This window comes from Arsukibacterium sp., assembly GCF_041616895.1.
Classification (GTDB): domain Bacteria; phylum Pseudomonadota; class Gammaproteobacteria; order Enterobacterales; family Alteromonadaceae; genus Alishewanella.
On the sequence record NZ_JBFJPY010000004.1, the window covers coordinates 1 to 83,291 of the forward strand.

An 83,291-nucleotide genomic window follows, 5' to 3' on the forward strand; every position below is an offset into this window, starting at 1 on the left:
CGCCAGCAGTTTCCGGTATTTCCAATAAAGTGGCTGTTAAAAGATACCTATCACTCTGCTGACTATGCGCCAGCGATCAACAGCCCCACCCTGCTGTTAGTGGCAGAGCAGGACGAAATAATAGACCGCACCCGCAGCGACACACTGTATCAGGCCTTTTCGCCCGGTGTAGCGACCCTGCACCGTTATGCAGGCAATCACAACAGTGAGTTATCCGCCAGGCAGCTTGCCAGCTGGCTGGCTACTGCACCACCATAAATATGGCTGAAGCAAATTCAGCCACTGCGGCTATTTAGTTTGTCCATTTAATCTGAAATTCAATTTCCTCACTATTACCGTCGCGCTCATGTTCAATGCTGAACACAGCACGCACAGGCACATAGATCCGCTCACCGGCTATCTGGATCTCGAACTTTTCGCTCTTTTCAATTGCATCAGCCAAACGCCGCAGTTTTTCGACAAATTCATTGTTGGAATAGATCTTTTCGACATCTCTAACAGATTTCATATTTAATCCTTATTTTGGTAACTAGTCAGGGCTGCCACGGTCAGGGTTTTCTAGCAAAACATATCTGGCTGGCGCCGGTTTTTTTTGCGTCATACATGGCATGATCTGCCGCCTGCAGTAAGGGTGCCGCTGAGGTTGCGTCTGTTGGATAAAAGGAGACCCCGATACTTACAGAAATCTGCACCGGTTGATTGGCAATATCAAAGGGGGCACTGAGGGCATCAACAATAGTTTGGGCCAGCCATTTTACATCTGACCGGTTCTTAGTGCCGCAAAGAATGATGGTAAATTCATCGCCGCCCAGCCGGGCCACGGTATCTTCGCTCCTTACACAGTCTGTAAGGCGCTGTGCTACCGCTATCAGTAACTTATCACCGGCTTCATGGCCAAGAGAATCATTAATTTCCTTAAACCCATCAAGATCCATAAAAAGCAAGGCCAGCGGCTGCTCGTTGCGCTTAGCGTGTTTAACTTCCTGTTCCAGCCGGTCCAGAAAAAGCCCCCGGTTTGGCAGCCCGGTAAGCAGGTCATAATGGGCGTTGTACCATATTTTCTCTGCGAGGATAGTCTGCTCGGTAATATCCCTGATGATGCAAACCATGGCTTCGGTTTTTTGCTGCTTATCCAGCACAGGTGCCAGCAGATATTCAAACCTTTCACCCTTGTCAGAAGCAAACTTCTGGACAAATTTACCACGGTAGCCGGTTTGATCAGTTCTTACCTTTTGCAGATTTTTCTGAAAACCGGCAGCGAATGAAAAGCCAAGGTCAGATACCGTATTGCCGATAATTTTTTTGGACTCCAGCGCAAAAAGCTCGGCTGTAGCCTTATTGATATAAATAAACCTGCCATCCAAATCCAGCACACTGATAGGATCTGGTGATGCCCGCAAAATGGCACCGAACAATCGGGTTTCCTTTTCTTTGACAGTCGCGTAATGTTGCAGCGACTCAGCGACCGCCTGGTCTATTGCCTCATGGAAACGGGTAAGGTCTTTCAGTTGCTGACCGGCAATCTTTGGGTAGGCGGAGGTCCACCGTAACACGACACTTGCCCGCAGCGCCCGGAACTCAGAAACAGTTTCGACAACACTAAAACCGCTGCTTTGTCTGTCACTACCATGCACTTCTGCCCAGGTTTGTTCCTGGCCTGCCGGCCCTCCCCCTTTTGATTTGGCGGTTTGCTCTGCATCCGTCTGAGATGATTCCAGCTCTTCACTAATCGCCAGCAGCATTTCTCTGGCATGGTCGCGTAATCCTGACTCGCTCATGTACTCAGTAGGGAGAATAGTGTCAGCGAACTCTGTCCAGGCCTGTAAAATAGCTTCCATTTCTGTTCGGATAAACTTAGCTAAGCGCATATTCCTCTGCATTATGATCTACGGGTGCATTCAACTGTAGCACGCGCTGAAAAAAGCCGGGCAAGATATCTGCCGTATGAACCGCCTGCAACACCCGATAGTTGCATTGTATTTCGCGAAAAATTCTGGCAGGGTTTTACCAAGCCGATGGTGTCAGGAGAGATTTTAACAGCCGATGAAGAAATTATTTAAAGCGACCCTGCTTCTGCTCTTTGCAATATTTATTGGATTATCTGGCTATCTGTGGCTGACCTTTGCCAGCCCCTTTGGTTATAAGCCAACCGTTGAACTGCCTGCCATTGATGACAATGCCCGTTATTCGGTATTCGTATACGGCACCCTGAAACAGCCCTGGGTCCGCTATCTGGTGATGGGCCGCGCCGGCACAGGTGAGCCGGCAACCCTTGTCGGTTATCAGAAAGAAGCACTGGATATTAAGCCGGCCCCCGGTACCACGACTGAGGGCCTGGTTATTACAGTAACCGGCACCGAACTGCGGGCCCTGGATAGATATGAGCGGCTGGGCGTGCGCTATGAGCGGGTAGAATTAACTTTGCAAAATGGTAAGTCTGCCTGGGTTTACCAACTTATGGATCCGCTGATGCAAGAGATCACAGACGAGCTTGCCGATTAGCGCTGCCAGCGCTCTGGCGCGCCACATTAAAGCGTCTGCAACACCCACCAGGTCAGGCTGGATACCAGCAGCCATAATAATGGAATAATGACACTTAACCACAACGGCCAGCCTCTGAGCATTATCAGTGCCAGCCCCAGGGTAGTTAACGCTGTTGGATCGGCATAAATACCAAATACCGCCGCCTGATAGCTGCTATTGCCCGTTAGCAGGCCAATAAAAGGCCAACCCAACAGCCCGATTAAGGTCAATATCAAACCAAAAATGACCGAGGGCCGTTTGGCTGGCGCGGTTTTAGCCAATCCTGTACCGCTAAACGATACAAACAGCAACAGCGCGCCCTGGGCAATAAATGCGAAGCCAATATAGTCGCCGGCCCAGTTGAGTTCCGCGTAATACTGAATAAAAAACCCATATCCTACAACTACCCACAGCAACCCGGTAAGCAGGCAAGTAGCGCGACCATGGTTTTTCAGGGCCAGCAACACAGCTGCTACACCCATTGCCAGCGTTACGATATGCCAGGGCCAGAAAGTTTCACCAATCCGCTCTAGCAGGCGCAAGTAAACCTCGCTGCTAAAAGGAATAAATTGCTGCAGCTGATAGCCGACTCCAACGCTCATAGTGCCTCGCTGCTTATAGTGTTTCGATAAAGCGCTGCATGCGCTGGCGGGAAGTGGCAGCTGGCATGGGGCCACTGCCCGCCCCCATATTTTCCCGCATATGTGCTACTTGCGTAGTGGCCGGAATAGTGCAGGTAATGGCCGGGTGACTAACAATAAACTTCAGTAAAAAATCGGCCCAGTTGTTACAACCACATTCCTCAATGGCCCACTGCGGCAGCGGCTCGACCCGGCGCTGGATACCTTTTATCAAACCACCGCCGTCATAAGGCCGGTTGGCAATAACCGCAATACCTTTTTCTTTTGCCAGGGGCAGCAACCGCTTTTCTGCTTCACGATGAGTAATATTGTAAGTAAGCTGAACAAAGTCGATATCCTGCGATGTCATAATCTGCTCCACTTCCTGATGACGCCGACCGTGCGAAGTAGTAATACCTACATAACCAATTTTGCCATCTGCTTTCATTTGCTGTAACGCCGCTAAATGTTCGCGCCAATCGGTAAGGTTATGCACCTGCACCAGATCAAAACGATCAATGAACCAACGTTTTTTTAGCTCAGCCACTTGCTCAGCTGCTGAGCCACCAGCAGGACTCCAGACTTTCTCTGCCGAAAACAGGCTGTCCGGTATCCCCAATTTTTGTAAGGCATAGCCCATCACATCCGGTGCCGAACCATACATTGACGACGAGTCTACCAAGCCACCACCCAGTTCAAAAAATGTGCGGATGACTTCAGTTCGGGCATCCAGCAACTTGGGGTCACTGCCAACATTAAAAGTGCGCCAGGTTCCCATGCCGATAACCGGCAGTGCATGGTCCTTAGCAGAGATGGGGTTTCGCAATAGCGTGTTGCTGCCCGCCAGTACAGGCAAAGAAGGCAGCAATAACGACACCGCAGTGGCAGCCATTAACTTAATACTCTTTCTGCGGCTAAATTGATGATCCATAATTCGCACTCCTCAGAACAAGCATATCAGCTGAAAAGCTACAGCGCCAAAACACAACCACCTGGCTTAAAAGATGAGAACCTAGGACTGGTACACCAGCGTTTGCGGCGTAGACAGACATTTCCCGGCCAAGTACACTGAGGTCCTGATTGTTAATAAAGGCGATACAAGTGAGCAAAGAAACATTATCTGAACAGCAAACCGCAGCCATAAAAATCGAATTCGATTTTTTTGACCGTGATGGCAACGGCCAGATTGATATCACTGAGTTTATTGAACTGTTAACGGTACTGGCACCGAAAACGAAAGCAAGCCATGTTGGCGATGGCTTTAAGCTGATCGACAAAAACAATGACGGTTTTATCGATTTTACCGAGTTTGCCGACTGGTGGCAGCAATGCTGGTGGGAATACTAAAACCCTCTTTGCTGTTGGTGACCAACGCCAAACCTGGCAAAGTGGAACCAACAGCAACACCCTGAGTCTTTATACTGTTGTTTAGAAAAACCTCGACCAGGATAAGAACGCTGAAACTGCCTTATCACGCTCAGTTAGCGGACTATTGCTGATACTGCTGTCGTACCAGTGATGCTCAATACCCAGCCGGGCCATGCCACCCAATAGCGGGTTACTCAATGATAATCCGGTATTATAGTTTAGCGCCGAGCTACCCCGATATGACATGCGGTTGGCCGTCGCTTCATTCAGGCGAACGCCGTAGTAGTAATCGACCAGGTTACTGTCGGCATAACTGACCCCAACTTTTGGCTCTATCAGTAACGGGCCCAAGCGTAAGTTATAAGCCAGTGACAGTTTTGATTCCTGGCCGTCTGAATTACCCAGCAAATCAATCAACGTCTCAGCTTCAACCAGCCACGCTTGCTGCCGAAATTGCACATTGACACCGCCATCCAGTGAGCTTTTCCGTTTTGCCATGCCGGCAAACACCGTACTGTCAGATTCATCAAAACCGGCAAAACGAGGAGCAAGCTTAGCGCTGACACTGACTTTGCCTTGCTGCAACAATTGATAACTGACAAAGGGGCCATATACGGTTAGTTTTTCGCCGCGATAACCAATCAATGGCAATGGAATAGTACGACGCTTGTAACCCTGATAAATTTCCTGGTTTATGCCAATACCCACGCCATACAAAAAGCCCTGGGGCGGCTGTTGGCTGTTCTGACTCTGGCCTTGCTGTGTATGGCCTGCAGTGCTGTAAAGCACTGCAAAACCTATAAACAACGTAATGAAATAACGACATATTTTTTCCATTTGCAAACCTTAGTTTGGGTATGTTCCTGAACTTGCAGCGTATAACACTGTCAGGCTTATTACTGTAGTCAGGTGTAACCCGATCAGCCAGCACGCTGCAACAACATTCGCAGTCAGCTGGCATATTGCCAAAAATGGCAGCATTTTATAGGGCTAATTTGCCGTTGCGCCCTGCAAAGTAGGGAGAAATATCGCAATTAAGCCAGCACATTCTGCTACATTTTGATTAGTATGCACGCTTGCTTGCGTGTCATTCCCTGGGCTAGCGTACTTAGGGTCAGCCTCCAATTTGTTAAGGGTGAATTATGTTATTTACTGGTAATTTAACTACCGAATGTCCCATCAGACAGAAAATCCGAGACTATTACCGGATTGATGAAAACCAGATTATCGACATGCTGCTACCGCTGGCAGAAGTGGGCGTAAAAGCTCGCAGCCGGGCCTGGGAGCGCGCGCGGCAAATTGTACTTAATATCCGTAAAGATCAGGATGGCCAGGGTGGCATTGATGCGCTGCTTAACGAGTTCTCCCTTTCCAGTGAAGAAGGTGTCGTACTAATGTGTCTGGCCGAAGCCCTGTTGCGGGTGCCTGACAAAAAAACTCAGGAAGTGCTGATCCGTGACAAGCTGGCCAATGGCGACTGGAGCTCTCACTTAGGCAGCAGTGAATCGTTATTTGTTAACGCCTCGTCCTGGGGCTTGTTAGTTACCGGTAAAATGGTTAATTACTCTGATACCAACAAAGCAGAGCAGTTCGGTATTCTGAAAAAAACCCTCGGCCGCTTAGGCGAGCCGGTTATTCGCCGCTCGGTTAACTATGCCATGAAAATTATGGGCAAGCAGTTCGTCATGGGCACCACCATTGACGATGCCATTGATCGCGCTGCGGATACCGAGAAAAAAGGCTACGTCTACTCTTATGACATGCTCGGCGAAGGTGCCCGTACCATGGCCGATGCTGATCGCTATTATCAAAGCTACCTAACGGCTATTCATGCCATTGGTAAAGCCGGCAAGGGCCGCGGCCCAATTAAAAGCCCGGGTATTTCGGTAAAATTATCGGCAATTCACCCACGTTATGAATTTAGCCATCGCGAGCGGGTGATGTCTGAGCTGGTGCCAAAATTAAAAGAATTAGTATTAGTTGCTAAAAGCTATGATATTGGCTTTACAGTCGATGCAGAAGAAGCGGACCGTTTAGATATTTCCCTGGATATTATTGAAGCCATTTTCAGCGATCCTGATTTAGGTGACTGGACCGGCTTTGGCTTAGCGGTACAGGCCTATCAGAAACGCGCGATTTTTGTTATTGAATGGCTAACTCAGTTAGCCCGTAAAGTGGGCCGTCAGATGATGGTGCGGCTGGTTAAAGGCGCATACTGGGATACTGAAATTAAAACCACCCAGCAAGATGGCCTGGATCACTTCCCGGTATTTACCCGCAAGGCGTCTACCGACGTGTCATACAAAGCATGCGCTATAAAAATGCTGGAAGCCCGGGATGCATTATATCCACAGTTCGCTACGCACAACGCATACACTGCCGCCACCATTTTAGAAGTAGCCAAAGGCGATAATACCGGTTTCGAATTTCAGCGTCTGCACGGCATGGGCGAATCCTTATTTGACCAGATTGTTACTGAAGAAAAAATTCAATGCCGGGTGTATGCACCAGTGGGTGAGCACGAAAACCTGTTGGCCTACCTGGTACGCCGCTTACTGGAAAATGGTGCCAACTCGTCGTTTGTTAATGCTATCGTCGATACCACCCAACCGGTTGAAGCCTTGCTGCCGGATCCGGTAGAAACGCTGCAGGGACTGCGTAACAAATACAATACCCAGATTAAAATGCCGCTTGATTTATACGGTGCTGAACGGGCCAACTCTAAAGGGCTTGATTTAACTGATATTAATACCCTGGTACCTTTTAAAGCCAACCTTGACCGCTGGCTGGAAGAAAATCAGCTTACTGAGGACAGCTTGCCTGAGGGTGCTATCCCGGTGAAAAACCCGGCTAATCATCAGGAGATCATTGGCCACGTTACCATGCACAACAGCGAGCAAATGCAGCAACTGCTGACCAATGCCGATGAAGCCTTTAAAAGCTGGTCCGCAACTCCGATTGCTCAGCGTGCAAACCTGCTGCGCCGCATCGCTGATATTTTAGAGCGGCACAACGACGAGCTGGTTGCTATATGTATCAAAGAAGCCGGTAAAGTGGCGCAGGATGGCATAGACGAAGTGCGGGAAGCCGTTGATTTTTGTCGCTACTATGCGGCGAGGGCCGAAGAGCTGGCAAAAGATGAGCGTTTTGAGCCACGCGGCGTGATCTTATGTATTAGCCCGTGGAACTTCCCACTGGCTATTTTCCTGGGCCAGGTAGCAGCAGCTATCGTTACCGGTAACACCGTTATCGCCAAGCCGGCGGAGCAAACCAGCCTGATTGCCTTGCGCGCTATTGAGCTGATGGGTATCGTTGGCTTGCCAGAGCATGTGGTGCAGGCAGTTATTGCCCGCGGCAGCGACGTTGGCAAAACCATCGTGCCGGACAAACGGATCCAGGCTGTAATGTTTACCGGTTCGACCGATACCGGCACCCTGATTTCGCAAACCCTGGCGAACCGCAACGACATTCAGGTACCGCTGATCGCCGAAACCGGTGGCCAGAATTGCATGATTGTTGACTCTACGGCCCTGCCAGAGCAGGTGGTAGACGATGTTATCAGTTCTGGTTTCCAGAGTGCCGGCCAGCGCTGTTCAGCGTTAAGAGTATTATTTATTCAGGAAGATGTGGCTGATGGCATTATTGCCATGCTTAAAGGCGCGTTAAAAGAACTGCATGTGGGCGATCCGGCGCTGCTTAGCACCGACATTGGCCCGGTGATTGATGCAAAAGCGCTGAAAAACCTGAACGAGCATGTCGAATACTTAAAAGACAAAGCCACACTGCATTATGAATGCAAGATCCCGGACAATAGCAAAAATGGCGCCTATTTCTTTGCCCCCCGCTTATATGAAATTAAAGATTTATCGGTGTTAAAGCGGGAAGTATTTGGACCATGCGTCCATATTATTCGCTTTAAAGCCAAAGATTTAGATAAGGTTATCGACCAGATCAATGGTACCGGTTATGGCTTAACTATGGGTATCCATTCCCGGATTGAAGAGCGCTGCGAGTATCTGGCCAGAATGTCGCGTGCAGGCAACGTATACATTAACCGCAATATGATCGGCGCTATCGTCGGTGCTCAGCCTTTTGGTGGCCGTGGCTTGTCAGGCACTGGGCCCAAAGCCGGTGGCCCCAACTATTTGCTGCGTCTGGTAAAAGAGCAAGCCTCGCCAGAAAACGTACAGATGACCAACCTGACGCCGGATGAGCTGGATTTACACCATACCGCCGATTCCGACGCTCAGGTACAGCAGCTGATGGAAAATTCCTTGCGGGATGAGAAAAAGTGGCGCGCTACCAAGCTGAACGACCGGGTGTCTGTGGTACGCCAGCTGCTGGCAAAAATTGCCACGGTTGACATTATTGATGAGCTGGCCGACGACCTTGGTTCAACCTTGTCCGATGCCCGTGCGCAGTTAAACCGGCTGGAAAAACATATGCGCAAAGCCATAGTGTTGCCAGGGCCAACGGGGGAGTCAAATACCCTGCATTATGAACCGCGCGGTTGTGTCGTGTGTTATGCCGACAAGAGCACCTCGTTTAACTTCTGGACCTTATCCATCATTACTGCCCTGGCAGCCGGTAACACCGTGATTACTGTAGCTTCAGAGCTGTTTTATGATGAAGCCCAGGCATTTCGCGATAAGTTTATTGCTACCGGTGTGGCCAAGGGTGTATTTCAGGTAGCACGGCCCGATCAGTTGCAGTCCCTCCTGGCTCACCCGCATTTAGCCGGTGCGGTAGTAGCAGCCCGCTCTTCGCGGCTGGGCTACTTCAGTCAGCAGCTGGCCAAGCGCGAGGGAGCTATCCTGCCGGTGATTAGTGCGGAGTATTACGATACGCTGATTAAACGCTTAATTACCGAGAAAACCATCAGCATCGACACTACAGCCTCAGGCGGTAATACTTCGCTGATGACCATGGTGGAAGACGACGAGTCATAAGTAAATCACTCTGACCCTTTTTTCTCGGACTTAAGCGCAGAGTGGCTGGTGTGCTAACGAAACAGCAGCATGGATGCTGCGCAGGCTGAAGGGGCACAAGGATGTGCTCCTTGAAGCCGGTGAAGTAAGTATCTCCAGCTACCCTGCTTTCACTTCAGCCCACCTGCCTCTACAGATCAGGTAACTTAGCTACTTTAACACCTGCAGCAAATTACTACGCTGATCGGTCCAACTTACCTCAGGGTTTAGCTGCGTTGGCCAGGGGCTTAGTGCCTGCTGTATTACCTGTTGCTTGATAAAACGCTGATTACGGGTCAGTAACACCCATTCAGCTGCCGGATTAATACCCTCAGCTTCAGTCGCCACAAAATAGGCTTGCACACCCAGCTTTGCCGCCTGATTGCGTAATAAGCTGGTTAAATCCAGGTAATTATTTGAGACATGCACCGCCAGCACGCCATCACTTTGCAAGTGCTGCCAGTAAAGGTCCATCGCTTCTATCGTTAATAAATGCTGGGGAATGCTATCGCTGCTAAAGGCATCGAGCACCAATACATCAAATTGCGCGCTACCCTGCTGTAACTGCTCTGCCAGAGTCAGCCGGGCATCACCTTGCACAATTTCAACCGCTGCCGCACTGTCACTCAAATAACTAAAATACTCAGTCGCGACTTTAATCACTGCCGGGTTCAGCTCATAAAACTGCATGTTGTCACCTGAGTTGCCATACACCGCCAGCGCCCCTGCCCCCAGGCCAACCAGGCCAAAATTACGCTGACGCAACTGCTTAATATTACGGGAAGGTGCAGCGGGCAAGAAGTGCTGCATGGCTAAGGCGGCGCCAGTGCCCGGCCGGTAATAACTTTGGGCTGTTGTTGATAAAGGCGGCTGCAGGTACTGGGCACCATGGCTGGTAGTGCCATCGATCAGCTGGCGTTGTAGCTGGGCATCCCCCACCTGACTGGTGATCTTTAAATCCCGCACCACCAGGCTGCCATAGAAATTACGTTCGCTATACACATTATGCTGGCCTAATTGCCATTCCAAACCAACAATGCTCAGGCCAAAAAGCAAGGCTCCACTTAACCATAAACTCTGCTGCCAGCGCGGCTTTGCAGCTCCATCTGGCCACAGCATTAACAGGTAAATCGCCAGCAATACCAGTAAAAACTCCCAGTACTGGCTGAATACCAGCGGCGCCAGCAGGTTAACCGCGGCGCTACCCAGCACGCCACCGGCTGCCAGTAACAAATAATAGCCGGTTAAATACTTTGGTTCAGGCTTTAACCGCGCCAGCTCGCCGTGACATAGCATACAACCGCTGAATAAAATGGTCAGGTATAGCAGCAGCTGGGAAATCAGATCAAACTGACGCCCCAGATAAAACAACAGTAAACCAAACACCATACTCAGGCAGAAAACGTACAGCCACAAGCCGCGCTGGTACCAGCCAGGTTTATTAAATACCACTATATAGCTGAGCAAATACAAACTAAGTGGTAGCACCCACAAAAACGGTACCGGCGGAACGTTTTGGGTAAGTTGCTGGGTTACCGCCAGCAGCAGCACCACGCCACAGGCCGACAGCGCCAGCCACCGCAGGGTAAACTTTTTGTCAAGGCGGGCACTAACAGCACGAATAGCCGCTGAAAGCTGTCCAAGCTCACGCCACATTAGCAACAGACAACACAGCGTAAACAGCACAAAACCGAGCACCCAGTACTGACGTTGTTCACTCAGACTAAACAAGGGCTCCATGACAAACGGGTACGCCAGCAAGCCGCCAAGCGATCCTAAATTTGACAATGCGTACAACCGATAAGGTGAGCGCAGCGGAAACCGGCTGGCAAACCAATGCTGCAATAACGGGCCAGTGGCAGACAACAACAGATAAGGCAGCCCTACCAACAAAGCCAGCTGCACCAGAATGGCAGCCAATGGCGAGCCTCCGGCATCCGGGGTAATGTCAGCTTGCCACAATAAGGGCAAACTTCCGACAGCCAGCATTAACAAGGCACTGTGCAGCCAACGCTGCGTTTTAGGTTTCAGATAGCGGCTCAATAAATGGGCGTAGCCGTAACCTGCCAGCAGCAGACTTTGAAAAAACAGCATACAGGCCGTCCATACCGCCGCGCCACCGCCAAAATACGGCAGTAATTGCTTTGCTAACATCGGCTGCACCAGGAACAGCAACGCGGCACTTATCAGAATTGTCAGAGGAAACAAGGCCAAAGCAGGCTCCACAAAATACAACAGGGTTAAAAGCCGCCAAGCCTATACAAACGCAAGGCCACAGGCAAGTGGCAGCAAAGGATTGCGCATCGCAGCTAAAATTTGTGAGCCGGCCACGCTTGCGGTAGACTCCGGGGCTTTATATCAGAATAACGCTGCGTAAACCGCACATTTAATAAGCAATATTTTAGTTATGGGAACCATAGACCATGGGAAATTTTAAAGTACCTCATACCCTCACCCTGCTGTTTTCTATGATGGTAATCGCGATGATTGCCACCTGGATAGTGCCGCAGGGCTCATTTGAAATGCAAACACTGGAGTCTGGCCGTCAGGCTGTGGTACCCGGCACCTTTACCCTGGCAGAAGATAAAAATTACATGACGCCCTGGCAGTTACTCACTGCAATACCCCGCGCTTTTGCCAGTGCTCAGGATGTTATTTTCTTTGTGATGATTTTAGGCGGCGTGTTGTCGATTGCCCGCGCTACCGGTACGGTCGATGCGTTGATTGGTCGTCTGCTGGAAAATTACGGCGAAAAACCACAAATTTTAATCTTTATGGTGGTGTTCTGCTTTGCCATGGCGTCCAGTTTTATTGGTACTGCCGGTGAATATATTCCTTTTGTGTTGATTCTGGTCGCACTGTGTAAAGCAATGCGGCTGGATGCCATGACCGCCGTTGGTATGACTGTCGCTGGCTACGGCATTGGTTATGGCGTATCGGCAGTCAATCCCTTTACCGTGCTGATTGCCCAGCAAATTGCCGGTATCCCGCCGCTGTCTGGAAATTGGTTACGGTTTGCTATATTTCTGCCCTTTGTGCTGATTGGTTTTCACCATGTCTGGAGCTACGCCAAAAAAGTACTGGCCAACCCTGCCAATTCAATGGTGGCCGATTTACCCTGCCCGCTCGGTGATAGCAAAGCGGTTGATTATCCGAAGCTGGCGCTGAAACATAAACTGATCCTAACCAGTTTTATCGCCACCATCGCGCTGGTGGCGTATGGGATCAAAGCACACGGCTGGTATCTGTACGAGCTAAGCGCCTGTTTTATTGCCTGGGGTCTGGCCACCGTAGTAATCAGCAGACTTAGCGCCGATATCGCGGCGCAAAAATTTATTAATGGCGCCATGGAGCTGACTACCACCGCAATCCTGATCGGGGTAGCACGCGGAATATCTCTGGTAATGGAAGATGGTCAGATCCTGCATTCTCTGGTGCATGGTATGTCACTACCTTTATCCTTCGTAGGTGCCGAAATTGCCGTGGTGGGGATGCTGATTATTCAAACGCTACTTAATTTCTTTATTCCCTCTGGCAGTGGTCAGGCGTTTGTCACCATGCCTTTAATGGTGCCGTTAGCTGACTTACTGGAGATACCGCGCCAGGTTGCCGTACTGGCTTACCAGTTTGGCGATGGTTTTTCTAATATGATTATTCCAACCAATGCCATTTTAATGGGAATTATCGGTATTGCCGGTATTCCATACGGCCACTGGGTACGCTTTTGTCTGCCGCTAATTCTTAAACTAATGCTGGCGGCATCATTGGTGCTGGTACTGGCCGTCGTGTTTGATTACGGTGGTGATGTACAGCCGCCGGCAACGCAAAGCAGTGCAGTGATCAGCAACCCTGTCGACAACAACAGCAATTAATTAAAAGATTCAGGCAGTCAGCCTTTGCTGCTGCCTGTACATTGACAATGAACTCCGCCAGGTTTAACGTATTGTTAACTATGCCCTTTGGAAGTTTATATTGCTGATTTTTATCATAATGCTGCTGTTTTCTGCATCGGTGCTGGCCGCCCCAGCGCCAACTGATACGTCGCCGCCACAACTACACCGCCCTGCTGGATCGCCCGGCAAAACTGAAAGTAGCCCTGATACTATTCCTACCAATGTCATTGCGGATTGTGGTCTTAACGAGGCAGCCCAACAACTTGCTTTGCTAATCATTCAGGATCCGCTGCAGCAACGAACCCAGCTGAGTTGTCATCCGTTACTCGCCAAAGCGGCTGCCGAAAAGGCAAAAGCGATGGCGCAAAAAGGCATTGTTAACCATTATGTTGGTGGCTTAGGTGCCAACCAGCGACTAAGAATGATAGGTTATCAGCTACCGCCTTTTTACAGTGGTGCTATTGGTAACCAGGTGGAAGCAGTGGCTGGCGGCTATAGCACTGCTGAAGAAGTGTGGGCTGCGTTTAAGGCCTCTAACGGACATCGCAGTCATCTGCTTGGTGAGTTGCCGTTTTATCGGCAACAGCTGCATATAGGGGTAGGTTTTCACTACAAATGGTCAAGCCCCCATGTGGAATACTGGGCAGTGTATATTACCAGAGAAGCAGTCCCGGAGGATGCAGATGTTACCTGCTATGATGTTGGCTGCATACCATTGTAAAAGAATATAAACCATGACTAAACCCCAGCAAATTGCTGAAGTGATCTTAAAAGGTTTCCGCAAACACTTCAGGGTGTTTCAGCAGGTTACCGTGCTTGCCCGGCAGCGGTTTGAGCAGGCAGACTGGCTGGCTTACCAGCAAGATAGCTCAGAGCGGATCCAGTTTTACGACAAACGGGTAAATGAAACCATTGGCGAGCTTCGCGAGCAACTCCCCCAGGCATGTTTAAATGAGCACCTATGGCAACAGGTGAAACAGCAATATCTGCAATACCTGCTGTTTCACCCGCAAGCAGAACTGGCAGAAACATTCTACAACTCGGTATTTTGCAGGCTATTTGCCCGCAAGTACTACCACAATCAGAACATTTTTGTTGAATCAACCCTGAACCAGCAACACCTGCCAGCACCGATTTCTTCGGTATATCAAAGCTACTTTCCAGCCGAGGATGGTTTAAAACAAAGTATCCGGCATATCGTCGCAGACTTTGCTTTTAGCACTCCTTTTATTAATCTTGAACGCGATATCCGCTATATTGTAAAAAGCTTTATTCATCAGTCAGAGCATGGCCGCCACCCCGTCCACCAAATCCGTTTTGATATGCTTAAATCGGTATTTTATCGCAATAAAGCAGCTTACATCGTTGGTCGGGTTGTCACTCCCGATGGCCAACAGCCGTTTATTATACCGCTGTTGCATCAGCAAGATGCTGGTCTGTACCTTGATACCCTGCTAACCGATCCACAGCATATGAGCATTATTTTCGGCTTTTCCCGGGCCTATTTTATGGTGCAGTGCCCGGTTCCTTCTGCTCTGGTTCATTTTTTACGGGAATTGCTGCCTCATAAAACGCTGGCAGAGCTGTATGCCAGTATTGGCTTGCATAAGCAGGGTAAAACCGAGTTTTATCGCGAGTTGCTCAATCATTTAACTAAAAGTAATGACCAGTTTGTGGCCGCCCCCGGTATTCGCGGCATGGTGATGATGGTTTTCACTCTGCCCTCGTTTCCCTATGTTTTTAAGGTTATCCGCGATAAGTTTGCGCCAAGTAAGGAGTTTGGTCGCGCTACCGTTAAAGCCCGTTACTTACTGGTCAAAAAACACGACCGGGTCGGTCGGATGGCTGATACTCTGGAATATTCCGATGTGGCGTTACCCAAAAACCGCTTTACCCCGGAGTTATTAAAGGAGTTGACCGACACCGTTGGCGGGTCGCTACAAGTCGATGACGAGCTGGTGGTCATTAAACATTTATATATCGAACGGCGGATGGTGCCGCTGAATATTTATCTGGAACAGGCCAGCGACGATGAAAAAGCCACCATTATGGCTGACTATGGTAATGCCATTAAAGAAATGATTGCGGCCAATATTTTCCCCGGCGATATGCTGCTGAAAAACTTTGGGGTAACCCGCCACAAGCGGGTGGTATTTTATGACTACGACGAAGTTCAGTACCTGCTGGATGTCAATTTTCGATCTTTACCTAAAACTGATAATTTTGAAGATGCGATTAATGCCGAGGCCAATTGCTGCGCCGCCCCTGGCGACGTGTTTCCAGAGCAAATGGCGACGTTTGTTACTCCGCAACCGCAAATTCGCCAGCTGCTCTTTAGCAAGCACCCCGAATTACTGGATGCGGCTTACTGGCGCGCAAAACAACAGGCGATCAGTAAGGGCGTAGTAGAAGATATTTTTCCCTATCCGGAGAAGCTCCGCTTTGGACTGCGCTATGCTAACCATGATGTTACCAATGAGACGAACAATGCCAACTGATACCTGCACAACGGAGTTATATCCGGTTGATACCCGCCAGTCACAAGCACTGTATACGGCGCAGAGTATTGCTAAGGCAGAACACCAGGCGATAACTGAGCTTGGCAATAACGGCGGCTACATTTTAATGCAGCGCGCCGCAGCGGCTTTACTTAAGTTGCTGCAGCAACAATGGCCAGCCCCGCGAAGTATTCTGGTGTATGCCGGCAGTGGTAACAACGGTGGCGATGGCTATTTGCTGGCGGCATTGGCCCGGGCCAGTGGCTACGATATCAGACTGTTGCAGCATGGCGATCATAGTGCCCTGGGTACCACAGCGAAACAGGCTGCAGCTGAAGCGGCCAAGGCGGGCGTGCCGCTGGTGGAGGAATTTGCTGAAGCACAGCTGTTAATAGATGCATTATTTGGGACCGGCCTGAGCCGGCCATTAGATGAGCCAACCACAGCGCTGATAAGCGAGATTAATAACAGTGGCAAACCGGTGCTGGCAGTGGATATCCCCAGTGGCCTGCATGCAAATAGCGGCGCGGTCATGCCCGTTGCGGTTAAAGCCAGCGCTACCCTGAGCTTTATCGGCCTGAAGCCTGGCCTCTTAATGCAAGATGGCCTGGACCATTGTGGTGAGCTTTGGTTAAGCCCGCTGCAATTAAGTCCCGTGCTAGCGAGCATTGGCCCAATTTGTCACAGTATTACCGCTAATACTTTGCAAGGCTTGCTACCCGAGCGTGCTGCCAACAGCCATAAGGGCCATTACGGTCATGTGCTGGTCATAGGCGGTGATCACGGCTATGGCGGTGCGGCAATAATGACCGCACAAGCCGCGGTAAACTGCGGCGCGGGCATGGTCAGTTTATACAGTCGCAGCGAACATATCAGTGCAATGCTAAGCCGCCAGCCAGAAGTGATGGCAAGCAGCACGGATTGTGCCCACCTGCTCCAGGTTGCCGATGTTATTGCTATTGGTCCTGGCCTTGGTCGGCAAAGTTGGGGCCAGGCATTAATGGTCCAGGCACTGGCTACCAATAAGCCCATGCTGCTGGATGCTGATGCGCTTAACTACATCGCTGGCCTGACAGAGACAGCACAGGCTGCGCTAAAACGACAAAACTGGGTCTTAACGCCTCACCCTGGCGAAGCCGCCCGTTTACTCAATTGCAGCAGCCAGCAGATCCAGCAAGACAGGCTGGCAGCTGTCAGCCAGTTACAACAGCGCTTTGGCGGCGCTGTCTTGCTTAAAGGGGCAGGCACCCTGATTTGCGATCAATCTGGCGAGGTAACCCTGCTGGCGGCCGCCAGCCCGGCTCTGGCCAGCGGTGGCATGGGTGATGTGTTAAGCGGCATTATTGCCGCCTTGTTAGCACAAGGCTTAAATGGCGCCGCTGCCTGTCAGCTTGGTGCTTGGTTGCACCTGAATGCCTCAATCTGTCTGGCCCGGCAACAACCGCACCCCTGGCTGGTAGCCACTGATTTGATCCCTCAATTAAAACTACAGTTAATTAATTGATTTTTAATAAAAACAGACGTAAATTTAACTCATGCCAATTTCTTCATGAGCAGTACCTTTTGCCGTATCGCTTTTTGACGCATAACATACTGATAGTATTAGCAGTTCTTTCAAGTCTGTTGCCACTAACTATGCCTGCGCATGCCAAACCTGCTCCTGACTATTTCCCTCCGGCAAGTGAGTTTTTTGTCAGCATTGGCGATCGCCAGCATATACCCGATAACATTGTCACTAAGCTGCAACAGGACAAGTATGGCCGTTTATGGATCGGCAGCGCCGGCGGCCTGGTGCGTTATGATGGCTATCGATTTCGCCGCTACCTGCTGCAAACCGACCAGAACCTCATTAACGGTATCGCCGGTAATTTTGTCAGAGATCTGTTGCAAGCCAGTGATGGCACCCTATGGCTAGCTACCTCACCAGGAGGTATTCAGCGTTATGAAAGCTTAACAGACCGGTTTTATCAGCCGCAAATATCCGCCCCTGGCATCACCGATAATTTTGGTGAGCAAGTGCGCACTATAACCGAAGATAAAAACGGTAATCTTTGGCTTGCTGGAAATCTCGGGATCGTATTACTGAACTCAGATGGCCAGGTGTTACAGTTTATTCCGCAACAGGATGAACTAAACGATGTGCGAGCCTTGTTAGCCGACCAGCAAAATAATTTATGGATTGGCAGCCGTAGCGGCTTGTTTTTGTTAACCCCCGGCAGCACCAGGCCTCAACCTATAACAAGCGAAGAAGGTGAATTAGGACAAGTGCTAACTCTGGCCCAGATTGCTGATGAAATATGGTTGGGCACAGACAATGCCGGGGTTTTTGTTATTTCAGATAACCGTCATGCCATACCGCTGGCAGAACCCAGTCTGAAGACAAAAGCACCAGGGCCGATATACGATATTATGCAAGTTGGTGCAGATGAAGTATGGCTAGCTGGTTTTGAGGGGATTGTCCGGCTTGCTATTTTTGACAAAAGCCTTATTGGTCATTTTCAACATGATATATCTAACCCGTTCAGCCTTGCCCATCAGGACGTCCGCACGTTGCTAACCGACAGTGCAGGTAAAATCTGGCTGGGTGGTTATGGCGGAGGGCTGCAACGTTTTGATGGTCAGGAGGGTATCAGTACTCTGCGACGCAGCTTAGCGAATAACACCAGCATTAGCAGTGGTGATATTAGTAGTATTATTGAGTTAAAAAATGGTCAGATTTGGCTGGGCAGTCGAGGTGAAGGCATCGACGTTATTGAGCCAGCGACCGGGATTATTGCCCGCCATCAACCACAAGAAAACACTCCAGGCAAACTCGAATACGGCTGGATAACAGCAATGGCGGAGGATGCTGAAAGTACAATATGGGTAGGGGTTAATCCGGGACAACTTTACCGGTATCAGCCTGAAACACAGCAATTTCAATTGTTAGGCGCGGAACATGGCCTGGTTCGAACAAATGTCAGAGTATTATATGTTGATAGTCAGCAACGACTTTGGCTTGGCAGCAGCACCGGGCTAAAGTTATGGCAACCTGAACAACAGCGTTTTGAGCGGATATTGCAGCATGATGGTGAGCCGTTGCAAGGTTATGTTAATGCCATCGTTGAAGACGCGGCACAAAATATCTGGCTGGGAAGTGGTGCCAGTGGTTTGTTCATGATTGAGTCAGCTACAGATGAAAAAACTCCCACTGCTAAGGCAATGCTTAATAACCACAGCGGTAGTATTCTGGGGTTACTTGTCGATAGTAAAAACCGCTTGTGGCTGGATACACCCTCAGGCTTATACCAATATAACATTCAAGAGCCTTATAACACAGCGGCGGACAAATCGCCGCTGTCAAAGGTTACCTTCAGTAATGGCGTGCTTAATGAAGAAGACTTTGGCGCAAATCTGCTGGAAGACGGCGCCGGCAATATCTGGTCAGCAAAATATCGTTTTAACCCACAGAACGGCGAGCTTTACCAGCTGGGTCCGGCCGATGGCGTCAATATCAACACCCCCTGGTACAGATCTTATGAAAAAACCCGTAGCGGATTACTGTTATATGGTGGCAGTAGTGGCCTGCTGGTGATTGACCCCTTAAAGTTCACGCCCTGGCAATTTCAACCCCCACTTATTTTATCCGAACTTAAAGTGCAGGGGCAGGTAAGGCCGATAGCACCTGACTTGCAGTCTCTGACCTTAAACGCTGACGAGCGCAGCTTTAGCGTAGAGTTTGGCGCTATGGATTTATCCGCACCAAATAAACTGGAGTACCGGCACCGCTTACTGGGCTTTGATGATACTTGGCAATATTCTGATTACAGTCAACGGGTTGCCAGTTACACAAACTTGTGGCCAGGGCATTATAAACTGCAAATCCAGGCAACTAATCGCGCCGGTCAATGGAGCGACCATCAGACTGAATTACAGCTTATTGTTAAACCCGCATTCTGGCAACAAGCCTGGTTTGCCTTGTTCTTAACCATCAGCCTGATCTTGGCAATATACCTGTTAGTTAAAGTCCGAACCCGGGTCGCGCACTTACATGCAAAACAGCTGGCTCATCAGGTAGAAGAGCGTAGTCAGCAATTAAAAGTGGCCCAGCAAAGCCTGCTGGAAAATGAAAAAATGGCGGCATTAGGCCAGACGGTGGCGGGTGTAGCCCATGAAATTAATACACCCGTTGGCGTTAGTATTACTGCCACCAGTGCTTTAGCTGGCAAGTTGATTGACTTAAAACAGCATTTCGACAATAAAACGCTCAGTGCTAAGGCCTTTAGTCAGTTTATTAACGACAGCGAACAACACCTGAACCTGATTAGCTTCAATCTGCAACGGGCTGCAGATCTGGTGACCCAGTTTAAACAGCTAGCCGTAAACGAAAGCGTCACAGAGAAGGTGGATATTAAGCTTAAACCCTGGCTGCAACATCTGGTTGCCAGACTTAACCCCCCGAACGCCGCCATTGGCATCATCCTACAGTGTCCTGATAATCTGACATTGCAGCTGCGAGCAAGTGCCCTTGCCACCGTGCTGACCCACCTGTTGGAAAACGCCTTGCTGCATGCTTTTGAGCCAGATGACCGTGGTGAAATACGGCTGGAAATTCAATACAGCAAACAGCAACTGCTTATTAAAGTTGCCGATAACGGCAAAAGTATCGATGCCAGTGTGCAGGATATTGTTTTTAATCCCTTTGTTACCACCCGCCGGGCCAGCCAGAGTAAAGGGCTGGGGTTGCATCTATGCTACAATCTGATTACTCAGGTACTGCATGGTAGCATTGAGATGCAGACCAAAGTAGACCGGGGAACAGAGTTTAACCTGGTCATTCCGCTGCCATCCAATCAAAAACAGTGATGGGCATGCCGGTCAAAATCTTATATGGTCGAAACGTTACAGGGCCGAAACATTAAGTGAGCAACGAAATGAAAATCTGGGTTGATGCCGATGCCTGTCCGGTGGTCATTAAAGACATTTTATTCAGGGCCGCTATTAAACGGCAAATCAGCACCATTCTGGTGGCCAATCAATTAATTCGGGTGCCACCCTCGCCTTTTCTCAGCAGTTTGCAAGTGGCACATGGTTTTGATGAAGCTGACAACGAGATAGTTCGTCGCTGCCAGCCCGGAGATTTGGTTATTACCGCTGATATTCCACTGGCAGCCGACGTACTGGCTAAAGGTGGTCATGCTCTTAATCCGCGTGGCGAGCGGTACAGCCCCGATACCATTAAACAAAAGCTGACGATGCGTGACTTCATGGATACACTGCGCGGCAGCGGGGTGCATACCGGCGGCCCGCCGCCACTGAACCAGAGCGATCGGCAAGCGTTTGCCAATCAGCTGGACACGTTATTACAACGATACCAAGCTGGCTAAGGCGTTTATACTTTAAACCGGCCAACCTGTTCACTAACAACCTGCACTAATTGCCGCACCCGATTACCGTCTTTGCCCGTTTGGCCAGCCAGGTCAGATAATTCTGCAGCGTTCTGGCTAATACCATTTACAGTCTGGTTAACATGCTCAGAAACCGTTGATTGCTGCTCTGTCGCTGCGGCGATTTGGATTGCCATGTCGTTGATATTGGCAATGCCAGACACAATACGCTCTAGATATTGGCTGGCTGACGCAGCATGTTGCTCAGTTTGCGATACTTGTGTTTTAGCGTTATTCATTGCATTTACCGAGTCGCTAACACCGGTTTGCAACCGCATAATCATATCGTGAATGTCTTTAGTCGATTGCTGTGTTCGTGATGCCAACGTTCTTACCTCATCAGCAACAACCGCAAAACCGCGACCAGCATCGCCTGCCCTGGCTGCTTCAATTGCTGCATTTAATGCCAGTAAATTGGTTTGGTCAGCAATCCCGCCGATCACTTCAAGTACTGAAACAATGTTACGGCTTTCTACTTCCAGCTTATTAATTGCCTGTACCACCAGCTCAATATCACGTGCCAGCACGCCAATTTCACCCATTGACTGGCGGATCACTTTACCCGAGCTATCGGCATCAGTATTAGCTTGCTCTGTCGCATCACTGGTTAATGCGGCATTACCTGCAATTTCCTGCACTGCGTGTTGCATCTGGTGAATAGCAGTCAGTACTTGTTCAATATTAGCCGTCTGCTGTTCTGCTTTGGCACTGGTTTGGCTGGTTTTATCAGCAATATTTGCAGATGCATCCTCCAAATCCGCTAAGTGTCGCTGTACCTGCTGCATCATCAGTTGCAGCGTAGCGATAAAATCATTGGTTCGTTTTGCTACATCACCAATTTCATTGTCACTACTCACCGGGATACGACGGGTTAAATCGCCACCGACACTGGCCAGTTCACTCACCATATTTTTTAACTGAGCCAGCGGTTTAACGATAAGTCTCGGACTAAATACAACGGTTATGGTGGCAATGCTAAGGGCAATCAGTACCAATAAGATGGTCAGATTCTTTTGCAAACTTACATATTCATTCAGCTCACGTTCCAATGTGACCAGACGCGCTTCAATTCGCTCACCCAGGCCATTGTACTCTTCACGCAAAGTCGTAAATGCCGCACCTTCAGCACCGGTGATCAAGGCTCTTGCCTCAGCAATATTATTCTGTTTTGCAAAACCGATAACTTGTTCTGCAGCGGTTTTCCATCGATTAAACACCTGCATAAACTCTGCAGAGGGCATCACACGCACGTCATGATCGCGAACTAAAGCCGCCGCATTTTCCATTCGATCAAAGGCTTGTTTCACATTATCAGTGAACTCCTGCTGCGCTGCGGCGACGGGTTTTCCCTCGCCTGTTAATACCACATATTCGCGCAGTGCCAGCTCAGCCTGATAAAGATCACGATCCGCATTTAAAATTGCAGTAGTAGCCGGACTTAAATGACTAATGGCAACATCCGTTCGGGTAATAACGCTATTAATCGAAAACAGGCTTTTCAAACCTACTGCAGCAATAAGCACGGAGAGGATTAAAATTGGCAATGAAATTTGCATTTTAACCGATAAGTTTTTTAGTCTGTTCATAATACTCTTTTATCCTGTGACTAAAACGCGCCAAGCATGGCAAGCCCATTACTTTTATTAGCGTAGTGCTCTCATTAGCTTACTACTTTCATTAGCATAGTAGAGTTTTATCAATAATCAGACAGTGAACAACAAAATTTATTACGATGAAGCATTCCAGCAAATGTTTGATTATTAAAGTGTTTGAAATGCAGTAAGTTTACAGTCAGAGCTGAATGTCATATCGTCTCCTGTTACAGGATCAATAAAGTGTAGAGCAGAGGCCAGCAACTGCAGTGGCCTGTCAAATTGCGGCAACGATTTAGGCTGCAGCACCGGGTAGTAGTTATCATGCATGATAGGCATGCCTAAACTGTTCATGTGCAGACGTAACTGATGGGTTTTGCCAGTACGTGGCATTAACTTAAACAGTCCCAGCTCGCCGGCTTTGGCCGCCAGCGTAATATCAGACACCGCATTAACCTCGCCCGGCACAATCGCATTAATAAAGCGGGGGGTGCTTTTTTCAATCCGATTCTCAATATGCCAGTGCTCTGGCAGCGCTTGCTGCGCGGCAGATACCGTTAACTTAGCCACCGCCTGATACTGTTTTTGGATAGCTCCCTGACTGAACAATTGATAATACCCTGGCCGGCTGGCCGGGTTTACCGAGAAAAGTACCAGCCCTGCGGTGTCCCGGTCCAGCCGGTGTACCGGCACCATATCGGTAATACCGGTGTCACGTTGTAAGCGGGCCAGCAGACATTCATTAACATAGTTACCGCCCGGTGTTACTGGTAAAAAGTGGGGTTTATCAGCAACAATAATATGGTCATTCTGAAAGACAATATGGTGAGCCAGCGGAATAACCGGCTCTGCCGCCACTTCACGGTAATAACATAATCTCTTACTTGGCGAGAAATGGGTTGCCGGCGTCACAGCATCGCCGTTAAACCAGTACACTTTGCCATCTGTCATTCGTTGTCGCCAGACCAGTTCGCTGATATACGGAAACTGGCTGCATAAAAACTGCAGCACGGTATCCCAGCCATTATTTATTGCTGGCAAGGTAATTTCTGATGGCTGGCGAGCTATCGACATAACATTTTCCAGTACAAATAAACGTTAGCTTAACATAGCTGCCCTAAGAACTGTGATATTTGCTCCGCCAGCCAACGTGGATCATCCAGCGCTATATCATGGCCAGCCCAGCTATGTTGGCGGTGAATGGCTTTAAGATAGTTTGCCAGGGCCACTGAACAATTCGGACTAACCAGCTTGTCATCCTGACTACTGATAATCAGCACCTGGCAGTCTGGCTTAGCGCTCAGTCTGAATCGGCTGGCGGCTATTAGCTGACGTAGCGCATTTGCTGCTGACACCGGCCTTTGCTGCTGCCATCGCTGCCATTGACATACCAGTTGTGGGTTCTGATGCGCCTGTGCCGTGGTTAGCTGTAAAATACGTTGTTCACGCGCACTGGCTGGCAGCCATAATAATCTGGCAAGCGCCGGGTAATTTTGCCAACGTAATCGTTGGTAAAACGGAGCCAGAGGCCTGGCACTGCTGTTAATCAACGTTACCGACGCCACTTCAGCAGGAAAAGCCAGCGCCCAGTCGGCTGCCAGCATGCCCCCGAGCGACAGTGCCACCAGATGCACCTTACCGTTAAACGCTGGATGGGCCAATAACTGGCTGCGAATGGACTGACGTAATGCGTTAATAGTGGATGGCGAGCGTTGCTGATACAGCTCACCGCTGCCAGCAAAATCTAAGAATAACAATGGGTTAGGCAGTTTTTCAGCCAGCATCGGACTAAACTGGCCCCAATGGCGCTGCTCGCGGGTTAAACCACGCAATAACAGTACCGGGGTTAGGCTACCGGTTACTGATACCATAGCTTGATTGCTGCACTTTCCAGTTGCCGGCGGTTGGTTAATGGCAACCAGTTTGGAAAAGACAAAGAAGCGTTGATTAAAAAATTAATCAGGATCAAGTGGCTGCGCAGCACCCGTTTTACCCGGTGTGGTTTCACCGGATGAAACATACCAAGGCTGGAAAGCAGCTGAAACGGATTCTTCCGCACCCAGTTCCACGAACCCATTTCAAGGGTCAATGGCAGCATGGTTGTCTGGTGCGCTAAGGCCTTATCGTATAAATAATCCCATAAATCGCCATGACACAGATAATGCTGTGATTGCGGTTCAAAAATATAGTTCTGATGCGGGTAAGTTTGCAAAAGCAGCTGTCGCAACCGGTACATGTCAGCCAGATGTGCAATAGGCTGTAGCGCGCTTTTCGCGTAAGGAAACCAGATCCGGTCGGTGCGGCCAAAGCCTGAGTGGCAATCCAGCACCAATGAAAAGGGTCGCTGAAAAAGCTCGCGGCTAATATAGCTAACCAAGGTCTGGCTTTCTGTTTCCATTTGATCCGCCCGGCCGCGATGCCAGGGTAACGCCCGGCTGACCCGCTGACCGCCCACCAGCCAGGCAGCACCCTCCGCACATTCCACCGGCGCATTACGCATTAAATCAACGCAGTTGCCATTGGCGCGCCAGCCATTTGCCATACCAGCGGGATTTAGCAGAGGGATAAAATAAATACAGCAGTGTTCCAGGGTGTGCTGTAAGCATTTGTCCCAGGGGATCCGCTGCAGCAGAGTTTGCAGATACGCCAGCACCACCTGGGTGCCAATCCGTTCCAACCCGTGCACCCCACCCACCAGAGCGACAGCCGGTAACGCCTTATCAGGGTTACCTAACGCTAAACCATATACCGGCAATTGCTCAGTCATATGAGGCACTGTTACCAGTATTTCTGAGCGTAGCGACTGCGGCGCTTGGGCAATTATTTGCTGTAACTGCTCAAGTTCAGGCAGCATATCCTGCAATGGCAATCAAACCTCGATTTTTCCTTAACAACATTGATTTAAAAGCATATCTGAAGTCTTGCGGTTAAAGATGGCAGTTTTATGAAGATTGTGCGGGCTTCCCAAGAAAATCAGCGCGCAGTTACTGCCAAAAGCCGCTACAATAGCGGCTTTTCTACGTCTGACTGTTAAAACATCATGTCACCTGCCATCGGCTCACAAAAAAATGCCATACTCGCTTTGCGCACCGAACAACTGGCGAAATCCCGCCGGGTGTTTAATGCCCGTGGCAGCAAAGTGGTGCGTTGCCCGCAGTGTCTGCTGCCGGCCAGTGAATGTATTTGTGCAGCTAAACCGGTAGCTGCCGGCAACTGTGCCTTTTGTTTTATTATGTATACCGGCGAGTGCTATAAGCCCAGTAACACCGGGCGGCTTATTTGCGATGTTGTCGCCGATAACCATGCGTTTGTCTGGGACCGCACCCAACCTGATCCGTCATTGCTGGCATTATTAACTGACAGCCGTTATGCCCCGGTGCTGGTCTTTCCGCAGCAATATGCGACGCCAGAGCGCTGCCTGCAGGATACCCATCAGTTAGCGTTAGCTACCCGCGGTAAAATTCCATTATTTGTGATGCTGGATGGCACCTGGCGCGAAGCGAAGAAAATGTTTAAAAGCGCCTACCTGGCAAAGTTACCGGTTTTGGGCATTCAACCCGAGCAAGCATCACGCTATGCCCTGCGCGAAGCCGCTCATTTGCATCAGCTTTGCACCGCTGAAGTCGCCATTGAGGTGCTGGCGATGGCAGGCGAAACAAATGCGGCTAAGTGCTTGGCTGAGTATTTCAGCCAGTTTCGCCGTGCCTATCTGGTTGGCAAGCCACACTTGAATCTAAGCGAATGAACCTAAGCGAACCCGCTACCATTACTGAATAAAAGGCCTATTTATGAGCAACAACACCCGTGACGTTATGTTAAGCAAGCAACCGGTAGAGTTATATAAAGTGTTAAAATTTGAAGGGTTATGCAGCAGTGGCGGTGAAGCTAAAGCGGCAGTCGATGCCGGCCTGGTAAAGGTAAATGGCGTGGTGGAAACCCAGAAACGCAAACAGGTAACTGCCGGTGACACCCTTACCTTTGGCAGCGAAACCCTAAACCTTAAATCAGCGCAGTAAGCTGGCGAAAGCCCGGCTAACCGCTACTGGGCTCACACCACTAATTACTGGTTACGCTATTAATGACCGGTATTAATGCAATCGCGGCCCTCGGCTTTTGCCCGGTATAGTGCGGTATCGGCGGCGCAAAGCAGTGCCATACTGGTGCGGTACTGGCCGCTGAATTCTGTTGCAACGCCCTGACTAACTGAAATACCGGTTGATGCCGGTAAGCCGGCATCGCGAAATTGCAACTGCCGTACCGCTTTTTGCACGTCCCGCGCCACTTTCATCGCATTGTCCTGATTGTGATTGGGCAGGATCAGGGCAAACTCTTCGCCGCCATAACGGGCGGCGAGTTTAGCCTCCAGTGGCATAGCCTGCATAATCGCCGCCGCCACTTTACGCAGGCAAGCATCGCCCTGAATATGGCCATAGCTATCGTTAAACTGCTTGAAAAAATCGATATCGATAATTACCACACTAAGGGGCCGACGCTCATCGGTGCACTGCTGCCACTGTTTATGAAGCTGCTCGTCAAACCCACGGCGATTCGCCAGACCGGTTAACGCATCAGTGGTAGCCTGCTGTCTAAGTTGCTCACACTCTGCCTTATAGCGGCTTAAATCGCGCATTACCAGTACCAGCCTTGCTTCAGGTTCCGGCAAAAAAGACACTGACAGCTCAATGTCTTTAATCACCCCATCCGCGCAGCGCAGTGCCATTTCAGTAGGGCCCGCCTGCAAGGATAAAATGCGTTTGGCCACCATCTTTACCAAGCCCTGGTACTGCTGCTGGCAACGGCTAACTAAAAACGTCGGCCACTGCTGGCCTATCAGCGGCTGAGCAATGCAATTTAATAATAAAGCGGCTTTGGCATTGGCGCACTCAATGGTGCCATCGGGGCTGACAATCAGCACCGCTTCGGCCAAATACTGAATAAAACTGCCAACGTCTAAGCCATTACCCAGGCCATTTTCATCACCCCACAGGCTGTCATCGTTCAAGGCAATAGGTTGTATTGTGGTTTTATTGTGGGCAGTTTTCATCGGCGTATCTCACTAAGTTGGCTTAACTGCTGCTAACTTTAGCTTTTTCTATACGTGTGAACCTTCTGACAACCTTCCGCTTTAATTCTTTGAATTTAATTGATTTATTTAAAACGTAATTTCTAAATATAACAAGCCCGTCAGCGGGCTTGTTATATTTATCTGCTAATTTCAGCTGTTATTGGGGTGGTACATTTTTAACTTCAGGGTCCGGGCTTAAGATCATCAGGCTGTTTGTAGTGTTTGTCAGAATAAACTGGAATTTACTGCTGCCAGCTGTTTGATCAGTATCAACCATTTGTAATTGCATGCCATCCGCTGAAACGTTAACACTGTCAATCACCCCATCAAAAGGTGTGGTAAAACCGGCACCTGCAAATTTCAGGCCTTTGCCGGAATTATCAACCAGCTGATAAGTTATGGTTTCAGCCTGGGTCACGGTCACATCGCCATCAATTGGCTGACCGCCCTTGTCTAAATAGCTGAATTGGGGTTCACCGTTTACCAAGCTAACCATAACCTGAATTAATTCTGAAGCCTGAGGATTGACCATATGCTTTTCCTTATTTGAGTGATTTAAAGTTAAGATTTAAAAGTTGAAATTTCGGGCGCCATGTTGTTTTAATAGCATTACAACGTCGGACTGACTATCCAATGTGCCCTGACAGTCAAGGGCTTTAACATAGGGAATGGTAAATTCAGGCTCTTTGTTTTTTTTGACGATATCTGCAAGATCGTTAAGCGCATTTTGACAATACGTTTGCGCTTGTTGCCAATCAGTTTTAGACAACGCTTTGGCTAACAGCAGATAGCTGTTTGATCTGGCGACCATAAAACGAAGATTACTACTGTTTTCTCTGATCAGCTCCTGGTATGCGGCAAGCGCTTGCTGGCCATAGCGGATACTTGTTTGAACATCTCCTCTGGCAAGTAACAGCTCTGCAGCAGTCAGCCATTGCCGGGCCAGAATCAGCCTGTCTGTCAATAAAGACAAATCTGAACCGTCCCGTTGTAACAACTCAGCCAATTGTGCCGGACTTTGCTTAATATATTGCACAGAATTATCCGACGAAAACTTCAGCGACTGATAAAAAGCGTAGTATTTATTGCTTCGCCAGCGACTGCTGTCGGGATCTTGCGCGAGTGCTCGGTTGATAATCACTGTAGACGCCTTAACATTGTTCAGGGCATCTGAATACTGTCCCAGAAAGCCCAGTAAATTTGCAGACAATTGGTAACTACTGACTAATATCTCCAATAAATAGAGTTCTGCATTATCACCTGCATCCAACAAGGTGCGCTGAATATCCTTGTGCACAGATATCGCCGCGGTAATATCGCCCTGTGCCAGTGCAGCGCTGGCCAGCCAGGAGCGGGTATTAGCAATATCTGCCAGTAGCCGCATGTTGTCTGGCTGTTGTGCTTGCACTAACAATCTTAACCGCAAAGACTCCTCAAAATTCTGCTGCGCAATATCAAATTGTTGACGCTTCATCGCCAATGAGCCTAAGGAGTTGGTGGCGTAGGACAACTCCATAATGGCATCTGTATCGTCAGGGGCTAACTGATACATGCGCTCGCTGTAATAATAGTAGCGCTGAAACTCAGGCTGGGTACCCTGCCAATCGTTGGCATCGTAGTGTATTTGCCCCAGCCAGAAGGCATTGGCGCCGAGGGTTTTTAGCAGCTCTAAATTGCTCGGCTGCTGCGCCAATACGGTTTCCAACTGCACTCTGGCGGCCTGCAGTGCCTCAGTCGCCTCTTCTGTTTTACCGCGCGAATAGGCCACCTCGCCCATCGCCTCCAGCGTTTGACCATGCTGTAACCTGGCAGCAATACTTAAACTGCTGTCATCAGCGGAGTAATCAGTAAAATATTCCAGCGCTTTATTGCTGATACCGTCGAGTAAGTCCATGCGGCCGATGCTGCGCAGTTTGTCGGCAAACTCGCCGACCATAAACCCCAGCAGGTTTTCTGCCGCCAGGCGCTTTTGCTGCGCCTGCTGCTCGGCATTAAAACTGCGCACGCCCATGGTCACCGCTGTCACGGTAAGCAGGCACAGCATGGCAATCGTCGCGCGCCGGCTCCAGCGTTTTAACCGGGCTTTGTTGCTGGATGCCTGAATAAATTCCCGCTCTTCGGGGTCTAGCTGAAACAAGCGGTTTTGCTTTAACAACAGCGCTTCTTGCAGCGGTTTACCCTCGACCAGTAAATAAGCGCTGTTGCGTTGCTCACTTTGCCAGCGCTGGCTTAAATGCAGCAAACGGCTTTTTACGCTTAAGCTGTCAAAGTGTTCAGATATCCAGGCGGTGGCGCGCGGCCAGCGCCTAAGCAGCGCTTCGTGCGCGATACTAAAACTGGGCTCGCCGTGTTGCAGGTTAGACACAAACAAACGCTGCTCAATCATGGTATTTACCAGTGCCCGCTCGGCATCGGTGTGCAGCTGCTGCAGCCTGGCACTGCGGCTGGTAATGCTTTGCTCATCTTCACGCAGCGTTACCAGCAATGACAACACCTGCGGCAGGGCATTTTGCTCGGCGTGGCTTAAGCCTTTAATCGCCTGCTCGGCGTTTTTGCCAATGGCGCCCTCGATACCGCCTAAGGTGTTATACACGGACAACAGTAATGTATTATCCTCGCTGCGCTGCAAATACAGCTGCTGCAAAGTGTATTGCAACATCGGTAAGGCATCGGGGTTGCTGGCGGCTTCCTGCACCAGAATTTCATCCAGCCCCATGGCATTAGCCGGATCGTTATCAAAGCTAAGGCCGGCGGCCAGCGCGGGTAAGCGGATCATTTGCAGTAAATCGGCACGGCCGGGGGCGGCCAAGTCAAAATGCGCCCCTTTAGCTTTGCCCGCCATTAAGCTGGGGTAACCAACCAGATCGGGATAAAACTCGTTGCGACACGCGCTTAGTACCAGCACTGTACCACTGCTGGCCAGTTGTTCTAGTAGCGCAACAAAGCCGCTACGCTGTGGCTCGCTAAATAACGGCGACGATAACAATACCTCTAATCGGTCGACAAACAGGGCAAAACGCCGGGTGTACTGCCGGCCATTGGCTAGCAGCTGACGGCACTGCTGCAGCAGCGTCTCGGGTTGCTGTTGTAGTTTATCCGCCAGGCTGGCGGCACTATCACCGGCAAACACCGGTTCGTCATTTAGCTCCCAATCCAGCAAAACACTGGCCAGGCTGCTAAACAGCTGGTCTTTACTGACATCGGCTAAATCCAGGCTGCTGTAAGAGAGCACTTCAACGCCATTAAAGCCGCCGGCCTGCATCAGGTTAGGCATTACCCCGGCATTAATTAACGATGACTTACCACTGCCGCTGGGACCGAGCAGCAAACAAAAATCGCGGCCGAATTTAATTTGTTGCGCGATACGGCTAAGTAGGGTATCAATTTGCGCGCCACGGCCAAAAAACACGCTGGCATAGCGCGCGTCATAGGCCTGCAAGCCCGGAAACGGCGAGCCTTGCTGCCAGCTGTGCTTGCTAACACTTTGCTGCTGCCCCAGTGGGAAGCGCACCTCAGCTAAGGTGCGGTAGCCGCGCTTGCGGATGGTTTCTATATAACTGGGGTTGGTGGCGTTATCACCTAAGGCTTTACGTAGCTGGGTCAGAACTTTATGCAGTGGATTATCGCCTGTAGCGGCCCCCGGCCAGCACTTGCTAACAATATCATCCGTGCTGAATACTTCACCCGGCTTACTGCAGAGCAACACCAGTACATCCATCGCTTTAGGTTCGAGCTGTTGCTGCTGCTTGCCCTGGCGCAATAAGTTGGCTGCTGGCTCTACCTGCCAGGCACCAAAGAAAAATGAATCACTCATATAAGACTTTTTAATAACAACTATCCCCTAAACATATCACGCCGGGCTAATTTAGTTTAGTGCTTAATACGGGCATAACGTGACGAAGCTAAGCGTGCTTGTTGTTATAAAAAAGGCAGCCTGACGGCTGCCTGAGGTCAACTGACCACGTAGCGAAACAATTTAACCAGCCAGCCGTTTAAAACTGATTCATGGTGTTATCTTTACCACCGGCTTTTAACGCTGCCTCGCCTGAGAAGTACTCTTTGTGATCATCACCAATATCAGAACCTGACATGTTCTGGTGTTTCACACAGGCAATACCCTGACGAATTTCTTTACGTTGCACGCCGGCAACATAGCCTAGCATACCGGCTTCACCAAAATACTCTTTCGCCAAGTTGTCGGTAGACAAGGCAGCAGTATGGTAGGTTGGCAAGGTAATCAAGTGATGGAAAATACCAGCATCGCGCGCTGCATCAGCCTGGAAGGTACGAATACGCTCATCCGCTTCCTGCGCCAGCTCAGTGCTGTCGTATTCGGCGCTCATCAGTGCCTTACGATCGTACTGGCCGACGTCTTTACCGGCTTTTTCCCAGGCATCAAATACCTGCTGGCGGAAGTTCAAGGTCCAGTTAAATGACGGGCTGTTGTTATATACCAGCTTGGCGTTTGGTACCACTTCCCGAATACGGTTAACCATTTCAGCTATCTGGCCAACGTGCGGTTTTTCGGTTTCAATCCACAGTAAATCGGCGCCGTTTTGCAATGAAGTAATACAATCGAGCACTACCCGGTCAATACCACTGCCTTTTTTAAACTGAAACAGGCCACTGGCTAAACGTTTTGGTTTTAACAGTTTGCCATTAGCTTTTACCACCACATCGCCATTGGCAATATCGTCAGCACCGCTAATAACATCGCCATCCAGGAAACTGTTATATAAGTCGCCTAAATCGCCCGGCTCGTTGGTCACGGCAATTTGCTTGGTTAAACCCGCGCCAAGTGAGTCGGTGCGGGCCACGATAATGCCGTTATCAATGCCCAGCTCTAAGAAGGCGTAACGTACGGCGTTAATTTTGGCCAGAAAATCGGCATGCGGTACAGTAACCTTGCCATCCTGGTGACCGCATTGTTTCTCATCCGACACCTGGTTTTCAATCTGGATTGCACAGGCCCCGGCTTCAATCATTTTCTTCGCCAGCAAGTAGGTCGCTTCGGCGTTACCAAAACCGGCGTCAATGTCGGCAATAATCGGCACCACGTGGGTGTCGAAATTATCTATTTTCGCCTGGATCTCGGCTTTCTTGGCTGCGTCGGTCGCGTCGTCCAACTGGCGGAACAAGCCACCCAGTTCACGGGCATCAGCCTGGCGTAAAAAGGTGTACAACTCTTCAATTAATGCCGGTACTGAGGTTTTCTCATGCATCGACTGATCAGGCAGTGGCCCAAACTCCGAACGTAATGCGGCAATCATCCAGCCCGATAAATACAGGTACTTTTTCTTGGTGGTACCGAAATGTTTCTTGATGGCGATCATTTTTTGCTGGCCAATAAAACCATGCCAGCAGCCTAGTGACTGGGTATACTGGCTGGTATCACCGTCATAAGCTGCCATGTCAGCGCGCATAATGTCGGCAGTATACTGGGCGATGTCCAGCCCGGTTTTAAAGCGGTTTTGTAGTTTCATCCGAGCGGCGTATTCCGGGCTAATCGCGTTCCAGGCAGAACCGGCCTCTTTGCATACGTTGTCGAAGTGTCTGATGTCATCTTGATAAGCTGTCATGGCCGTTTCCTTTTCTAAACTGTTGTGCGGGTTGTTGTCATTCACTATAGATAACAAAACAACAATTCATCCAGCTGATTTTTATGATGCTCATCATTTTCCTTGTGAATACCAAGTTGCGCTTGACGAGCACAGCCCAGCCAATGTTATGATTCAACTCAGTTATAGTTGCAGCCAAAGGCATTTTGCAGATGAATATTAATAAGATGGATCTAAACCTGCTGGTTTATCTGGATGTGTTGTTGCGCGAAAAAAACGTAACCCGGGCGGCAAACCAACTAAACATCACGCAGCCGGCCATGAGTAATGGCTTAAAACGGCTGCGCGATTTACTGAATGACCCTATTTTAGTGCGTACCTCCGATGGCATGGTACCGACCGAGCGTGCCCGCGAACTGGCCCCTGTGGTACGTGGTGTGCTACTGACGTTAGAAGAAACCCTGCAACCGAATAAAGATTTTGAACCGCTTAACAGCCAGCGGGTATTTCGGATTATGGCCAGTGATTACGCCGCATCAACGCTAATACCGGCATTATTAAAGAAGATGCGCGTACAGGCGCCGTTAACCAGCCTGGATATTATGACGCCCTCGGATGTAACCTTTCATGACGTGGAAAACGGTAAAGTGGATATGGCGATTAACCGCTTTGATCAACTGCCGCAGTCGTTTCACCAGAAAACGGTTTGGCGCGACAGCTTATCTTGCCTTATCAACGCCAGTGACCCAATCGTAAAACGCTTTAATTTAGACAGTTACTTAAAAGCCCAACATATCTGGGTCAGTAAAACCGGTTTCGGGGTGGGCGTGGGCATGGATCCGAAAGACGTGCAAAAACTGGGTTGGGTAGATGAAGCCTTAGCCAAGCTTGGCAAGCAGCGCAATATCTCGGTATTTACCCGCAACTACCATGTGGCGATGCACCTGGCGGTAGGTATAGACTTAATTGCCACCTTGCCCAGCCGAGCGGCTAAGTTATATGAGAAAGACCCGACCATGGCTATTATGGACCCGCCTTTTGCCATTCCGTCGATTGAACTGAAAATGATTTGGAGCCCGCTACTGCACCAGGATGCCAGCCATATCTGGTTCAGAAGGCTGATTGTTGAAACAGCAGATGAATTGAATTAACAAGCTTAAACAATAGAGGATAGAACCTCTTTTGAAGGAGCCGGGGAGTGTCTGAGCCCCTGCCGTTAGGCAACGGGCGAGTTGCCCCGGCGAGTGAGGAAGAGCGTTGTATCCGGCATGTTTAGAGAACAACTGCAACACCCGCCCTGGCTCGCCACAGCAACTCGCTCGCGCTTGCGCACTCACTCAGACACTCTGTGTCGACCAAAACGGGGTTCCAGCAGTTCTCTTTCGGAGATTGGCTTAACCAATAGAGGATAGAACCTCTTTCGAAGGAGCCGGGGAGTGTCTGAGCCCCTGCCGCAAGGCAACGGGCGAGTTGCTCCGGCGAGTGAGGAAGAGCGTTGTATCCGGCATGGCGAGCTGCACCACTGCGAAACAAAAAAGGCGCTGTCAGCAATGGCAGCGCCTTTGACTTGGTTTACTCAGGTTAATCAAGCAGCTGGTAAGCTGGCAGCGTTAAAAACTCTACTAACTCATCAGCTGTAGTAATGTCCAGCAGCAGCTGCTTGGCCCGGTCAAAGTTTTGACTTTGCCAGGTCTCGCTTCCCACTTCCTGCAACACTACTTTTGCCTCTTCCTCTAAAAAGTCGGCAAACAGGGCTTTGGTAATTAACTTACCATTACTTAAACTTTTTCCATGCTTAATCCACTGCCAGATAGACGTGCGGGAAATCTCCGCCGTGGCCGCATCTTCCATTAAACCGTATATCGGCACACAGCCTTTACCGCTAATCCAGGCGGCAATATACTGCAGCGCGACCCGAATGTTAGTACGCATACCGTCTTCCGTGCGTTCACCATCGCACGGAGCCAACAGCTCAGCTGCAGTTATTTCTTCATCCTGCTCACGGCTGACATCAAGCTGGTTTGGCTTACCATCTGTTAAATACTTCGCAAATACGCCATTGGCGGTAGCAGCTAATCCAGGGTGCGCTACCCAGGTACCATCGTGGCCATTACTGGCCTCCAGCTCCTTGTCGGCAGTAACTCTGGCCAGAATTTTTTCATTCTCACTGGCATCTTTAGCCGGAATAAAGGCCGCCATGCCGCCCATGGCAAGCGCACCACGCTTATGGCAGGTTTTAACCAATAACCTTGAATACGCATTTAAAAACGGCTTCGTCATCGTAACCACTTGCCGGTCGGGTAAAACCCGGTCCGCATGATTATTTAACGTTTTGATATAGCTAAAAATATAATCCCAGCGTCCACAATTTAGCGCCACGATATGATCTTTTAAGCTATACAGAATTTCATCCATTTCAAACACGGCAGGCAGGGTTTCAATAAGCACCGTTGCACGAATAGTGCCTCTCGCCACCTTGAATTTTTGCTCGGTAAAGCTGAATACCTCATCCCACCATTTGGCTTCGGTATGGCTTTGCAGTTTTGGCAGGTAATAGTAGACACCTGAGCCGTTTTTTAAGCGGGTTTGCCAGTTATGATAGAAATACAGCGCAAAATCGACCAGTGACCCCGGCACCTGCGCGCCATCCACCAGCAGGTGTTTCTCCCATAAATGCAGGCCGCGTACTCGGGCAATCAGCAGCGCCGGGTTATCTTTTAACGCATAGTGTTTACCACTTTGCGGATCGGTGTGGCTGATAGTGCCTAAGTTGGCATCGCGTAAGTTAATCTGCCCTTCAATAACCCCGGCCCAGCTAGGTGCCTGCGAGTCTTCAAAATCGGCCATAAAGACTTTTACATCCGCATTTAAGGCGTTGATGATCATCTTGCGATCTACCGGGCCGGTTATCTCGACCCGCCGGTCCTGTAAATCAGCAGGAATAGGCGCTACCTGCCAGTCTGAACCACGAATAGATGCCGTTTCAGCCAGAAAATCAGGCAGAGCGCCGTTATCGAACTGCTGCTGACGGCTGATGCGGTCAGCCAATAATTCGGTTAAACGTGGCCGGAACTCCCGCACCAGTTCAGTGACAAAGGCACAGGCCTGTGTGGTTAAAATTTGCTCATACTCGCTGCTAAGTTCGCCGGCGATGGTTAACCCAGCCCGGGTGATGGTATCAGACATATCAAAACCTTTCGTTGTTGCTGTTAGTACACTAACTATAAGCCCTTTCAAACTATAAATGCCATTAATGGCTAAAATGCTTAGCATCACCTAAAACAATAGTAATAAACGTCAGCAATTGAAATTGATGGCACGACTTGTGCTTTAAATTTCTATTATTACTGGGTATGTCAAATTATCGTCGGAGGTAGACATGGAAATTATTATGTTGTTGCTGGTAGCACTGGTGGTGCTGGTAGCTATGGTAGCCAGTCGCTTTATTGATAACAGCAACCCATTCCAGGTGCAAAAGCGCAGCAGTCTGTTTAGCCCGGTGGAGCGATCCTTTCAAAACTTACTGGAAAAAGCAGTTGAGGGCGAATATAAAATTTTAAACCGGATTAAACTTGCCGATCTAATTGAAGTAAAAGGCAACGCTAACGAAAAAGCCCGGCGCAGTACTTTGGTAAAACTGAATGCGAAATATCTGGATTTTGTGCTGTGTTCAACCGATGACCTGCGGGTGATTGCCGTGCTGGACTTAGTAAACAACAGCAACAAAGACGGCCATAAAGCCGCACCAGACTGGTTTGTCAGTGGCGCGTTAGAAGCTGCCGGCGTGCCTTATTTACGTGTTAAAATTAAGGCCGGTTATACCGCTGCTGATTTGCAACAGGCATTGGCCCAGCGCTTAGGTAAGCCTGCGGTAAAAGCCGAGCCTATGTATAAAGGGCTGGTTAAAAAAGGCCCTACCCGCCCTGTCCGCTCTTACAAAGCCGCGCAACCTGCCGCTACCGGACTGACCCCTGTGCTGTCACACTCTCAGATTAAAGCGCAGCAAACCGGACTCATTCAGGCGTCATAGCGCCGTCTTGAAATGCTTCAAACTAAGCTATGCCTTAATGCCGCCCATAGTATGGGCGGCATTTTTATACTCTGAACAAGAATCTTAAATACAGCTTGAAAGAAAAGCAGAAAAGACAATAAAGCAAAAAAACCCTAAAGTTTGGCAAAGTGCGGCCGATATCCTGCTGACGTATTGTTAATAGGAGGTACTATGAGTCAATCCGTTGCTGCTCTGGCAAACGCACAGAGCTTTGAAATACTGGGCGCTGTTATGGCGAAAAAACAGCAAAATCAGCAAGCACAGATGGCTAATATATTGCTGCAAAGTGCAATGCAAACGGTTGAACAAACCTCTGCTGCGTCACCGGTAGGTAATATCGGGCAAAATATTAATATCAGTGTCTAGCGGTTTTCAGGCCCTACTAATAAAAGGTCAGCTGTTGCTGGCCTTTCTTCTGTCTATATTTGATAGACCGATCTGCTATTTATCACCGCTATCAACTATTATCTTGCTTCTCAAGAAAATCTTTGAATTCAATCGTGTATAGCTTAATCAGCACATGAGTCAGGGCAAATATAATCGGCCCGTAAATCAGGCCAATTACGCCAAACAGTTGCAAACCACCAATCAGCGACAAAAATAACACCAAGGTGCTCATATTAGAGGCGCCCTGCATCAGCACAGGTCGTAAGAAGTTGTCGATTGAGCCAACCACTATTGCCCCCCACAAGGTTAAAAACAGGGCCCAGGGCCAGTCACCTGTCAGGACAAGATATAAACTGGCCGGTACCCAGATTAACGCTGCACCGACCACCGGAATAAGTGACGCAAACACCATCATGGTGCCCCAGAATAAACCCGGCATGCCAACGATAGCCATGCCAACACCACCTGCTATACCCTGGGCTAATGCCGTTAAAAAGGTGCCCAAAACGGCAGATCGCGCTACAGTGTTCGCTTCTTTAAGCAGTTTTTCTTCCTGTGAGCGGGCCAGTGGTAGTATCCAGAACAGGCTTTCAATAATTTTTTTATGATCACGCAGCAAAAAAAACAGCACAAATAACATCAGAAAAAAACTGACAACCATACCGGTAATATCACCGAGTACTTTGGTACTGAGATCCAGCAATTCCTTACTAAAACCAGAAGCAAATCCGGTTAATTTGTCAACAATATCATTGACACTAAAATCAGCAACCGGGACAAAGTTATTAAGTTGCTCAATAGCATTTTTAACAAAAGATTGCTGTAATAGTTGATCAGCGCCGCCACCCTCAACCCATTGATAACTCTGTTTGGCAAAGGTAATACTTTGCTGAACAATCGCCATCAACACCAAGGAAGCGGGTACCAGAATAACAACCACCAGCAAAGAACATGTCAGGGTGGATGCCAGGTTAGGCTTATTTGGGAACTTGCGGACAACGCGCTGATGTACCGGAAAGCACAACAAAGACAAGACAAACGCCAGCACCACTGGCCCAATAAACGGCGCAATTAGCAGGTAACTGGCATAAAGTGCAAGCAGTAAGAAAATAATGAGCACCCAATGCCCGGGCTCAATTTTAACCTGATTATTCAACGGAGAACTCCCTTTATAAACAAATACCCAGTACTAACTAGGGCGCAACCTGCTGCAGTATTAACCCACAAATATAAGCGCCATAGGTGCCTAAGCCATACCCAAGCACCGCCAACAATACGCCAACCGGTGCCAGCGACGGGTGAAAGGCGGCTGCGACTACTGGCGCAGATGCTGCACCGCCAACATTCGCCTGGCTTCCCACCGCCAGATAAAACATCGGGGCCTTAATAAGCTTGGCGACCACCAGTAAAAGGATCGCATGTACCAGCATCCAGATAATACCTACCAGAAACATCAACTTGTTACTGAGAATTGCCGTAACATCCATTTGCATACCGATGGTTGCCACTAAGATATATAAAAATGCCGTACCGACTTTAGAGGCGCCAGCGCCTTCTAATTTCCGGGCTGGGGTTAATGACAATAACAACCCCACCGTTGTGGCAATAACCACCAGCCAGAAAAAGCCGCTGGTTAAGCTATAATCAGCCAGATGCGGTGCCACCTCACCAATCCATGGCGCAATAATATCCGCCAGAGCATGCGCCAGGCCGGTCACACCAAATGCTACCGCCACGATCAGCATAATATCCTGAATTGTCGGAATGCGGGAGCTTTCAGCCTGATATTGCTCTATTTTCTGCTGTAAGTGGCCGATTGCCCGGGTATCCGCGCCGTTAGCGTGATCAATTTGCTTTGCCCGGCTGGCGATAAATAACAACACCGCTAACCAGACATTAGCGACCAGCACATCAACGGTTATCATTACCGAAAATAAACTGCCGTCTACCTCAAATACTTCTTTCATTGCTGCCTGATTCGCGCCACCGCCTATCCAGCTGCCGGCAACGGTGGTTAAGCCGCGCCAGACATCACCACCAAGCTGCTCTGGAAAAAAATAGCCGACGGTAAGTAAAGCTATTGGCCCGCCAATAATGATGCCAAGGGTTCCGGTAAAAAACATAATCAGCGCCTTGGGCCCAAGGCCCAGGATCGCTTTAAAATCGACGCTTAATGTCAGTAAAATAAGACTGGCAGGCAGCAAATAGCGTGAGGCCATTTTGTACAAAGCAGATGCTTCACCATCGATAAAATTGAAACTGTTTAATAAAGAGGGAATAAAATAGCAGAGTAATAAAGCAGGAATGTATTTGTAAAAACGCTGGCAAGCCCGGTTATTGCTGTGGCTGGTGTAAAATACCAGGCCCAGAATCACCGCCAGTAAGCCAAGCACCACAGCATCATTAGCAAACATGGGTGGTTGAGACATATTGCGTCCTGTGTCATTTTATTATTGTTATGGTAGCGGCTAGACCGCCAGCTTTTGCCGTCAACATAGCACAGCGCAGCAGTTGGAGAAAATAGTCTGCTAGCCTGTAAGCTAAAGTTATTTGAAATAGCACGATAAAAATGGATGGTAGAACAATGCTAAATCTCGTTTTAACCTCGCTTAACGCACTCTCGCTAAATGTACTAAGGCGAACCACAAAACCGTTGATGGGCTCCCTGTTAGTCGGGGCAACACTGTGCAGTAATGTACTGCAGGCCGAACCTATTACTCTGGAGCAAACGGTGGCGGTGCAACACGTCACGGAACTGACCATCAGTGCTGATGGCAAGTATACTGCCTTTATTCGTAATCGGCCGCGTAACCCTTACACCGAAGACGATGGCAGCAGCTATCGTGAATTATTTATGATACAAGACAAAGGCCAGGAAATACCCTTTGTTACCAGCGATGTCCGGGTGGGTAACCTTAAATTCAGCCCTGACAGCAGCCAGCTGTATTTTGTCAGTAAGCGTGGTAAAGATAAATTTGCCGGCTTATACCGGATTGCCGTCAATGGTGGTGAAGCCTCTCAGGTGCTAAGTCATGGCAACAATATTGCCAGCTATGACATCAGCCAGGACGGCCGTCATCTGGCCTTCATCGCTAAGCCGGCAGAGCCAAAAACCAAAGAACAGCTAACCAAAAAGGGTTTTAAAGCAGAGGTTTATGAGGAAGAGTCTGAATTAACCCAGCTGTGGCTGGCCGATTTAACTGCCAGCGAGCTTAAACCAGAAGTTATTGCCATTGAAGGGAATGTGTTGTCACTGAGCTTTGCCCCTGATAACAAACATCTGCTGATCCGCACCGCCCCCACCGCCCTGATAGACGATGACTATATGGCCAGCCAGTATCAGGTGGTTAATCTGGCAGGTGAAACCGTGCAGCAGTTTGCCACTGCCGGAAAACTGGATAAGGCAGTGTTCTCACCAGATGGCAGCAAAATTGCACTGATTGGCAGTGAAGATATCCATGATCCCTCTGCCGGACGTTTACTACTGGCTGACCTGAAAAGTGGCCAGGTAACCGACATTCTGCCTGATTATATGGGGCATGTGCAGGATCTTGCCTGGCGCAGTAACACTGAGCTGGAGTATGTTGGCCATGTCGGTACTGAAGCTGAAGTAGGCCGGATTAATCTGCGTAATATGAAACGTAGCGACGTGGTAAAAGCTGGTAATGGCATCGTAACCACTTTGGCCATTGCCAGTAACAGCCAACACGCCAGAGTGCTATTAAATAAAGCCGGGCACCCCGCTGAAGTTTATGCCATGACGAAACGCGGCGCGCTTAACCGGTTAACTAACTCCAACCCCTGGTTGGCCGACATCAGCATGCCAAAACAGGAAACAGTCAGACATAAGGCCCGTGACGGTCTGGAACTGCAAGGGATCCTGGTTTATCCGCTGAATTACGTTAAAGGCCAGCAATACCCGGTAGTCATGGTGGTGCATGGTGGGCCGGAAGCACATATTTCTAATGGCTGGCTGGATCGTTATGCCAGCCCGGTGAAACTAATGGCCTCTGAAGGTTATATCCAGTTTTTTCCTAATTATCGTGGCAGCACCGGCCGGGGCGTTGAATTCTCGAAACTGGGCCAGAACGACTATGCGGGTAAGGAGTTTGATGATTTAGTCGATGCCAAAAAACATCTGGTCGATATTGGTCTGGCAGACGCCAGTAAAGTAGGCATTACCGGCGGCTCATACGGAGGTTATGCTTCAGCCTGGGCGGCCACTAAACAAACTGAGCACTTTGCAGCCAGCGTAATGTTTGTTGGCATCAGTAATAATTTATCTAAGTTTGGTACCACTGACATTGCCAATGAAATGCATCTGGTCCATGCGCGCAGCTATCCATGGCAAAAATGGCAGTGGTATTTAGAACGCAGTCCTATTTACCATGCGGAGCAAGCGAAAACACCAATCCTGATTATGCATGGCAAAGAAGACACCCGGGTGCACCCGAGCCAGTCACTGGAGCTTTATCGTTACCTGAAGACTCATGGCAAGGTGCCTGTTCGCTTAGTGCTATATCCCGGTGAGGGCCATGGTAATCAGAAGGCCGCAGCACAACTGGACTACGGCATGCGGCTGATCCGTTGGATGGATCATTTTCTGAAACAAGGAAAAACGGAACTGCCTGCCCATCAGCTGATGCATAGCGACAAAATTAAACAGGCGAAAGGATCCGAAGAGGATAAAACTTCAGCAGAGCGCAAAGACGCTGCCTGAGGTATTTCCAAACAAAACGGCTGGCCAAAGCCAGCCGTATTTAACCATTGACGATATAACGTCAGCATTACGACACTGCAGTTATTGTTTTAAACGTAGTGGTTGCTGATCAAATGCAACGCCATCCCAGCCGCTTCGCATAAAGTTACGGATGTTCAAATGATCTGTGCCTTTAGGATCAGCGAGTACTTGCAGGTAAAAGTCGCCAAATAAAAATAAGGTTTGTGGTTCAGATAATTGATGCAGTGAACCAAAAGCCAGTATTTTACAGGCACCGACATTTTCACCGGCCAGATTGTGCAACTCACCGTTTTTAAAGTCACATGGCTCAAAATGGTACATCAGGTCAATGATGCCAATACTTTGCTCAAAACTAATGGTTTCAGGCTCGGTACTTAACTGAATAAAAAAGCGCTCTAACATTGCAACTCCTGCGTTGAACTGGCCTCGCTGGCCGCTGCTATTCTGCCTGGTCACACTATCACTGATATTAAGCCGCAGCAGTGCGAACTGCAATACTACTTGCCCTGCCGTGACGTAAAATTAACATTTAGTTACGGTCCCGGCCCGCTTTTAACAGCAGTGTTGGTATACTCTTGTCATTGGAAACCGGTATTGCTGATCTATGCTAAACAGAGAAAATCATCCGCTGAGGCAACTGGAGCTAAGCTTTCAGCCGCCTTTAGCGTGGGACTGTATGCTGGCATTTTGGCAGGCGCGCACGCTAAATGAAGTAGAATGGGTTGATTCTGGGCGTTATGGCAGAACGTTTTGTTACCTGCAGCAACCAGGTTGGTTTGAGGTTGCGGCCAAAACAGCTCATAGCCTGACGTTAACCTTGCACTGGCCCGCGACGCAGGGCCTGAGTTCTTTGTTGCCGAACCTGCGCCGGTTGCTGGATTTAGACGCTGACATTTTGCAAATTGAGCAGCACCTGCTTGGCCACCCATTATTTCGTGATGGCATTATTCATGGCCTGCGCATTCCGGGGTTATGGAATAACTGGGAGGCCGGTGTCAGAGCTATTCTTGGTCAGCAGGTTAGCGTTGCCGGCGCCCGCACCCAGCTTAACAGGCTGGTGCAGGCGCTGGGTGAAGCAATTACTCAAAATAAACGACTATTCCCGACACCAGAAGCGGTGTTAGCCAGTGACTTAAGCATGATCAAAGTGCCGGCATTACGCCGGCAGACCCTGCGGGATTTAGCGGCCTTGATGCTGGCTCAGCCCGAGGCTACGCCAGAGCAGTGGCTTAATATTAAAGGCATTGGCCCCTGGACCAGTAATTACGCAAGAATGCGTGGTCAGCGCGACAGTGATATCTGGTTAGCTGGTGATCTAGGTATTCAAAAGGCGCTAGCCAGAACCACCAATCAGACCGTCAATTCGGACACTCTGGCACCCTGGAGAAGCTACGCTACTTTTCAGCTCTGGTTACAAAAAGGAGGATAAAATGTTTCAGCAAACTATCGACAGCCCGTTGGGCGACGTGCAAATTTTTGCAAACGCATTTGGCTTAACCAGGGTAAGTCTGGGCAAAGTTGTTGCCAGTGCTGATGCACCATCAGCCATGACCAGGCTGGCAGCTACCCAGCTTCAGCAGTATTTCCAAGGCGATTTAACCACATTTAACCTGCCTCTGGCGGCGACCGGCACGCCGTTCCAGCAACAAGTCTGGCAGGCACTTTGTCAGCTACCTTACGGCACAACCTGCAGCTATGCCAGTGTTGCTCAGAGCATAGCTAAGCCCAAAGCAGTAAGGGCGGTGGGAGCAGCTAATAGCAGGAATCCGCTGGCAATCGTGGTGCCCTGTCATCGGGTAATTGGTGCTAATGGCACTCTCACTGGCTACGCTGGCGGCCTAGACAATAAAGCCTGGTTACTGGACCACGAGCAAAGGGTAAGCCTTAAAGGTTAATTTTCAGCCAGAAAAAAGCCGGGCAAGGCCCGGCTAACTTTAAGCAAAGTTGTGCTTAGAACTGGTAAGACACACCAAAGCGGAACTCGTTTTTGGTATCACCGCTATTTAACGCTAAATTGCCACGAACAGCCCATGCTGGCGTTAAAAAATAGGCAATACCGCCCGCTAAACTGCCATGCTCATCATAAACCGTGTGATAGGTCGCTTCGCTATACAACTCAACTTGTGGGGTTAAAGGATGACGAATACCTACACCTGCAAAGGCGCCGGTTTCATCGGCATCGCCTGACCAATTTTCAACACCACCTAACAAATAAGTTTGCGTATCAGCTGAAAAGCCCAACGAAGTACCCAAGATGTAATTCAACCCGGCCTTCAGCTGATTTGCATCGAACGGGCCATTTGATAAACGAGCATAGCTGGCATCCGCTACCCAATTACGATTTAACCGAAAAGATCCCTCAATGTATGGGCCATCACCAGCGGCATCGGTGTAACCCGCACCGACATAATCCCACACCGGGTTAGCCATGCTATTTGCGCTTACCGTCATTGCCACCAGAACTGATGCTACTAATACTTTTTTCATTTTGTTACTCCATTACTTTTTCAATTCAATCTGTCAGTGACGCACTGTCAGTGTCGAAATTGGTTGTAGCTTAGCCCTTCAGACTTAACAGCTGCTGAACTTAGTGGTGTAAGCAGTAATCTTTCAGCTTTTTCGAACGAATACTGGCCAAAAATGGCATTTTATATTCTGATTAGTTGCGCTTTAATAGGTAAAAGACACCTTATGTCAGGAGCACGCCATGACCAGCCGCAGTTTACAGCAGATAATTCCCGCCACATCGGTATCAGATGGTGCCGGTGTTAAAATTAAACGCAGCCTTGGGTTAAATGCCCAATTACGATTTGACCCGTTTTTAATGCTCGACTGTTTCGGTTCTGAACAGGCTGACGATTACATAAAAGGCTTTCCAGCGCACCCGCATCGTGGTTTTGAAACCGTCACTTACATGCTGGACGGCCATATGCTGCATGAAGATCATCTGGGCAACCAAGGACATTTAAAAAGCGGAGGCGTGCAGTGGATGACCGCAGGTCGCGGCATTATTCACTCCGAAATGCCGCAGCAGGAGCACGGCATGATGCGGGGGTTTCAGCTTTGGTTAAACTTACCTGCAACCGAAAAAATGAAGCCTGCAGCCTACGTGGATATCAGCCCGGAGCAAATACCGCATTATCAACCGGCAGAGGGGATCGATGTAAAAGTCATTGCCGGCAATTTTCGCTTTGGTAACGCGGACGTATCCGGCCCGATTAACGGCTTGAGCACAGAGCCTCAGTTCTATGACATCCGGCTGAAAGCCGGCACTGAGTTAACCGTTGCCCTGCCCGCTGCTCATCATGCCATGCTGTATCCCTTTGATGGCCAGCTTGCGGTAAAAAAAGATGACAACCTGCAGCAATTGAAAGCGCACCATGCTGGTTTATTAAGCGAAGGCGACAGCGTCACATTGATTGCTAGTAATGACGTCAGCCTCATTTTACTGGCAGGAAAACCCATTGGTGAACCGATTGCACAATATGGTCCCTTTGTTATGAATACGCCAGCCGAAATCGAGCAGGCTCTCCGTGATTATCAGCAAGGCCAACTCACTGCGGCTGGCCCGGCCGGCCAAATTAAGCTTAATTCGCCCGCATAAACAGAGGATTTTCTGGCACAGGGCCTTTATACTAGCGCTTTTAAGTGTAGAGGCCCTATTATGAAACGCTTTGGTATTATCGGTGCAATGGAGCCGGAAGTTGCTTTACTGAAACAGCAATTGAGTAAGGTAACAACCGAACAAATTGGCAACTACGTATTTTATCGCGGTAACTTGGCAGGCAACGAGACCGTAATTGTCCAATCCGGGATTGGTAAAGTGGCGGCGGCCGTGGCGACGACCTTACTTATTGATCACTTTCAGCCTGATTGCATTATCAATACCGGTTCGGCAGGTGGCTTTGATCCTGAGCTGAATGTTGGCGATATCGCCATTGGCACTGAAGTGCGCCATCATGATGTCGACGTGACGGCGTTTGGTTACGAGTATGGTCAGGTACCACAAATGCCAGCAGCTTATCTTGCCCACCCAAAACTGGTAAGTGCCGCAGAACAGACCATTAGCAGTTTAGGGTTTTGTAATACCAAGAGCGGCCTCATTACCACTGGCGACAGCTTTATGTGTGACCCAGAGCGGATAGCGCAAACTCGTGAGCGCTTCCCTACGATGCTTGCAGTGGAAATGGAAGGGGCTGCGATTGCCCAGGTGTGTCATATGCTAAATACCCCTTTTGTGGTGATTAGAAGTCTTAGCGATATTGCTGGCAAAGAGTCACCGATATCGTTTGATGCCTATCTCGAAGTTGCCTCGAAAAACAGTTCAGCGATGGTAGTCGCGTTGTTAACTCAGCTGAGCAACGTAAGCTTACAATGATACCCTGGCTTGAAGCCCTGCCAGCCTGGCCAAGCATAGCGTTAGTCGCGCTACTGCTAAGCCGGCTGATGGTATTGCCGGGCAGCAGGGCACCGTTTAACGCGTTTGCCATCATACTGCAACGTCTGGCTAAAAAAGTGCACCCGGATATCACCCGCAGTAGCTTTCAGCAGCAGTTATCCGGCACCCTGGCACTACTGCTGGTGGTGCTGCTGCCCCTGGCTATCACCTATGGATTCTATCTGCTATCAGAACTGCCATTAGTATTAGATGCCATTATTTTGTATTTCTGTCTGGGTAGCCGGCTTAGTCTGCAGCAAGGGACAGCTGTGGCGAATAGTTTGCAACGCCAGCAGCTTACCCTGGCCAGAGAGCAAGCTGCGCCCTTACTGCTGCGTGACCGGGGGAATTTATCGGCAATGGGCTTAAGTAAAGCCTGTATTGAAAGCCTGTTGCAGCAACAAGCTGCCAACCTGGTCGCCACGTTATTCTGGTTTTTAGCAGGAGGTGGTTTACTGGTTCTGGCCTATACTCTGCTACAAACTGCCGCACGTCAGTGGAACTACAAACTCCCTCATTATCGCTACTTTGGTCGCACCGCCGCGCGCTGTTATCAGCTGGCATTAGCGCCCGGACTGATTATTTCGACATCATTGCTAGCCATCCAAACCGGGATTCGCTCAGCCTGGCGTAATTATCGTCAGGCCGACACGCTTTTTTTCTACTGGCCCAGCCGCCTATTGCTGGCGGCAGGAGCCGCCGCGCTTGGTGTTAAACTGGGTGGTCCGGCGTATTATGCGGCGCTGAAAACACCCAGACAGCGCCTTGGGAATGGCGCAGAACCGACCGGCAAAGACATTTTACGGGTTATCATGCTGATAAACGCCCAACAAACCGCGTTAATTATTTTGTTTAGCAGTATGTTAGCTTTATATATCGCCAGCATATTATTAATGACATAAATAAGATAGGTTATATACTCTGCTCCTGACACTGCGCACTAGACAATGCGGGTAGTGTCGGTATAAGGTCTGTCACAGCAAAATGGCTGTAGCACTAATAATGATATAAAGCTGCCGGGTTGGAGAGATTACGTGATATTCAGAGTTGATCTGTTGTCTGAACATATCAGGTTCTTTGCCAGAACGCTGATGTTTGGCCTGTTGTTGATCTTTTCTAGCCCAAGCGTGGCAAAAGTTGCTCTTTTGCAGCCTCTTACCCCGGATCAGGGCTTATCGCAAAGCACCGTGTTTGACCTGATGATCGACAGCAATGGTTTTTTATGGGTTGCCACTCAGGGTGGCATTAACCGCTTTGATGCTAATAAAGTTAACCGGATCACAGCCGCCGAGCATAATCTGGATGATGTGAGCTTTACTAAGGTAATAGAAGATCAGCAAGGCAGAATTTGGGCCGCCGCTGAGACCATTGGCATCTATTTATACGATGATAATAATAGTCACTTTAATCTTTTTAAGGCTATCACCAACAATAAAGAAACCACCCAGAATTTCTACATTCACTACCTGCTTGATGAAGATGCACAGCACCTGCTGTTTGCAATGAATGATGAAGTCTATCGCCTGAATAAAGATACCGGTCAGAGCAGCCTGCTAATTAGTTTACAAGAATACCTTGGTAAAGATGATATTCCCCGAACCTTGCTACTTAATGGCCAGTACCTGTTAATTGGTACCAGTAATGGCCTTATTCAATACAATCTCAGTAGCGGCGAACATCGGGCCATCCCTTTCCTTGATAAGCAAACCGTCGGTAAAGATCAACTTAATGTCAAATATTTGCATTTACATGCTGATCGTCTATTTATTGGTACGGTTGAGGGGTTATACAGCATAGCCTTAACCAGCCTGACAGCAGCTGCAACAGGCGCTGATAACACTGCAACGCCTGCAAACACCAAGTTACACATTGCCGATTATAATATCTGGCAAATGTTATGGCAGGGCAACGAAGCTTTGGTTGCCACCGAGCAAGGGCTCTTTACTTATAATAATGACGATAACACCCTGCAGTTTCTACTGCGATTTAGCGACAGTAATCTTGGCATTTTTGACGATAATATCAGAGATATAGCTGCAGATGACTTTGGCGGGTTTTGGTTGGCTTCGCGTGACGACGGAGCTTACTACTGGCATCCGCGCTCTTTGGCGTTTGAGCATTTAAGCCGTCAGAGCAGTTTGGGCGAGCAACTTAGTAATGATAAAATCTATCAAATGGCAGCAGAAGCTGATAGTAATAACTTATGGCTGGGTACCAGCAATGGTCTGAATAAAATTAATGTGGTTACCGGTGCGACCAGCAGCTATTTTGTGTCTGCTGATCCCAAAGCAGTTTGGCATCCTGGTACAGTAGAGCAGCTTTTTTTAGACCCAAACAACCCCAACTGGTTATGGTTTGTCTCGTCCACCGGCTTAAATTTATTCGATACCCGAAGCAATGAATTACTACCGTTACCCGTCGCTGACGAAACTCTGCGTAAATTATTAGGGTATAACTTCTACAACGTTGAAAATCATCAGGGTCAGACTCGGTTATATTTCTATTTTGAAGATAAAATATATCGTTACACACCCGCGACAGGCATGATTTCCGAGCTGGAGATATTCCAGCAAATGCCATTGTATTATTATGCCGGCATTGTTGGTGCTTTACCCGGCAAACCTGATGAGTTGTTGGTAGCTGCCTCCGATCAACTGTGGATTTACAATAGCCGCCTGAATAAAATAAGTTTGTTCTACCAAACCAGCAACTACCGCCCCGAAGTATATCGATATGCTGATAGCATGGTAGTCGATGATTACGGCATCCTGTGGGTAGGAATAAATAGTGTTGGTTTACTCGGTTTTGACAGCGAATCACTAACGCTTAAACACCATTTTACCGTTAACGACAAATTAATGGCGCAACAAGTATATGCGCTGCAAAAAGATCAGGCGGGTAATATCTGGTTTTCCTCGCATAGCGGCCTGAGTAGACTGCAACCTGATACCTTGCAAATAGAGCACTTTACCAAAACAGATGGTTTACGAGTGCATGAATACAACGGCGACGCATCTGCCAGACTGGCTGATGGCAGAATAGCTTTTGGCAGCATGCGCGGTGTTACGCTGGTTGACCCCGCTAAACTGGCCATTAGTGAGCCGTTACCCAAGGTAAATATTACTGACATCAATGTGCTTAGTGGTGATTTTAAAAACCAGAGCGGCATACTGAACAAAAAAGTATTTCAACTTGATCACGACGACCTCGGTATTCAATTACAATTTAGCGCCATGCATTTTCGGGATAACCATAAAATGCGCTACCGCTTCTGGCTGGAAGGGTCTGACAAGCTGAACTACCCGGAGCAAAAAGCCAATAACGTGGTTTTCCCGAGGCTTCGCAGCGGCGATTATCGCTTTCATGTTGTCGCCATTGCTCCTTATACCGGCAAAGAAAGTGACATTGTCTCGGTTAATCTGAAAATTAAGCCAGCGCCCTGGCGCTCGCCATGGGCGCTGACATTTTATGCCATTATTGGCCTGGCATTATTTTATCATCTGTATCGACTGCGCCGTGAGCAGCAGCGAATTATCAGTGAAGCCCATCAGGAGGTGTCAACCAGCGAACAACGGTTAAAGCAGGCGCTGGCTTCTGTCAATAGCGGCGCTTTTGAATGGCATGAGGACAAAAACAGCTTATATGGCTCCAGAATGCAATTGATGCTGGGCTATAGCGAGCAGATGAATACGATTACCCTGCAACAGCATCAATCCCTTATTCATCCGGAAGATCGCGAAAACTATCAGCAACAATGGCAACGTTTTTTGCAACATCCCGATGCTAGTTTTGATCTCACTTACCGTTTAAAGCACAAAAATGGCCAGTGGCTGTGGTTTCGCGATCAGGGCCGGGCGACGGCGCTCGATAGCAATCAGCAGGTGATCAGGGTTAGTGGTACTTACAGCAACATTACCGAAACCCGGGCCAATATGGAAAAAGCGAAACTGTTCGGCGAAGCGTTTCAGCAAACCCGCGATTGGGTGGTTATCTTAGACTGTAAGCAACGGGTCATTGCCGCAAATCAGTCATTCTCTGTGGCGTTTGGCAGTGTCGAACAGTACCTTGATAACCCTCGCACTCACCATCTGGGGATTAGCTTGGTACGCCGGCGCTTTTATACGAAGTTGCTGCAAGAATTAACCGCCGGCGCGCATTGGCAGGGTGAAGAACAGGTTATAACCCCAGATGGTCGCGAACGCCCTACCCTGATTAATATCAGTGCCATTGGTGAGCAGCAACAGGTCGCGTTTTACGTGCTGGTGTTTACCGATATTACCGCCCAGAAAATGGCGGAAGAAGAACTGCGCTACCTGGCCAATTATGATGCGTTAACCGGCTTACCAAACCGGGCGCTGCTAATGGACCGGATATTACACGCAATGGAGCAATCCCGACGTGAGAAAAAGGCGCTGGCATTATGTTTTATCGACTTAGATAAATTTAAACAGGTTAATGACTCACTGGGCCACGATATTGGCGATTTACTGCTAAAAGAAGTCGCCAGGCGGCTTGGCTTGTCGTTACGGGAGCGGGATACCGTGGCGCGGCTTGGCGGCGACGAATTTGTGGTGTTGCTCGAAGGGTATCGTCGCGGTGAAAACGTCAGTATGGTGGCACGCAAAATGTTATCCGTGGTTAGCGAACCAATGCAGCTGGGGCCGCATACCGTTGGCGTTTCGCCCAGTATAGGCATTGCTTTATACCCGGATGATGCACTGACTGCGCAGGAACTGCTGAAACACGCTGACGTGGCCATGTATCACGCCAAAGAAGCAGGTCGGAATAACTTCCAGTTTTTTACCACCGAAATGAACGAAAAAGCGCATATGCAGCTGGCACGCGAAACCCGGCTACGTAAAGCGCACCAAAATAACGAGTTTTTCAATGTGTATCAGCCCATTGTCGACAGCAGCAAACAACAAATGGTTGGGGCTGAAGTGCTGATGCGCTGGCAAAGTGCTGACGGGGTGGTCTCCCCCGTCGATTTTATTCCGCTGGCAGAAGAGTTACGCTTGATTGTTAGCATGACACAGCAATTACTGGAACGGGCGCTGGCCGATTTAAGCCAATGGCGCCAGGATGGTATCGATATTTATTTGTCGGTTAATTTGTCACCACAGCATCTGGAACAAAGTAATCTGGCCAGTCACACTTCAGCATTGCTGCATAAATACGGGATCCCAGCCAGTTGTCTGCGCTTTGAAGTAACAGAAAGCGCTCTGATGAATGATCAGCAAAGCGCCATTGAAACCATGCTGGCATTAAGTGCCCTGGGCATTCAGTTAGCACTGGATGATTTTGGCACCGGCTACTCTTCGTTAAAATACTTAAAGCAACTGCCGATAGATGCGATAAAAATTGATCGAAGTTTTGTCAGTGACATTGGCATCGATAAAAGCGACGAGACCATTATCGATGCCATGCTGAGTATGGCGAGCAGCCTGGGCATGTATTGTATCGCCGAGGGGGTTGAGACCTCTGAGCAACTGGCCTTTTTCACCGAGCGCCAGTGCAGCTTAATTCAGGGCTACTTTTTCTCAAAACCCTTGCCAGCAGCAGAGATCCCGCCGTTTTGGCAGCAGCAATAACCCGAAGCGATAGTGCCTGATCAGATAAGCTGGCAGCTTGCTGCGACCAAAATGTGCTGGCGACTCGTTTGCCCCGGTACAGGCCTGCTATAATGCGCAGCCAAATCACCCCGCTGCCAGGATTGTTATGCAACCTCACCTGCTCAAAGGCGCCCTGCTGTTACTGCTGGCTGAAGCCTGCTTTGCCGGTATTGGTGCCGTGGTGAAATACAGTAGCGACATGGCCAGCGAAGTGCAAATTGTGTTTTTTCGTAACCTGTTTGCGCTGCTACTGATGCTGCCATTTTTATACCGGCATGGCTTTGCCATGCTGAAAACTCAGCGTTGGTACTTGCATGTAAGCCGGGCACTAACAGGCCTGGTTTCCATGTACTGCTTCTTTTATGTGCTATCACAATTACCACTGGCCCAGGCCATGATGGTGATTATGTTATCCCCTTTTATCGTGCCAATACTGGCACGTTTCTGGCTGAATGAGCGGCCAAGCCGTATTACCCGTTTTGGCATTGTCCTTGGCTTTGTCGGCGTTATTCTGGCCCTACCAAGCCCGGATCCCAGTTTAAATATGGTGTTATTACTGGCGCTATTTGCGGCATTTTTAGTCGCCATTACCAAAACCACCATCAGGGCCATGGCCAGCACTGAATCGGCGGTGCGCATCGTCTTTTATTTTTCCCTGCTGACTGCCGTGCTCTCTGCCATACCGGTACCTTTTTACTGGCAACCTCTTGGCAGCGAGGTGTGGCTGGCGTTTGCGGCAATGGGCATGCTCGCCGCAGTTGGTCAACTGGCCATGACCAGTGCCTTTGCCGTTGCTCCAGCCAGTGATATCGGCATGTGGACCTACAGCAGCGTGCTGTTTGCCGGTGCTTTTGGTTATTTATTCTGGCAAGAGCCGGTAACCCTAAGCTGGCTGGCTGGGGTAATTATCATTTTTTATGCTGGCTACGTTACCACCCGCCAGCGCCTGTTTTAGGTGCAGCGGTACAGCGCGGTACCAAGTAAAATGGCGTAGTACAAAGCTTTTGCCAAGGACGCTGGCACTGTGGCGCCGAACAGGCTAAAATACGCTCCCTTTTTCAGACGCGACAACACAGGTAACGACCACCAATGGGCAAAAAACTGCACATTAAAACCTGGGGCTGCCAAATGAATGAGTATGACTCTTCAAAAATGGCAGACCTGCTGGATGCAACACATGGCTACACCCTGACCGACGAAGCAGAAGATGCAGATGTTATTCTGCTTAATACCTGCTCCATCCGGGAGAAAGCACAGGAAAAAGTGTTTCATCAACTGGGTCGCTGGCGTCCATTAAAAGAAAAAAATCCGGATCTAATCATCGGGGTTGGCGGCTGTGTCGCCTCACAGGAAGGGAAAGCCATTCGCGAACGTGCTCCCTTTGTTGATATTGTATTTGGGCCGCAAACCCTGCACCGCCTGCCAGAAATGATTAACGCCGTTAAAGGCTCTCATTCGCCGGTAGTGGATGTATCATTTCCTGAAATAGAGAAATTTGACCGACTGCCTGAACCTAAAGCAGAAGGCCCGACGGCCTTTGTCTCGATTATGGAAGGCTGCTCGAAATACTGTACCTTTTGTGTTGTGCCCTACACCCGTGGTGAGGAAGTTAGCCGGCCGTTAGACGACGTACTCTTCGAAGTAGCCCAACTGGCAGCACAGGGCGTGCGGGAAGTTAACCTGCTGGGCCAGAACGTTAATGGCTATCGCGGTGACACTCATGATGGCAATATTTGCCACTTCTCAGAATTGCTGCGTTTAGTGGCCGCGATTGATGGTATTGACCGGATCCGGTACACCACTTCGCACCCGATTGAATTTAGCGACGATATTATTGAAGTGTATCGTGACGTGCCGGAACTTGTTGATCATTTACATTTACCGGTGCAGTCAGGCTCAGATCGTATTTTAAATTTAATGAAGCGTGGCCACACGGCACTGGAATACAAAGCACAAATTCGTAAGCTGAAAAAAATCCGGCCAAATTTAAGCATGTCATCGGATTTTATTATTGGTTTTCCCGGTGAAGACGATACTGACTTTCAGGCCACTATGGATCTGATCCAGGCAATTGGCTTTGATATGAGCTTCAGCTTTATTTACAGCGCACGTCCGGGTACACCAGCGGCAGATTTGCCAGATGATGTCAGCGACGACACCAAAAAACAGCGTTTATATATTCTCCAGGACAGAATTAATCAGCAGGCACTGAAAATTGCCCGTAACATGTTGGGTACGGAGCAGCGGATCCTGGTTGAAGGGCCATCAAAAAAGAATATTATGGAATTGACCGGCCGAACTGAAAACAACCGGGTCGTTAATTTTGAAGGTTCGCCAGAGATGATTGGCCAGTTTGTCGACGTAAAAATTACCGACGTTTTCAGTAATTCATTGCGCGGTGATTTACTGCGCACCGAAACTGAAATGGGCCTGCGCCGGGAAATTGCGCCAGCCCAGATCTTAGCCAGACAACCTAAAGCGGATCCTTTAGGTGTAACCACTTTTACGCCGTGAACCGGCCTTAACCGCGAGTGCACTATTGAACACTGACAACCTGAATGTAACTGAATTGGTACTGGAACCGGCCGACAATAACAGATTAAGCCTGTTGTGCGGCCCTTATGACGATAACTTAAAACATATTGAACGGCGTTTGCTGGTTGATATCAACTATCGGGATAACCTGTTCAAAGTTGCCGGACCGGATGTTAATGTTGCCGCAGCCGCAGATATTCTGCGCCAGCTATTCCAACTTACCCGCGGTAATAAGCAACAGGCGCAAGCCATTACCCCGGAGCAGGTGCATCTGACCATCAGTGAAAACTTTGATATTCAGTATCAGAACGATCATGGCAGTAGCGGCGATTTCAGCCTGAAAACTAAAAAAGGTTTAGTGAAAGCCCGCAACCCGAATCAGGCCAGCTATGTGGCCAATGTGCTTCGGCATGATGTATGTTTTGGTATCGGCCCGGCGGGAACCGGCAAAACTTATCTGGCGGTAGCCTGTGCCGTTGATGCGCTGGAAAGCGGTTTGGTAAAACGCATCGTGTTAACCCGCCCTGCCGTGGAAGCAGGTGAAAAACTCGGTTTCTTACCGGGTGATTTGGCCCAGAAAGTCGACCCTTACCTGCGCCCTTTATACGATGCGTTGTTTGAGATGCTTGGCTTTGAAAAAGTGGAAAAGTATCTGGAACGTGGAGTAATAGAGATTGCGCCGCTGGCTTACATGCGCGGCCGTACCCTGAACGATGCCTTTATTATTCTTGATGAAAGCCAGAATACCACGACAGAGCAGATGAAAATGTTTTTAACCCGGATTGGTTTCAGTGCCAAAGCGGTGATAACCGGTGACATTACGCAGGTTGACTTACCCCGCGGCCAGTATTCAGGTTTAAAACATGCGATTGATGTGCTAAGCGAGGTCGCTGAGATCAGCTTTAACTTTTTTAATGCCAAAGATGTGGTACGACATCCGATCGTCCAGCGTATTGTTCAGGCATATGAAAGCCATGAAGCTGAAAAGCTTAGGAACACCGCCGAATAATGAGCATCATCCTTGATCTGCAACTCGCCAGTGCTGCTGCCAATCTTCCTGAGCAAGCCGACTTTCAACGCTGGCTTAACGCTGCAGTGCAACCTTTTCAGGACGAGGCTGAGGTTACCGTCCGAATTGTCGATAGTCCAGAGAGCCAGCAGCTTAATCTGCAATATCGCAGCAAAGATAAACCAACCAATGTACTGAGCTTTCCTTTTCAGGCCCCACCTGGACTTGAGCTGCCGCTACTTGGCGATCTGGTGATCTGCGCCCCGGTAGTGCATGCTGAAGCGGTGGCACAACATAAAACCCTGAACGACCACTGGGCCCATCTGGTTGTGCACGGTTGCTTGCATTTATTGGGATTTGACCATATAAATGACGACGATGCCGCAGAGATGGAAGCAGAAGAAATTCAAATTTTGGCCGGTCTTGGCATCAATAATCCCTATTTATTGGATGATAACTAGGTTTCTTATTACTAATGGAGCATAAGTTCACGAATGAGTGACGACAACCCCCACTCTAGCCGCGGTTCTGCCGGCAAAACCTGGTTAGATCGTATCGCCAGTATTTTTAGTGCAGAGCCACAGGATATATCAGACCTGGAAGATATCATAAGCGAAGCGGCCAGAGGCGAGCTTATCGATAGTGACACCAAAAGCATGCTGCAGGGCGTGCTGGATGTATCAAAAATGCGGGCCCGTGACATTATGGTGCCACGCTCGCAAATGGCAACCATCGATATAGAACAACCGGTCAGCGCTTTCCTACCTATCTTACTTGAAAATAACCACAGCCGTTATCCGGTCGTCAACGAAGACAAAGATCACGTTGAAGGTATTTTACTGGTTAAGGATTTATTGCAATATGCTTTGGATCCTAATCAGACGGACTGGCATATCGGCGAGTTTTTGCGCCCGGCAGTCATTATTCCCGAGAGTAAGCGAGTAGATGCATTACTCAAAGAGTTTCGGCAAAAACGCTACCATATGGCGATAGTGGTTGATGAATATGGCGGCGTATCGGGCCTGGTCACCATTGAAGATATTCTGGAACAAATTGTCGGCGAAATTGAAGATGAACACGACGACGAAGAAGACAACGATATTAAAAAAATGGCATCCCGCGTATTTCAGGTAAGTGCTCTTACGCCGCTGGATGAATTCAACGAGAGCTTTGGCACTGGTTTTGACGAGGAAGATGCCGATACCATTGGTGGTATCGTGCTGCATGCGTTTGGTCATATGCCTGAACGGGGCGAAAGTATTCAGCTGGGTGATCTGACTTTTAAAGTCAGTAAAGCTAACAGTCGGCGCCTATTGCAGCTTCAGGTAATTAAAGCCAAACAGAGTGTTGCCACTGAGGATAACGGATCATAACTACCGTCACCCAAACTACCAGCAAGCTTAAATCGGTCGCGGCTGCACTGTTGCTAACCGGCGCCGGGGCGCTGAATACCCTGGCGTTTGCGCCCTTCACACTATGGTGGCTGCCTTTTTTCACCCTGGCAATCTTAGTATTGCTGCTAAGTCGGGCCAGTCAGTGGCGCCAGGCGCTGCTTGCCGGCTTTTTCTATGGTGTTGGCTGGTTTGGTGTCGGTATTAGCTGGGTGCATGTCAGTATTGATCAGTTTGGTGGCTTACCACTGATTGCCAGCCTGGGTTTAATGGCATTACTGGTTAGCTATCTGGCGTTATTCCCGGCACTTGCGACGCTGCTTACATACTGGTTTACGCTAAAACGGCACAATGAAAATAGTGTTGGTGTATTAATTTTTGCCGCGCTCTGGGTTAGCGTTGAATGGTTGCGCAGCACCCTGCTTACCGGTTTTCCATGGTTATCTCTGGGCTACAGCCAGACTAGCGCCGGCTTAGCGGACTTTGCGCCATTAATCGGCGAAACCGGTATCAGCTTTATCCTGGCAGCCAGCGCGGCAGCATTAGTCTGTCTGTATCAGAGCGGCCCGGTATTACAGCGAGTTGGTCCGGCCGTATTAGCAGGGCTCATCATGTTAAGCGCCCCTTTGCTGCAACAGTTCAAAGGCTGGAATTACCAGAGCGACAGCGTCAATATTGTGATGGTGCAAGGTAATATTAAGCAGGATTTACGTTGGCAACCTGAGCAGGAGTGGCCAACCATGCTCAAATATCTGGATCTGACCCGGCCGCATTTCGCCGCAGCCGATATCGTGATCTGGCCAGAAGCGGCCATCCCGCAACTGGAACCGATGGCCGATGCTTTTCTGGATAATTTAAATAAAGCCGCTTTTTACAACGATGCCGCACTGATCACCGGGATCCTGGACTATAACCTTGCAACCGGGCAAGCCTGGAACAATTTAATCGTGCTTGGCAAAGACACGGCGGCTGCGACAGAAGGCCAGTACTTTTATGGCCATGCTAACCGTTTTAGCAAACACCATTTATTGCCGATTGGCGAATTTGTTCCATTTGAGCAATGGCTGCGTCATCTGGCGCCCATTTTTGATTTACCCATGAGCTCCTTTACCCGCGGCAATTACGTGCAGCCTAATTTACTGGCGAATGATTATCAGCTGTTAAGTGCCATTTGCTTTGAAATTGCGTTTCCGCGCCAAATACGCGCCAACTTTACCACTGACACCGATATTATTCTGACGGTCAGCAACGATGCCTGGTTTGGCGACAGTATCGGCCCCCACCAGCATTTGCAAATAGCTCAGATGCGGGCCCGAGAGTTTGGCCGGCCGCTACTGCGTGCAACAAACAATGGCATCACCGCATCCATTAAACCCGACGGCACCATTGCCAGACAGCTGCCTCAATTTAAAGAGGCCGTACTATCTGATACCGTAACCCTAAGCACTGGCCGCACCTGGTACAGTCGTGTTGGTGACTGGCCGCTGGCTATCATTGTTGGCTTAGTGCTGCTTGGCACCTTAATGGGCCTTCGTTTTCGCCAAACCTCGGCCTGATCCCGCGTTCTACCAACCCGCGTTCTACCAAGCTGCCTTCATCAGTAAAGTACTAGCATTTTTACCTTTAAAAGAAACTAAAACCTATTCATTACATTCAGTTACATTTGTGAAACCAATTAATTTCACAGTAATCACACTTAACGGCTGTTTTCGGAAAGCTGACATTTACTGTTTGCTTTGCTTGTTGTTCTGTGGCAAAACAAAGTGGTGTTGAATTATAAAGCAATGCGTTAAAGCGCCGACAGAGCGCGACAGTTTACAAAAAATCAGCTGCAACGACTGATAAATCCAAAGGAAGTATTTGAATGAAACTAAATAAATTATCCACTATAGCTACCGCTACTTTGCTGGCAATGGGTGTTACCACCGCTGCTGCCGCATCTGACAGAGTTATTATTCAGGTTGATAACAGCAAGAAAGGCGTTGTTAAAGCGCTTGCTAAACAGCTTGGTGGCGAAATTAAAGTTGACGCTGATGGTTTTATCGCCGCGCAATTTAGCGGTAAATCATTAAGTGAAATTAAAGGCCTGCTAAATAACCCTCATATTAAACTGGTTGAGGCTGATGTTAAACGCCATGCTATGGCACTGTTCAACGATGATGCCGGTAATCCGGCAACCCAGCAATTAACCCCTTATGCCGTTTATCAGTCGCAGGCCAATCAGGTTGGCTTGAACTTAGGTAATGCCAAAAAGGTTTGTGTTATCGACTCAGGCATTGCCCGCGATACCGGAGAGACCGGTGGTGGCAATAACGATTTCGACTGGTCAAACATTACTGGCACCAGTGATTCCCGGTCAGGCGACTGGTTCCGTGACGGTGGCCCGCACGGTACCCACGTTGCAGGTACCATTGCTGCTGCCGATAATGGTATCGGTGTCATCGGCATGGCGCCAGGTAACCCGATGCATATTATTAAAGTATTTAATGCCGCTGGCTGGGCTTACTCGTCAGACTTAGCCCATGCTGCCAACTTGTGTGCTCAGAATGGTGCGAAGATTATTAGTATGAGTTTAGGCGGTGGCGGTGCCAACAGTACCGAAGAAAACGCTTTTAACACCTTTACCAACAATGGTGGCTTAGTGCTGGCAGCGGCAGGTAACGACGGTAATACCACCCGCTCTTACCCGGCAGGTTATGCTTCGGTAATGATGATCGGTGCTAACGATGCCAATAATAACATCGCTACTTTCTCGCAGTATCCATCTTGTACAGTAACGTCTGGTCGTGGCAAAACGGCCACCACCACTACTAATGACGGTTTCTGTGTAGAAGCCTCTGCGGGCGGTGTGGATACCTTATCAACCTACCCTGCAGGCGGCACTTCAATGGTGACAGCAGTTGCTGACGGTGTTGGTTTTGCTGCCGCACCTTCTGATAACACCGGCTCTCTGAACAACGCGACTTACCATATGGGTACCGCTCAAACGACTGATGCTGGTGCAAACGGTAAAATCTGTACGATTGATCGTGGTGTCATATCGTTTGCTGACAAAATTAATAACTGTGCAAACTCTGGTGGTATCGGCGCAATTGTCATTAACAACGTTGCTGGCGAAGGCCCGGTTTATATGGACGTTACCGGCGCAGCTAATATCCCGTCATACGGTGCAGCTTTAGAGTCACGTAGCAACCTGGTCGGTGCTGCTAACATTACTATTTCATCTTCAGCCAGCGATTATGGTTATATGAGCGGCACGTCGATGGCAACACCTGCTGTCTCCGGTGTAGCGGCGCTGGTCTGGTCTAACTTCCCAAGCTGCAGCGGCACTGAAATTCGTAACGCTTTAAAAGCGACGGCACAAGATGCAGGCGCAGCGGGCAAGGACGTTTACTTCGGCTACGGTATTGTTAAAGCAAAAGCGGCTTATGACTACCTGACAGCAAATGGCTGTACCGGCACAGTTGGTGGCGGTGGCGGTGGCGGTGGTACTGATCCAGAACCGACGCCATGTAAAGGCGGCCCAAGAAAATGTGGTTAATTTATTAACCTACTACATAGCCGGCGTAATGCCGGCTTTTTATTCGCGCCAACCTGGCAACATCTGTCCGTTACTCCGCCCTTTTCTTTTCAGACAACTGGCCAGACTAACTCCGGCTTTTACTTTGTTTTGCTCATCGCCAGCAGATCTATTAGACTGAATGCTAAAGCTGAGTTTCAGGTGAAATTAACCACTTATGACCGTTTTGTTCAGGTTAGTGCTGCTGGTATTATTGCTAAGCAACCCACTGCTATTCAGCCGCGCTGAGTCTGAATTCACCATAATCTATGCTGCTGAACTGGCAGAAGTGAATCACTCCCAGGCCAACTTCTCGCAACTGGCAACGTTGTTACAGCAAACTCGCAACAAAAATACGCCTACTTTTTTTTTGTTTGGCGGCGGTAGTATTGGCCCAAGCCCCCTCGGCTTTTTTGACCGCGGTGCCCATATTATCGATATTCTCAATAGTTTAGCGCCTGACGCTATGGCGGTTTCGCACCGCGATTTTGTCTATTTGTCGGAAGAGCTGTCACAACGGGCCTATGAAGCAGCTTTCCCGCTCGTACTAAGCAACCTGTATGATCCGATGACTGAGGGTAACCTTGATGGTCTGGTAGACAGTATTCTGGTGCAGCAAGCTGACATTAAGCTGGGAGTGATAGCGCTGGTTGCACCCTATGTTATTCAGCAATACGCGCTCGATAGATTACAGGTAACACCGGCCGAGCAAGCTATCGCCTTGCAGGCAGCGAAACTTAAAGCGCAGGGTGCTAACCTGGTGGTATTAATGCACACTATCGAGCTGGATTTCTTACCCCGCTTGCTGGAGAAAGGTACTATTGGCCTAGCATTTCGCAATAATTATGATGGTAAGCAACTGCTGCCCAACCAGCCAAATATTATTCTGCAACAGCAACTTAATCAGGCTATCATCGTTGAAGCAGACCTTCAAGCTGATCATCAGCTGGAGAACCTGACGTCCACTTACATTGAGCTGACAACGTTACCAGCAGAGCCGGATATCGCCAGAAAAATTGCCACCCACACTCAGCGTTTACAACTATTGTTACAGGAACCCTTGGGACGGACCGAGCTAAACTTTACCACCCGCCGGGATGACGTGCGCAACAGAGAGAATGCTTTTGCCAATTTTGTAGCCGATACCCTGAAAAACTACACCGATGCCCAACTGGCGTTTTTCAACAGCGGCACAATTCGTGGGGTGAAAGATTACCCGGCGGGTACCTTACTTACCCGCGGCGATATTCTGGCCGAGTTACCTTTTCGAAATACACCCGTGCTGCTGCAACTGAGTGGCCAGGATTTAGTCAGTATTTTTGAACATGGGCTCAGTGGCTTAGACAACCAACGCGGATACTTTTTGCAAGTCTCCGGTTTTACTCTGCTGTTCGATAGCACCGCCCCAGCGGGTAGCCGGGTTATAAAACTGTTGGTTAACGGCGACCCCGTTGTCAGCACTAAAATGTATAACGTTGCTACCTTGGAGTATCTGGCCGAGGGCGGCGATGGATTTGAAACTTTGGAAAAACGCAGCAAACTGAATTTCTTTAACCCCAGCGATCGAAACATTGCAGACATTGTTGCCGCCGCGATTAAAAATCAGCAGAGCATTAAACTGGAAACAGAAGGCCGGCTGCAAGATATCAGCCAGCAGGGTAAACCATGAGTTCAGCTACTAAACGTTATTATTCCAGCGCCAGGTTATTATTCGCCTCGTTATTGCTGATCCTGCTGCTGTTTGTTTTACTCAGTTTGTTGTTTTACCATCGCCTGCACCAGGCGCAGCAAATTGTCAGTAAAGTGGCGGAGCAAGCCGTTCCTGCTGTACTGGAAGCCAGCCAGGTGCACGATAAAGTAAAGGCGCTTCACCTGCAGTCGGAACTGTTACGCAATGCGGTCAGCCAGGCAGCCAGGGACAGAGCGTCACAGCAGATACGGCAGATTATTGTTCAGATCAGTAGTCTTGATCATCAACAGTATGTTCAACATCAGTATCAGCAACAACGGCTGCAACTGATTGCAGATGAGGCTCGATCGTTAGACATGCTGATTGCTGAGCGTCTGGTTTTGCAGCAGCAAAGCCGCAACTGGCTGGATAAGTTGAAACAGCTGCAACAACAAAGTCAGCAATTGACTGCCAATCAGCCCTGGCTGCTCCACTATTCAGGGTTATTGCGCGATATTACCGCCCTGTATAGCATTGACCGCTTATATAACCTGCGCCAAAGTCGGAAAGAACTGAATATGGCTTTGGCAAGCAACAAAATAATGCTTAATGAGTTGAGCGCCACCGCACAACCAGCCGCACAGGTGCTGCATGAGCAACTGCTGGATGCGTTGCTGAATGAGCAAGGGATCCTGGCGTTACGGGAGGCAGAGCTGAGCAATATCGCCAGAGCCACCGGCAAGGCAAACTTTTTACGCAGTCTGGTAACAGATTACGCCAGCGAGACCGAACTTAATGCTTATCAGTCCGCGGCATCGCTAATGCAGTTAAGCCAGCAATCTTCTAATTCACTGGCCCGGCAAAACCAGTTTAGTGCCGCCCTGGCATTGGCCGCGATACTGTTACTGCTGACTATTATGTTTTATACCCAGAAGCGGGTAATTAAGCGTTTAAAATTACTGAATGAGAAAGTTCAGGCTGGTAGTGGCTTTGCAGAGGACGATCGTTTGTTCCGCAGCAACGATGAAATTGCTGAGATCGCCCGCTCTTTTAACCAGTACAGTAATACGGTGACGGCTCAGCAAACGGCATTAGAGCGCCAGTCTTTAACGGATGGCCTTACCGGCATTGCTAATCGCCGCCACTTCGACACGCATTTACACAGTAGTGTGGCAATGGCCAAACGAATGAAGCAGCCTCTGGCAGTGATCCTGTTAGACGTTGACGACTTTAAAGCGTTTAACGACAGCTATGGTCATCTTGCTGGTGACGACACCTTAAAAGCGATAGCGAACACCCTCGCTACCACCTTACAGCGTCAGGTCGATCTGGTGGCCCGTTATGGTGGAGAAGAATTTGCCTGCGTGCTGCCTAATACCAGCCCGGAGCAAGCGTTTATTATGGCGGAACAACTACGCCTGGAAGTATTAGCCTTAATGCTGCCCCACCAGGCCAGTCCCACAGCGGGCTTTGTTACGATCAGCCTGGGTATCGCCTGCCTGAAAGTGGGCCAGGACATCAGTGACAAAGTCTTGCTTAATCAGGCTGACAAAGCCTTGTATCAGGCAAAAAATCAGGGCAGAAACTGCACCGTCATGTTATAGCCTTTGGGCTTAGCGGATCACCTTAACCCCGATTTCCAGTTCGACGCTTTGCTGCAATTTCTGCTCAATGCGCTGTTTTACCCGGTCCATAGTAGCATCGTCCACTGCACTGCCTGACACCAGAGTCAGACTGATCCTAAGCGGCGTACCGGGGCGCACACTTACATCCCGCAATTTTACTTCGTCCAGCTCTATACCATCCAGTTGCTGCACTACCTGATGCTCTGCCACCATACGACCAAAGCCAATAGCCAGTGGAATACACAAGATAGCAGCCAGGATTAAAGTAAGTGCTAACCCGCGCTTCGCCCGGTGAAACGGGCTGTAACCCAGAAACATAAAGGTAATAACGGCGGCTAAAATTATCCCAACCAGATTGGTCAGGAACAATAAAAAAGCCCCCCAGAACACCGTAAAATCCAGCCAACCCAGGCCAATCCCTGCCACCGCTAAGGGAGGTACCAGCGCAACCGCTATCGCCACGCCGGCCAAGCTTTTCGCTACCTCGGCCCGCGCATGAGCATAGGCGCCGGCAATACCGGATATTACCGCCACCCCTAAATCAAGTAAGGTTGGGCTTATTCTCGCCGCGATTTCGCTGTTAATGGTGGTTAGCGGGATAAACCAGGTCGCCACCATGGCACAGCCCATCGCCAAACCGGTACCAACCGCAATACTGCGACTGCTGATGAGCATTAAACTCACGTCCTGACGCAGTGTACCCAGCGCCATTGAGACAATAGGCCCCATTAATGGCGCTAAGATCATTGCGCCAATGATAACCGGGGTAGAGTTAGCAAATAAGCCAAATACTGCCAGCAAGGTCGCCAGTACCATCAGGGTTAAATACGATGACGAGGCTTTTGCACTCTCGCGCATTGCCATAAATAGCTCTTTAAACTCGTCGGTTGCTGCATGATGGATCCAAGGCAGCGGATAGGTCACCAATTCGCTCTTTGCTTTGCCAGCAGGCAATGCTTTGGTTCTGACAGCTTCTTTGCTTTCCGTTTCAGCCTCTTCCAGTGCCAGATATCGCCCCGGCGCCAGCAGCAATACTCGCGGCTCAACTTTTAAATGTAAGACACTGTTTTTTTCAATCAAGCCATCATGCGTGTAACTGATCAGCTTTGGGCTACTGATCCTAAGGCTACGGCTTTTAACATGGCCGACAAAAGACGGACTGTTATTATTCCAGTATTCGCGCAAAAACAAGGATGCAAACAGAAACCTGAGCATTTCAAACACGCTGCGTGGTGCCAGCACCAACGCATGCAACATACCGTCGTTTACGCTGGAATCCGCCACCAGTCGTCTTGACAATACGGAGCTGCGGCCATGCTCAACCACCACAATACCCAGTGCTGCGGTATCGACAATTTTTTCTTTGTGGGTGGTAATTTTAAAGGCGTTAAACGTAACCTTGCCAATACCTTTCACTAACCGGACAAACCGTTTTATCCGCTGCGCTAAAGGCTCGGCCAGTGCTTCTCCCGGGGTTAAGGTTAACGCATCACCAATGACCACTGAATTAAACACCGGCACGTCGTTACATAACAGTAAATCAGCTTCGGTAGCGTTATTGTTTAATGCATCGGTCAGCGCATCTTCCATTTTGCCGGCAATACCAAAGCCATAACGAGCATGTTTCATTTCGGGGTGAGGTAATAACGCCAGGGTTAATTGCTGGGATTGGATCTGCAATACCAGCTCGCGCAGCATCTCATCGCTCAGGTAACACAACAGACGACTGCCCGCGATAAACCCGGCGAGCTGTTCAGGGTTAAATACCTGAATTTTCAGCGCGGAAAAGCCCTCTCCTAACCGGGCCCGCAATAACGGCAATATCTGCTGCTGTACCCGTTGCTCATCTATATCGGCGTACAGCACAACAATAGGCTGGTCTGCGCGCGGGCTATTCATCCAGCGCACCATTGACCAGTTCGGCAATTTCAGCCAAACGTTGCATTGCCCGGCCATTGACCGATTTTTTCGGATATTGACCGCGTCGATTCAGCTCGCCGGCTTCTTCACCGGTTAACAATGCCAGTGCTTCATCTACAGTTTTCACCACATAAATATGAAACTTTTGCGCTGCCACGGCCGCAATCACCTCATCGCGCAGTACCAGATTAAGCTGATTACTGGCCGGAATAATAACCCCTTGCTCGCCGGTTAATCCGCGTGACTGACACAACCGGAAAAACCCTTCAATTTTTTCATTAACTCCACCAATTGCCTGGACCTGACCATGCTGGTTAATCGAACCGGTTACCGCCAGGCTCTGTTCAATGGGTATATCGGTAATAGCAGAAATAAGGGCACACACTTCGGCCAGGGAGGCGCTGTCGCCATCAATATGACCATACGACTGCTCCATCGCAATATTTGCACACAGGGTCAGCGGGAAATTACGGGCATACTTGGCACCGAGATACCCGGTCAGTAATAACACCCCTTTTGAGTGTATTGCTTTACCGAGTTCAACTTCCCGCTCGATATCAATAACCCCGCTGGAGCCGGCAAATACCGTTGCACTGACCCTGGCAGGCGTCCCAAAGGCAGTATCACCAATCTCCAGTACCGTCAGACCATTAATTTTGCCGACCGCCATGCCGTCGGTATCAATTAATATCTGGCCTTCCTGAATGTCTTCAAGAAACCCCTCGCTGATCCGGCCGGTGCGATGCTGCTTGCCCTGCAAGGCTTGCTGTACGTGAGTTTCATTCAGAGTGTCGCTGTCGGCCTGAGCCGCGTAGTAACAGGATTCGCGCACCAGCTCCAGCACATCCGCAAACCGGGCAGACAGTTTGCGCTGGTGCTCGGCCTGCCTAAAACTAAATTGTAATAACTGGCGCAGACCACACTGGGTAAGCTTAGTAATATTAAGCTGTTGCATTTGCAGCTGAATTTGCCGCGACATGTAGCTTAGCGTTTGTTCGTTATACGGCAGGTAGTGCTCGAAATCAGCCAGTACTCTGAACAGCTCGTTAAACTCTTCATCGACTTCCTGTACCAGATAGTACAAATCACGCGACCCTAATAGCACCACTTTGACATTCAGCGGAATGGCCCTTGGCGTAATAATGGTGGAGTTGGTTACCGCATGTTCGCTTAGCGTATCAATTACCACCTCACCGCTTTTCAAGGCCAGCTTAAGCGCGTCCCACACTGAGGCCTGAGAGAGCAAGCGGTCGGCATCCAGAATTAAATAACCGCCATTTGCTCTGTGTAATGCCCCCGGCCGGATCATCCGGTAATTGGTATAAAGGGCACCGCTGGACGAGTTATATTCAACCCGGCCAAACAAATTGCCATAACTGGGATTGGGTTCAAAAATAATGGGCGCACCAGACATCGCTTCATGATGCACCAGTACATTAGGAACAAATTCTTCAACAAAAATTTCCCGGCTATCTATCTCTTCCTGTTTTTCAGTGTCGGATTCATCAGGTAGCAGCTCCAACACTGCTTTTACTAAATGCGGCCGCATTTCTTTTAAATATTTCAGCACACCAAGCTCGGTACTGTAATCATGCTCCAGATGCTTGAGCATCGGCTTAATGGCTTGTTCGATGGTGTCTTTACGCAGCGTTCTGAGGTTTTCTGACAGCTCACGTTTCCAGCGCGGCAATTCCAGCAAGGCATCATTTAATACTGTTTCCAGCTCAGACACTACGCCGTAAAAATACTGCCGCTGCTCATCAGTCATTTTGCTGAATTCACTATCTTCCAATGCCTTGCCGTCGATAATGGGCGAGAAACTCACTGCACCATTGTCTTCAAACAGCACCACTTGTTTTTCCAGTGCGGTTTTTTCGACCCGCTCAATGGCCAGGTCGTAGCGATCGTCAAACTGACGGGCAATGGCTTTTTTCTTGCGCTGATAGCCCGGGTTATCAAAGGCGGCCGGAAAGGTATCCAGCAATTCATCAATTAACGCTTCCAGCTTTTTTACCAGTATACGGCCATCACCAGGCAGTAACCGCAAGGTATTGGGAACCCGCTCGTCATCAAAGTTATTCAGGTAGCACCATTCATTGGCGGTCGCTTTTTCGGCTGCGGCATGCTGCAAAATATCCTGCACCAGGGTAAAACGGCCCAGCGCCGGTTCACCCATCACATACAGGTTATAACCCGGCATATCCATACCAATGGCAAATGCCAGTGCTGACTTAGCCCTCTCCTGGCCAATAAAGCCCGGTATCAGCTCAGCAGTCGCCAGTGCTTGTTCAATCTGGTCATCGTGCAAAATCGGGCCTAGCTGGGCCGGGTCGAGCGCTAAAGGCAAACGGCTATGGGTCATGTCATCCCTTATTAACAACAAAAATGTTATGCAATCGCAATTGCCGACATACTACCAAAAACATGCTGTGCTGTGCTGGCTATTTTATTTTTTCAGTTACCGGGTTAAAGGATCTGGCCATCGCGCCGATACAAGCTTACCAACAGAAATTAACCTTAGCCGGGGGCATTATGAACGAGCAAAATTGTCTGCAGAAAATCCGCAATCTTGGTGTTCGTTTACAAGAACTGGAATTGGTGCAAGTAGCACCGGGCAAATCGTATACTGCCACGGCGCTGAATTTTTTGTTTGCCGACCATGGTGCAACACGCCCCGCCGGGATCCCACTGGACCATACGTTGCGCGCCTTGGGAGAGATTATCGTCGCCAACCGCAAAGTGCATTTCAGCCGGCTTGACCCCGATAGCATTATTGATTTTTTCTGCCGTTTTTACCGGGTGCATTGAAATAAGCAAATTTTTGAAATACTTTTAGTATTGGCCAGGTCTTATAACTGACTCTGACAATCAAAAGGTAAAATCTGATGAAATCACTAAATAAAACCCAACTTTCACTTGCTCTTGGCGCCATGGCTTTAGGCTCTGTTGCCGCCGGTGCGGCGCATGCCGACACCAACCCTTTTGCAGCCGCTGAACTTAGCATGGCATACCAGCTTGCTGCTACCGAGGGTAAATGTGGCGAAGGCAAATGTGGTGCGGATAAAGCCAAAGACAAAGCCAAAGATAAAGCTGCAGAAAAAAGCCAGGAAATGAAATGTGGTGAAGGTAAGTGCGGTGCTGATAAAGCTAAAACCAAAGCCGAAGATAAAGCCAAAGAAATGAAGTGCGGCGAAGGCAAATGTGGTGCCGATAAAGCTAAAGCAAAAGCCGAAGATAAAGCAGCAGAAAAAAGCAAAGAAATGAAGTGTGGCGAAGGCAAGTGCGGCGCGGCGTAAGCGGTGACTGTTAAAACCACATTAACCGGAGCAGGCCTTGGCCTGCGCCGGGAAATGCTAAGTGAGGTGCTGGCAGCCGACACCCCTGCGGCAGATTTTTTTGAAGTCGCCCCGGAAAACTGGTTGCCCTACGGTGGTAAACTGGCCAGCCAGTTTAAAGCGCTAACCGAGCGCCACGCCTTTGCTTGCCATGGCTTATCATTGTCGATTGGCAGCCCCGACCCGCTCGACATTGATTTTATTAAACAGCTAAAAGTGTTCTTTAGGGAGCACAATATAAAGCTGTACAGTGAACACTTAAGTTATTGCTCTGCAAAGGGGCATTTATACGACTTAATGCCCATTCCCTTTACCGAAGAAGCCGCCCGTTATGTCGCCGGTCGGGTACGCACGGTACAAGACATTCTGGAGCAGCCACTTATTCTGGAAAATGTATCCTATTATGCTGCGCCGGGTCAGCAGATGAGCGAGCTGGACTTTATTCATGAAGTACTCGAACAAGCCAATTGCCAGCTATTACTTGATGTAAATAATATTTATGTTAACTCGGTGAATCATGGCTATGACGCCGCTGCGTTTCTGCGGGCCTTACCCTCTGAGCGCGTCGCCTATTATCATGTAGCCGGTCATTACCAGGAAGCACCGGATCTGCTGGTCGACACCCACGGTGCCGATATTCCGGATCCGGTATGGCAGTTACTGCAACAGGCGTACCTGCAGCACGGTGTAAAACCCACCTTATACGAGCGCGATTTTAACATTCCGGCACTAAGCAGCCTGCAGCAGGAACTGGATACCATCAGAACCCTGCAACAACAAGCACTCAGTGCAAGCAGGCAAAACAGCAGTATGCAACAACCCCATGCCCAAAAAAACAGTTCGCCAAAGACTGCCGTATTATGAGTACTTCCCCCTTTAATTCTGACAACACCACCAGCGATAACGACTTTCAACAGTTGCAGCTGCAGTTCGCGGCTTATATTCGTGATCCTGGCAGCAGGCCGCCCCCGCAAGGGCTGGAAGCGCGTCGGTTAAAGGTATACCGCGACCTGTTTTTCAATAATGTTAAAGGCTTTCTGGACACGGCTTTTCCGGTGTTAAAAACCCTGTACAGCGACAGCAACTGGACAGCTCTGGCTCAGCAGTTTTTTAGTCAGTATGCCTGCCACAGCCCCTACTTTTTACATATTGCCGAGCAATTTGTGGCATTTTTGCAAGACTACCCGCCGACAGAGACTGATCCAGCGTTTTTAGCGGAGCTGGCGCATTACGAATGGGCAGAGCTGTATATCGCTACCCAGGTGCTGAGCCAGCCTCAGCCGGCACTTGCCTCTGAACAGCTAAGTGGCGAAGCGTTGCAAAGCACCCGGCTACAGCTGTCTGAGCTGGCTATGCTCTGTGCTTACCAGTGGCCGGTGCAGCAAATATGCACCGATTTTCAACCTACTGAACCGGGGCAGCCGGTGTTTTTTCTGCTGTATCGCAACACAGAGCACGAAGTGAAATTTGTCCAGCTTAATCAGGCAACGCTATTACTGCTAAATCATTTAGCCGAGCAGCCCGGTCTGACATTCCCCGCTTTAATACAGGCCATCAGCGCGCAATTACCCGGCTTAAATGAGCAGCAATTACAACAGGGCGCGCTGCCCTTACTGCAGGATTTAGCCAGCAAAGGCGCGATTCACGGCTTTGCACAACACACCTGAACAATTACCCATAAGAGCTGAAGGAGCCCAGTGGGTTATCATACCTTGTTGTTGAAACGTGCAAAACACAACCTCAATAACAAGGAAACATCTATAGAAAGGCGTTGTTGAGTGGTCACCAGACTGGGTAACCTCAATCTGATGTCTCATTTCACACTATGGGCATTACGTTTTGCCATGCCTTCAATGTACTTTTTCTGCAGGTAATATTGCCAGCGCTTGTTGTAACAACAAATCCAACATTGCCGGATCAGGCTGCAATCTGGCAACGCTTTTCAGGCCAATCAATTGCATCTGATAAAAACTGGCCAGCGCCGCTGCATCAGTATCTGCCGCCATTAGGCCTGCTTGTTTTGCCTGCGCCAACAGCCGGGTAAATTGAGCAGCCATTTGCTGCAATAACTCACGGGCAAGGCTGGCCAACGGATGCTGCTCTGCCCCAAGCTCGGTTACCGTTTTTACCAGCATACACACTTTATCGGGTTGGCCCGTTAAGCTGTTTGCCAGCGCCTGGCACATAAATTGCCGCAGTACCGCAAGCGGACAATCCAGCTGTTGCTCAAGCGCCCGCAATGAAGCCAGGCCAGCTGCGGCATAATGCAGTAGGGCTTCACGATACAAATTTTCTTTGTTACCAAAACTGGCGTACAGGCTACCCGGCCGTAAATTTACTACCTGTTGTACATCTCGCATGGAGCAACCCTTAAAGCCCCGGGCCCAGAATAAGGTCGTGGCATTGGCGACAACCTGTTCTCTGTCAAATTTTAAACAGTTGACCATAAATCACCTCCTGAACAATTGTTCAAATATATATTGAACAGTCGTTCAATATCAACTAGGCTAACTTATATCGCTTAATTATGTTTTACATTCATTAACGGAGGATCTGATGAGCCAATTTACACTGCTCGATCTTGACAGCGCACCCAAAGCCAGTCAGCCATTATTACAACAATCGCAAAAAGCGTTTGGTAGTATCCCTAACTTACATGCTGTGATGGCCCATTCGCCCCAAGTATTGGACGCTTATCAGCAACTGCACCAACTATTTGTTCAGTGCAGCTTATCTGACGAAGAAAAAACTGTGGTATGGCAAACCATTAATCTACAGAACCAATGTCACTATTGTGTGCCGGCCCACACAGCAATTGCCAAAATGATGAAGATCTCAGACAAGTTAATTGACGCGCTAAGGCACAACAAAGCCATGCCAACCATAAAACTTCAGGTTTTGCACGACACCACCGTGCTACTACTTAAAAATCATGGTCAGCTTAGTGAATCAGAGCAGCAAAAATTTTATGATGCTGGCTTTAATCAGGCGCAATTGCTGGAAGTGGTATTAGGAATTAGTCAGAAAACTCTGAGTAACTATGTTAATCACCTGGCAAAAACACCGCTGGATGATGCATTTAAACCCTACGCCTGATTAATCAACAGAGATAGTAGCTTTATTGCCAGGCGGCCATTGCAGCCGCCTGGACATTGCAGTCAATTATATTAGCGTCACCCAATCTGGCAGATACTCAATCGCCCAGATCTCCATCACTTTATCAAAGCCGCTGAAGATCATCAGGGCAATCAGTAGCAGTGCATATCCCAACAACAAGCGGCCAAACTTACCGGATGAACGTAACTTACTGAGTTTAGCTCCGGCAGCATAACCCAACCCGACTAACGGCAAAGCTGTACCCAAGCCAAAGGCTAACATCACCACAAAAGACATCAGCATACTTTCACCGGTGGAGGCCAGTGCGATAGCTGCGCCGAGAGTAGGCCCGACACAAGGCAACCAAACCAGCCCCAAAGAACCACCAATAACAAACTGAAACGCCGGACTGTCTGAAGAGTCAGACACCTGCCCTCCAGAAGGCAGCCGGCTGGTTGCGCGCGATAGCAATAAGGTAAACTGCTGGTTTAACCAAGGCACCACTAGCACTAAGCCCATCACCAGCATAAAGCCTGCGGCAAAGGTGCGCATAACATCCGGGGATAAACCAGCGCTTAGCAATAAGTAAGTGAGTAATGAGCCACCCAGGGCAAAGGTTAATGCCAAACCCGCAGCCAGAAACCAGACACCGGTTTTCGAGGCCCGCATAGCGGAGGCTGTAACGGCGGGGATCATCGGTAACACGCAAGGCGATAGCAGGCTTAATAAGCCTGCTAATAACGCCAATGGAATGGCAGTAAATTCCATAATTAATTAGCGCCGGTATCGTGCTTTTTAAGCTCAGCAAAAATAACATCTTGCTTGGTTTGTGCCACGCTAAACCACAATTGTTCATCGCCGCGATGCAACGCCAGAGTAGATTGACGCGGTGCTTTAAAATAGGTTACCCAATCTTTCTGGTTATCAAAGTCGACCTGCAGCACCTGAATGCTACTGTTCGGGTTAGCGGCAAAGTAGTCGTTCAATACTACATGCTGGCGGCGACACGTCGGGCACCAGGGCGCATACACATCAATTAACACTAAACGGTTTTCAGCTTTAGCTTGTTGATAAAGTGCCTCTGTAAAAGCGACCTTATGTTTATTCAGATGTTCAGTGCTGGCATTAGCTGGGGGGATGACCAGAAAGTACGTTGCGGCCATTGCCACTGCAGCAATTAGTGAGGTAATAATGATTTTCATAGGTATTCCTTTTAGGCTAAGTCGAATGACCACGCCAGTGTAATAAGGTGTGGAGGGTGCGGCATCAGCCAAAGCAACGGAGAGATCAACCAAAACACCGGTATCTGGGTATAGGAAACTATTGATATGCTTAATTGTTAATAATGCAAGGCTCTGAAGTCGCCTGGCGACAGGGATTCGTGTTGTTTAAAAAAGCGAATAAAGGCAGTAGCTGATTGATAACCTATTTGGTCCGCAATCAGCTCCAGGCTAAATTCGCTATGAATAAGCAGATAGCGACAGCGTTGCAGCCGTAGTTGATCCAGCAACGATTTTGCGGTCATTGCCATCACTTTATGACAGCGCTCGGCAAAGGCACTTTTTGATAAAAACGCCAGCGCCGCCATGCTATCTACCGTCCAGTCGGCTCCAGGTTTATCCATAATGGCCAGTATCACCCGGCGCAGTGCTGGATCTTTTAGTGCCGCTAACAGCCCCTGGTTCATACTGTCATCACTTAATACCTGACGTAATAAATGGAGTACTACGACATCACTCAGCCGGCTGATAGCAGCCTGATAACCGGGTTGGCGGGCTGCAGCCTCCTGGCGGATTAACTGGATCAACGGGCTGAGCCTGCCAGATTGCTGGCTGGCAGGTAAATGAATGTAATCTGGCATCACCTGAAACAGATTCGCCGTGAGCGGCGATTCTACTGCAATGTCATAACACACCAGCCCGCGCTCCAAATGATCAGGCACGCAAAAATTGGCAAAATCAACCTCGCTGGTCTGCTCGTCTACAGGTTTATCGCTCAGCCAATGCCGGAAGCTATGGCTAAAAAAAATGGCATCGCCGGCCTGTAATTGTACTTGCTCTTGCAAACGACCGGGTATCGCCATCCACAAGGTGCCTGCCGTCACCACATGCAAAGCGGCCTTGTTAGATTTACTGGTTAACAGATTCCAATGATCACAAAAACCAGATTCAAAATGCAGTTCGGAGCCAAAAGCCAGTTGTGACAACAACTGTTCCAATGCTTCGGGTGTTTCAGTGGATAGGGCCGGTGTTTTGGTCATTGTGGTAAGTAGCGAAACTTCTTAAGCTTAAAGAATAATTTAGTCTAAGCAGTCTGCTGGACATTGCAACAACAAATCCACCTTAGGAAAAAGTATGCCACATATATTATTAGCCAGACCACACCCTTTCATTGTCAGCGAGATGGCGCCTTTTCTGCAGCAACAAGGCTTTGGTTTTAACCGTTTGCTAAATCTGGATTCCCTTAATGATGAATTGGCTAAGGCCGATGCCACAGTCATTTCCCTTGCCATAACGTCCCCCCTGCCGCAATCTGCGGAGGAGTTATTGGCAGCAATTCGTCATTTAAAACCGACCATGCCAATCGTTTTTGCCAGTTTACTGCCACTTGAACGGGTACAAAATAGTATTCTGCGCTTAATGCAGGCGTACCATCAGCCGGTAGCCATTGCTTCAGCCGAACAAATGTTAGGTGCTGCGCAACCTGGCAAGCCCGCCACAGCATTGTATTTTTGCAAAGAAGATCTGGCTGATACAGTAAAACGAGATGCTTTTGCTAAGCTATTGAAGCTTCATGCAAAACATTAATTAAAATGGGGAGCTATGTTCAGGTGTCGCTAGCATTTTTAATAAAACCCTGCGTGCTGAAGTTTGTCCGGTCATGAAGACTTTACTGCAACAGCTTGTGCAGCCACAGGTAGTGATAAATGCCATAAAAGTGGCTGTAGTAGTTGGTACTCTGCTTAATGTAATCAACCAGTGGCAAGCATTGCTCGGTGAACAGCACTGGCGTTGGGGCATGGCGCTGCTCAATTACCTGGTACCTTTTTCGGTTGCCAGTTACAGTGCAGCCAGGCAAAGGTTAACTGATCTAACAGATAACAGGAAAATACCGCATGAAGGTGGTTGAGCATAATCTGCAGCAGCTGCAATTACTTAGCACCCTATTGCTGCAAGTGGAACCTGAGCATTACTGCCAGATCAAACCGTGGCCCGGCCAGCCTTCTGTTGGCAAACATATCAGACATGTGCTGGATCATTACCAGCAACTGCAGTTGGCATCGCACAGTAAGCAACTTGATTACCGGCTGCGCTCACGCGATAAAGACGTTGAAAATGAACCGGCAAAAGCCTTGTATTTAATTGCGCACCTTACATCCTGGCTCCGGAATCTTAAAACAACAGATTTAGATAGCACGCTTAGCTATCAGCCTGCCGAAGGCGTGACCTATACCAGCCTGCAACGTGAATTGGACTTTGTTGCCAGCCACAGTGTCCATCATTTAGCGTTAATTCATGCTTTGCTTGAACAATGGGACTATGCCTGGCCTGATAGCGCCGGTGTGCACAGTTCAACAGTGGAGTATCAAAAACGATGTGCACCCTAAGCTGGTGGTATCAGGATGACCGCATGCATATTGTTTTTAACCGAGATGAGCAAAAAGTCCGGGTTAAAGCCTTGTTACCTGAAATTTATCAGCAAACCGGCTTACAAGTTCTGATGCCACTGGACCCTGCAGGTGGCGGCAGCTGGATAGCGGCCAATCAGCAAGGCTGGATCTGTTGCTTGTTAAATGATTACAGTGCGGAGTATCAGCCATTACCCGAAGTTAAACGCAGTCGGGGCCTGCTAGTTACTGCTCTGGTACAAGGTGGCGATTGGCATAAGCTGGATCTTTTGTTGCAAACTGAGCAGCTAACTGGCTATGCCCCTTTCCGTTTACTGCTGTTTGTTGGCCGGCAAAATCCATTAAGCTGGAGCTGGAACGGCAGCGAGCTGCGGCAAAGCATTGCCGACCCCTCGCCTATATCAAGCTCCAGCACCTTTCCTCGCTTTATTCCCTGGTTAAGAAGCCTTTACTGGCGTATGACGATGGCTAAAAACCCGTCGGCAGACACACAGTTGCGGGTGCACCAACAAGCTAAACCCTGGCATGCCTTTAGCGGCATAGCTATGCAGCGCCAACGGGTACAAACCGTCAGTATCACGAGGCTAACAATAACCAATGACAGCATTCGCATGGATTACTGGGACGGTTATCCTTCAACGCATGATAGGTTACCGGATAAAAGCGTGCTACTGCCAGTAAGCAACCCGGCGCCACTGTTGCAAACATACAGCAGCAAGCTTGATGTTAAAGCCCTGTTTAAGCACTACAGTCCGGCGCTGTATAGTCGGCTCAAGCCCTGGCAAATGTCTGTATTGAGATGTTTACTGGCAGAACAACGCCTGAATCAGGCATTAGGTCAACTCAATACTCTACCAGCTGAGCGGTTTTGTGATGAAGTCCTACAACGTTTGACATTGCAACCACAGATTATTGCCTGTCGATGGCCACTGCCTGCCAGCAGGCCGGTGTTTATCTGCAATCATCCCACTGGTGGTATTGATGGTTTATTGCTGATTAGCGTGTTGCAAAAGCGTTATCCAGACTTGTTAGTTGTGGCCAATCAGGTTCTTGGCGAGGTGCAGCAATTGGCAAAAAATCTGGTTGCCGTGCCGGTATTTGCTCAACCTAAGGATGCCTTGCCAGCCGTGCAAGCTGCTTTTGCCGGTAATGCACCGTTACTGATTTTTCCGGCCGGGCGCACCGCGCGGCGCAGTAGCAACCAACTGGATGATGGCCCCTGGGCCAAATTAGCCGTAACGTTAGCGAGGCGTGAGCAGCGCAGCCTGACACTGCTGCATTTAAGAAGTGAAAACTCTCGCTGGTTTTACCTGCTGGCCTGGCTGCGGCAAAAACTGCGGATAAAAGCTAATCTGGAAATGTTATTGCTGGTGCGGGAAATGTTAAAGCCCAGTGTTAAACAGCCGCAATTATTCGTCGATATTCCGATGCACTCAATTGAGCTTGATGCTCTGGCCGATACTGACCGGCAACGGATAAGCTGGTTAAAACGTCGTTGTTATCAATTACCGGCTATTTATCAGGAGACACCCGATGCCGATGTTAAACCCAGTTGCAGCCGCCGAGCCGGCTGAGCATATTGCGCAGGAGCTAGCCACACTCACACCTATTGCCAGGGTAAGAGGCTTACAGGTTTTCAGTGTGCAGGCCGATGCTATCCCGGTAACCATGCTGGAAATTGGCCGGCTGCGTGAATTGATATTTCGCCGGGCAGGTGCCGGCCGGGATCTGGAGCGCGATCTGGATGCTTTAGACTATGGTGCAGCAGCTTATTACCAGTTACTGGTGTGGGATCCGAAAAGAACAGAACTGGTGGCAATGTATCGCTATCAGCTAGGCTGGCAAGCTGCCCATTTTGGTGACGCCATATTGCGCACCAGCCAGCTATTTGACTACAGCACAACCTTTAAACAGCAGGTGCTGCCATACAGCATTGAGCTTGGCCGTTCAGTGGTAAACTCTGATGCCAAAGCTGCGTTACTCGGTTTTTACGCACTATGGGCTGGCTTGGGGGCATTATCCCAACTGTATCCAAGGTTAAAATATTTTTTTGGCAATGTATCTTTGTATCAAAGCCTTGGCGCTGACGCGCTATCCTGCATAGTGCGGTATTGTCAGCAACTATATCGTCCACCTGAGCCCATGCTAATGGCCAAAGCCGGTCTAGAGTATCAGCAACGATTAGCGCCCGACTTTAACTGCTGGCAACCGCTCGATGCGAGTAGCCGTATCCGGCAATTACAACAGCATCTTAAACCGCTAAGATGCAGGTTACCGCCTGTCTTGCAATCTTACCTTAGTGTCGGTAATGCAATATGGTTTGATGATGTAGCACTGGATACTGACTTTGGCCAGGCTTATGAACTAAGCATAGTGGTGCCTCTTAACGCAGTCAGTGGCGCTATAAGGCAACGTTTTCTCGATTAAACTGCCTAAATACGCACCGAATTACTACCATTTCTGTAGGTTAATGAAATATTTAAATGGCTCACCCTGTCTTTAGTAATGCAGATGTCTAAATGGGAAAGAAGGTTTATGCTTCTACGGCTGAAACATAGTTATAAAAATTCGCTACAACTGCTAAAACCGCTGGACGGCTTGGCGCCTCTGCTGTTAAGGCTAATTCTGGCGCCGGTGCTGATCCAGGCCGGCTGGAATAAATTCAGTCATTTTGACAATACCGTCGCCTGGTTTGGTAACAGCGATTGGGGGCTGGGTTTACCTTTGCCATGGTTACTGGCCACTCTGGCAATAGCTGCGGAACTTATCGGTGGCATTCTGCTGTTGCTTGGTTTGATGACCAGATTGGTGACGATACCACTGCTTATTACCATGCTTGTCGCCATTTTTTCCGTTCACCTGCCTTATGGCTGGCCTGCCATAGCCGATACCAGTAGCTGGCTGGCTGATGGCACGATTTTACTGAACGAGCGGGTGATGGACAGCAGCGAAAAAATTGAAGCAGCCCGCAGTCTGTTGCAACAACACGGCAATTACGACTGGCTTACATCTAGCGGCAAACTGGTTGTACTGAACAACGGCATTGAATTCGCGGCGATGTATTTTGCCATGTTGCTAAGCTTGCTGTTTAGTGGCGGCGGACGTTATGTCAGTGTTGATTACTGGCTTCATCGCATCTGGCAGCCGCGTAATTCTGACGTTGTCAGGCACTGATGCGGCCAGCCACCTTGCCTATTATCTTAAATGATTGCTTTACAGGTTCAGCTTATGTCAATTACGCTTACGGCCCATGCAACTAAGCAAAAGTCCCGATTAATGTCGACATCACGAAAGACGCTGCTCACTTTGCCGGTCTCTTTATTTAAGCGCAAGGCACAAAGCAAAAGCAACAGCCAGCGCTATGAGCAGCTGGTCAGGCTGTATCATGCCGATTTATACCGGTACGCGTTTTGGTTATGCCGCGACCAGCATATTGCCGAAGACATTGTGCAGGATACGTTTTTACGGGCCTGGAAAGCGCTCGATTCGTTACTGGACGACAACGCGGCTAAAAGCTGGCTTATTACTATTTTACGGCGGGAAAATGCCCGGCGCTTTGAGCGAAAACAGCTGGATTACAGTGATGTTGAGCAAGAAAGCTTAACCGACGACATTAATCCGGCGTTAGAGCAGCAATATGATAACGCCATGCTGCAGCAACAGTTACTGCTGTTACCACCAGAATATAGTGAACCTTTGCTGTTGCAAGCCCTGGCCGGCTTTAGCAGCGACGAAATTGGCCAACTACTAAGTTTAAACGTAAATACCGTGAACACCCGCTTATTCCGGGCCCGGCACTTACTGAAACAGCGCCTGACCGCGCAAGATAAGGGGTAAAGCGATGGCTGATTTATCAATAAGACAGGCACTGATTGCCGATCCGCAGGCCCGCTCTGCCGAAATTGCTGCTGCCGTTGCCGCCGATCCTCAGTTACAACAACTGCAACGTCAGTTACTGCTGGACCAAGTGCGCATTAAACAAGCCCTTACCCTTGATGTACCCGATACCTTAGCGGTTAAACTATTACGCCAGCAAATGCAGTTAACTCAGCAAACGCAGACCAGGCGTTTTACCGGCGCCATTGCCTTAGCGGCCTCTATCGCCTTTGTTGCCGGCCTGACCCTGAACTGGTTTAACTATGGTTTTCCTGACATGACCTTAGGCCAGCATGCCCTGGCGCATGTTTATCACGAAGCCCCCTACATGGACCAGATGCTGGCGCCGCAACAACTGGACCAGGTGAACCTAAAGCTGGCCAGCTTTGGCGCTGAACTGACAGACTGGTCGCAATCTATTGTTTATGCCAATTTTTGTGATTTTCGTGGCACCCGGTCGCTACATTTAGTGATGCAAACTGAGCAAGGGTTGGCAACGGTGTTTGTGGTACCGGCAGATAATCAGCTGAAATTTGAGCACCATTTCTCTGATGGCACCTATCGCGGCCGCAGTGTAGCGCTAAAAACCGCCGATTTAGTGGTGGTAAGTGAAAATGAGCAGGATTTACAGCAATTACCAGCTAAACTTCAGCAACAACTTAAATTTATATAAGCTGACCCAACTCGCAGCAAGGATGCAACATGAACGACAACAATCAGGCAGAATGGCTGTTAGTCCAGCAAAGCTATGATAAGCAAGAGCAACAGGCATTGTGGCTAAAAGTCGTCACCATTCTGGTATGGCTGTGGTTGCTGAAAAACGCCGCAGCCATTGAACTGCAACTGGGCGTTATCGGACTATTCTGGCTGCATGAAGCCATCCTTAAAACCTTTCAGCAACGCGCTGCAACTCGTTTACTGCAACTGGAGCAGGCCATACTGCAGGCTCAGGATATCGGCTGTCAGTGGCACAGCCAGTGGCAATATCAGCGCCAGGGCCCGTTTCAGCTAATCCTGAGCTATGCCAAACAAGCACTAAAACCTACCGTCGCCGTCACCTACCTAGCATTAATCGCCGCCAGCCTGCTGCGGCTATGGTTGTGATAGAAGGGCATAGCATGCTATGCCCTTAGCTGCGGTTTATTTATCACTCTGAAAGGTCGTGTAACTGTTGATCAGATTACGATAATCCGGGATGTGGTTGGAGAACAGTGCACCTAAGCCTTCAATGTCATTGCGCCAGTCACGGTGCAATTCGCATGCGGCACCGAACCAGGTCATCATTTGCGCGCCGGCTGCTGACATTCTGTCCCAGGCTGCATCGCGAGTCATCGGGTTAAAGGTGCCTGAGGCATCAGCGATAACAAACACATCAAAGCCTTCTTCCAGCGCAGACAGCACCGGAAAAGCCACACAGACTTCGGTTACCACACCGGCAACGATAAGCTGCTTTTTGCCGGTAGCTTTTACTGCTTTAACAAAATCATCGTTATCCCAGGCATTAATCTGACCCGGGCGGGCGATGTAAGGCGCTTTGGGGAACATTTCTTTTAGTTCCGGTACCAACGGGCCATTCGGACCTTGTTCAAAGCTGGTCGTCAGGATAGTGGGTAAACCGAAATACTTTGCCAGGTCTGCCAGAGCCAGTACATTGTTTTTAAACTTGTCCGGATCAATATCACGCACCAGTGACAATAATCCGGTTTGGTGGTCAACTAACAATACTGCCGCATTATTTTTGTCGAGACGTACATAAGGCTTAGTCATGATTTGCTTCCTTCTGTTGAAAATGGCAATCGCATAGCTTGCTCGGTTGCCGTGGTTGAGTGTTGAGTGCTGAGTACTAAGTTTTGAGTACTAAGTGCTGAGCACTAAGTTAACTGCCCGAACTTCCCACTTTGGAAATCAAGCAGTGCCTGCTTTATCTCGGCTTCGCTGTTCATCACGAAAGGGCCATAGCCGACGATGGGCTCCTGTATTGGTTCACCGGCCAGGATCAGCAAAGTGGTGTCCTGCTCGGCTTGCAGCACAATGTCAGCGCCGGCTTGAGATAAAATAACGGTTTGATTTGCAGTGACAGGCTGAAAATTAGCGTTTAGCTTGCCACTGCGCACGATAACCATCGCAGACCAGCCATCAGGCAGTGGTAACACGTATTTGCCAGAGGCCTTAATGTCACCATCAATAACCAGTAATGGCGAAAAGGTTTGCGCCGGGCCGCTTACGCCTGCTGTTTCACCGGCAATTAGCCTTAAACAGCCCCGGTTATCCGCTAATGGAATTTGCGGTATCTGCTCTGCCGTTATTGTTTGATAGCGGGGCGGCGTCATCTTGTGTTGCTTGGGCAAATTTACCCACAGCTGCAGCATTTCAAGTGTGCCGCCTGTTTCGGCAAAGCTTGCTGAATCATATTCCTCATGCAAAATGCCACTGCCCGCAGTCATCCACTGTATATCGCCGACACCAATAACACCGTGCTCGCCGGTCGAGTCCCGGTGCGCGACTTCGCCGGCGTACACCAGTGTGACGGTTTCAAAACCACGATGTGGATGATTACCCACACCGCGTTTATCCGCCGTAGCACTAAACTGCATGGGGCCGGCATGGTCCAGCAATAAAAATGGGCTGATAGCGCTGCCCTGCGCCTGATATGACAGTAATGTCTTTACCGGAAAGCCATCGCCAACCCAGTGCGGGTGAGATGCTGTCTGGACACTCATCACGTTTTTCATCTGCGCTCTCCTGATAAATGGTTGTAATTAACTTTACATACAGAACAGAATCTTGAGTAGTTGGCGTTTTTAGGTAGGATAGTTCTATATTTAGAACGATTGGTAACGTCAAATGCAGGATTTAAATGATTTCTTCTACTTTGTAAAACCGTAGAGCATGGTGGTTTTGCGCCGGCC

At 49.2% G+C, this 83,291-nt stretch carries 71 protein-coding genes and 1 pseudogene; 45 read left to right on the forward strand and 27 right to left on the reverse strand.

All coding sequences use genetic code 11. The annotated features are described in order from the left end of the window. Positions 1–258, forward strand: a pseudogene (locus ABY802_RS01430) (hypothetical protein); the annotation flags it as partial. Between the two features lie 34 nt (positions 259–292). Here ABY802_RS01430 and ABY802_RS01435 read toward each other — a convergent pair. Beyond that, on the reverse strand, positions 293–508 hold the full coding sequence (locus ABY802_RS01435; protein WP_372625224.1) for an amphi-Trp domain-containing protein: 216 nt from the start codon (positions 506–508) through the stop codon (positions 293–295). A gap of 40 nt (positions 509–548) precedes the next feature. Next, positions 549–1,868: a diguanylate cyclase domain-containing protein gene (locus ABY802_RS01440; RefSeq protein WP_372625225.1), complete on the reverse strand. Its 1,320-nt coding sequence runs from the start codon at positions 1,866–1,868 to the stop codon at positions 549–551. Between the two features lie 175 nt (positions 1,869–2,043). On the opposite strand from ABY802_RS01440, the gene ABY802_RS01445 reads away from it, so the two are divergent. Then, positions 2,044–2,502 carry a gamma-glutamylcyclotransferase family protein gene (locus tag ABY802_RS01445; RefSeq protein WP_372625226.1) on the forward strand — a complete coding sequence of 153 codons (459 nt, stop codon included), beginning with the start codon at positions 2,044–2,046 and terminating at the stop codon, positions 2,500–2,502. 26 nt (positions 2,503–2,528) lie between these two features. Here the strand turns inward: ABY802_RS01445 and ABY802_RS01450 are convergent, their stop codons facing one another. Then, a complete protein-coding gene (locus ABY802_RS01450; protein WP_372625227.1) occupies positions 2,529–3,125 on the reverse strand; it encodes a DUF6064 family protein in 597 nt (198 codons plus the stop codon). A 13-nt stretch (positions 3,126–3,138) separates the two neighbouring features. Then, positions 3,139–4,074: an aldo/keto reductase gene (locus tag ABY802_RS01455; RefSeq protein ID WP_372625228.1), complete on the reverse strand. Its 936-nt coding sequence runs from the start codon at positions 4,072–4,074 to the stop codon at positions 3,139–3,141. A 170-nt stretch (positions 4,075–4,244) separates the two neighbouring features. Between ABY802_RS01455 and ABY802_RS01460 the strand changes: the two genes are divergently transcribed. Continuing rightward, on the forward strand, positions 4,245–4,490 hold the full coding sequence (locus ABY802_RS01460) for an EF-hand domain-containing protein (RefSeq protein WP_372625229.1): 246 nt from the start codon (positions 4,245–4,247) through the stop codon (positions 4,488–4,490). An 81-nt stretch (positions 4,491–4,571) separates the two neighbouring features. Here ABY802_RS01460 and ABY802_RS01465 read toward each other — a convergent pair whose 3' ends face one another. Continuing rightward, on the reverse strand, positions 4,572–5,348 hold the full coding sequence (locus ABY802_RS01465; protein WP_372625230.1) for a MipA/OmpV family protein: 777 nt from the start codon (positions 5,346–5,348) through the stop codon (positions 4,572–4,574). A 305-nt stretch (positions 5,349–5,653) separates the two neighbouring features. On the opposite strand from ABY802_RS01465, the gene putA reads away from it, so the two are divergent. Continuing rightward, positions 5,654–9,460, forward strand: coding sequence for a bifunctional proline dehydrogenase/L-glutamate gamma-semialdehyde dehydrogenase PutA (gene putA, locus ABY802_RS01470; protein WP_372625231.1), 3,807 nt, complete (start codon positions 5,654–5,656; stop codon positions 9,458–9,460). Between the two features lie 189 nt (positions 9,461–9,649). Here putA and ABY802_RS01475 read toward each other — a convergent pair whose 3' ends face one another. Then, entirely contained in the window at positions 9,650–11,692 is a 2,043-nt protein-coding gene (locus ABY802_RS01475; protein ID WP_372625232.1) for a spermidine synthase, read from the reverse strand. Between the two features lie 209 nt (positions 11,693–11,901). Between ABY802_RS01475 and ABY802_RS01480 the strand changes: the two genes are divergently transcribed. The 6 genes from ABY802_RS01480 to ABY802_RS01505 all read left to right on the forward strand — a co-directional run bounded on the left by ABY802_RS01480 (position 11,902) and on the right by ABY802_RS01505 (position 21,235). Next, positions 11,902–13,350 (forward strand): YfcC family protein, encoded by a 1,449-nt coding sequence (locus tag ABY802_RS01480; RefSeq protein WP_372625233.1) that lies wholly within the window; start codon positions 11,902–11,904, stop codon positions 13,348–13,350. Between the two features lie 100 nt (positions 13,351–13,450). Beyond that, positions 13,451–14,092, forward strand: a complete 642-nt coding sequence (locus ABY802_RS01485) for a CAP domain-containing protein (RefSeq protein WP_372625234.1) — start codon at positions 13,451–13,453, stop codon at positions 14,090–14,092. A 13-nt stretch (positions 14,093–14,105) separates the two neighbouring features. Continuing rightward, positions 14,106–15,869, forward strand: a complete 1,764-nt coding sequence (aceK, locus tag ABY802_RS01490; RefSeq protein WP_372625235.1) for a bifunctional isocitrate dehydrogenase kinase/phosphatase — start codon at positions 14,106–14,108, stop codon at positions 15,867–15,869. Then, entirely contained in the window at positions 15,859–17,373 is a 1,515-nt protein-coding gene (locus tag ABY802_RS01495; protein WP_372625236.1) for an NAD(P)H-hydrate dehydratase, read from the forward strand. The genes aceK and ABY802_RS01495 overlap by 11 nt, the downstream gene beginning before the upstream one ends. A gap of 131 nt (positions 17,374–17,504) precedes the next feature. Continuing rightward, positions 17,505–20,714 (forward strand): two-component regulator propeller domain-containing protein, encoded by a 3,210-nt coding sequence (locus tag ABY802_RS01500; RefSeq protein WP_372625237.1) that lies wholly within the window; start codon positions 17,505–17,507, stop codon positions 20,712–20,714. A gap of 68 nt (positions 20,715–20,782) precedes the next feature. Continuing rightward, a complete protein-coding gene (locus ABY802_RS01505) occupies positions 20,783–21,235 on the forward strand; it encodes a YaiI/YqxD family protein (protein WP_372625238.1) in 453 nt (150 codons plus the stop codon). Between the two features lie 5 nt (positions 21,236–21,240). Here the strand turns inward: ABY802_RS01505 and ABY802_RS01510 are convergent, their stop codons facing one another. The 4 genes from ABY802_RS01510 to ABY802_RS01525 form a co-directional block, all read right to left on the reverse strand. Beyond that, complete coding sequence (locus ABY802_RS01510; protein ID WP_372625239.1) at positions 21,241–22,881, reverse strand: methyl-accepting chemotaxis protein; 1,641 nt, start codon at positions 22,879–22,881, stop codon at positions 21,241–21,243. Between the two features lie 174 nt (positions 22,882–23,055). After that, positions 23,056–23,961 carry a pseudouridine synthase gene (locus tag ABY802_RS01515; RefSeq protein ID WP_372625240.1) on the reverse strand — a complete coding sequence of 302 codons (906 nt, stop codon included), beginning with the start codon at positions 23,959–23,961 and terminating at the stop codon, positions 23,056–23,058. A gap of 29 nt (positions 23,962–23,990) precedes the next feature. Beyond that, on the reverse strand, positions 23,991–24,758 hold the full coding sequence (locus ABY802_RS01520) for an alpha/beta fold hydrolase (protein ID WP_372625241.1): 768 nt from the start codon (positions 24,756–24,758) through the stop codon (positions 23,991–23,993). Then, positions 24,746–25,756, reverse strand: coding sequence for a M14 family zinc carboxypeptidase (locus ABY802_RS01525; RefSeq protein WP_372625242.1), 1,011 nt, complete (start codon positions 25,754–25,756; stop codon positions 24,746–24,748). Before ABY802_RS01525 ends, ABY802_RS01520 begins: the two co-directional genes overlap by 13 nt. A gap of 171 nt (positions 25,757–25,927) precedes the next feature. Between ABY802_RS01525 and ABY802_RS01530 the strand changes: the two genes are divergently transcribed. Together ABY802_RS01530 and ABY802_RS01535 are read left to right on the forward strand one after the other, a co-directional pair. Next, positions 25,928–26,632 carry a tRNA-uridine aminocarboxypropyltransferase gene (locus ABY802_RS01530; protein WP_372625243.1) on the forward strand — a complete coding sequence of 235 codons (705 nt, stop codon included), beginning with the start codon at positions 25,928–25,930 and terminating at the stop codon, positions 26,630–26,632. A gap of 43 nt (positions 26,633–26,675) precedes the next feature. Further along, positions 26,676–26,903 (forward strand): RNA-binding S4 domain-containing protein, encoded by a 228-nt coding sequence (locus ABY802_RS01535; RefSeq protein WP_372625244.1) that lies wholly within the window; start codon positions 26,676–26,678, stop codon positions 26,901–26,903. A 59-nt stretch (positions 26,904–26,962) separates the two neighbouring features. Here the strand turns inward: ABY802_RS01535 and ABY802_RS01540 are convergent, their stop codons facing one another. The 4 genes from ABY802_RS01540 to ABY802_RS01555 form a co-directional block, all read right to left on the reverse strand. Next, positions 26,963–27,931 (reverse strand): diguanylate cyclase, encoded by a 969-nt coding sequence (locus ABY802_RS01540; RefSeq protein ID WP_372625245.1) that lies wholly within the window; start codon positions 27,929–27,931, stop codon positions 26,963–26,965. A 178-nt stretch (positions 27,932–28,109) separates the two neighbouring features. Beyond that, positions 28,110–28,484, reverse strand: a complete 375-nt coding sequence (locus tag ABY802_RS01545) for a DP-EP family protein (RefSeq protein WP_372625246.1) — start codon at positions 28,482–28,484, stop codon at positions 28,110–28,112. A gap of 36 nt (positions 28,485–28,520) precedes the next feature. Then, complete coding sequence (locus ABY802_RS01550) at positions 28,521–31,766, reverse strand: winged helix-turn-helix domain-containing protein (RefSeq protein WP_372625247.1); 3,246 nt, start codon at positions 31,764–31,766, stop codon at positions 28,521–28,523. A 178-nt stretch (positions 31,767–31,944) separates the two neighbouring features. Continuing rightward, positions 31,945–33,531, reverse strand: coding sequence for an isocitrate lyase (locus ABY802_RS01555; protein WP_372625248.1), 1,587 nt, complete (start codon positions 33,529–33,531; stop codon positions 31,945–31,947). A gap of 191 nt (positions 33,532–33,722) precedes the next feature. Between ABY802_RS01555 and ABY802_RS01560 the strand changes: the two genes are divergently transcribed. Next, a complete protein-coding gene (locus tag ABY802_RS01560; RefSeq protein ID WP_372625249.1) occupies positions 33,723–34,661 on the forward strand; it encodes a LysR family transcriptional regulator in 939 nt (312 codons plus the stop codon). Positions 34,662–35,091: 430 nt separating this feature from the next. Here the strand turns inward: ABY802_RS01560 and aceB are convergent, their stop codons facing one another. After that, positions 35,092–36,696, reverse strand: a complete 1,605-nt coding sequence (gene aceB / locus ABY802_RS01565; RefSeq protein ID WP_372625250.1) for a malate synthase A — start codon at positions 36,694–36,696, stop codon at positions 35,092–35,094. Positions 36,697–36,889: 193 nt separating this feature from the next. On the opposite strand from aceB, the gene ABY802_RS01570 reads away from it, so the two are divergent. Together ABY802_RS01570 and ABY802_RS01575 are read left to right on the forward strand one after the other, a co-directional pair. Further along, positions 36,890–37,540 carry a DUF2726 domain-containing protein gene (locus tag ABY802_RS01570; protein WP_372625251.1) on the forward strand — a complete coding sequence of 217 codons (651 nt, stop codon included), beginning with the start codon at positions 36,890–36,892 and terminating at the stop codon, positions 37,538–37,540. Between the two features lie 192 nt (positions 37,541–37,732). Further along, positions 37,733–37,927 (forward strand): hypothetical protein, encoded by a 195-nt coding sequence (locus ABY802_RS01575; RefSeq protein WP_290612916.1) that lies wholly within the window; start codon positions 37,733–37,735, stop codon positions 37,925–37,927. 91 nt (positions 37,928–38,018) lie between these two features. On the opposite strand, the gene ABY802_RS01580 is transcribed toward ABY802_RS01575, so the two are convergent. Together ABY802_RS01580 and ABY802_RS01585 are read right to left on the reverse strand one after the other, a co-directional pair. Further along, on the reverse strand, positions 38,019–39,104 hold the full coding sequence (locus ABY802_RS01580) for an AI-2E family transporter (RefSeq protein ID WP_372625252.1): 1,086 nt from the start codon (positions 39,102–39,104) through the stop codon (positions 38,019–38,021). Between the two features lie 37 nt (positions 39,105–39,141). Continuing rightward, entirely contained in the window at positions 39,142–40,377 is a 1,236-nt protein-coding gene (locus ABY802_RS01585; RefSeq protein ID WP_372625253.1) for a DUF819 domain-containing protein, read from the reverse strand. 155 nt (positions 40,378–40,532) lie between these two features. Here ABY802_RS01585 and ABY802_RS01590 point away from each other — a divergent pair, with 155 nt between their 5' ends. Next, the gene (locus ABY802_RS01590) at positions 40,533–42,668 is read left to right on the forward strand and encodes a prolyl oligopeptidase family serine peptidase (protein ID WP_372625254.1); all 2,136 of its coding nucleotides are present in this window, start codon (positions 40,533–40,535) and stop codon (positions 42,666–42,668) included. A gap of 81 nt (positions 42,669–42,749) precedes the next feature. Here the strand turns inward: ABY802_RS01590 and ABY802_RS01595 are convergent, their stop codons facing one another. After that, positions 42,750–43,091, reverse strand: a complete 342-nt coding sequence (locus ABY802_RS01595) for a HopJ type III effector protein (protein ID WP_372625255.1) — start codon at positions 43,089–43,091, stop codon at positions 42,750–42,752. Between the two features lie 202 nt (positions 43,092–43,293). Between ABY802_RS01595 and ABY802_RS01600 the strand changes: the two genes are divergently transcribed. Beyond that, positions 43,294–44,118: a DNA-3-methyladenine glycosylase gene (locus tag ABY802_RS01600; protein WP_372625256.1), complete on the forward strand. Its 825-nt coding sequence runs from the start codon at positions 43,294–43,296 to the stop codon at positions 44,116–44,118. 1 nt (position 44,119) lies between these two features. Further along, positions 44,120–44,584: a methylated-DNA--[protein]-cysteine S-methyltransferase gene (locus ABY802_RS01605; protein ID WP_372625257.1), complete on the forward strand. Its 465-nt coding sequence runs from the start codon at positions 44,120–44,122 to the stop codon at positions 44,582–44,584. A 55-nt stretch (positions 44,585–44,639) separates the two neighbouring features. On the opposite strand, the gene ABY802_RS01610 is transcribed toward ABY802_RS01605, so the two are convergent. Next, a complete protein-coding gene (locus ABY802_RS01610) occupies positions 44,640–45,176 on the reverse strand; it encodes a hypothetical protein (RefSeq protein WP_372625258.1) in 537 nt (178 codons plus the stop codon). A 220-nt stretch (positions 45,177–45,396) separates the two neighbouring features. On the opposite strand from ABY802_RS01610, the gene ABY802_RS01615 reads away from it, so the two are divergent. The 13 genes from ABY802_RS01615 (at position 45,397) to ABY802_RS01675 (ending at position 64,506) form a co-directional block, all read left to right on the forward strand. Continuing rightward, positions 45,397–46,293, forward strand: coding sequence for a pirin family protein (locus ABY802_RS01615; protein WP_372625259.1), 897 nt, complete (start codon positions 45,397–45,399; stop codon positions 46,291–46,293). A gap of 60 nt (positions 46,294–46,353) precedes the next feature. Continuing rightward, positions 46,354–47,067 carry a 5'-methylthioadenosine/S-adenosylhomocysteine nucleosidase gene (gene mtnN, locus ABY802_RS01620; RefSeq protein ID WP_372625260.1) on the forward strand — a complete coding sequence of 238 codons (714 nt, stop codon included), beginning with the start codon at positions 46,354–46,356 and terminating at the stop codon, positions 47,065–47,067. Further along, positions 47,064–48,029: a cobalamin biosynthesis protein gene (locus tag ABY802_RS01625; RefSeq protein ID WP_372625261.1), complete on the forward strand. Its 966-nt coding sequence runs from the start codon at positions 47,064–47,066 to the stop codon at positions 48,027–48,029. Before mtnN ends, ABY802_RS01625 begins: the two co-directional genes overlap by 4 nt. Positions 48,030–48,161: 132 nt before the next feature. Next, positions 48,162–52,718: an EAL domain-containing protein gene (locus ABY802_RS01630; RefSeq protein WP_372625262.1), complete on the forward strand. Its 4,557-nt coding sequence runs from the start codon at positions 48,162–48,164 to the stop codon at positions 52,716–52,718. 127 nt (positions 52,719–52,845) lie between these two features. Continuing rightward, a complete protein-coding gene (locus ABY802_RS01635; RefSeq protein WP_372625263.1) occupies positions 52,846–53,694 on the forward strand; it encodes a DMT family transporter in 849 nt (282 codons plus the stop codon). Positions 53,695–53,828: 134 nt separating this feature from the next. Beyond that, positions 53,829–55,253 (forward strand): tRNA (N6-isopentenyl adenosine(37)-C2)-methylthiotransferase MiaB, encoded by a 1,425-nt coding sequence (gene miaB / locus ABY802_RS01640; RefSeq protein WP_372625264.1) that lies wholly within the window; start codon positions 53,829–53,831, stop codon positions 55,251–55,253. Positions 55,254–55,278: 25 nt separating this feature from the next. Then, positions 55,279–56,283, forward strand: coding sequence for a PhoH family protein (locus tag ABY802_RS01645; protein WP_372625265.1), 1,005 nt, complete (start codon positions 55,279–55,281; stop codon positions 56,281–56,283). Then, entirely contained in the window at positions 56,283–56,744 is a 462-nt protein-coding gene (gene ybeY, locus ABY802_RS01650; RefSeq protein ID WP_372625266.1) for an rRNA maturation RNase YbeY, read from the forward strand. Before ABY802_RS01645 ends, ybeY begins: the two co-directional genes overlap by 1 nt. Before the next feature lie 33 nt (positions 56,745–56,777). After that, positions 56,778–57,656 (forward strand): HlyC/CorC family transporter, encoded by an 879-nt coding sequence (locus ABY802_RS01655; RefSeq protein WP_372625267.1) that lies wholly within the window; start codon positions 56,778–56,780, stop codon positions 57,654–57,656. A 50-nt stretch (positions 57,657–57,706) separates the two neighbouring features. Continuing rightward, positions 57,707–59,230, forward strand: coding sequence for an apolipoprotein N-acyltransferase (gene lnt, locus ABY802_RS01660; RefSeq protein WP_372625268.1), 1,524 nt, complete (start codon positions 57,707–57,709; stop codon positions 59,228–59,230). 308 nt (positions 59,231–59,538) lie between these two features. Further along, positions 59,539–61,215 carry a S8 family serine peptidase gene (locus tag ABY802_RS01665; protein ID WP_372625269.1) on the forward strand — a complete coding sequence of 559 codons (1,677 nt, stop codon included), beginning with the start codon at positions 59,539–59,541 and terminating at the stop codon, positions 61,213–61,215. Positions 61,216–61,411: 196 nt separating this feature from the next. Then, on the forward strand, positions 61,412–62,902 hold the full coding sequence (locus tag ABY802_RS01670) for a bifunctional UDP-sugar hydrolase/5'-nucleotidase (protein ID WP_372625270.1): 1,491 nt from the start codon (positions 61,412–61,414) through the stop codon (positions 62,900–62,902). Further along, on the forward strand, positions 62,899–64,506 hold the full coding sequence (locus ABY802_RS01675; protein WP_372625271.1) for a diguanylate cyclase: 1,608 nt from the start codon (positions 62,899–62,901) through the stop codon (positions 64,504–64,506). Before ABY802_RS01670 ends, ABY802_RS01675 begins: the two co-directional genes overlap by 4 nt. Positions 64,507–64,515: 9 nt before the next feature. Here the strand turns inward: ABY802_RS01675 and ABY802_RS01680 are convergent, their stop codons facing one another. Further along, entirely contained in the window at positions 64,516–66,426 is a 1,911-nt protein-coding gene (locus ABY802_RS01680) for a TIGR00341 family protein (RefSeq protein WP_372625272.1), read from the reverse strand. Further along, complete coding sequence (locus tag ABY802_RS01685; RefSeq protein WP_372625273.1) at positions 66,419–68,809, reverse strand: Lon protease family protein; 2,391 nt, start codon at positions 68,807–68,809, stop codon at positions 66,419–66,421. The genes ABY802_RS01680 and ABY802_RS01685 overlap by 8 nt, the downstream gene beginning before the upstream one ends. 170 nt (positions 68,810–68,979) lie before the next feature. On the opposite strand from ABY802_RS01685, the gene ABY802_RS01690 reads away from it, so the two are divergent. The 4 genes from ABY802_RS01690 to ABY802_RS01705 all read left to right on the forward strand — a co-directional run bounded on the left by ABY802_RS01690 (position 68,980) and on the right by ABY802_RS01705 (position 71,449). Next, positions 68,980–69,255, forward strand: coding sequence for a hypothetical protein (locus ABY802_RS01690; RefSeq protein WP_372625274.1), 276 nt, complete (start codon positions 68,980–68,982; stop codon positions 69,253–69,255). 77 nt (positions 69,256–69,332) lie between these two features. Then, the gene (locus tag ABY802_RS01695) at positions 69,333–69,743 is read left to right on the forward strand and encodes a hypothetical protein (RefSeq protein ID WP_372625275.1); all 411 of its coding nucleotides are present in this window, start codon (positions 69,333–69,335) and stop codon (positions 69,741–69,743) included. A gap of 3 nt (positions 69,744–69,746) precedes the next feature. After that, positions 69,747–70,646, forward strand: a complete 900-nt coding sequence (locus ABY802_RS01700; RefSeq protein ID WP_372625276.1) for a DUF692 domain-containing protein — start codon at positions 69,747–69,749, stop codon at positions 70,644–70,646. Continuing rightward, positions 70,643–71,449: a DUF2063 domain-containing protein gene (locus tag ABY802_RS01705; protein WP_372625277.1), complete on the forward strand. Its 807-nt coding sequence runs from the start codon at positions 70,643–70,645 to the stop codon at positions 71,447–71,449. The genes ABY802_RS01700 and ABY802_RS01705 overlap by 4 nt, the downstream gene beginning before the upstream one ends. A gap of 183 nt (positions 71,450–71,632) precedes the next feature. Here the strand turns inward: ABY802_RS01705 and ABY802_RS01710 are convergent, their stop codons facing one another. Continuing rightward, positions 71,633–72,229: a TetR/AcrR family transcriptional regulator gene (locus ABY802_RS01710; RefSeq protein ID WP_372625278.1), complete on the reverse strand. Its 597-nt coding sequence runs from the start codon at positions 72,227–72,229 to the stop codon at positions 71,633–71,635. 109 nt (positions 72,230–72,338) lie between these two features. Here ABY802_RS01710 and ABY802_RS01715 point away from each other — a divergent pair, with 109 nt between their 5' ends. Then, positions 72,339–72,878: a carboxymuconolactone decarboxylase family protein gene (locus tag ABY802_RS01715; RefSeq protein WP_372625279.1), complete on the forward strand. Its 540-nt coding sequence runs from the start codon at positions 72,339–72,341 to the stop codon at positions 72,876–72,878. A 66-nt stretch (positions 72,879–72,944) separates the two neighbouring features. Here the strand turns inward: ABY802_RS01715 and ABY802_RS01720 are convergent, their stop codons facing one another. From ABY802_RS01720 to ABY802_RS01730, 3 genes are all read right to left on the reverse strand, one after another. After that, positions 72,945–73,646: a cytochrome c biogenesis CcdA family protein gene (locus tag ABY802_RS01720; protein WP_372625280.1), complete on the reverse strand. Its 702-nt coding sequence runs from the start codon at positions 73,644–73,646 to the stop codon at positions 72,945–72,947. A gap of 2 nt (positions 73,647–73,648) precedes the next feature. Then, complete coding sequence (locus tag ABY802_RS01725; protein ID WP_372625281.1) at positions 73,649–74,080, reverse strand: thioredoxin domain-containing protein; 432 nt, start codon at positions 74,078–74,080, stop codon at positions 73,649–73,651. A gap of 137 nt (positions 74,081–74,217) precedes the next feature. Further along, complete coding sequence (locus ABY802_RS01730) at positions 74,218–75,138, reverse strand: AraC family transcriptional regulator (protein ID WP_372625282.1); 921 nt, start codon at positions 75,136–75,138, stop codon at positions 74,218–74,220. Positions 75,139–75,232: 94 nt separating this feature from the next. Between ABY802_RS01730 and ABY802_RS01735 the strand changes: the two genes are divergently transcribed. From ABY802_RS01735 to ABY802_RS01775, 9 genes are all read left to right on the forward strand, one after another. Continuing rightward, positions 75,233–75,685: a hypothetical protein gene (locus ABY802_RS01735; RefSeq protein ID WP_372625283.1), complete on the forward strand. Its 453-nt coding sequence runs from the start codon at positions 75,233–75,235 to the stop codon at positions 75,683–75,685. A gap of 73 nt (positions 75,686–75,758) precedes the next feature. After that, entirely contained in the window at positions 75,759–76,007 is a 249-nt protein-coding gene (gene nrtS, locus ABY802_RS01740) for a nitrate/nitrite transporter NrtS (RefSeq protein WP_372625284.1), read from the forward strand. Further along, positions 75,994–76,485, forward strand: a complete 492-nt coding sequence (locus ABY802_RS01745; RefSeq protein WP_372625285.1) for a DinB family protein — start codon at positions 75,994–75,996, stop codon at positions 76,483–76,485. The genes nrtS and ABY802_RS01745 overlap by 14 nt, the downstream gene beginning before the upstream one ends. 23 nt (positions 76,486–76,508) lie before the next feature. Continuing rightward, positions 76,509–78,080, forward strand: a complete 1,572-nt coding sequence (locus tag ABY802_RS01750) for an NRDE family protein (RefSeq protein ID WP_372625286.1) — start codon at positions 76,509–76,511, stop codon at positions 78,078–78,080. Then, on the forward strand, positions 78,040–78,933 hold the full coding sequence (locus tag ABY802_RS01755) for a GNAT family N-acyltransferase (RefSeq protein WP_372625287.1): 894 nt from the start codon (positions 78,040–78,042) through the stop codon (positions 78,931–78,933). The genes ABY802_RS01750 and ABY802_RS01755 overlap by 41 nt, the downstream gene beginning before the upstream one ends. Before the next feature lie 108 nt (positions 78,934–79,041). Then, positions 79,042–79,680 (forward strand): DoxX family protein, encoded by a 639-nt coding sequence (locus ABY802_RS01760; protein WP_372625288.1) that lies wholly within the window; start codon positions 79,042–79,044, stop codon positions 79,678–79,680. A gap of 54 nt (positions 79,681–79,734) precedes the next feature. Continuing rightward, positions 79,735–80,343, forward strand: a complete 609-nt coding sequence (locus ABY802_RS01765) for a sigma-70 family RNA polymerase sigma factor (RefSeq protein ID WP_372625289.1) — start codon at positions 79,735–79,737, stop codon at positions 80,341–80,343. A gap of 4 nt (positions 80,344–80,347) precedes the next feature. Next, positions 80,348–81,055, forward strand: a complete 708-nt coding sequence (locus ABY802_RS01770) for a DUF3379 family protein (protein WP_372625290.1) — start codon at positions 80,348–80,350, stop codon at positions 81,053–81,055. 29 nt (positions 81,056–81,084) lie between these two features. Then, positions 81,085–81,486 carry a hypothetical protein gene (locus ABY802_RS01775; protein ID WP_372625291.1) on the forward strand — a complete coding sequence of 134 codons (402 nt, stop codon included), beginning with the start codon at positions 81,085–81,087 and terminating at the stop codon, positions 81,484–81,486. A gap of 36 nt (positions 81,487–81,522) precedes the next feature. Here ABY802_RS01775 and ycaC read toward each other — a convergent pair whose 3' ends face one another. Both ycaC and ABY802_RS01785 read right to left on the reverse strand, forming a co-directional pair. Continuing rightward, a complete protein-coding gene (gene ycaC, locus ABY802_RS01780) occupies positions 81,523–82,149 on the reverse strand; it encodes an isochorismate family cysteine hydrolase YcaC (RefSeq protein ID WP_372625292.1) in 627 nt (208 codons plus the stop codon). 104 nt (positions 82,150–82,253) lie between these two features. After that, positions 82,254–83,114 carry a pirin family protein gene (locus ABY802_RS01785; RefSeq protein WP_372625293.1) on the reverse strand — a complete coding sequence of 287 codons (861 nt, stop codon included), beginning with the start codon at positions 83,112–83,114 and terminating at the stop codon, positions 82,254–82,256. Between the last annotated feature and the right edge of the window lie 177 nt (positions 83,115–83,291).

What these genes read in the sequence shown, in the direction of transcription:
- ABY802_RS01435 (WP_372625224.1), bottom strand. Translation starts at nt 508, where the DNA reads ATGAAATCTGTTAGAGATGTCGAAAAGATCTATTCCAACAATGAATTT.
- ABY802_RS01440 (WP_372625225.1), bottom strand. Translation starts at nt 1,868, where the DNA reads ATGCGCTTAGCTAAGTTTATCCGAACAGAAATGGAAGCTATTTTACAG.
- ABY802_RS01445 (WP_372625226.1), top strand. Translation starts at nt 2,044, where the DNA reads ATGAAGAAATTATTTAAAGCGACCCTGCTTCTGCTCTTTGCAATATTT.
- ABY802_RS01450 (WP_372625227.1), bottom strand. Translation starts at nt 3,125, where the DNA reads ATGAGCGTTGGAGTCGGCTATCAGCTGCAGCAATTTATTCCTTTTAGC.
- ABY802_RS01455 (WP_372625228.1), bottom strand. Translation starts at nt 4,074, where the DNA reads ATGGATCATCAATTTAGCCGCAGAAAGAGTATTAAGTTAATGGCTGCC.
- ABY802_RS01465 (WP_372625230.1), bottom strand. Translation starts at nt 5,348, where the DNA reads ATGGAAAAAATATGTCGTTATTTCATTACGTTGTTTATAGGTTTTGCA.
- putA (WP_372625231.1), top strand. Translation starts at nt 5,654, where the DNA reads ATGTTATTTACTGGTAATTTAACTACCGAATGTCCCATCAGACAGAAA.
- ABY802_RS01480 (WP_372625233.1), top strand. Translation starts at nt 11,902, where the DNA reads ATGGGAAATTTTAAAGTACCTCATACCCTCACCCTGCTGTTTTCTATG.
- aceK (WP_372625235.1), top strand. Translation starts at nt 14,106, where the DNA reads ATGACTAAACCCCAGCAAATTGCTGAAGTGATCTTAAAAGGTTTCCGC.
- ABY802_RS01495 (WP_372625236.1), top strand. Translation starts at nt 15,859, where the DNA reads ATGCCAACTGATACCTGCACAACGGAGTTATATCCGGTTGATACCCGC.
- ABY802_RS01500 (WP_372625237.1), top strand. Translation starts at nt 17,505, where the DNA reads ATGCCTGCGCATGCCAAACCTGCTCCTGACTATTTCCCTCCGGCAAGT.
- ABY802_RS01505 (WP_372625238.1), top strand. Translation starts at nt 20,783, where the DNA reads ATGAAAATCTGGGTTGATGCCGATGCCTGTCCGGTGGTCATTAAAGAC.
- ABY802_RS01510 (WP_372625239.1), bottom strand. Translation starts at nt 22,881, where the DNA reads ATGAACAGACTAAAAAACTTATCGGTTAAAATGCAAATTTCATTGCCA.
- ABY802_RS01515 (WP_372625240.1), bottom strand. Translation starts at nt 23,961, where the DNA reads ATGTCGATAGCTCGCCAGCCATCAGAAATTACCTTGCCAGCAATAAAT.
- ABY802_RS01520 (WP_372625241.1), bottom strand. Translation starts at nt 24,758, where the DNA reads ATGGTATCAGTAACCGGTAGCCTAACCCCGGTACTGTTATTGCGTGGT.
- ABY802_RS01530 (WP_372625243.1), top strand. Translation starts at nt 25,928, where the DNA reads ATGTCACCTGCCATCGGCTCACAAAAAAATGCCATACTCGCTTTGCGC.
- ABY802_RS01535 (WP_372625244.1), top strand. Translation starts at nt 26,676, where the DNA reads ATGAGCAACAACACCCGTGACGTTATGTTAAGCAAGCAACCGGTAGAG.
- ABY802_RS01540 (WP_372625245.1), bottom strand. Translation starts at nt 27,931, where the DNA reads ATGAAAACTGCCCACAATAAAACCACAATACAACCTATTGCCTTGAAC.
- ABY802_RS01545 (WP_372625246.1), bottom strand. Translation starts at nt 28,484, where the DNA reads ATGGTCAATCCTCAGGCTTCAGAATTAATTCAGGTTATGGTTAGCTTG.
- ABY802_RS01550 (WP_372625247.1), bottom strand. Translation starts at nt 31,766, where the DNA reads ATGAGTGATTCATTTTTCTTTGGTGCCTGGCAGGTAGAGCCAGCAGCC.
- ABY802_RS01555 (WP_372625248.1), bottom strand. Translation starts at nt 33,531, where the DNA reads ATGACAGCTTATCAAGATGACATCAGACACTTCGACAACGTATGCAAA.
- ABY802_RS01560 (WP_372625249.1), top strand. Translation starts at nt 33,723, where the DNA reads ATGAATATTAATAAGATGGATCTAAACCTGCTGGTTTATCTGGATGTG.
- aceB (WP_372625250.1), bottom strand. Translation starts at nt 36,696, where the DNA reads ATGTCTGATACCATCACCCGGGCTGGGTTAACCATCGCCGGCGAACTT.
- ABY802_RS01570 (WP_372625251.1), top strand. Translation starts at nt 36,890, where the DNA reads ATGGAAATTATTATGTTGTTGCTGGTAGCACTGGTGGTGCTGGTAGCT.
- ABY802_RS01575 (WP_290612916.1), top strand. Translation starts at nt 37,733, where the DNA reads ATGAGTCAATCCGTTGCTGCTCTGGCAAACGCACAGAGCTTTGAAATA.
- ABY802_RS01585 (WP_372625253.1), bottom strand. Translation starts at nt 40,377, where the DNA reads ATGTCTCAACCACCCATGTTTGCTAATGATGCTGTGGTGCTTGGCTTA.
- ABY802_RS01590 (WP_372625254.1), top strand. Translation starts at nt 40,533, where the DNA reads ATGCTAAATCTCGTTTTAACCTCGCTTAACGCACTCTCGCTAAATGTA.
- ABY802_RS01595 (WP_372625255.1), bottom strand. Translation starts at nt 43,091, where the DNA reads ATGTTAGAGCGCTTTTTTATTCAGTTAAGTACCGAGCCTGAAACCATT.
- ABY802_RS01600 (WP_372625256.1), top strand. Translation starts at nt 43,294, where the DNA reads ATGCTAAACAGAGAAAATCATCCGCTGAGGCAACTGGAGCTAAGCTTT.
- ABY802_RS01605 (WP_372625257.1), top strand. Translation starts at nt 44,120, where the DNA reads ATGTTTCAGCAAACTATCGACAGCCCGTTGGGCGACGTGCAAATTTTT.
- ABY802_RS01610 (WP_372625258.1), bottom strand. Translation starts at nt 45,176, where the DNA reads ATGAAAAAAGTATTAGTAGCATCAGTTCTGGTGGCAATGACGGTAAGC.
- ABY802_RS01615 (WP_372625259.1), top strand. Translation starts at nt 45,397, where the DNA reads ATGACCAGCCGCAGTTTACAGCAGATAATTCCCGCCACATCGGTATCA.
- mtnN (WP_372625260.1), top strand. Translation starts at nt 46,354, where the DNA reads ATGAAACGCTTTGGTATTATCGGTGCAATGGAGCCGGAAGTTGCTTTA.
- ABY802_RS01625 (WP_372625261.1), top strand. Translation starts at nt 47,064, where the DNA reads ATGATACCCTGGCTTGAAGCCCTGCCAGCCTGGCCAAGCATAGCGTTA.
- ABY802_RS01635 (WP_372625263.1), top strand. Translation starts at nt 52,846, where the DNA reads ATGCAACCTCACCTGCTCAAAGGCGCCCTGCTGTTACTGCTGGCTGAA.
- miaB (WP_372625264.1), top strand. Translation starts at nt 53,829, where the DNA reads ATGGGCAAAAAACTGCACATTAAAACCTGGGGCTGCCAAATGAATGAG.
- ybeY (WP_372625266.1), top strand. Translation starts at nt 56,283, where the DNA reads ATGAGCATCATCCTTGATCTGCAACTCGCCAGTGCTGCTGCCAATCTT.
- ABY802_RS01655 (WP_372625267.1), top strand. Translation starts at nt 56,778, where the DNA reads ATGAGTGACGACAACCCCCACTCTAGCCGCGGTTCTGCCGGCAAAACC.
- ABY802_RS01665 (WP_372625269.1), top strand. Translation starts at nt 59,539, where the DNA reads ATGAAACTAAATAAATTATCCACTATAGCTACCGCTACTTTGCTGGCA.
- ABY802_RS01670 (WP_372625270.1), top strand. Translation starts at nt 61,412, where the DNA reads ATGACCGTTTTGTTCAGGTTAGTGCTGCTGGTATTATTGCTAAGCAAC.
- ABY802_RS01675 (WP_372625271.1), top strand. Translation starts at nt 62,899, where the DNA reads ATGAGTTCAGCTACTAAACGTTATTATTCCAGCGCCAGGTTATTATTC.
- ABY802_RS01680 (WP_372625272.1), bottom strand. Translation starts at nt 66,426, where the DNA reads ATGAATAGCCCGCGCGCAGACCAGCCTATTGTTGTGCTGTACGCCGAT.
- ABY802_RS01685 (WP_372625273.1), bottom strand. Translation starts at nt 68,809, where the DNA reads ATGACCCATAGCCGTTTGCCTTTAGCGCTCGACCCGGCCCAGCTAGGC.
- ABY802_RS01690 (WP_372625274.1), top strand. Translation starts at nt 68,980, where the DNA reads ATGAACGAGCAAAATTGTCTGCAGAAAATCCGCAATCTTGGTGTTCGT.
- ABY802_RS01695 (WP_372625275.1), top strand. Translation starts at nt 69,333, where the DNA reads ATGAAATCACTAAATAAAACCCAACTTTCACTTGCTCTTGGCGCCATG.
- ABY802_RS01705 (WP_372625277.1), top strand. Translation starts at nt 70,643, where the DNA reads ATGAGTACTTCCCCCTTTAATTCTGACAACACCACCAGCGATAACGAC.
- ABY802_RS01710 (WP_372625278.1), bottom strand. Translation starts at nt 72,229, where the DNA reads ATGGTCAACTGTTTAAAATTTGACAGAGAACAGGTTGTCGCCAATGCC.
- ABY802_RS01715 (WP_372625279.1), top strand. Translation starts at nt 72,339, where the DNA reads ATGAGCCAATTTACACTGCTCGATCTTGACAGCGCACCCAAAGCCAGT.
- ABY802_RS01720 (WP_372625280.1), bottom strand. Translation starts at nt 73,646, where the DNA reads ATGGAATTTACTGCCATTCCATTGGCGTTATTAGCAGGCTTATTAAGC.
- ABY802_RS01725 (WP_372625281.1), bottom strand. Translation starts at nt 74,080, where the DNA reads ATGAAAATCATTATTACCTCACTAATTGCTGCAGTGGCAATGGCCGCA.
- ABY802_RS01730 (WP_372625282.1), bottom strand. Translation starts at nt 75,138, where the DNA reads ATGACCAAAACACCGGCCCTATCCACTGAAACACCCGAAGCATTGGAA.
- ABY802_RS01735 (WP_372625283.1), top strand. Translation starts at nt 75,233, where the DNA reads ATGCCACATATATTATTAGCCAGACCACACCCTTTCATTGTCAGCGAG.
- nrtS (WP_372625284.1), top strand. Translation starts at nt 75,759, where the DNA reads ATGAAGACTTTACTGCAACAGCTTGTGCAGCCACAGGTAGTGATAAAT.
- ABY802_RS01745 (WP_372625285.1), top strand. Translation starts at nt 75,994, where the DNA reads ATGAAGGTGGTTGAGCATAATCTGCAGCAGCTGCAATTACTTAGCACC.
- ABY802_RS01750 (WP_372625286.1), top strand. Translation starts at nt 76,509, where the DNA reads ATGCATATTGTTTTTAACCGAGATGAGCAAAAAGTCCGGGTTAAAGCC.
- ABY802_RS01755 (WP_372625287.1), top strand. Translation starts at nt 78,040, where the DNA reads ATGCCGATGTTAAACCCAGTTGCAGCCGCCGAGCCGGCTGAGCATATT.
- ABY802_RS01760 (WP_372625288.1), top strand. Translation starts at nt 79,042, where the DNA reads ATGCTTCTACGGCTGAAACATAGTTATAAAAATTCGCTACAACTGCTA.
- ABY802_RS01765 (WP_372625289.1), top strand. Translation starts at nt 79,735, where the DNA reads ATGTCAATTACGCTTACGGCCCATGCAACTAAGCAAAAGTCCCGATTA.
- ABY802_RS01770 (WP_372625290.1), top strand. Translation starts at nt 80,348, where the DNA reads ATGGCTGATTTATCAATAAGACAGGCACTGATTGCCGATCCGCAGGCC.
- ABY802_RS01775 (WP_372625291.1), top strand. Translation starts at nt 81,085, where the DNA reads ATGAACGACAACAATCAGGCAGAATGGCTGTTAGTCCAGCAAAGCTAT.
- ycaC (WP_372625292.1), bottom strand. Translation starts at nt 82,149, where the DNA reads ATGACTAAGCCTTATGTACGTCTCGACAAAAATAATGCGGCAGTATTG.
- ABY802_RS01785 (WP_372625293.1), bottom strand. Translation starts at nt 83,114, where the DNA reads ATGAAAAACGTGATGAGTGTCCAGACAGCATCTCACCCGCACTGGGTT.